We start from the raw sequence: 115,343 nt of genomic DNA, 5'->3' as shown, positions 1-115,343 counted from the left end.
AATAACCAACTTGCCCAAAGATTTTAAATCTATATGGTGGTGGGTAAAAGCGATTACTTTAAGATATTCCAAGTGCTCTAATAATTAATTATAACGGAGTACAAATGTAGTAACGCTTGTTGCCGCATCTGTCATTAAGCTGTAATTTACGCCTATTTAGAACGTTTTTAAATAAAACACCTAAAGGTCTTTTAATGTGTCCTAAAGAAAAACAAAACAATTATGCGCTTCGAAAGGTAATGATTAAACATTAAACGATGGCAAAAAAACATAGCATTACTTACCTTTTTTTTCTCTTACTCTACGCGATAATTTATGTGGCTGCAGGCGCGAATCATTTTTTGGCCACTACAGCCTACGCTTCCATAATGCCTCCTTGGATTCCTGCGCATATTTTTCTGATTTATTTATCAGGTGTTGTAGAAATTATTCTTGGAATTTTATTGGCTTTTAAACGCACAAGAAAATTTGCTGGAATTTTAATTGTATTGATGCTTATTGCCTATTTACCTTTACACATTTACATGTTACAGATCGCCCCATTTATGTTGGGCACGATAATGGTCACCAAATTAATTGCGTGGATTAGGTTGCCCATCCAGGCGGTGCTAATTATATGGGCCGTTGTGTACATTAAAAATCCTTGAAATTATGATTACAAACACCAATTTTACGCTTAAAGGTGCAGACGATAAATTGATATTAGGCGATATAACCTTCGATGACGATTTAAAAAATACACCCGTTATTTTATTTGCACATGGTTTTAAGGGTTATAAAGATTGGGGCGCGCATCATTTAGTAGCAAATTATTTTGCAAAGAATGGGTATAGGTATTTGAAATTTAATTTTTCGCACAGCGGAGTGCCAGTGGACGATCCTAAAGAGGTAACAGATTTGACCGCGTTTGGGGAAAATACTTTTTCTAAGGAGCTTTTTGACCTTAAAAAGGTTGTCGATTTTATCACTCAAACCTGCGGGACCGAAGCAGAAATAAACTTGATTGGACATAGTCGGGGAGGTGGTCTATCTATAATAGCTGCAGCGAGCGACGATCGGATAAGTAAACTAATTACGTGGAGCGCCATCTCAGATTTTAAAAATCTTTGGAAAGCAGCGCAAGAAGTTCAGTGGGAGAAAGATGGTGTGATGTACATTACGAACTCCAGAACAAAGGTGCAAATGCCTTTAAACATTACTTTCTTGAGGGATTATCAAGAAAATAGCGATCGCTTAAATATTATCGAGGCAGCAAAGCGCATCAATGTTCCTTGGTTAATTGTTAACGGCAGTAACGACCAAATCGTAACCGTAGAAAGTGCTGAGAAATTACACCTCGCAAATCCAAAAAGCCATTTAGAAATTGTGCATGATGCAGATCATGTGTACGGTGCATCGCAACCTTACCTCAAAGAAAATTTGCCAAAAGATTTACTCCAAGTATGTGAAAAATGCCTAATATTTTTGAGGGAAATAGACCGCTTGGCTTAACAATTCTTTGTAAATTAAAAACGTAAACACTATGCTTTGTCGATCCAGTTGCCATCTTCTCTAATAATTTCGATCAACTCATCTAGTGCGAAAGCAGTTTTTACGTTTTTTTTCACCACTTCTTTCCCTCTATATAGCGTAATCTTATCAGGACCAGTGCCAACATAACCGTAGTCGGCGTCAGCCATTTCGCCTGGTCCGTTTACAATACAGCCCATAATTCCGATTTTTATACCTTTTAAATGATCTGTACGCGAACGGATGGACTGTGTGGTTTCTTGTAAATCGAAAAGTGTTCTGCCACAACTTGGACAAGAAATATATTCTGTTTTACTTATTCGTGTTCGGGTTGCTTGTAAAATACCGAAGCTAGTGGAGTTAAGCAAAGGCAAACTTGCATCAGGCGCATCAATCCAAATACCGTCACCAAACCCATCGGTAAACAGCGCGCCGCAGTCTGTGGCTGCATACAACATCAAATGATCGGCATCTAAATTTCGATAACTTCCCTTGATAATTACAGGTGATTTTAAACCATTTTCTTGTAAAGTAATGAAAAATGCCCGTTGATCGGCCATGCCGTGCAATACAGAGGTTCTAAGAACAAAAACAAGGTTTGAAGACTTTTCAGTCAATTCTTCTAGCAAATTGGGAGATAAGTTGTTAAAATTTTCGAAACTGATTTCTACCAAATTGATTGCTTCATCTTTAACATCAGCACGCTCAAACTCTTCTATAGAAAACAATGGATGACAATTTCGTTTGTCATTTAAACCAAGCCAGGTGCTATAATTATAGATCTGTTTTAAATTTCCTGGAAATGAAAACGACGGTAAGTTGTCGCCCAAATAGACCAAATCGCAGGCTTGATCTGCCAAATTATATTTGTCTAAACCTGCACTATAGCGATATCCGACAGCACTTAAGAAAAATGGATCTTTTAAGTTCTCTTTGGAAACATCAATCATTACTACAGGATGGTCGTGGCCACCAATGTGGTGAACAGGTGCTGTAATTCGGCGCGAATAAGAGTACGGAGAATAACCCTCAAATCCACTGGTGGATAAGTTGGTAGGAATGACCGACTTCCGACTTCCGATGGCAGACTTTCTTTCCAAGTACCTATCAACCAAAGCTTTTGCTACAGGCGCCTCAAATTCAGGATCTTCTGTTAAAGAAACACGCACCGTATCACCTAAACCATCTTCTAACAATGTACCAATGCCCACAGCAGATTTAATCCGGCCATCTTCACCGTCACCAGCTTCGGTAACACCGAGGTGGAGCGGATAATTCATCCCTTCTTTAACCATCGTTTCTACCAGCAGTCTATACGCTTGTACCATCACCTGAGTATTGCTCGCTTTCATAGAGATAACCAAATTGTAATAATTTTGGTCTTCGCACATGCGGATAAATTCCATGGCAGATTCAACCATCCCGCGAGGCGTGTCTCCATAATGGCTCATAATTCTGTCGGAAAGTGAACCATGATTGGTGCCAATACGCATGGCTGTTCCGTACTCTTTACAAATTTTAACTAGCGGGATAAATTTTTTGTAAATCCGGCTAAGTTCTGCGTCGTAAGACTGTTGTGTATATTCTAGATTTTCAAATTTCTTTTTGTCGGCATAATTGCCGGGGTTTACCCGCACTTTCTCTACTATACGCGCAGCCATCTCTGCAGCATTCGGAGTAAAATGAATATCCGCAATCAGTGGCACCTTGCACCCGCGAAGTTTAAGTTCCTTCTTAATGTTAGCAAGATTTTCCGCCTCCTTTACGCTTGGCGCAGTGATTCGCACATATTCGCTGCCACTCTCTACCATGCGCAGCGTTTGAGCAACCGTTGCCATTGTGTCCATGGTGTTCGTCGTAGTCATGGATTGTATCCGAATGGGATTGTCTCCTCCCATAGCAATGTCTCCAATAGTTACTTCCCTGGTTACGAACCTCGAATAATCCGTCAAACTATTACAATAACCACCTTTTAATAGTAGAGGTGCCGATAAATTTTCCATGCGTTGCAAAGATACTGATTAGCTCGGAATTGTTAAAAGGATGATTTGTTGACTGTCAGTAATAATGCAAAGCGAGCAAGGGAGCGCAAAAAAATCATTTATAGCGGCAAAAATTCTTCTATCTCTCAAATTTTTCTAACCGCAGAAATACCTCTTTGTCAACTAAACCAATATTTTATGATCGTTTAAATTTATATTTAATTTTTGTATAGGCTGATGCAACCATTATTTCAAATCTATCATCTTGTATATATAACCACAAAATGAAATTGGCTCAAACCTATACTACAGATGATTTACTGCAAGGATGTAAGAACGGCGAGAGGAAGACGCAGGAATTGCTGTATAAGCAAACTTCGGGCAAGATGATGGCGATTTGTATGAGATACGCTAAAAACAGGTCGGAGGCAGAAGATGTGTTACAGTTGGGATACATTAAGGTGTTTACAAAAATAAACCATTTTAAAGGAGATGGCTCTTTTGAGGGATGGATGCGGAGGATTATGGTAAATACCTCAATAGAAATTTTTCGTAAAAACCAGCGTAGCTTAAAAGTGGTAGAATTAGAGGAGGCTTTTGACCAGCCGTCGGTAGGATTTGATTTTGGTAGTTTGGGAATGGAAGATTTGTTGAGGGTGATAAGCAAATTGGCAGATGGCTATCGAATGGTTTTTAACATGTATGCGATTGAAGGTTATTCGCACAGAGAAATTTCCGAAAAATTGGGAATTAGTGAGGGAGCAAGCAAATCGCAATTGAGTAGGGCGAGGGCAATTTTGAAACAAGAAATTACTAAAATGGAGGGACAGGGTTATGCAAACCATGCAGGATAAAGATTTTGATAAAGTATTTAAAGATAGGCTACAGCATGCGGAAGTTGAGCCGTCAGTAGGTTTATGGAGCGCTATAGAGACCAAAATTACTCCAAAAAAAAGAGTGCTGAATTTGAGAAATTGGTTGATTGCAGCTTCGATGGTGTTGATGGCAGCAGTTACTTTGGTTATTTACCAACAACAACAAATTTTACCGAGCCCTACTTTTACAACTGTGACGCGAACTGTAGAAAAAGGGAAGGTAGAAAAGCAAACATCACCGATAGAAACGGAGAAAAATGGGAATTTAGAAAATACAATCACCCTAGTAGAACGTACTTCGAAACCAACCAAACTAGCATCGAAAAGTGAGCATCGAAAATTGGTGGCCCAGGCAGAAACAGATCCTCCATTAGACAAAGTAGGCCACGACGATCTGGTAGCAAAAAACAATAATTTGCCGCAATCGCTAAATCCTCAGACAAAAGAAGTTTCCATTGCCCCCGATGTTAAGCCTTTGCATGAAAATATGGTATTGGCTGCCGTGGAACAGTCGCCACAAGAAACACCAATTGCAGAAGAACACATTTCAACTTCTAGAGGAATAAAAAGTGCTGGCGATTTGATCAACTTGGTTGTTGGTGCAGTGGATAAAGGAAAAAACAAATTCATCATGTTTAATACCAACGATGAGGGCTCTACGCTCGCAGCCGTAAATATTGGGCCATTTAGATTTGGCAAGCGAAATGATTGATCTTAAACAGAACTGAATAAACTAAGTAGACACACATAAACTAAACACATAAATGAAACATTTAATTTTTAAAACTCTTTTGGCAAGTGGACTTGTCATGGGTATGGGACAAATTGCAAAGGCGCAAACAGACACAGTTAAAACGGATTCGGTTAAACGAAAAAACACGATGCAACACAAAAATGTAAACGTAAGCTTAAGCTTCGGCGACGATAAAGAAGACAATTCGGCTACCGACTACAAACCACATTTTTTAGGTGGTTTAACATTCAACCGAATAGATTTGGGCTTTTCCAGACTCGTTGATAATGGCAGCTCAAATCTTTCTCCTGCGAACGATTTTCTTGCCTATCGAGGCGGAAAAACCAGTACGTTCTCTTTCGATATTGCACAGTTTGGTTACCGTTTTACACCAGGTTTTAAGATCTATGTGGCAGGAGGTTTTGATTGGACACTTATCCGTTTGCGTAAAAACATTACCATCGAAAAGGCAATGCCTACACTTACCTACGAAGATCAGCCTGTAGAATTTTCTAAAAATCGTTTTTCTAGCAGCTACGTGCACATCCCATTAAACTTTGAGTTTAGAACAAAGGAAAATGACAATGGCAATCGCTTCTTCATTGTAGTTGGGCCAGAAATTGGGTTTTTGTTAAATGGCAAAGTAAAGCAGATTAGCAGCGAACGGGGCAAAGAAAAATCGTATGATGACTATCATTTTCAAGGCCTTAGATATGGTGGCTCACTAAGACTTGGCTACGCCGGTATAGGCGTTTTTACCAAATATTACTTTAGCGATATGTTCAACACACCCGCACAGGCAGGATTAAAAAATTTCAGCTTTGGCGTAACGCTAGGCATAAATTAAGAGAAACACCACACACAATTGAAAGATCCTGTCTAGGTTAAAACCGGGCAGGATTTCTTTTTTTAGGCAATTCGTTTTCCTACCTTTACCTTTGTGAGCGATACAATCATTACAGTTAAAAATTTAACTAAGCAATATCAGTCGGATTTGGCTGGGGGCGTTAAAGGCATAAATTTTGAATTAAAAGGAGGCGACGTTGTAGCCATTATTGGCGAGAGCGGCAGCGGAAAATCTACCCTGTTAAAATGCCTTTATGGATTGCTAACGCCTGATAGCGGCGCAGTTTACTTCAATGGCGAAAGCGTTAAAGGACCAGATGAACAGCTGATTCCCGGACACAAGCAGATGAAAATGGTTACGCAAGATTTTTCTTTAAATATTTATGCAAAAGCCTATGACAATATTGCTTCTCAACTGCCCAATACGGATTTAAAGGCAAAGTCTGAAAAAACTTTGCGAATTATGGAACATCTAAAAATTCTGCCTCTTAGAAATAAAAAAATCGTAGAACTTAGCGGTGGCGAACAACAACGTGTAGCGATTGCAAAGGCAATGGTTGCAGATACGCAACTGCTGCTGCTTGACGAACCTTTTAGTCAGGTAGATGCATTGTTAAAAAATCAGTTGCGTGCCGACATTAAAGAGATTGCTGCAGAAACTGGCGTTACGGTCATTTTAGTATCGCACGATCCTGCAGATGGCCTATTCTTGGCGGATGAACTTTTAATGCTCAAAGATGGCGAGTTGCTACAAACCGGCAAACCATCCGATATATACCAACATCCTAAGCATATTTATACAGCAAGTATTCTAGGCAATGCGATTGTTTTATCGCGCGGAGACGCAGAAAAAATAGGCCTAAAAACTTTTAAAGAATCTGTAGTTTTTTATCCAGAATGGGCAGAAATTACCAGCAATTGGAACAGTAGAAGATTTGAGGTAAAAGACGTGTATTATAAGGGTTTTTATGATGAATTATTGTTGGAAAGAAACGGCGTTCGTATCCGTGCGCTACAGCTAAACAGGGGCCTACATAAAAAAAACGACCACGTTCAGGTGAACATTGGTCGCTTCTTAGAATTTTAATTCCTTTTATATCTGGGAAGTTACGAATACGATCTTAACCCTGGTTTTTGTAGTCCGTGCGGTAGGATAGGTTGCAGAATCTGATCTCTGTAAGTCGATTTCTAAAGTTCGCTTTGTTTTGTCAACTAAATAACTGTACGATTCTAAGCCATACACATTAGGTATTTGTTCGTAAGTATTATCATCTGCACGAGAGATGTACACTAAAATCCCATCATTTTCGAACGTGGCAGCATCGAGCACGTCAGAAAGGTTTAAAATTGAATATAAAGTTCGGCCATCTGTATCTTGTACCCAATCTGCCGGATTAATATACGTAATAATCGTTTTGTTTGGCAAAACAGGATCTGGCGCATATACTTCCTGTTTCTTGCAAGATGCCAGGCTCAGCGTGGCAACGCAGAAAAATAAAATGGTTAACTTTTTCATAACATCTGGTTTTATTTGTGTGTGTAAAAAATGTATTGCAAAACCACTGCCAAAAAAGGCTAAAATTAAAAGATGGATTAAAAATTGTTAAATCGTTTTCAAATAACTGAAAAATCAGTTAAAATTTAACATATGAAGATTTTTTTTCGCATCCTTCCATGGGTGATTCTTTTAGCTGCCGGCTACTTTTTTATTTCTAAAAAGTTTACCATCAATACTTCTGTAGAAAGCAAGCACCAGCTTTTGGTAGACCGAATTGAAGCTATTGGTAAACTAGAATTGATAAGGTATCAAATTAGTGACGTCTTGGAGCACAAGCATAAAACAGATTTTTTACCCGAAGCAAGTGTACTTTTAATTATTAAGGCAGAAGCCGTCGGCTGCATCGATTTAACAAAAATTACGAAAGACGATATTGAAATTGACGCCGATACGGCTGTAGTAAATTTGCCACAACCAGAAATTTGTTATGTAAAAATAGATCATAAAAACTCTCGCGTGTATGACACGAAAATGGCGTTTTTTAGGGAGGCAGACTTGGTGGATGATGCTTATAAGGAAGCGGAGACAAAGATTACCAGAGAAGTAAAGAAATCTGATATTCTGACACAGACCAAAACAAATTCGGTAAACGTATTAAAACCAATTATAGAAGGTTTGGGCTTTAAAAACGTTAGGTTTACATTCAATTAGCATAATTTTTCTGAGTTGTAAAACTTTGAGACATTTGCGTTCTCTAAAAAACCTAGCCAAATGAGCAAAGTACTTATTATTTATACCGGCGGTACCATTGGTATGGTAAATGGCATCGACGGCGTACTAATTCCATTTAATTTTGAGCAGATTAAAGAAAACGTTCCTGAACTAGCAAGGCTAAATTATCAATTCGATGTACACTCTTTTCATCCCGTAATTGATTCCTCCAACATGGATCCAGAAATCTGGAAAACACTTGCGGAACTCATTTATAAAAATTACGATTTATACGATGGGTTTGTTGTTTTGCACGGAAGCGATACCATGGCTTTTACCTCGTCGGCCTTAAGTTTTATGTTAGAAAATTTGTCTAAGCCTGTTGTTTTAACCGGTTCGCAGTTGCCAATTGGCGAGATACGTACAGATGCAAAGGAAAACTTACTAACTGCTTTAGAAATTGCGGCAAAGCAAGAAAACGATGTGGCTATTGTACCAGAGGTGTGCATTTATTTCGATGCACAACTTTTTAGGGGCAATAGAGCAATTAAATACAACAGCGAAAAATTCGAAGCTTTTCGCTCGCCCAATTATCCAACCTTGGCAGAAGCGGGTGTTCATTTGCAATTTAACAGCAATTACATTTTAAAACACCATAGTAAAGATTTAAAACTTCACACTAATTTCAATGCAAACATCGGGGTTTTGAAGCTCTATCCCGGCATAACAGAGGCCGCCGTTCATGCCATTACAGAATCAAAAGTAGACGCAATTATTTTAGAAACCTTCGGCTCGGGTAATGCAAGTACAGCTGCATGGTTTTTAGAAAGTCTGCGCGATGCAATCTACGCAGGTAAATTAATAATAGATATCTCTCAATGTAAAAAAGGTTCTGTGCAATTAGGTCGTTATGAAACGAGTCGAAATTTACAGGACATTGGGGTATTGAGTGGTTTCGATTTAACTTTTGAAGCTACGGTAACTAAGTTAATGTTTGTTTTGGGATTAGGTGTTTCTCTGAAAGAAATGCGACATTTGATGGAAACCTCGTTGCGTGGCGAGCTGACGGAAGGATAAAATGCACAGTTATGAAATGAAGACTGAATATATCTCTTCTTTAGCAATCTTGAATTAAAAAAGCTAAAATAGTTTCTATTAGTCCCCTTTAGGATAGCATGATTTACAAGCAATCGCCAACAAAAATAGCCGAATGAGGGGTGCGCTAGCGATGGGAATGGCATCCTTTAATTGGCCTTAAAGCCAATTAAAGATACAACGGACAGCGTGTAAAAGCGCCCAAATAAATATCAACGTCACTAGCTTTAAAAAATTTAATGAGTTTCTAAATAATCTCGGCGTTTCCCTGAAGAGGGTCGCGCTTTACGTTCCAATCTTTTTGTTCGTTCCTCACAAAAAGGATTTCCACTCCAATCGCTAACCGCAAAATCTGCTATGCTCCCAAGCGCTAACGATGGGAATGACATCCTTTAATCGGCCCCTTAAAGCCAATTAAAGATACAATGGACAGCGTGTAAAAGCGCCCTAATAATCATCAATAGAATAAGTCGAGCTAGGTTATAAATCCTATTTTTATAATTTAGGCGTTCCCCTGAAGAGGGTCGCGCTTTACGTTCCAATCTTTTTGGGAGGAACGAGCAAAAAGTATTTCCAAGCAATACAAACATGCTAGGTCTTGCGCTAACGATGGGAATGACATCTTTAATCGGCCTTTAGGAGCCAATTAAACATACAATGGACAGCGTGTGAAAGCGCCCAAATAATCAATATTCTCGATCTTAAATAAAATGAATTTACTTAAAAATGATACCAGCGTTCCCCTGAAGGAATCAATGTCTGTTTAGATCAACCTGTCTTTTATCACCAAGGTATCCGCAATAAGATCATGAAAGCACTGATTTTTTTTATTTAAAAAGCTATAAAAATACCCAAAAAACAGCGGTAAAACAGACACGATTTTGCATGCATTACGTCCTACTGAATTTGCAAGAGAAAGTTTTGTGCCCGCCAGATCGGTCACTTTTATGCCAACCAATCTTTTACCGATGGTAGCTTGAGTTTTACCAGATTCCACAAAACCACCATAAATTAATTTGACGATAAAAATTAGCCCAAGCGGAGCCGCAAAAACCATCATCCGCTGGTCTTTTTCGACTATAAAAATAAAGCTGATTAAAATTAATACTGTGTAGACCACAAAAATGATGAAATGATCTATGGCTGAGGCGAGCAACCTTAAATCGAAACTGGCGTAATACTGCGGTGCAACTTTTTGCTGAACAAAGCCGAAAAGGGCTCTTAGCTCTGGGAAATCATGCGCTTGCTTAAAATCATCCATGCCCGGTTTCCGGACAAAAGTTTCTGGAGTAATGGCTAAATTTTTCAGCTCAGAAAACAAAAATGTCTGTGGCTTTCCTTTAACAACAATAAGATATCTTACTTCTTCACCAGTCATTCCTAAAAATCCATTTTGCCGAAGCGGTAAAGATACTGAAACGATCGTCTAAAATTATGAAACTTGTTTTAATTGATTTTAGTACCGATCTACCTCGAAACTGCTTAGACCTCCATCTAATTTGATAAATATTTTTTTGGTTGAAGAGTTGTAATTGGAGGTCTGGTAAATCCCGTCGCCAATGTTGTCAAAACCATCAAAGTCTTTAGAAGATAAACCTGTCTTTGCTGTAATTCTGCAACCAACTGTTTGTGGAATTTCTATTTTAATATCTGCTACGCCCGATTTTACGACAACATCTGCAATGGGTAACAGTGCGCCAAATTTTAGTTTTAATGCAGATGCCCCACCATTAAAAGTAAAGGTCCTAACTTTAAAATTTTCAAAGTCCAAATCAGATTCGCCCGCGCCTAGTTTCATGTCAATAGTCCAAATTGGCGCTTTATTAAGCTTAAAATCTACATTATTGCCACCCTCGCCAAAGTTAAATTTGTTGTTCTTATCCAACATTTTAAAATTTAACTCCGTAATAGAATCCGTAATCATCTTATTGAGCGAAAAATTATTCCTTTTATTTTTAACTTTTGCATCGAATAGTGCCTCTGTATTCCCATCTAGGTTAAAGGAAATTCCTCCTCCAGAAATATTTAAAATCGTTTCCTTTGTGGAATCTGTCGGAACCATTGGTTCTGAAAAGCTCAATTGATTGACGGCATTTGAAGTATCATCGGCATTGTCGTCTTCGTCAAAATTGAAATTATTCCCGTCGCTGTTAAAATTTAAATGCTTTGTAAACTCATCGCCGGAATTTTTTGGTTGTTGCCCTCTAAAAAACAGAAAACTTAAGGTGCCAAGTAGCAAAACTATTGAAATAATTTGCCCTGTATTGGAGTTGCTCTTATTGAAAAGGATATTTACACCAAATATAATAAGCAGCATGGGCCAAAATCGCCAAATATTTCCCCAGTAAAAATGAATTACATTGAAGTTTTGAAGCAATAAAATAGCCCCAATAAATAGGAGTAAAATACCCCAAATTAATCTGTTTAGTTTCATGGCGTTTATTTTAAGGGGTTTTCAATGTCTGTAGCAGTTGGGATGGAATCGTTATTCGGATTAGCGATTGTTGGATCATCGGTCGGCTCGGTTTGATGCTCTGCTTGTGGCGTTTTTGGCATTTCTTGTGTAGAAAAGGACGAAGCTTGTTGATTCTGCCATGTTGCCCAATCGTTTTTTCTACGCGATTTGGCGATAACACTTACTCCAACCGCTATAAGAACGACCGGCACTAAGTTTCTCACTCGAAAAAAATCAGGAATTAGATCAAATTCTCTCATCATAAAAAAACATCCTAAAACAACTAAAACTAATCCTACCACAGTGCGCGCGCTATTATTAGGTTTTGAAAAGTTTGTAAAATCTGGCTGCGTTTCAAAAGGTTTTTTCTCTTGCGTATCGGTTATTGGTTGCGACCAATTTGGCGCGGAATTCCCTTGAGCCTCGAAAGCATTTGGATTTCCAAAACCCGCACTGGGGTTGTTTTTAAAGTAATCGTTAAATTTAGAAAATTTTGCCGCCGGATCATTATTGACAGGCACTATAACCCACATCACCACATAGGCTACAAGCCCTAACCCAGCCATAAAAATGGCAGAAAGTACAAATAATAAGCGCACGATGGTTATCTCTACCTGCATATAATCTGCTAGTCCTGAAGCAACCCCTGCAATCATTTTGTCGTGTTCGTTTCTAAAAAGCCTCTTCTCAACCATGTCTTTGTACAATTAAGTAAAATTTTGCGGCGTTATAATCACCTCGTCTACATTTGCCCCAGCGCTTAAGTTTAAAATCACATAAACTAAATCGGCGATATCTTCTGGCAACACAAATTTATCTTTCGGCAATTGGTTGTCTTTCCAAGAAGGGGTTAACGTAGCGCCGGGCAAAAAAGCTGTTACCTTAACTTGGCTTGGTGCTAATTCCGATCGCAATACATTGTTAAGACTTAACATAGCTGCTTTTGTTACACTATAGCTTCCAGCATTTACCGCGGCGCTTTTGCTAGCTACAGAGCAGATATTAAAGATGTGACCATGCTGTACTTTTGCCATTTCTTTTCCAAAAAACCTGGAGAAATAATAAGCTGCATTTACATTAACCTCTTGCTGGTGCAGAAAATTCTCCTCATCTTCTTCTAATATACTACCCGGTAAAAATACGCCTAAGTTGTTGACAAGCACATCAATTTTTGGAAATTGCAGGCTGGCGGATGCAAAAAAACCTTTAATTTCGTCTGAGTTAGAGCCATCAACCTGAAAATACCATATTTTAGTTGCATAGGCCCTTAACTCTTTTGCTGTCGTTTCTAAATCGCCCATGTTTCGAGCGATAAGTACTAGATCGTAATTGTGTTGCGCTAATTTTTGGGCGATTGCCCTTCCTATACCCTTAGTTGAACCCGTTATTAAAGCAATCATTTTTTATGGTTTAATATTTGTTAACAAAAAACAATATTTAATTCTGAAACCCCAATTATTTTGCCAAAACCTAAGGCACTAATTTTATTTGTTGTTTCTTTGTACTAGCGATAGAAGATATAAATTAAACCCATATATATACGAAATGAATTTTACAAATTTCGGCAAGTACTTACTACTTCTAAAATCAGTATTTAGAAAGCCAGAAAAATTAAAGATATATCTTAAAGAAATAGCGAAGCAAATGGATTATGTTGGCGTTGGGTCCTTAGGTCTTATTGCCATCATCTCTACTTTTATTGGCGCGGTAATGACTTTGCAGATCGCTTTTCAACTTGTGAGCGATTTTATTCCAAGAACTATTATCGGCTCGGTAAATAGAGATTCTAGTATTTTAGAACTTAGTCCGACGATTAGCGCCATTGTACTAGCGGGTAAGATTGGTTCTGCCATTTCTTCCGAAATTGGTTCTATGCGGGTTACCGAACAGATTGATGCTTTAGAAATTATGGGTATAAATGCACCCGGATATCTTATTCTGCCAAAGATCATCTCGGGAATCACTATGGTGCCTTTATTGGTTATCATGTCTATGTTTCTTAGCATTTTGGGTGGTTATTTTGGCGGCACACTTTCAGGAGCAATCACCCCTTCTGATTACATTCTTGGAATTACCACAGATTTTAATCCCTACACTATTGTTGTTGCTTTAACAAAAGCATTTGTTTTTGGCTTTATCATCACATCAGTACCAGCATATGAGGGATTTTATGTTAAGGGAGGAGCCTTAGAAGTTTCGCAAGCAAGCACAAGGGCAGTTGTAATAAGCTGTATCTCTATTCTAGTATGTGATTATCTGGTTACACAACTTTTACTATAATGATCGAAGTAAAAAATATTGATAAATCTTTTGGTGACAATGATGTACTGAAAGATATTTCTAGCAAATTTGAAGCAGGTGTAACAAATCTTATCATTGGAGCTTCTGGCTCCGGAAAAACTACACTTTTAAAGTGCATGGTTGGACTACAACAGCCAGACAGTGGCTCAGTAGGTTATGATGGTCGCGAGTTTACCACCATGGATTATGGCCAAAGAATAGAAATAAGAAAAGAGATAGGCATGCTGTTTCAAGGCTCTGCACTATTTGATAGCATGACAGTGGAGGAAAACATTATGTTTCCACTAAATATGTTTACCGAACAATCCCGACAGGAAAAGCTAGAACGTGTAAATTTTTGCTTAAAACGGGTGAACTTAGCAGATACCAATAAACTTTTCCCAGCAGAACTTTCTGGTGGAATGATGAAAAGGGTCGGTATAGCTAGGGCAATTGCTATGAATCCAAAATACTTGTTCTGCGATGAGCCGAATTCCGGCCTAGATCCAAAAACTTCGATTGTAATTGATGAGTTGATTAAAGAGATTACAGAAGAATATAATACCACCACTATTGTAGTTACCCATGATATGAATTCTGTGATGGGTATTGGAGACTATATTTTGTTTTTACACAACGGGGTAAAATTTTGGGAAGGAAGTAATAAAGAGATTGCGAATACAGACATTAAAGAACTGAACGATTTTGTCTTTGCAAGTCGATTTATGAAAGCTGCAAAAGGAAAACTTTAAGTAATAAATTTCGGCCATTCTGGCTGCGAGAATATATTTTTTGATCAGAATTTTTCTCGGTTAAATTAACTAAGCACATGATAGAACTAATTGCGCCAAGCCATTGGAAAGATTATGAATTGATAGATTGTGGCGATTTCGAAAAGCTAGAACGCTTTGGCAATCACATACTTATTAGGCCAGAACCACAAGCGGTATGGAAAAAAGTGCTTTCAGATCAAGAATGGAAAAGAAAAGCAACGGTAATTTTCAAAGGTCGATCTGCAACTTCTGGCGAGTGGTTGAAACAAAATGATGCGATAGCGGATAGATGGCATGTGACCTATAATAATCCAGAAGTTTCGATAAAATTCAGGCTTGGACTAACCGCATTTAAACACGTGGGCATTTTTCCAGAGCAGGCGGTAAATTGGGATTTTATTTCCTCGTCTCTCAAAAAATTCAAAAATCCAAATCCTAAGGTTTTAAATTTATTTGCCTATACGGGCGGTGCTTCCTTAATTGCAAGAGCGGCAGGAGCAGAAACAACGCACGTAGATTCGATTAAACAAGTGATTACCTGGGCAAACGAGAATCAGGAATTGTCTGGATTAAAAGACATCCGATGGATGCTAGAAGACGCCTTAAAGTTTGTAAAAAAAGAAGTGAAGCGCGGCAAAAAATACAACGGCATTATTTTAGATCCGCCTGCTTATGGACATGGTCCGAATGGCGAAAAATGGAAATTAGAAAATCATATCCAAGAAATGATGAAAGAAGTAGTGCAGTTGCTAGATGAACAAGAACACTTTCTAATTTTAAATACTTATTCGCTAGGTTTCTCTTCCGTGATTGTAGAAAATCTTATAAAAACCTCCTATCCCGAAGTGAAAAACCTTTCTACAGGAGAACTTTATTTGCAAGCGACTTCTGGTATAAAACTGCCCCTTGGCGTTTTTGGAAAGTTTTGCAATGTTTAAATGTTAGTTACTTAATTTCCTGCCTTCGACAAACTCCTGTATCTTTCCACAAAATCAGATTCGGAAAAACTACTTAATCATCAATTCTACTTACTATGAAAATTCCTAAATTAACAGGAGTAGCCCTGTTAACTTTTATTATTGCTACCCTTTTTGCAAGCTGCAGCTCTGATGGGCAGGGCAAAACAGGCGGTAAAACGATAAATGATTCTACTAAGAAAGATTCAGTCGCATCTGTCAATACCATGAATCCTGTTGACCATAAACTTTACGACTCATTAATGTTGAAATTAGCAAATGGCGATACAACTGGCAAATGGCCGGTAAAAAATCAACCTTATCCATTAGCTGGTGCCGTACTGCCATTTAAACGCGTTATAGCGTATTATGGAAACTTACACTCAAAAAAAATGGGTGCATTGGGCGAATACGCCCCAAAAGAAATGTGGCGCCGTTTACATGTGGAAACCAAACATTGGGAGAAAGCAGATCCCTCTACACCTGTGCAACCGGCTTTGCACTACATTGCAGCGGTTGCGAGTGGAACGCCCGGTAGAGATGGGAAATATATAAATAGGATGGCAAATAATCAAATAGATTCTGTGATTACCATTTCTAAAATGTATCCTGGAACCATTGTCTTTCTCGATTTACAGGTGTCGTTAAGTACCTTGAAGAATGAACTTCCGCACATCGAGAAATATTTAGAAATGCCATTTGTGCATCTTGGGATAGACCCAGAGTTTTCTATGAAAGACGGAAGTTTACCTGGAAAAAGGATTGGAACTTACGATGCTGCAGACATTAATTATGTAACGCAATACTTGGCAGATATCGTAAAAAAATACAATTTGCCTCCAAAAATTCTTACTGTACATAGGTTTACAAAAAAGATGGTAACCAACTCTAAAAATATAAAGCTGCGCCCAGAAGTACAAGTGGTTATGCATATGGATGGATGGGGAGAGCCTGATCTAAAATTTGGAACTTACCGGTATTTCATTCAAAATGAGCCTGTTGAGTTTACGGGATTTAAGCTTTTTTACAAGAACGACATTAAAAAAGCTCCACACCGAATGCTTACGCCAGAGGAGTTGTTAAAGCTTACTCCAAAGCCAATTTACATTCAATATCAATAAAAAGAAAACCGATTTGAGAAATAAACTGCCTCCAAAATTAATTATTTTTGGAGGCTTTTTTACAAACCTTTATTCCGCTAAAGCCTCAATTTTTTTTAAAAAAAAGGAAACCCAACCGCAACCAGTCTCGGTTTATTAATTTTTTTGAGATAAACAAAATTAAATTTAAATGGACTAAAATGTGCGCCCTGCTACAGACAGATCCGCATAGTTTTTTTCAGCCCACCAACTTAATGAATCGGCTACAGAAATTGTTAGGACAAAAAGCAGAAGTAAGCTCCTTTAGAGCAAGATTATTGCATTAACTTCCCTTTTTTTTAACGTGTTTATTATTAAAAACAAGCGCTATGTTTCGCCTAAAACAAATTGTTCGAATTTTGAAATCGGCTCTGCTATTTCTTTCTATTCCTTACATTTCTGTAGCACAAGATTACCAAAGGATTTTAAATTATAAGATAGATTATTCAATCTTGTCAGGAAAACAAGGAGCTTTTGTTGGACTTAGGAGTTTTGAAAATGATCGGCATGAACAACTTTTGCTTTTGGTTAATCCGCAAACGCTTAAAACAAATGTAGATTTTGCATCTAATTACAAGATTTCCAATTTTTCATTTAAAAGGATTCTAAAAAAACTCCAAAGTAGCACATATGTTAAAGACCTTTCAAAAGCATCTTTCAATGAAACGCAATTGCAAGATGCAGGTATAGACGTTACAAAAACCTTTAAAAACGGCATAAACCTCACCATAGACCTTTGTCCTTCGCGAAAACCATTAGATAGAGATCTCTTTGAAGCGATCTTTACAGAATTTAAAAGAGTAGAGTTACCCGCACCCATTGCCATTTCAGTTTCGGGCAAGTGGATGCTCAAACATCAGGATGATCTAGAGTGGCTAAAAGGCTTGGTTAGCAAAAAAGAGTTGGACATTACCTGGATTAATCATTCTTACAATCACGAAGTAAACCACCTCCCATTGAAACAAAACTTCCTATTGTCTGCTGGTACGGATTTAAATATTGAAGTTTTAGAAAACGAAAAATTGATGTTAAAAAATGGAATTATCCCGTCTGTATTTTTTAGATTCCCAGGATTAATCTCCGATGCTTCGTTGGTGGAGAAAATTGAGGGATATGGCTTAATTCCCATTGGCAGCGATGCCTGGCTGGCAAAAGGAGCGCTTGCAAAAGCCGGAAGCATCGTACTTATACATGGAAATGGAAACGAAGAAATTGGTGTCAAGGATTTTATCGAACTTTTAAAGAGAAACGAGCTTAAAGTAGAAAATCATTCTTGGCTTTTACTAGATTTAAGCAATAGCTTGGAATCGCAATAAAGGCCAGTCCTTTCTAAAGTTTTGCAAAAAGAGATGCTATAAATACTTCCAAGAATCACTACGCCTCTTTAAATATTGGCAAAGCAAATGCAAAAGTACTTCCTTCTCCAATGGCGCTATCTACCCAAATTCTTCCATTTTCTGCTTCTATAAAATCTTTTGAGATGGCCAAACCTAAACCCGAACCAGATTTGTTACTACCATCTGTTGGCACCTGAAAATATCTGTCGAATAACCTTTTTTGATATTGTTCCTCAATCCCCTTTCCAAAATCTGTGACAGAAAATTCTATCATCTCTTGTTTTTTAGTTACTTGGATAACAATCTTAGACTTTTGTGCACTATATCTTAACGCATTCGACATAAAATTAATTAATACCCAAGCCGTTTTCTCCACATCCACGTTAACCTTTGGCAAATTGTTGGCACTCATAAATTCCAATGTAATTAACTTCTGTTCTGCTTGAAATCTTACCGAATCCATCGCGTAAACCGCAATCTGTTTCGGGTCGGTCTTCGCGTAATTTAGCTGCAGATTACCGGTCTCTACTTGAGCTAGGTCGAGCAGTTCACTCGTAATTTTCAGCAAGCGTTCACAATCTTCCTTCACGTTATTTACCAAATCCTGTTGCTCAGGATTCATAGTACCAACTCGCTCATCATTTATTAGCTTTAAGCTCATTTTTATTGATGCAATCGGAGTTTTCAATTCATGTGAAACTGTAGCGATAAAATTGGTTTTTGCTTCATCTAATTCTTTATATTGGGTAATATTTTTCAAGATATAAACTTCTCCAGCAGCTTTTCCGGCCGTGGTAATTGCCATTTCGCTGGACTCCTCATAGGTGGGAACAATTATTTCCCTACGTTCCAATTGAAAATATGATTCTTTATTATCTGCATAAATCTTCATTGGTTTATCATGACCACCAGTTTTTAAAATCGTATTCAAAAGATCATTTTTCTTTATGAGTTCTAATGCGCTTACTCCTATCACTTCTTTTGCAGTTAAGCCCAACAACTGAACAGCAACGTGATTTAAAAACAACACCTCCTTCTGCTCATTAAGCCCAATAATGGCATCTTGCATTTGCTCTATGATGGCTTCTATCCTCAGTTTTTCTGACTGCAGTTTCGCCAGATTCGTGTTTTCCCATTTGTTGAGCTGAGAAGCCATCACGTTAAATGCGCCGGCAAGCTCAACAAATTCCTCATTGCCGTTAAAGGTTAAATGTTGTTTGTAGTTTTTTCTACTAATCTCATTTATAGCACCCGAAAGTTCTTTTAAAGGATTGGCTACGAAACTTGGAAAGTTAATAACAAAAGAAAAAAGGATTAATGCACAGATACTAGCAGCAAATATTAAATACGTTGCAGATTTTTCTATCCCTCTCTGCGCTGTGTCATTCTTTCTCACAATCGCATCCATATTTAGTTTATCAATAATTCTTATCTGCAGTCTCGCAGCACTTTGTGCCTTTTGAATACCCGAAGCGTTTAACGATGGATTTGTCATTGAAACAAAAGCTTTTTTTAGCCTTTTTACGGCTTCGCCCTCCCCCTTTTCCGTCACATTCTTTTCCTCTTGGGCTAACTGCGCACTAAATTTAGAGGCAACATTGGCTGCTAATGGTAGTTGCTCGTCATCTAAAATGGCGCGCATTTGCCTATTGTATTTCAAACTCTCATAATTGTCTTTCAAAATCACTTTCGAACTTGCAGAGATCTTGTTCATATAGTAGAGTGAAAGTGCGCCAAAAGAAAGTACCACTACAAATAGAAATCCGAATCCAAGGCGAAGTTTTGTTTTAATCTTCATAATGTTGATGTTTTGATAGGCTATGACAATATGACGAGATCTGTTTGCGTGGCAGAAATATCTTTTAGCAACTCATTAAAAATTGCCGTTCGCATAATAATCTGAAAGAGTTTAATATGAGGTTTGCCAATGCAAATTGTAGTAATTTCTTTTTCTTCGGCAACCTTGGCAATGGTTTTGGTTACTTCCTCACTTTTAATTTTTATCACTTCTGCGCCAAGTTCTGTAGCTAGTTTAAAGTTATTGATGAGATAACGCTGTGCATCTAGCTTAATTCGATCTCCCCCTTCATGGCTGCGTTGCACATAAAGCACAATCCATGGCGACCGATAATAAGAAGCCAACCTAGCTGTCTTTCTAATAATGATTTTCGCCGTTTCGTTATTGGTAGAAATGCAGGCCATAAAACGCTCTGGCCGCAACTTAACCTCCTTCGGGATTTCTATGTCGATTTTCCGTTCTAGATGATGCGCAACTTCCTTTAATGCCAATTCCCTTAATTGAAGGATTCTTTCAGGCTGAAAAAAATTGTTCAACGCCACTTGGATCTTGCTTTTATCGTAAATCTTCCCTGCTTTCAGCCGATCGATGAGCTCATCCGCAGTAAGGTCTATGTTTACAATCTCATCGGCCGTTTCTAAAATTTTGTCCGGTATTCGTTCAGTGATGGGAATGGCGGTAATGATTTCCACCTCTTGGTTCATACTTTCCAAGTGCTGAATGTTAACCGCAGAAATTACACTAACACCGGCATCCAGAATGTCGATTACATCTTGCCAACGCTTGTTATTTTTGCTTCCTTCTACATTGCTATGCGCAAGCTCATCAACAATAACCACTTCTGGATGGATGTTAATAATGCCTTGAACATCCATTTCTTCTAGCTCTTTCCCTTTGTAAAAGATTTTTCTTCGTGGGATAAAAGGAATTCCGGCCAAAAGCGCATGCGTTTCTTCGCGCATGTGGGTTTCTATATAGCCAATCTGTATGTCTATTCCGTTTTTCAATAAGGCATGCGCTTCTTGCAGCATTCTATAAGTTTTGCCAACTCCAGCGCTCATGCCAATGTAAACCTTGAATTTTCCTCTTCGAGATTTTTTTACAAGATCTAGGAATTTCTTCACAGAGTCGGATTTATTTGATTCTTCCATGATCTATTAATTTTCCTAACGAGCATAACACATTTTTCATCAATTGGACGCAAAATAACTTTAAAATTAATCCAGACAACAGCTCCGGATTAATTTTGAAAAGTATTGTAATCTATGTGCTTGCCAAAAGCAGCGTTTAAAATGACACAGCGATAATGGTAGTAATAGTGGCATTATTATTTACTGCATCTAATCCTCGCATAAATATTTTGTCCTTACTGTCATATACTTTACCCTCTACCCTGATTACCGCATTGCTTATTGGAGCATAATCTAAATTTAAAGAATAACCAGTAGTTTTAAAACCGTTTGTGGTTTCTGTGGGGATAAACAATCCATCTCTGTCCTTGTAATACTCTATTCTACCCGCAACAGCAAATTTATCCGCAAATTTATACTGAATTATAGCTACCGGAGACAACACCTCGTTCTTTGCACTGTTTCCTCGTATTTTCTGTTGTGTTCAATAATCAAAACCGAGCGTTACCCCAAGTTTATCTGTGACTTGGAATATACCATAAATATCATGATAAAATCTCGTCACACGCACAGAATCTGCCCCTTCAGTACCTAAATAATTACTGTAATTCACCGTAATTTTATCTGTTGGCTTCCAACTTAATTGCAACCCGCCGGCAGGTTTATTATTTCCTAGTTGGCGCGTAATTCGTTGCCATCCATTTAGGTATAAAACGCTTGCCGAAAACTTATTGTCATCTGTACTATAACTAAGTTTAGCGCCAGATTCGTAAAATGGCGTATTTTCAGAAGAAATATTTCTCGTCAATACCCAACAATCTTTAGATACTGCACTTTCAAAGCCAATGTGAGAAGAGAAAATACCTGCATCCACCCATAGCTTGGCAGTTTTAGATAATTTCACACCGGCGTTTGCCTCGTAAATATTTTTCAAGACACCAGGCTCTGCTGCAAGATTTGCATTGGCATAAGTTCCGACCATTAATGCCAAATTCGCACGGATTGCTCCATCATCATAAGCACCTTTTATAAATCCCAAGTTTAGATTTACTTCATTTGTTCTGTTGTGAGAATATACAAATGAGGGCCTATTGTGATCTGCAGGCTTGTTAAAATCGTATCCGTAATAGGTTTCTAAATATCCTGATAAATTTATTTTCGGCTTGTCTTGACTATATGCCAATGTTCCTACAGCCGATACAGCGGTTATTAGTAAAAGCTTTTTCATTTCATTTGAATTCTTTTTAATGATTTGTTATTGGCAACATCGGTCCAATTATAAGAAATTGATGTAAGCAACGCAATCAATCACGGCAATCATCCCTTTTTAAAAATCTTAGTATAAAAGTGAAGAACCACCCTGGCAACAGTTCAAAAGGTTGGCAAACACAATTGAATAATGAACGCCTGGGTGATGACTTTTTTTTATTTTCCTAGCTCATCTAATGCTAGATTTAGCTTTAACACATTTACAGAAGAAGGACCGAATATGCCCAAAAGTGGGCCTGCTGTATTCTTTAATACCAACTCCGAAACGATTTTTTCATCTAGCTTGCGGTATCTAGCAACTCGCTTAATCTGGATATCTGCGCCTTGTACAGAGATATTAGGGTCAAGGCCGCTTCCAGAAGCTGTAACCATATCCGCAGGAATGTCTGCTTTCTTTATCGTTGGATTGTATTTTAACAAAGTGTCAATCCTATCAGACACCTGCCTTAAGTATTCGGCGTTTGATGGTCCTTTATTCGAACCTCCAGAACCAGCAGCATTATATCCTGCCGCAGATGGTCTTCCCCAAAAATATTGTGGCTTGGTGAAAGCTTGTCCTTCAAGAACATAACCGACTACCTTGCCGTTTCTACTTATTGTTTCCCCACCGCCATGGCCTTTTGAAAAACCGCCGACAAAAGCTACGATAAGTGGATAGATTACGCAAAGCAATACTAATAATACTGCGGTAAGACGTAAAGATTGTATGATGTATTTTTTCATGATGTTATTTTTTTGAGCCTAAACGAATAGGCCAACTAGCAAATCAATTAATTTAATGCCTATAAAGGGAGCAATTACGCCGCCCAAACCGTAGATCAGTAAATTTCTTCGTAATAATGCGCTCGCGCCGATTGGTTTATATTCCACGCCTTTTAGTGCAAGAGGTATAAGTATTGGGATAATGATTGCATTGAAAATTACCGCAGAAAGAATTGCACTTTCTGGACTATGCAAACCCATCACATTTAAACGTTGCAAAGCAGGAATAGATGCGATAAAAAGCGCAGGAACAATGGCAAAATATTTAGCAACATCGTTTGCAATCGAAAAGGTAGTAAGCGTTCCGCGAGTAATCAGTAACTGCTTTCCGATCTCCACAATCTCAATTAATTTTGTAGGATCATTGTCTAAATCTACCATATTACCAGCTTCCTTAGCTGCCTGTGTACCACTATTCATTGCCACGCCAACATCTGCCTGCGCCAATGCCGGTGCGTCATTTGTTCCATCGCCCATCATCGCAACCAACTTACCTAAAGCTTGTTCATCTTTAATGTAGTTCATTTTATCCTCTGGCTTTGCTTCCGCGATGAAATCGTCTACACCAGCTTTTTCTGCGATAAATTTTGCAGTTAGCGGATTGTCTCCAGTAACCATTACTGTCTTTACACCCATTTTTCTTAAACGTTCAAAACGTTCGCTAATGCCTGGTTTAATGATGTCTTGAAGTTCTACTACGCCAAGTGCCTTTTCATTTTCCGAAACTACTAATGGCGTGCCTCCGTTTCCGGCAATAGATTTTACCCATTCTTCAATGTCTTCTGGAAAAGGATTTCCGGCTTTCAAAACGATGTTACGAATAGAATCAAAAGCGCCTTTACGGATTCTCTTTCCGTCCATCGTGTCTAAACCGCTAGATCTAGTTTCGGCTGTAAATTTTATAAACGTCCCACCCAAACCCTCCCCAGATGGGAGGGCTTTATATTTGGCGATCAATTCTTCTGCTTGCGCTTTGCCGCCCTCTCCTCCGGAGAGGGTTTGGGAGAGGACCAATTCTACTATGGACTTACCTTCTGGAGTTTCATCAGCAAGAGAACTTAATACGCAAGCATCTGTAAATCTTTTATTATCTATACCTGCAGTTGGGTAAAATTTTGTCGCCTTTCTATTTCCAATGGTGATGGTTCCTGTCTTATCTAAAAGCAAAACATCAATATCTCCTGCTGTTTCTACCGCTTTACCAGATTTGGTAATTACGTTCGCTCTTAAAGCTCTGTCCATTCCGGCAATACCAATGGCAGAAAGTAAGCCTCCAATAGTGGTGGGGATTAAACAGACAAAAAGAGAAATTAATGCTGCAATGGTAATGGGCGTATTTGCATAATCTGCAAATGGTTTTAATGTGATACATACAATAATAAACACCAGTGTAAAACTTGCCAATAAAATCGTTAACGCAATTTCATTGGGAGTTTTCTGGCGAGATGCGCCTTCTACCAGTGCAATCATCTTGTCTAAAAAGCTTTCTCCAGGTTGGGTATTTACCATTACTTTAATTTGGTCTGACAATACTTTAGTACCGCCCGTTACCGAAGATTTGTCACCGCCAGACTCCCGGATAACCGGAGCAGACTCTCCTGTAATCGCCGACTCGTCGATCGTTGCAATTCCTTCGATTATTTCCCCATCCGTTGGAATGGTATCTCCCGTCTCGCAAACAAACACATCGCCTTTTTTCAGCAAAGCTGAAGATCTAGTTTCTATAGCCCCATCAGCTAAAAGCACTTTTGCAGGAGTTTCCTCACGTGTTTTTCTTAAAGAATCTGCTTGTGCTTTACCTCTAGCTTCGGCAATTGCTTCTGCAAAATTGGCAAACAAAACCGTGAGCAGCAATACAAAGAAGATGCAAAAGTTATAGATTGCCGATCCCTGACCTTCGTGGCTTATAGAATAAACCGTGACATAACCCATCACCAATGTGCCGACTTCCACGGTAAACATTACAGGGTTTTTGATCATAACCCTAGGATCTAACTTGATGAATGACTGTTTTAGGGCAGTTTGCACTAGCGCAGGTTCAAATAATTTATTTTGAGATTTCATGATTTTAATATCTATTTAAGTAGCGTAAAATATTCTGCTATTGGGCCTAATGTTAATGCAGGAAAGTAAGACAATGCGTTAAGAACAAAAATTACTGCGAAAGTCATAAGGCTAAAAGTCAACGTATCTATTTTAAGTGTTCCAACAGATTCTGGCACATATTTTTTAGCGCCAAGTAAACCTGCTATTGCAATCGGACCTATAATTGGGAGAAAGCGCCCGAGGAACATGACGAATCCTGTAGTCACATTCCAGAAAACATTATTATCTCCAAGTCCTTCAAACCCCGAACCATTGTTGGCGTTAGAGGAGGTCATCTCATACAACATCTCAGAAAAACCATGAAATCCGGGATTATTCAACCAGGTTTTTGGTTGCACCGCCCATGCTGCGTCGGGATAATTGGTAAAAACGTAACTAGCCAAAGCAGTTCCAGATAGAATTAAGAATGGACTTAATAATGTAATTATGGCAGCAATCTTAACTTCTCTTGCCTCCACTTTATGCCCCAAGAATTCTGGAGTTCTACCAACCATTAATCCTGAAATAAATACGGCAATAATTAGGTAGATAAAATAGTTTAGCAATCCAACTCCACATCCTCCGTAAAATGAATTAATCATCATACCCAACAATTGCCAAGTTCCACTCATCGGCATGGTACTGTCGTGCATATTATTTACGGAGCCTGTAGAAATTATCGTCGTTACCGTACTCCAATACGCTGATATTGCCGGTCCAAATCGGACCTCCTTCCCTTCCATTGCTCCCGTGAGTTGCGAAATACCCATTCGAGCAATTGCAGGGTTTCCGCCAAGCTCTGATTTAACCATTGGAATTAATAGTAGAAGCATACCGATGGTCATCACCCCGAAGATCATCCAGCCCAAACGTCTTTTCCTAATGAAAATGCCCAATGCAATGACCAACGCGATGGGAATAATTACCTGTGCAATTAATTCTATCATATTGGTTAAGTAGCTCGGGTTTTCTAACGGATGCGCAGAGTTTACCCCAAAATAACCGCCACCGTTAGTCCCTAAATGTTTAATTGCAATCATCGCAGCTGCCGGACCTCTAGATACATTCACCGTATCACCTTGCATGGAGATGAATTGGTCTTTCCCTTGGTAACTTGTTGGCGTTCCGTTAAATGCTAAGATGATGGCGATGACAAATGATATTGGCAGCAGTAAACGCGTGATCGATTTTACAAAAAACTCCCAAAAGTTACCGAGCTTTTCCGTTGTTTTATCGCGGAATGCTTTAAACAATATAACAGCAGCTGCAATACCGGTTGCAGCACTTGTAAATTGCAAAAACATAATTACAAAGTGTTGGGTTAGATAGGTTAACCCAGTCTCTCCAGAGTAATGTTGCAAATTACAGTTCACCACAAAACTAATGATCGTATTAAACGAAAGATCAGGACTCATACCCGGATTGCCATCTGGATTTAATGGCAACTTGTCTTGGAACATCAGGACAAAAAAGCCGTATATCAGCCAGACCAGATTAATGGTCATCAGCGCCTTTAAATGCTGTTTCCAACTCATCTCCTCTTTAACATTTATTCCAGACAGCTTATAGATACCACGTTCTACGGGCTTTAAAAAGTCTGTCCAGACTTTCTCTCCAGCAAATACCTTTGCCAGATATATTCCTAAAGGAATTGCTATCACCAGGGTGAGCAGGTAGGTAACAATTATTCCAAGTAATTCTGCGTTCATGTTTTTTCTTTTTTTAGGGAATGGAGAAATTGGGAATAGGGAATTAACAAAATGTCTGTCAACTTTCTTCCTTATAAACTCCTCCGCTTTTAGTTAAAATTTTTCGGGTTTAATCAGCACGTAAATCATATAGACAAATACGGCCACTGCGATAATGAATAATGCGATCATAATTTTAGATTTTTTCGAACCAGTCGATTGATTTGTAAGCCACCCAACAGAGTATCAGTAGGGCAAGAAGTAGGAGAATTGTTAACATCATTGTTTATATTTTGATACGGGCATTCCAACTTACATACCAAAATCAAAAAAATAGCTATAACTAATTGACAATCAATAACTAGCAAAAAAAAACGCTAATTTAATTAACTATAAACCCTTCCATTATGGAAGGGTCTTTACCATTTTGGAAGGATAATGTTCGATTATGAAACTCATAAATATCTCTAAATGGTTGTTGTGTGGTTTCTTTATTCAGAGGATAAGACTTACATTTGCAACATAGCTTTGCTTTAATTTTCCTCGTGGCAAAGAAGCATCGAGATCTTCACGTTGCAGTCTAAATCAGTCCTAACGTGATGGCTTCGTTAGTAGAAAAGAAAAAATTAATTTAAGACGATTGTCTTAGTGCCGAAAACAGGCTTTGCCAAGAAACTAATGAATGGTATTTTTAACAGTGAGGCCAAGTAGACCGAGTGTTAAACACTAAATTTGATGCGATCTGCAAGTTAAAGCCCCTAACCATATCAAATCTTTAGCGCATATTATGAAATCTGATACTCCTCAATTTTCCGATAAAGGGTAGTAAGCCCGATGCCCAATAAGCGCGCAGATTCAGTTTTGTTTCCTCTTGTGTAATGGAGCACTTTAGTGATGTGTTGCTTTTCCATTGTCTGCATGTTCATGGGATCATCGATAATTTCCTGATGATGAAATTCATTTGGCAGCAAACTTGGAGTAATCTTGTCGTCATCTGCCAGAATAACCACCCTTTCCATTACATTTTTAAGTTCTCTGATGTTTCCCTTCCAGCTGTGTGTAGTCAATAACCTAGCAAATTCTTCCTCAACGGTAAAGGTAGATTTATTTATTTTGGCCGTAAATTCAGTCAAATAGTGCATGGCGATTGGAAGAATATCGCTGCGCCTTTGAGTAAGCGGAGGAAGTTCTATAGAAAAGACTGAAAGTCGATAAAAAAGATCCGATCTAAATCTTCCTTCTTCCACTTCCCTTTTAAGATCTCGGTTGGTGGCTGCTATCATTCTAACATTAACTTTTTTGGTTTGTGTATCACCCACTTTAATAAACGTCTGATTCTCTAACACCCGAAGCATCTTAGCTTGAAGGTCCATATTCATCTCGCCAATTTCATCTAAGAACAATGTTCCACCATCTGCCTCTTCTAAAAGACCACGCTTGTCTTTATCTGCACCGGTAAAAGCGCCTGCCTTATAGCCAAACAGCTCGCTTTCTAGCAACTCCGGATTAAAGCCGCTACAGTTGAGCGCCACAAAAGGGTTAAGTTTCCGCTGGCCTTCGTAGTGAATTGCCTGAGCAAAAATTTCCTTTCCTGTTCCTGTCTCCCCAAGTAAAAGTACGGTAGTATTTGTAGATGCAACTTTACGAGCCAAAGTTATTGCCTCTTTAATGGCAACTGATGCACCAATAATGGATTCAAAATTATACTCCTTTATGGATTTATTCCCAAAATTGGATAATATATCGTTTGTTTTGGCCTTTTCCATCGCCTTAAAAACTAAGGGAATTATCTTATCATTGTCGTCACCTTTAACGATATAGTCGAATGCACCATTGCGCATAGACATCACGCCATCTTGGATGGTACCAAATGCAGTTAAGTTGATGACTTCTACATTCGGCGCAATCTTTCTAATTTCCTTTACTAATTCCACGCCGTTGAAGTCTGGTAATTTTACATCACTGATAACAACATCAATTTCCTGAATCTTTAATATTTTGAGGCCTGATTTTCCATTAATCGCCTGGAAAACCTCATAACCCTCTAAACTTAAAATTCGTGCCAATAGCTGACTTAGTTTTTCCTCGTCGTCTATGATTAAAATTCTGCCAGCGTACTGATTTCCCATGATTTTTCAAAGTTATAGATTTTGCACAAGTTAAGCGCACTGATTTTCTATCGCAGTAGGAATGTTCTTATTCTGGACGCTAACATTGCGCTTACCACATCAAAATTTAATCTAGAAAATAGAAATTTATAAATATTACAACTCTTCCACAAAATGCTATAACAAATTGTTCAATATTCGGTTTATCTTTGGGCAGATTGTAATCGTGGCCGGTTATACAGTCACTGTGTTAAGATCATTATCTAAAACGGTTATTGCAATTCCATTAGCCAAATTTATCGTACTTGGGGTATAAAATCCGAGCTCAAAAAAACTTTTTAAAAAATTTGAAACCGCTTAAAAACATATTTGTTTTACTTCTAGTACTGCTAATTTGCTTCAATTCTTCTGCTGCAACGTTATCGGTACATTTTTGTGGAGGTAATTTAGATAGTATCTCTTTTTCAGAAAAAGCAGATTGCGGTATGGAAATGCAGTCTTGTAAATCACCTGACAAACACCTTAAAAAATTCGTTGGGGAGAATAACTCATGCTGCCAAGATATTTTAATAAAAAACAAAACGAAGGTTCAAAATTTAGAAAAAACTGAAAAGACGAGTCTTTCGTCGAGTTTAATCAAGGCAACCTTTCCTTTATACAATCAATCTCTTGCCTCACTTCCGTTTCATTTAAGGGTTGTCAATCCCATTGAGCCTTATCGACAGCGAGACTTGTTGTCGCCAAAGAACAGCATTTATTTAGTTGTTCAAAACTTCCGTAATTAGGATTTCTCGTTTCTCGAGCTAATAATTCTTCGGTCATAAGCCGATAATAATCCTATTTAAACTTTTTTTCATGATAGAGAAACTCATTGCGGTTTCGCTCCGCAATAGATTCATTGTATTGCTTTTGGCAGCCATAGTTTTTGGCTTTGGCTTATTTGCCATCAAAAACAACAAGATTGATGCTATCCCTGATTTATCAGAGAACCAAGTCATCGTGTTTACCGAGTGGCAAGGGCGGAGTCCGCAAATAATCGAAGATCAGATCACTTATCCATTGGTTACTGGTCTGCAGGGCATCCCCAATGTGAAATACGTGCGTGCAAATTCTATGTTTGGGATGAGCTTTATTTACGTTATTTTTAAAGATGGCGTAGATAACTATTGGGCGAGATCCAGAGTTCTAGAAAAACTCAGCACGATTAATAGTACGCTTCCAAAAGACATCACGCCTACATTGGGGCCAGACGGAACAGGCGTTGGCCACGTACTTTGGTATACGCTAAAAACCGATGGAATGGATTTGGGAGAGCAGCGGGCAACCCAAGATTGGTACATAAAATTTGCGCTTCAAAACGTTGATGGCGTAAGTGAAATAGCATCTTTCGGGGGTTTCCAAAAGCAATATCAAATAACCATCGACCCGAATAAAATGGCCTACTTTAACGTGGGTATTAAAGAGGTTATGGATGCGGTAAACGCCAACAACAACGAAGCCGGCGGGAGAAAATTTGAGCTCGGCAGCACTGGGTACATCATCAAAACTTCGGGCTACATAAAATCGATAGAAGAGATAGAAAACATTGCCATCAAAACCAACAACTCCATCCCGGTACGGATAAAAGACATTTCTAATGTACAGATGGCGGGCGAAGGTAGACTGGGTATTTTTGATCTTAACGGAAACGGAGAGGCAGTTGGTGGCATTGTGGTAATGAGGAGTGGCGAAAATGCTGATGAAGTTATCAATAGGGTAAAACTTAAAATGGACGAAGTGGCAAAAGGATTACCAAAGGGGATGTCTTTCAACATCGTTTACGATAGAGGGAAATTAATCGAGGAATCTATAAATAGCATCACCCACACTTTAATAGAAGAAATGATTGTGGTTTCACTTATCGTAATCATCTTCTTGATGCATTGGCGAAGTGCCATCAGCATCATCATCCAGATTCCAATAACAATAGCTGCTAGCTTTATTCTTTTGAACGCATTTGGAATCAGTTCTAACATTATGTCTTTAACGGGTATTGCGTTGGCCATTGGGGTGATCGTAGATAATGGGATCATTATGAGCGAGAACGCATACAAGCAATTGTCTATTAGGCAAGAAGAACTTAATAAAACAATCAAATCGGAATAATATGAAAAATATTTTCAAAAAAAGTTCCGAAAAGGACTACGTAACATTAGATAATGAGGAAAGATTAAATATCATAGAAAGGGCTTGTAAGCAAGTTTCTAGAGGGGTTTTTTATTCTACCGTAATTATTATCACTTCATTTCTACCCGTTTTTTTATTGACGGGACAAGAGGGTAAGCTCTTCCATCCATTGGCCTATACCAAATCATTTATTTTATTTGTTGATGCTATTTTGGTGGTAACCTTGGCACCCGTTCTAATTTCCTTTTTTATGAAAGGAAGATTTAGACCCGATAACCACAATCCGATCAACAGGTTTTTAGAGAGGGTTTATGAACCAACGATTAAAGCTTGTTTAAAATATCGCAAGACTACATTAGGTATAAATATTTTGGCCTTGTTGGTGAGTATACCCATGTTGATGAGTTTGGGAAGGGAATTTATGCCTCCTCTGGATGAGCAATCGATTTTATTTATGCCGGTAACTCTACCAGACATTTCGAATTCTGAAATAAAGAGGATTTTACAAGTGCAGGATAAAATCATAAAATCCACGCCAGAGGTAGAGCAGGTTTTAGGAAAAGCGGGCCGGGCAAACACTGCAACGGACAATTCACCCATCAGTATGATAGAGACAATTATCCAACTTAAACCCAAAAGCGAGTGGCGCGAGGGAATGACGAAAAAGAAGATTGTTGCCGAACTAGATAAGAAGCTACAGATACCTGGTGTGGTAAACGGCTGGACGCAGCCCATCATCAACCGTATAAACATGCTTTCTACAGGAATAAGAACAGATGTAGGGGTAAAAGTTTACGGACAGAATTTAAAAAGCATCTATCAAGTTGAAGAGCAGATTAAAGCCAAACTGGAAGGGATTAATGGTGTAAAGGACTTATATGTAGAGCCTGTTACGGGCGGTAAGTATCTGGATATGAATATTAAAAAAGACCAGATTTCTAGATATGGACTCAGCATAGATGATGTAAACGCAACTGTAGAGGCAGCAATTGGCGGTGTTCCCTTTGCAAGCACCATTGAGGGAAGGGAGCGTTTTGGGATCTCGATCCGCTTGGGGCAAGATTACAGAAATAGCATCGAAAAGCTGAAACGGATACCTCTAAAATCTATGGATGCGGGCGTAATTCCGTTATCGTCTGTAGTTGATTTTAAATTAACTGACGGGCCACCAATGATTACCTCAGAAAACGCGCTGTTGCGCGGTGCTGTAATGTTCAACGTAAGAGATAGAGATTTAGGGACAACGGTAAAAGAAGCAATTGATAAAATAAATGCTGAACTGAATCTCCCAAAAGGATATTTTGTAGAATGGAGCGGACAATATGAAAACTTAATCCGTGGACAAAAAACCTTGTTGTTGATTTTGCCCATCGTGCTCATCATTATATTTCTCTGTCTTTACCTCGCTTTCAAATCGGTGCGAGAAGCACTTCTAAGCTTGGTAACCATTCCTTTTGCGTTGATTGGAGGCGCATACATGGTGTATTTTTATGGCGTTAACCTATCTATAGCTGTGGCTGTTGGGTTTATTGCCCTGTTTGGAATAGCTGTAGAAACCGGTGTAGTGATGGTTATTTACCTAAACGATGCCATGCAACAATTGGTAAAAGAAAAAGGGAATTCTAGCGAGACCATAACAAAAGAAGACTTAAGACAATACGTAATCATGGGCGCTGCAAAAAGGTTGCGACCAAAGATAATGACAGTTTGCGTGGCATTGTTTGGATTGGTACCCGTTTTATGGAGCACAGGCGTTGGCAGCGATGTAATGTTACCTATCGTATTGCCGATGATTGGTGGTGTGCTCACCTCATCTACACACATCTTATTGGTAACGCCATTGATATTTTTAATGACAAAAGAATATGAACTTAAAAAATTCGGAAAATTGGAGGTTTTAGATGTTACACACTAAAAAAATAATCTTTTTACTGAGCTTAATATTTACGGCCAGCAGCTTGATGGCTCAAGAGACCTTGACTTTAGATTCTGTTATAAGCAGGATAAAATCTAACAATGCCGGGCTAAAAATGTATCAGGAAACCATAAAAAGTAAAGATGCATTGGTGGATGGAGCTTCTGCATGGATGGCGCCTATGGTTGGAGTGGGTACTTTTATGACACCCTATAACAATTTTTCCAGACCTGGCACTCAGCAAGACGGATCTATAATGTTGGTGGCCGAACAAAAAATACCGAATCCAGCAAAAATTAAAGCTAACAAAGCATTCTTGAAGCAACAATCGGCAGTTACGAAGCAGGCCTATGCCGATAATTTTAATGAATTGCGGGCGCTGGCACGGTCGACGTATTTTGAGATTTCTACCGAGGAGCGTGGACTAAATTTTTTGAGTAAAAACTTAACCACGCTTCAAAACTTGAAAAAACTCGCTGAGATAAGGTATACGTACAACCAAGCCGGTTTATCTCAAATTTATAGCATGGAGGCCAAAATCTTCGAAACTAAAAATAAGATTACCGCCACAGATGCCAAGATAGCTATTGGGAAGATTAAGCTCAATGCGTTGATGAACAAACCTAAAGACACCGATTTTCTAATAGATACTGTTCAATATAATTTCTCAAAAAATAGGATTGATAACGTGCTTAAACTTGCAGAAAACAGGAGTAGTGTTAGGATGATTGATGCGCAGACAAAAAGTTTGGGATTGGAAAATCTTTTGATAGCATATGAGGGGAAGCCTGAGTTTAGCATCCAATTTAACCACATGCAAACCTACAATAGCAATATGACAAATCAGTTTTCGCTGATGGCTGGCATCACCATCCCCATCGCTCCATGGGCTGCAAAATCTTACAAAGCAAAGCTACGAGCAAATGAATTTGATGTCTCGGCAATGGCTTATCAAAAGGAAAACATGATAAGTACCTTGATAGGCATGATAAAAAGCCAAGAAACACAGTTAACACAAACTCAGCAAGAACTGAAGGTTTACGACGATAAAATCTTGCCGGCTATGACGAAGAGTTACGAAACCTTACTGCTCAGTTACCAAGAGAACAAAGCCACCATATTAGATGTGCTTAACTCGTGGAAAGAACTAAACGATACCCAGTTAGGATATATCGCTTTGCTAAATCAATATTATCAAAACTTCGCAGAATATGAAAAAAATGTGGAACAATAGATTAGAGATGCAAGGATCAAAATACAAGAAACAGGATTTGCATACCATATTCAAGACGATAGCACTGGTGCTATTTTCAGTGATTATGATTACAAGTTGCCAAGACAAAAGTAGTTCTACCGGTAGTGTGAAAGCAGAGGTAAAATACACCTGCCCAATGCACCCACAAATAGTAGAAAGTACTTTTGGCTCTTGCCCTATTTGCGGTATGGATTTAGTAGAAAGGCATCAGCAACCGTTAAAAATGGAAGTCGATTCCTCTCTCACTACGGTGATTCAAGCGACAAATGCATCGGTGTTGAGCGATATCAATACGATTAGGGTTGGCGAAAAAACGGTTAGCGACACTTTAATACTAAATGGCATGGTGACTTACGATTCCAATAACCTTAAAACCATTTCCGCCCGCATAGGCGGTAGGATCGAAAAGCTTTTTGTTAAATACAATTTCCAAAAAATTGCCAAAGGACAAAAAATCATGGAAATCTATAGTCCAGAATTGGCCGCTGCCCAACAAGATCTCTTGTATGTAAAAGCCAAAGGGGATGTTAATTTATTGCAGCAGACAAAAACCAAACTCAGGTTGTTGGGGGTGTCAGCAAGTCAGATAGAACAAATTCTAAAAACCCAAAAAGTAAATTACCGCATACCAATTTACAGTACGGCATCTGGATATTTAATAGATGGCAATACTGCCAAAATGAACAGTGAGGCAGATCCGTCAAAGCCTGCGATTTTAAACACAGAAAACTCTAGCATTTCAATAGTAGAAGGCCAATATGTAAAAACCGGAGATGCTTTGTTCAAGGTCTTTAACAGCAACAACGTTTGGGCAGATTTTTACGCAAATGCAAGTGAATCGTCTGCGCTAAAGAAAAACCAAGCCATAAAGATTAATGGAAACTCTGGCAACATCAGTGCAAAAGTTGGTCTGGTTCAGCCTTATTTTTATGGTGGTCAATCCTACAGTGTTATCAGAGTTTATCTTGATAATGGAAAGAAAAATTTTAAGATTGGCGAATTGCTACAGGGAAAAATAATCATTACACCACAAACCGGTCTTTGGGTATCTGCCGATGCAGTTTATCAATTAGGAAATAAAAACATTGTCTTCATAAAGAAAAACAATGTTTTAAAAGCCAGGGCAGTAACCGTCTCGACAATTACCAATGCAAGGGCGCTAATCGTGGACGGACTATCCGAAGGCGACCAAATCGCCTCGAATGCAAGTTATTTAATAGACACAGAGAGTTTCATCAAAACCGAGAATTAAAATGAGAAAATCAAATTATAGCTATTTTTTGATGGTTGCAGGATTCTTTTTTCTGCTGCTCAGTGCTTGTTCGCGGGAAGAGAAAACAGCCAAACATGAAGAAACGCACATAAAGTACACTTGTCCTATGCATCCTCAAATAGTGGATGAAAAGCCCGGCGACTGCCCAATTTGCGGGATGGAACTCGTGAAAGTGAGTCAACAATCAAGCTTATCTGGTTTAACTCTTAGTGAAAATCAAATCCAGCTAGCCAATGTTAAAACGATAAGGGTTGGCACCGGGGATTTTTCAAATAGTAAATTATTGAACGGCAGTTTGGTAAGCAATCCTGAAAATAATGCGGTGGTAGCCAGTAAGTTTGCCGGCAGGGTAGACAAGCTGTATTTTAAAGAACCTGGCCAACAAATAAACGCCGGGCAAGCTTTATATCAGGTTTACAGTGAGGACCTATTGGCTCTACAAAAGGATTACCTCCTAAACCAAAAACAGCAAAATGCTTTTCCAAACGAAACCATTTATAAGCGTTTAACGGACGCGGCAAAGAATAAATTGATACTTTACGGATTGTCTAAAAATCAAATTGCACAGTTAAACAGTAAAAATACGACCAACCCTTATATAACGGTCTATTCTCCAAATGGTGGACTCATTACGGAGATCAACGTTGAAGAAGGCCAATATGTAACCGAAGGAATGCCTGTTTTAAAGATAGAGAATCTAGACAGACTTTGGGTCGAGGCAGATGCCTATCCGTCAGAAATTAGCGGTATTAAAGTTGGCCAAGTATTGGTGGTTACCATTGCTGGATACGAAAATGAACCGATTGAGGGGAAAATAGAATTCATTAGCCCACAATTTGCTGGTGGCACACAGGTTTTGTCCATCAGAGCCAGTATTCCAAACCGCCAAAAAAAGTACCAGCCAGGTATGCAAGCAAATATCAGTTTGCCTTTCGGCGATAAAAAAGATGTTATAAGCATACCAAGTGATGCACTGACCAGAACTGCAAATGAAGATTATGTTTGGATTAAAACCAGTAAAGACCATTTCGATAGGAGAAAGGTAGAGATTGGCCAAGAGAGTGACGAAAGCATTATCATTAAAAGTGGTATTAAGAACGGAGAGCAGGTGGTAATAAGTGGTGCTTATCTGCTTACCAGCGAAATTATTTTAAAGAACGGCAACAATGGCATGGGCAAGATGGAGATGTAAGTGATTAAATAAATAAAACAGTAATTAAATAAAAATTAAAATTATGAAAAGAGCAATTTTAACCTTGAGTTTGGCAGCAGTTATTTTAGCTGCATGCAACAACACAAAAACAACCGACGGAAATATAAAGTCGGCAACTGAAACCATGAGCGCCTCGACTCCAGAGCCAAACCAAAATCCAATTATTGCAGATTATCTTTCAGTAAAAGATGCTTTGGCCAACGACGACGGCACAACCGCTGCAGAGGCAAGTAAGACATTAGCCGCAACATTAAATTCCTACGATGTTACCAATTTAACCGAAGCGCAGAAAAAAACGTTTGATGGTATAAAACCTGATGCGCTCGAGCACGCGGAACACATCAGTCAAAACGGCGATAAAATCGTACATCAAAGGGAACATTTTATAATGCTGAGCACAGACATGTACGATCTCGTAAAATCTTTAGGTACAAAACAAACGCTGTATAAAGATTTTTGTCCGATGGCAGATGATAATAAAGGAGCTTTTTGGTTGAGTGCCAATAAAGAAATCAATAATCCCTACATGGGTTCAAAGATGCAGACCTGTGGTTCTGTGAAAGAGACTATAAGTCAGTAATTCTACATGAAATATTTTAAAATCATCGCGGTGCTTGTTGTTTTCTGCTTAATTGCAATTCAGTTTTTTCGACCTGAGCGGAATAACATTCACAACCCATCTGCTGTAGCCATTACAAAAATGGTAATTATACCTGCAGATGTGGCGATGATTTTAAAAACCGCTTGCTATGATTGCCATAGTGATTATACAAAATATCCGTGGTACGCCAACATCCAACCGGTAGCATGGGTGTTGGCCAGTCACGTGGAAGAAGGAAAGAGCAATTTAAATTTTAGCGATTTTGGAGGTTACTCCGCAAGGAGGCAAAAGAGCAAGTTATCTGCAATAGAGGATGCGATAAAAGATGGAACAATGCCACTATCCTCCTACACCCTTATCCACACGGAGGCTAGACTGAGCGCAAAGCAGAAAGAGCTAGTAATTAGCTGGGTAGATAAAACTTTGGCAGGCTACTGAGAGTTATAATAAAGAGAAAATGAAAAGAATTAAATTACTAATCTTGATGATGTTGGGTTCTTATGGCGCAATGTCTCAACAGATTAATAGCATGTCGGCCACACCGAACGACCACTTAATTAAAGCTGGCAAGCGTGTAGTGTACGATTTATACATTACCGATACCCTCGTAAATTTTACGGGGAAAACGGTAAAAGCTCAAGCCATCAATGGACAAATTCCTGGTCCGACTTTAAGATTTATCGAAGGCGATACGGCAGTTATCCATGTGCATAACAAAATGAAAGATGAGACTTCTATGCATTGGCATGGCTTATTACTGCCCAACAAATACGATGGAGTTCCGTACTTGGAGACCGCACCTATTATGCCCGGTCAAACGCACGACTTTATATTTCCATTAAGACAGACCGGTACTTATTGGTATCATTCTCATACAAAACTTCAAGAGCAATCTGGGTTGTTCGGTTCAATTGTTATCGAAGCGCAAGATAAATCGGCTAAAATAGATCAGTACGCCGATCAGGTTTTGGTACTATCAGATTGGACAAATCAAAACCCAAAGAACGTACTTCGATTGATGAAACGCGGAAGTGATTATTTCGGGATTAAAAAAGGTACTGTACAAAGTTATGGCGAAGCGATTTTAAAAGGTTATGGAAGCGATAAATTGAAGATGGAGTGGATGCGGATGCCTGCTATGGACATCAGCGACGTTAAATATGACAAGTTTTTTATCAACGGAAAAGAAAATGTAGTACAAAATTTTAAACCCGGCGAAACGGTTAGACTTCGTTTGATAGATGGGTCTGCTTCTACCTATTTCTGGACGCAGTTTGCGGGCGGGCAGATGACTGTTATTGCAGCAGATGGCCTTAACATTCAACCAATCAAGGTAGATAAGTTGTTGATGGGTGTTGCAGAAACCTACGATGTGCTTATTACCATTCCCAAAGATGGCAAGTACGAATTTAGAGCAACGCCACATGATGTATCTGGCCAAGTGTCGACCTATTTTGGCGAGGGAGAAATCCACAAAGCACCAGACATCCCGAAATTGGAGTATTTTAGAATTATGCATAGCATGACCCAGATGATGTCGGGCATGAAGGGAATGCAGATGAGCGCTGTGAAGAATGAAAAGCTCAAGAAAGTAGATATGCTCTATGAAACGCCAAAAGGTATGGAAGGTAAAATGGGAAAACCCGACATGGATGAAATGGATATGGGTGGCATGAAGGGCATGGACATGAAAACCGATTCCTTCAAAACAAAGATGGGCAACATGGACCACAGCGGCATGAAGATGGACGGCATGAAGGGCATGGACATGAAAACCGATTCCTCTAAAATGAAGATGGGCAACATGAACCACAGCGGCATGAAGATGGACGGCATGAAGGGCATGGACATGAAAACCGACTCAAAAAACGGACAAAGTATGGATATGAGTGGTGGGATGGATATGATGATGGGCCTGAAAGACGACGGCAGAGGTGTAAAAATGACGGTTCCCGGTTCGATGATGTACAGTTTAGGGGGCGAAGGAAAAATACTGACCTATGATATGCTGAAAGCCAAATCCTCGACTGAGATTGATTCCGACCAACCAATAAGAACTTTTCAACTATACCTTACAGGGTCTATGCTGAGGTATGTGTGGAGCATTAACAACAAAACGCTCTCAGAACAAGACATATTATCGATAAAAAAAGGAGAAAAAGTAAGGTTTGTAATGCATAACACAACCATGATGGAACACCCAATGCATCTTCATGGCCATTTCTTTAGAGTGATTAACGGGCAGGGAGCGCTTTCTCCGCTAAAACACACCGTGAGTGTAGAGCCTATGAAAACGGTTACCATAGAATTTGATGCAAATGAGGAGAAAGACTGGTTCTTCCATTGCCATGTCCTTTACCACATGAATACAGGAATGGCAAGAATCGTACGTTACCAAGACTCACCTATAACGCCTGAAATTGCAAAATATCGAGGTAACAATCCTGTGCTAAGAGAATCAAATCATCCATTTTTTTGGGCGAATACGATGATACTTTCGCAGGCTAATTATGGTATGTTCAATGCGTCTAATGTGCGGTACAGCTTAAATTCCGACTGGCGTGTTAGCTATGACGGGCGTTATGAAGTAACACCAAGACTAGAACGCTATCTGGACAACCGATTTTTTCTATCTGCCTATTTGGGCGGAGAGTTTAAGAATGACAATAAAGGCGGAGCATTTGTTAAAGGAGACGAACAAAATGCATTTTTAGGACTTCGCTATCTATTGCCATTGTTTATCCAAACAGATGTTAGAGTAAGTCAACGTGGAAAGGTTCGTCTTGAAGTTGGACGAAACGATATCCCAATTACTACCCGTTTGCGATTTGGCGGCACTTGGAATACTGATAATGAATATAGGCTGAACACCACATACATTATCGGTAAGAATTTAGGTATATCTGGCAACTACGATAGCGATTACGGTTGGGGCGCTGGTTTAAGAGTGATGTATTAAAAGTTAGAGAAATCAGTTTGAGTTCGATAGTAAAACATGCAAAAAAGGTGTTATAGATAAGATTGCTTCGTTCCTCGCAAAGACGATATCCCGCAGCGTCATTGCGAGGAACGAAGCAATCTCAAACGCTTAATATAGGTTAAAAATCTACTAAAATCCGTCGAAATAAGGTTATCAATCAAACTCAGAATATCAGTAAAAAAGCACTACTTTATGCAAAGTATTTTACAATGGGCATCCAGAACCTCATAGACCAAAAACGCATGATAACTCAACAACAACTATGAAACTACACATAAAACACATGGTCTGCAATAGGTGCATAATGGCTGTAAAAACCATTTTGGATGAACATCACCTTAAACCAAAAACGCTAGAATTAGGTGAAGTTGAGATTGAAGAAAATTTAGAGGAACAACAATTGTTATCTCTAGATGATTCATTAAAGAAAATTGGTTTCGAATTGATAGATGATCGGAAAAGCAGAACCATTGAAAAAATTAAAACCATTATTATAAATCAAATCCATCACTCAGATACACATGCCTCCACAACACTTTCAAAGCTTATTTCAGATCATCTAAATACCGATTACAATCACTTGAGCAATATTTTTTCGGAGGCTGAAGGCATTACGATAGAAAAGTATTTCATTAATCAACGTGTAGAAAAGGCGAAAGAATTGATTGTGTATGACGAACTTTCCCTTTCTCAAATTGCAGATAAACTGGGATATAGTAACGTTGCCCATCTTTCAAACCAATTTAAAAAGATCACAGGTCTTACGCCATCTTTTTACAAATCATTAAAAAAGAGAAAAAGAACAAATATAGACGATTTGTAAATCTTGTAAATCATACACAAAATTGCATAACACTTTCAGTTAAAGGATGGGTAAATTTGTATCGAACGATATGGAACATACCTACAAAATTAACGGAATGAGCTGCAATGGTTGTCGCACCACGGTAGAAAAAGCATTAAACGACATTGATGGCGTTTCTGCAAATGTTACACTAAATCCGCCGCAGGCTTTGGTGAAAATGAACGACCATGTACCCTTAGAAAAACTGCAAGAAGCTTTGAAGGCTACGCATTACACCATCGCTCCGCTTGATGCAGAAGGCCCAAAGTCTTGTTGTTCAACTCATCCAACAGATAAAAAAACACAATCAGAAAAATCAAAAAGTCATCTTACGGAAAAGAATGGGTCGGGCGTGTTTTATTGCCCCATGCATTGCGAAGGTGAAAAAACGTACGATAAAGCTGGCGACTGCCCAGTGTGCGGAATGGATTTGGTGCAGGCGCCAAAGGCAAAACAAGATTTAAAATACACCTGCCCAATGCATCCAGAGATTGTAGAAAATAAGCCAGGAGCTTGCCCAATTTGTGGGATGGATCTCGTGCCAATGGAACCCGATTTGGAGGAAGAAGACAAAACTTACACCAATTTATTACGTAAGTTAAAAATTGCAGTCGTCTTTACGTTGCCCATCTTTTTAATTGCGATGTCCGACATGATTCCAAACAATCCGATCTATAACTTGATGGATTTAAAATATTGGGATTGGGTTCAATTTGCCTTATCCATTCCAGTGGTTTTTTATGCGGCATGGATGTTTTTTGAGCGTGCATGGAGGTCGATTCTCACATGGAATTTAAACATGTTTACTCTTATTGGGATAGGATCGGGCGTCGCCTGGCTATTCAGCATTGTTGCCTTATTATTCCCTGGCATTTTTCCCGATCAGTTTAAAACCCACTCTGGCACGGTTTATATTTATTTTGAAGCAGCCACTGTAATTCTGACATTGGTCTTACTAGGCCAAGTAATGGAAGCGAGAGCACATGGAAAAACAAATAGCGCCATTAAAGAACTATTAAAACTCGCGCCAAACAAGGCAATTAAGATAGTGGATGGAGAAGAGAAAGAAGTTTCTATAGACGACATACACGAAGGAGATTTGCTGCGCGTAAAACCAGGAGATAAAATTCCAGTTGATGGTAGTATCCACGAGGGGCAAGCAGTGATAGATGAATCTATGATTTCTGGCGAACCTATTCCGGTAGAAAAAATAAAGGGAGATGCTGTAAAATCTGGAACCATAAACGGCAACAAATCTTTTGTAATGATTACAGAGAAGGTGGGTTCAGAGACTTTGCTTTCGCAGATTATTGAGATGGTAAATTCTGCAAGTCGTTCAAAAGCGCCCATCCAAAAAATTGCAGATAGAATTTCAGGCTATTTCGTACCGATAGTTGTCGGTATTTCCATTTTAACTTTCATCGTTTGGGCAATTTACGGCCCAGATCCATCTTATGTTTACGCCCTCGTTAACGCTATTGCAGTATTAATTATTGCTTGTCCTTGCGCACTAGGACTTGCTACACCCATGTCGGTTATGGTTGGCGTGGGCAAAGGGGCACAAAATGGCATTCTTATAAAAAATGCAGAGTCGTTAGAGCGTATGGATAAAATGGATGTGGTGGTTATAGATAAAACCGGAACGGTTACCGAAGGAAAACCATCTGTAGAAAAAATTATTTCTGTCGATGAAAAATATTCAGAGGAAGATATTTTAGAAAAAATCATCGCACTAAATAAAAATAGCGAGCACCCTTTGGCGCAGGCAACCTTGCGGTATGGCGAGGAAAAAAACATCAAAGTTAACGCTGTAGAAGATTTTGAAGCCGTTACCGGAAAAGGCGTAATTGGTAAGTTAACCGGTGAAGATCTGGCGCTTGGAAACACCAAGTTAATGGAGCAAGTACACGCCCAAATTGACGAAGATTTAAACAAAAAAGTGACGGCTGAGCAAAAGCAAGGCAAAACAGTTTCTTACCTATCTATAGGCTGTAAAGCAGTTGGTTTCGTGGTTATTTCAGATAAAATCAAGGCGTCTAGTAAAGAAGCAATTCAAAGGCTACAACAAGAAGGTTTAGAAGTTATCATGTTTACCGGCGATAATGAGGATACCGCAAAATCTGTGAGTGCAACTTTGGGTTTAAATGGCTACAAAGCTCAAATGCTGCCCGAAGATAAGTTAGAAGAAATTAAGAAGTTGCAAGCTCAAGGCAAAAAAGTTGCTATGGCGGGCGATGGAATTAATGATGCCCCTGCCCTCTCTCAAGCAGATATTGGCATCGCGATGGGTACAGGAACAGATGTAGCCATAGAAAGTGCCGCCATTACGTTGGTTCAAGGCGACTTAAACGGCATTGCGAAAGCGAAAATGTTAAGCCATAAAGTAATGCGAAATATTAAAGAAAATTTGCTTTTTGCGCTTGGCTATAATGTTATCGGCATTCCGATTGCAGCAGGCGTACTTTATCCAATATTTGGTTTGTTGCTCTCGCCAATGATCGCCGCTCTGGCCATGAGTTTTAGCTCAGTTTCGGTAATTCTAAATTCGTTGAGGTTGAGGAACGCGAACATAGATTAGAGGCCTTAAGGTGGTAAACGAAAAGGATGCTCCAAATTATCTGGGCGCTTTAACACGCCATCCGCTGTATTTTTTGGGTAGAAAAAACCCAAAAAGATGCCGCTCCTGTCGTTAGCGCTCCCTCAAAGCTCGAAAAAAAGAAAAAATTTAACTCCTTAAAATTTAGTTGTCAAAACACCAATGGTTACATTTTGATTCATCAACGATCTATTGCGTAGATGGCGGTGGCGTTTTTGTGCCCCAATTTGTGTTCGGCTTATCGCCCATTGTAAATACTAACCTGCCACCTTTCATCAATTCATCTTGGTAAAGCCAACAGTTATCTAAAGGCTTTCCGTTAAACGATGCAGATTGCACATACATATTCTCTTTCGAATTATTTTTGGTTTCGATGATGAGCGTTTTCTTATTGCCTAATGTAATTGTGGCTTCATCAAACAATGGGCTTCCCAACTCAATAATCGGGCGCAAATCTGTTAGTCCTTTTACATCAAACAAGCCCAATGCATTCATCACATACCAAGAACCTAACTGCCCTTGGTCTTCATCTTGACCATAACCGTAACCATGTATGGGTTCAGTTCCATAAAATTCTTCGCCAATACGCCTTGTCCATTTCTGGGTTAGCCAAGGTTTACGCGAGAAATTAAATAACCAACTGATGTGTAAATTGGGTTGATTACCGTGATTATAAATGGAATTGATACCTGCAAATGCATCAATGGTTTTACCGCCACCGAAAGCTAGTTTTTCTGAAACGGTGAAGATACTGTCGAGTCTTTTGTTAAAGTTGTCCTTGCCAATTGCGTCAATTAAACCCGCAGGATTTTGAGGAACATAAAAAGTATATTGCACGGCATTTCCTTCTTGAAATCCCCGCCATGGCTGATATGGATCAAATTTTTCGATAAAAGTGCCATTAGCTCTTTTTGGCTGCATCAACTTATTTTCCGGATTGAAAATATATTTCCAACCGTTCGAATATTTTATAAGCTTATCATAATCGGCTGTTTTGCCCATTGCTCTGGCCATTTGCGCTGCAGCAAATGCGCTATAGCTATATTCTAGGGTATGGGAACCAGAAAAATTAGAACCTGTAGAATCGGTAATAAAGTCGCGCCCAGTTTGATCTAAAAACGGAACATAACCATAATCTAAAAACGCTTTAGTATCTAACTTTCCAGAGCCAACCGGACGGTTTTGATAACCCAACTCGTTTTTCTTTACGGCTTCGTAAGCCAAATTTACATCGTAATTTCGAATGCCAGAATTGTAAGCACCTACTATTGCGAGCCCAACAAAATTTGTCCCCACGCCAGATACGAATTCGCTATTCGCCACGCCATCGCTAAACCAGCCTTTGTCTTTGTACAATTGCAATTGTGTATTTACAAAACTGCCATACCACTCTGGGTAAGATAATGACCAGAGCTGAGTAATGTTCCAAAATCCACCCCAAATGGCATCGGTATTTATAAATTCTGCTTTTAGTTGTTTCTCTTTTTGCTTCGGTAATTGTCCGACTAAACCACCGTGTTTTGGATAGGCACCGTTCACATCGCTGGCGATCCCCCTACCAAGCAAGGCGTGGAAAAGACCTGTATAAAACTTGGTTTTACTCTCTTGATCGGCGCCTTTTACTGCGATTTTTCCAAGCTGTTCCTCCCAAGTTTGTTGCGCATTATTTTTCGCCTGCTCAAAGGTTAAATTGGCAGCTTCGGTATTTAGGTTTAGTTTAGCATTTGCAATAGATGTATAGGAAAGGCCTGTTTTAACTTCAATGGTTTCGTTCTCCTCTGTTTGATAATTTAACACCAGCCCAGCTCCCTTGCCGTTTGCTGAATGTGTGTTTTGCTGAATTTTCTCGCCAATGAAGGCGGTAATAGTTTTTGGCTTTTTACTAAGTTCGCCATAGATGTACATATTTACCTTTCCTGTGGAATCGTAAATTTTAACATACTTTGGATAGGTATTTACAAAACCCTCAAAGTGGGTGTCGTCAATCATTTTTATGGAGGCATTGGTAACATTTCCACTCTCGCCCTGTGTGTTACCAACATCTAATATAATATGAGATTGATCATTTTTGGGAAAAGTGTAGCGTTGAAAGCCAACTCTTTTAGTTGCTGTAAGTTCTGCGGTGATGTTGTAATCGTCTAACAAAACTTTGTAGTAACCAGGTTCTGCAACCTGATTCTTCCTGTCGAATTTAGAGCGATAACCACTTGCCGTGTTTTCGAGTTCGCCGGGATTAACTTTGAGCACGCCTGTAGTTGGCATGTAACTTACCCCGCCCACTTGCCATTCGTGGAAATGCACGAATCCTTCTATCGAGTTTTGGCGTGTATCGTATCCCACAGCTTCCCACCCAGAGGCATTCCCATAATGTCCGTTGGTAGAAGGCGCAAGTTTCGCCATTCCATAGGGTACCGCAGCCGGCGTATAAAAAAACCATCTGCTATGAGCCGTTCCAATATTTGGATCAACGTATTTTGAGAAGTTTTCTTTTTTTACACTGCAACTCGCAAACATAAAGGCAATTAAAGCGGCAATCGTACCAAACTTAAATCTCATAATATATAACTTACAATTAATGCGAACGGCGCTTTTCATATTTTCTGTCTTTAAAAATTCTAACTACTTGTTCTGTCGAGGTGGTTAATGCAAGGGCATATTTTCATTAACTGCTTCTTTATCATTTGCTTCAAATCCTTTCTCCTTCCAATATTTTTCGATGTGCTCTAAAGACTGCCCTTTGGTTTCGGGTAGTAATTTGTAGACCACAATAAAAGCGACGATGCAGAAGAAAGAGAATACCCAAAATGTTCCAGCACTACCGAAACCTTTAAGCATAACGGGTGTAAGTTGACCAACAATAGTATCGGCAACCCACATCGTCATAATACTAATGGCGAGCGCTCTTCCTCTAATTGCGCTAGGGAATATTTCTGAGGCAACCACAAATTTTAATGGGCCTATTGAAAATGCAAAACACGCTAAAAATCCCAGAACACAAATTAACAGCCAAATGCTCGTAGTTGCACCGGTAAAAAAACAAACTCCGGTAAGAAATAAGGTGATTGCCGCACCTGCGGTTCCCCACAAATAGAGTGGTCTACGTCCCCAACTGTCTACTTTCCAAATGGCAATTAGAGTGAAAAGCATATTTGCAAATCCAAAAATAATCTGGCTTATTAAAGAATTACTGAGCGAAATCCCTGCATTGCTCAAAATTGTTGGTCCATAATAAATGATGGCGTTAATACCGCTGAATTGCGAAAATAGCGGGAGCAATATCCCAATCAGTAATGCTTTACGCATTCCGGGCGCGAACAGCTCTTTATATGAGCCTTCTTTTTGAGGTTCTAGATCGACAGCCAATACATCAGCGTCGGCGCCCGAAATTCTTCCCATAATATCTCGCCCCTCATCCACGCGTCCTTTTTGAATAAGCCACCGCGGACTTTCTGGCACCACAAACAAACCGATCAGAAAAAATAATGCAGGAATCGCTCCCACCCCAAACATCACCCTCCATATTTCATGTTGAAATAAATTACCACTCGTAAAATTAGTTGCGTAATGTACCAAGCCAGCATTGCTTAAATAAGCCACCAATATCCCAAAGGTTAAAGCAAATTGATAAAAGGTTACGAGGCGCCCCCTAATTTTCGCAGGAGCTATTTCTGAGATATAAAGCGGAACTACATTTGATGCAATACCAATTCCGATGCCGCCTAAAAGCCTCGCAAACATCACCGAAGATAAGCTTGGCAAAAACGCACAACCAAGTGCGGAAATAAAAAATAAGCTTCCAGAAAGCAGTAATGGTTTCTTCCGGCCAAACCTATCGCTCAGTTCGCCCGAAAGTGCTACACCAATAATACAACCTATCAAAGCAACTGAAACAAACCAACCTTCTTGTGCAGGTGACAAGGCAAACTGCTTTTCTACAAAAGGCAGAACGCCCGAAATTACCGCCATGTCGAACCCAAATAGAAAGCCGCCCAGCGAAGCAACAAAGGTTACGAGTCCCAGACTGATTTTTTTATCTTTCATTATAGTTGGTTTTTGGTTGGTTGTGAAGCGAAGAAATAAATATACTCGTTTGCTTGATTTTGTTGGCTTATGCCGATAAAGTTATGGTTTGAGGAATGCCTTGATCACTTTAGCATTTGATTTGCCTTTATTTTTCAAAGTATAAGAAATGGCATCTGCAGGAATAACAAATGTTTCAAGATAATGATAGATTGCCAGCTCTTTATTCGCAGTGTTTACCGATATAGATTCGCCTTCAACCAACATCAATACGTGACAACAATCTTCTGTATTAGCGGTTATTTCGGAGGCAAATTCAAACCTTTCAACATCATAAAAATGATCTTTGTGCGTAGGAAGGTGAACAATTTTCCAATCCGAACCAGTTGTGATAACGCTGGACTTCGAAACCAATTCCTCTTGTACTTTATCGCCCTTAAATTCAAACCTTAAGTTTTCAAACGCATGCTCAATGTTAATTGGTCTAGGCTTTCCATCAAGACCGAGACGCAACCAATCGTACATTTTAAAAGTAAAAATATAAGGCGTAGCACTAATTTCCAACACCATGTTTCCTGCTCCAGCGCTGTGCACCGTACCATTTGGAATTAAAAATAAATCGTGCTTTTTTGCCGGAATTGATTGTACATAGTCGGTAATTTCTATCTCCTGCCCATTGTCTCTGCTTTCCTCCAAAGCCAAACGAAATTCTTTTGGATCGATGTTTTCCTGAAAACCGAGATAAACATTGGCATTTTCGTCGGCATCTAAAATATAGTAGGTTTCATCTTGCGTAATATTTTCGCCAAAGTGTTTTCGAATATATGGTTTAGAAGGATGACACTGAACGGAAAGCGAACCACCTTGCCAAGTATCCAAAAAATCGAACCTAATCGGAAATTCATCTCCGAATTGTGCCGAGTGTTTTCCTAGAATTGCTTGGCCCTGAGTAAACATCAATAGATCGAAAGAGACCTCCAAAAGATTACCGCCGCTCTCGAATACCAAACCGTTTTCTGGTACAATCAGTTCAAAAGACCATGCATAATTTACAACGTCTTTGCTCAATCCTTTAATTCTCTCTTTCATCCATTGCCCGCCCCATGCGCCAGGCTCAAACCAAGGTTTCACCCTAAAAGAGGTTTTGCTTAATTGCTTCAAACCATCCATCAGCTCTACACCTTCTATCCAATTTGTATCATTATCCCACTGAGCATCGGCGAAAACCTCAATTTTATTAACTAGCGTTTTTTTATAAGCGTTTAGCACCACCCAATCCACAAAGTAAAAGCGCTTGTACATTTCCTTTGGATCTTCAGCTTGCTCTGCACCCAGATTGGCAATCGATCCGGCACGCATTCTAAGTTGCAGTTCGTATTTTGGCAAATCAAAGTACACTAATGTTGCGTTTGGAGCAAGCAGATAGGCTCCAACGCCATAAAAAATGATTAGATCATCATTAGACTTTATTTCACGGTCTAATTTAAAAAAATCGGCTAAAGAAAGAGTTGTTTTTGTTCCCCAAACCTCATCTAATTCACCAAGAAATGGAGCGACCAACTCTTCAATTTCCTCTGTTTTTTTTAGATAATCTGCCGCATTTACCCAAATCGCTGTTAAGCCAAGACTAGAAAGTTCTGACTCTAGGCCACCTTTTACATCTTCCCAAAAAACGCCTATATATCCATCTATCGCTATGGATTTTTTAGCAGCTAGCCGAGCAGCCAATGTTTTATAACCCCTAAATATCTTTCCGTTTCCTAAACTGTAGCTAGGATAAATATTGTAGTCTTCAGTAACGGTATTTTTAGCCGTTTTTGGTAAAGGCGGCTGATCACTCTTGCGTCTCACTTGATTCTTTTTTATTGAAGGAATTGGTAAACTGGTATCCATTTTCTTAAATTTATTTCCAAAAAATTAGCACTCTATCTATTGCTTTAAACTTTTTTTTCAGACTTCGATAGTCAAATGTAATTGATATGTACGAACATACCAATATTTTGATTCGAAAAAATATTTATATGTTTGTTATTGGAGATTTGGACCATTATTCGTCTGTAAAATTTAACGCATTCAGAAAAACACTAAAAAATAGAACCGAAAATGAAATTTTCAATCGACCATAAAAGTCCCATCCCACTTCACGCTCAGGCGGAAGAACTTTTGAGAAAAATTATTAAGAAGCCAGATTATGCAAACGGGAAACTTTTACCAAACGAAGTTGATCTAGCAAAACAGCTTTCCATTTCTAGAACTACCCTCAGACAAGCATTAAATAAATTGGTTTATGAAGGTTTATTGACTAGAAAAAAGGGAGTGGGCACCAAAGTGGCGGGGAAACTAGTAAGCTCGAAATCAAATAATTGGCTAAGTTTCTCGCAAGAGATGCAAGCTAGAGGAATTCCGATTAGAAATTTCGAACTTCACTTAACATGGAGTTATCCAGACGAGCAAATTGCTAATTTTTTCGAAATATCAACAGATAAAAAGATTCTAAAATTAGAACGCTTACGCGGATCTGAAGATGGACCTTTCGTATATTTTATTTCTTACTTCCATCCCAGGATTGGTCTTACAGGAGATGAAGACTTTAAACGCCCGCTTTACGAAATCTTAGAGAGCGATTATGCTACCATTGCAAACCTTTCAAAAGAAGAAATTAGCGCAAAAGTAGCCGACAAAATTCTTGCTGCTAAATTAGAAGTTGATTTAGGCAGTCCAATTTTGTTTAGAAAAAGATTTGTTTACGATCAAGAAGAAAAGCCAATAGAATTCAACATCGGTTATTATCTAGCCGATGGTTTTACTTATACCGTAGAAAGCCGGCGAGTCTAACATAAAATTTATCAACGAATTTAAAATAATACCGTAATCTAATTTTAGCTTTAGATTGTATCAACATTCGTACATAGTATTTTTTTTAATTATGTTTGTTTATCGATAAGATATATTTCCAATAAGAATCTTATCGATATTTTAGCCCTATCCAATTATTATGAAAAAGATTATCCTGCTTACTAACTTAGTTATTGTAACTCTAGGCGCTGCATTTGCGCAAACAAAGCAACAAGCAATTTGGAGTATAGGAAAAGCAGACCGAGCTGCAACAGAATTTGCACTTGCTCCAAATGGTTTTAAGAATTTTGTTGCGAAAGATTTTGGATATGAAGACAAATACTTTTTGCTTGGTTATTCAAAAGACCAGAAAGACTTTCCATACGTTCTTCCAGGCCCGGTAGATACTTGGGGCGGCACATGGTCCACAGCAGGCTGGCGCACAAATCAAGTAAACATCTTATTTGGCGTGAAAGATTTACCTAGTAAAGACGGCTATAAATTGGTTATCAAATTAACGGACTACGCTAAAAAATTTCTACCGCTTTTAAAAATTACGATCAACAATCAAGAGGAAAAAATACAGCTAACGGCAAAAGGATACGATTTAAAAAAACAAGCGTTTCCTACAGAAACTGAGCCATACGTAGATTCAGTCGCACTTAAAGGTAATCTATCGGCCGCAACCCCAAAAACGATAGAGATAATTTTAGGAAAAGATGTGATCAAACAAGGTGGCAATAAGATAACGATTACCACCATACAGGGATCTTGGATTATGTTTGATCAAGTTCAGCTACTAGGCTCGAAAGCACTTAAACTCGAAATTCCTTCGCAACTATTTGTTAAAAATGTTGCTGCCGGAAATTACGAATTGACCAAAAATAATCAAAGAGCGCAGCCTTTGCTCATTACCGCTCAACATTTAGCTGGTTCACCAAAGCTCACCGTTCTGTTGGATGAAAAGCAAATTTTTAATGAAACCGTTGAGCAAGGAAGTTACGAGTTCGAAGCATTGATGCCAGCGGTATCAGTCCAAAAACTAAGCATCTACAAAATACTTGAAAACGGTAAGTTAATTAGGCAAGGAATCGTAAATCGCAGTCCACAAAAATTACAAACCTTGGCAGATTATGTAGATACTCGAATGGGAACGGCACATTCTAGGTGGATGATTGCACCAGGTCCGTGGATGCCTTTTAGTATGGTAAAAATGAGTCCCGACAATCAGCGCGCAGGATGGCAGGCAGGATACGATCCAAGTTTTGAAAGTGTAGGGACTTTTAGCCACATCCACGAATGGACTTTAGGCGGACTAGGTATTTTCGCCACCAACGGCAAACTCAAAACCAATATTGGAAGTGAGTTTGTTCCCGGTTCAGGATATCGCTCTCAAATAGATAAAGAGACAGAAAAAGCACCTATTGGTTCTTACGAAGTTCAGCTTAAAGATTACAACATAAAAGCAGAGGTGACGGCCACAACCCGTTGTGGTTTTGAACGTTTTACTTTCCCAAAAGACCGCGACAGCGCAAGAGTGCTCATTGATTTGCATATTCCTGCAGAATACGGTTACCAGCTTAAAAACATTGAGGTTAAAAAAGTTAGCGATTATAGAATTGAAGGTTTTTCTCATCAATTTTCTCCCGGCGTTTGGAGTCAAGATGCATCACAAGATTATACGATTTATTTTGTGATAGAATTTGATCAGCCCATACAAAGTGTTGGAAATTGGATAAATGAAAAACGTACCGACAGTGATGGACTGAGCGCTTCTGAGGCTAAAGAAGCCGGATTAAACGTTCAGTTCGACGCTAAAAAACATCCAGTAGTGCAAGTTCGATCTGGAATTTCGTTAGTGAGTTTAGAAAACGCCAGTAAAAATCTAAAAACTGAGGTTACTGAACCGTTCGGTTGGGATTTTGATGCGGTGCGCCAGAATCAAATAAACACCTGGAATGATATCTTCGACAGAGTAAAAATTACAAGCACAAACAGACTAGAGAAAGTCCGCTTCTATAATGCACTTTATCGTTCGCTTTGCAGCCGCAATACTTGGAGCGATACGAATGGCCAATGGCGAGGAACTGATGGAAAAGTACAGCAGCTAAAAAACAAAGATGATGTGGCTTTGGGTTGCGATGCTTTTTGGAATACCTTCTGGAATTTAAACCAAGTTTGGAATTTAGTTACGCCCGAATGGAGCAATAGATGGGTGAACTCTCAATTAGCAATGTACGATGCTTATGGATGGCTATCAAAAGGACCGGCCGGTATGAATTATGTGCCTGTGATGGTAGGTGAGCATGAAATCCCGCAAATGGTTTCTACTTATCAAATGGGAATTAGAGGTTTCGATGTTGAAAAAGTACTCCAAGCGGCAATTAAAATGCAAACAACACCTGCCCAGAAAGTTTTTACTGGTTTTGCCGGCAATAGAGATTTGGTAGCTTATGAAAAGTATCACTACGTGCCGTCTGATAGTGGAAGATTTTCTAATACTATGGAATATTCTTTCGATGATTGGAACGTTGGGCAATTGGCTAAAGCGCTTGGAAAACCAGACGTTTACAAGAAATTTAATGACAGAGGTTATTGGTGGAAAAATACGATTGATACGGCCGGTTACAGTCACATGAAATTAAGTAATGGAGAATTTACAAAGAATTTCGATCCCTTCCGCAGCGGCGCAAACGAACATTATGTAGAAGGAAATGCTTGGCAACTTACCTTCTTTGTTCCGCAAGACGTGCCTGCTTTAGTTGACATGATTGGAAAGAAAAAGTTTACCGATCGATTAGAGTGGGGCTTTCAACAGAGCGCACCATGGCGTTACAACGGCATAAACGATCAATATTGGGACTATCCTGTGGTGCAAGGAAATGAACAATCTATGCATTTTGCCTATCTTTTTAATTGGGCTGGCAAGCCGTGGTCTACACAAAAATGGACACGTTCTGTATTAGATCGTTATTATGGTTATAGCACCGCTGATGCGTATTTGGGTGATGAAGATCAAGGACAAATGAGCGCTTGGATGGTGATGACGGCCATCGGATTGTTCCAAACAGATGGTGGGGGAAGGATGAATCCAGTTTACGAAATTGGCAGTCCGCTTTATCCAAAAATTGAGATTGATTTAGGCGAACAATTTGGAAGAGGCAAAAAATTTACCATCGAAGCCAAAGGATCATCCCGCAACAATATGTATGTGCAAAGCGCAATGCTAAACGGAAAGATATTGAATTCGTTTAATTTTCCTGCTTCAGAATTGTTAAAAGGAGGATCTTTAATTTTAGAAATGGGTGCAGAACCAAATAAAAACTGGGGAATTTCTGAATATAAGGTGGAGAAATAGCTTTCTCTGCAATTTTCATCCTGGACTTGTCGAAGGACTTTTGTACGATTAGTCGGGCTCAACTTTATAAATGATATTTCGGTCATGCCGAACTCGTTTCGGTATATGCCATTTTAAAACTTGGAACAAAGGAAAGATCCTGAAACAAGTTCAGAACGACTGCGCTGGTTTTCAATCTGGCAGAACGCGCGGACTAACCCAGCCAATTTTTCACATTATTTCTGCGCCAGTCTGCGGGATGGTTTTTTAATTATTTTACTGAGGAATTCACACCTTCAACCTCCCAACCATCTACCTTCGCTCCCTCTTCCTACTCTGCTATCTTTCCCCTTACTACTACTTCTTCAACAAAGCCTTCATTATCCCAAGAAAGCGCATTAGCCTTATAGAGTTTTAACACAGGTAAGCCTTCAACTTTAAGTGCTTTCATTAAATCTTTATTCGCATCGGCATCAATTCTCACGAGCGTAAGTTCGCCTTTCATCTCGCCTGAAATCTTGTCTAAATAAGGCTTCATTTTCTTACAAGGAGCACACCAATCTGCATAAAAATCTACCAAAACCATTTTATCACTTTTCACTAAAGCTTGGTATTGTGCCAAAGACATGCCTTTTGCAGCTACTTGATCAGCAACCTCGGGTAAGTTTGCTGCACGCCATTGCATCATTCCCCCTTGCATTTCTCTCACATCTTTAAATCCTCTTTTCACCATCTGTTCTGCAGCAACGCTACTTCTTCCGCCGCTAAGGCAATACACAAACACAGGCTTATTTTTATCTAAAGAATCTATTCTCTTTGCAAAATCTGCATCTCGTAAATTGATGTTCATTGCATTTTTAACATGTCCCTTCTCAAATTCGCCTGGCGTTCTAACATCTACCACCTGTATATTTTTTGTTGAGATGATTTCCTTAGAAAATTCAGCCGCACTTAAATCTACCTTGGTGGGAGTTTGCGCATTGCTACAACGTACAAATAAGAGTGTAGCGAATAAAATAAATATAGACTGACGCATAATGGTTGAAATTTTGGTTGTGTCAAAAGTACCAATTTTAGCACTGTTCGAGATAACATACTGGTCATTTTTAAAGATTGAGTACGAAAAAGTTAGCATCCCAAGAATAAAACAGACCGCTACTTTTTTGAAACTGCGCGGTGGCTGCCTAAAGCAATTCCAATCAAAAAATAACTTCTTTATGAATAAAATATACATTGTTACAATTGTGAATTATTCGGTAAGGTTGAGCAATATCGACTATACACGTATGTTTGGAACCTTTTACAAAATGAGAAAAAAAGCCAATCTCCAAGTAAAGTGCCACCACCCCCTCCGCCAGCTGTAACACCAAACAGATTTGGTCTGGGCGCAAACGCAATTAGAAATGGAAGAATATGAAGCAATAATTAAAAAAGGAAAAAGGGTGCTGTCCAATACTCATGGGGGTTTGACGAGCCCATCAAAGTTTTTAGAGGCTGTTTAAATTCTGTTCAATAATCATTCTACAGCTGCGATTTGTACCATGGTTCGAAAGATTCGAGCAGCAGTTCTAAGTTTCTGCACAGCATTCTATCGTTATCAAACCACTACAAAGTCCGTTCGATAATTCATCTTTTATGTACCGGCCTAAATCCCAATTTCTTATCGTTCGAGCGCATGACTCGCTTTGCGATCGTTGAAATTTTCCACCGCAACAGTAAGGGCTTAAATACATAATGACTAAATATATTCTATCACGACTACTTTTCGTTGTTTTCAACTTCCCTTCAAGCCAGCCGCTATTTTACAGGCAAGCCTCACAGCATAGTACAGGTTGCGGGTTATAAATACAATTAATAGATTTGATACAACCAATAGTTTTAATAGAATATTTTAAAACTAACCAAACATAATCTTATGAGCGTCTTAAACCTAACGTGGCACTATGCCCGGACAAAGAGCAAGCCTTATAACAACATTTTTTTTTAGTTGAATATACTGATGCACGTTATGAGTTAAATATCCTGCATAGCCGAAAATATCGTGAACTTTTGAAGTGAACCACTCTTTTGGTATGGACAAATGCTACACAGCCAACCACAAAGCATTGCGCAAACTCTTTAACTAATTAACCTAAAATATCAAAATGCCTATTATGAGGAAAATAAGATTACTCTCAAAGCTTCATTGGCCATCAATATTACTGCTGGCAGTTTGTTGTTCGTTTAGTGCTTTCTCTCAGGAACAGATTGGGGTGTCTGGCAAAGTATTGGATTCACTTGATCTTGGGCCATTGCCTGGTGTAACTGTAATGATCCAGGGCACAAAAGTGGGAACGCAGACTAACAAAAATGGAGAATACTCAATTCAAGCTCCTTCTAACTCTATATTGGTTTTTGCATATGTTGGATATCTTCAGAAGAAAATAGCCGTAAATGGAAAGTCAGAAATTCAGGTTTACCTTAATTCTTCTGATCAAAAATTGAACGAAGTGGTAGTGGTGGGCTATGGCCAGCAAAAGAAAATCTCCGTTACAGGAGCTGTGGCCTCCATCTCGGGAGCACAATTAAAGAAAAGTTCGGCAGCAAGTTTAGCAAATGCACTGGCAGGCCGGTTACCTGGATTAACTTCTATTCAGTCTGGTGGAGGTCAGCCCGGTCGCGATGATGCAACCCTGTATCTGCGCGGTGCAGCCACCACAAATGGACAGAGTCCACTGATCCTTATTGACGGTGTTCCCCGCGATAATATCCGGACAATTGATGTAAATGAAGTAGAATCTGTTTCAATTTTGAAGGATGCTTCTGCTACAGCCGTATTTGGCGTCCGTGGTGCCAACGGTGTTATCCTGATCACCACCAAACGTGGTGTTGCAGGGAAACAGGAGCTGTCTATAAATTCGACACAAGGTTATACCTCGTTTACGCGTGAACCCGAGCGTCTTCATTCTTCGGAGTACATGAAATTGCGGAACGAAGCTTCTGCGAATGATAATATTTCCCAGCTTCCATTTAGCCAGGCGGTTATGGATAAGTTTGCCAATCCTCTTGCAGGGCTTGATCCTGCAGATCCCAACTATGATGCAAAAGCAAAAGTCTTAAATTATATATATCCTGACCATGATTACTACCGGGAATTGATTTCCCGTTATTCCCCATCGACCCGTATTAACGCCAATGCAAGTGGCGGTACAGAGAAAGTAAGCTATTTTGTCAATTCATCTTATCTTCACCAGGGTGGTAACTTAAAAACCGAACCTAAATCCGTTTTGGGTTATGATCCTTCATCATTTTTAGATCGTTACAGCTTCAGGGCAAACTTGGACTATAAAATTTCCAAGACTGTAAAAACATTTTTGAATATAGGAAGCTATATTGAAAAAGTGAACATGCCATCAGCAGCGGCGTTTCCTAATTCTGATCCCAATTGGATGATGCGGGATTTGCTTTATCAGGCGCAAACTATTCTTCCCATTACTCCAGGCCCTACTACATTACCTGGGTTTGGGGTAGCTCCAGGTCAGGTTGTTTACCCAGATTATTTGGATCGTACCGCTTTTGAAACCATGAACAGGCAAGGTTACCGCAGTGAGGTTAGGTCTAATCTTAATTCCTCTCTGGGTTTGAACTGGGATTTGGGAACTTTTGTAACGAAGGGGCTCAGTATGAAGGGTATGGTCTCTTATGATTCAAAATCAACAACAGCAGAGCAAGGCTCTAAACTTGAACGTTTGTATTCTGCCAATGTGAATCCCACAACTGATCAGCTGACCTACGCTGTTAGCCGTGCTAACGAAAACCTGCTTTCAATTAGTAGGGGTGCAGACTCTCGATATAATATCAATTTACAGGGATCTTTAAATTACAACCGCATATTTGGAGAGAAACACGACGTTGGCGCCCTGATTTTAGGCCAGCGCGACTATTGGGAAACAGCAGCCGGTGAGATTCCATTTAATGTGATTGGTTTATCCGGCCGCGTGACTTATGGTTATGACAACCGTTACCTCGCTGAAGTAAACATGGGATACAATGGTTCTGAGCAGTTTGCGCCAGGTAAGCGTTACGGTTTCTTTCCTGCAGTATCTGCGGGATGGGTTGCAAGCAATGAAAAATTTCTGAAGGGCAATAGTATAGTTACCAAACTTAAATTAAGGGCCTCTTATGGCAAGGTAGGCAATGATCAGATGGGTGGCTCACGTTTTCTTTATCAAAGTAACATTTCCTTGGGAGGTGGTCCGCTTGGAAGTTTAGGATTAGGTCGTGGTATAAATCAGGGACTTATCGGCAATCCAAACATTTCATGGGAAGTTGCCAAAAAGCAGAATTACGGTATTGATCTGCAATTGTTGAGAGATTTCAATGTCACTTTCGACTATTTTATTGAAAACAGAAGCAATATACTCATCTCACGCGGAACCGTACCAATATTTCAGGGTGTTCCACTCGGCAATCTGCCAAGGGTAAACATGGGATTGGTCGACAATGGAGGTTTTGAATTTGAAATCACCTATAACAAAACTTTGGCAAAAGATTTTACGCTGATGGTTTTGGCGAACTATGGATTTAACCGAAACAACCAGAAGTTTTTGGATCAACAAATCCGGGATTCAACTTATATGATGAGGTATCCATCGCAAGGTTCCGCAATCGGTCAATCTACCGGTTATGCGATCGATTACAGCAATGGGAACGGCTATTTTAATTCACAGGAAGAGTTAGATCTATACTTGTCTAAAATAAAATATGGTTCCGGATCGCCCCGGCCTGGCGATTTTAAATACATCGATCAGAATGGCGATGGCGTAGTTGACAGCAAAGATATTGTCCCGATCGGTTACACCAGTATTCCAGAAATCGCCTACGGACTTACTATTAATCTACAATACAAGGCATTTTCCCTGACGACATTTTTCCAGGGCGTAGCCAACTACTCGAGCAATTATGCAGACCAAGGAGTTTATGAAAGCATTAAATTAGGCACTTACTTTGGCTACACAAGAACGGCGTGGACACCCGAACGTTATGCTGCCAATCAAAAGATTACTTACCCAGCTTTAAGTACATTAAGTAATTCCAACCATAGAGCCAACAGTTTCTTTATTATGGATCGCTCATTTGTGCGATTAAAGAATCTTGAATTGGCTTATACACTTCCAATCCAAGCCCTTAAGACGGTGGGAATACAAAATTTAAGGGTTTTCGTCAGTGGCGACAACCTAATAACATGGGACAAGTTAAAAATGGATCATCAGGATCCTGAGAAAAACGATCCAATTGGATATCCGGTAACCAAAATGGCAAATTTTGGCCTAAACATCACTTTCTAATCTCAAAAATTGAAGAAATTATGAAAATTAAAAATATAGTTTTACCATTAGTGTTATCAATACTATCCCTTAGTTCTTGCAAGAAGGCGTTGGATATGGCGCCCGACGGTAAATTGACCATGGAGGAAGTTTTTACAGATGACGATAAAGTTAGTGCATTTCTAAATAGCTGTTATTCAAACATGTCTGCAAAAGGAAACAGGTATTTCTTTTGGAGCAGAGGGCCGGTTGTGTGGAGTGACGATGCCTGGGATACTGATGCTGAGGCAGAACCATGGATTATGGCAGGGCGTATGTATAACGGTGATGCTTCTGCAAGCAACCATCCCGCTATTAATATTAGTACCGAGGGAGGAAATGGCAATTATTGGGCAAGCTATTGGAATGCTATTCGTAATTGTACCCTTTTCATTAGTCGTATTGACAAAGCAACGGTTAAAAGTGAAGCTGACAGGAAACGCTGGAAAGCGGAAGCGCATTTGCTGCGGGCATATTATTATTCTGAGTTACTGAAGTGGTTCGGGGCTTCTCTGCCCATTGAACGGGAAACTTACAATTTTTCTGATGATTTTTCCAATGTAAAAAAAGCAAGTTATTATGAAGTAGTAAAATTTATTATGGAGGATTGTGATGTAGCGCTGGCTACTGCAGAATTACCATGGAGAATAACTACTGGCGGGGAAGCCGGACGTGTTCAAAAAGCAATGGCGGAAGCAATCAAGTCTAAAATGATCCTTTTTGCCGCCAGTCCGCTAAATAACGGTGGTAAAGATTACTGGCAAGAGGCTTATCAGATCAACAAAGCGTCGTTGGCAAACCTAAGAGCAAACGGTTATGAACTTTATAATAAAGTAAATTTTCCGCAAACTTATCTTTCAGATGTTGCTTTTCTTGGGCCAAATAAGAACGTGCAAACAGCGCTTTATAACGAGTATTTTTGCACCAACATGGATTATTCATCTAGTCCAGTGGATAAAGAAACCATCTTTCAGAGCCGTGACGGTCAGGGTAATATTTGGAATATTGATGGCATTGGCGCGCAGGATGGTTACAAATCGGGTACCTGTCCTTCACAGGAGTTGGTGGATGCTTATGAAACAAGTGACGGAAAGCCTATTCTCAACCTTGCAAATCCATACCGAGATGAACAACATTTACAACCCAATTACAATACATCAAATACATTGTATAATGCTAACAATCCTTATGCTAATAGGGATCCCCGATTCTACGCGTCAATTTATTATAATGGTTCAAAAAGGAAGTGTCTTTGGAATTTTCCCGAAGTCCCACAGTCCTTTGAGAACTATCCGGCAGCAACAGGCAACCGTACTAGGATTATCGCAACTTATGTAGATGAGCCGCAGACAGGCATCCATGCGACCACGAGAAAGGCAACACGTACGGGCTATTTTGAAAGGAAGTTCCTGCACCCAACAGCCGGTGGAGACAATCCTGTTGGGGGTGCCAACACAAAACTTTTTCGCCTGGGCGAGGTGATACTCAACTTCGCAGAAGCCGCTGCGCAGGCAAGACAGTTGGCAGAAGCTACTGCTGCTGTTAACGAGATAAGAACCAGAGCTGGTATGCCAAACTTAACCGGGGCCTTATCAAAAGATGAGCTAATACTCCGTGTGAAAAGTGAACGAAGGGTAGAGCTGGCAATGGAAGAAAATCGTTATTTCGATGTGCGCCGATGGGCAACACCTACAAGCGACCTTTCAAAAACCGACAAGTGGATTACCGCTATGGCCATAACAAGGCAAGCTGACGGCACTTTTACTTATGCACGCCGTACCGTCCGTGCGAATGAGCGTAAATGTTATACCAATAAATTTCTCTGGTTACCCATTCCGCTGAACGAAGCTAATGCCCTACTTTCAAGTACCGGGTTAAACTGGCAAAACCCCGGATGGTAGCACCAACAGCAATTTAATGGCCTTAAAATAATAAAATATATGACACATAAATTAACGATAAAAAGAACATTGCTCCTTGCCTTTATGCTCATGTTTTCTTTTGGGGCAGCAGTTATCGCACAGGAACGTTCAGTGTCCACAAGGGGGATGGTTACGGATGAGTTCGGAAAACCAATGGCTGGTGTATCAGTTAATGATGAACGTGGAAAAATCGGAACTACTACCAATATAAAAGGTGAATACTCGATTATAAAGACTGAAAACAACCTGCTTATTTTCTCTTACAATGGTTATACCACCCAAAAAGTGACCACGGGGGAAAAGGGGCAGGTTGATGTTCAGCTTAAATTCGATGCACATAAAAAAGACGAAGTTGTCCAACTGGGTTACACCTCCCAACTGCGTGGTGAAATATCTGGATCTGTAGCTACGGTTAGTGGAACAGAGCTCGAGAAGTCGCCAGTTGCCAATCTTCCCATGGCTTTTGCCGGTCGCTTTGCTGGTTTAACCACAATGGAAAACAATTCGGAATTGTCTAGATCGGGGACCTCTTTATACATACGTGGTCTTAATGCAGCAAGGGGAAATAATCCACTTGTTGTGATTGATGGTATTGTTGTTTCTTACAACAGTGCTCAGACACTCGACTATATCAGCGCAAACGAGATTGAATCTGTGACTGTTCTTAAGGATGCGTCAACGCAGGCGCTTTATGGTATTCAGGGAGCAAACGGATTGATGGTCATTACGACCAAACGTGGAGTAAAAGGCGAAGTGAAAGTAAAAGCCAGTGTTGATCAATCTTTTCAGCAGGTAACTAACCAGCCAACTATTTACAATTCTGCGGACTATGCTGAGATGAGAAATCAGGCGGCCTTCAACGACGGGCGTGGCCCAAATTACCTGTTCAGTGACGCGCAAATTGCAAAATACCGCGACGGTGATGATCCGCTATATCCAAATAATAACTGGTATAAAAGGTATATGAAAGATTTTGCCTCCATGCAGCGCATTGGTGTTAATGTAACAGGGGGAAATGATAAAGTAAGGTATTATTCCAATCTCAATTTTATGCACCAGGGTGGTCAGTTTAATACAGAACAATCGAAATATGAACCAGGGTCAAACAACATCTGGTTAAACTATCGTTCGAATGTCGATATGAACCTAAACAAATACCTCAAGGCCTTTATTCGATTATCAGGAAATATTAAAAGGGAACGGACAGCCGGCGAAAGTAATGCTTCAATTTACGGCAGCTTTCTGCAGATTCCACCTACAACATACGGACCTTTAACACCAGATGATATTGACCCGACGACCGGTGCAGTAATTACTCCCGGCAAGGTGATCACAACTGAACGTGTGGGCTCGCCAACTTTTGGCATGCTAAACCGTACAGGTTATAGGCGTGCGACGGTAACTAATATTACCTCTCAGTTTGGTCTCGACCTTGACATGAGCTTTCTCACTAAGGGATTAAACCTGACAGGTATCTTAGCCTATCAGACCAACGCCGTGGGTGTTTTATCTACAACACAAAATTTTGAGCGCTGGGTGAGAACAAATAACCTGGATGTTTTGGAATTTACGAAGAAGGGTTCAGAAACAAATACACCTTTATCTTATGGTAAAAGTCATTCTTTCTATTACCACCTTACATACAATGCTGCGCTAAACTACAAACGCGATTTTGGCAAACATAGGATTGGCGGTATGGCTTACATGTTTTATCAGAATCTTACCAAAGCGGATAATTCATCTCCATGGTTGCTTCCGTACAACCGTGTAAGCTCTGGTGCAGAGGCTACTTATGGCTACGATAACAGATATCTTGTCAAGCTTGATGTTGGTTACTCAGGCTCAGAACAATATGCACGTGGCAGTAGGTTTATAGCAACTCCTGCCGTTTCAGCGGCTTGGTTAGCATCTAACGAGGCATTTTTTACAGATATGAAATGGCTGAGTAACCTGAAGATCAGAGGATCGTACGGCCAAACTGCAAATGACCAGAGTGGACTTGGCCGTTTTGCATATCTCGATAACATAACGGCAAACGGCGGTGGTTATCTTGGCTATCTTCAGTATAATATCAACGAAATCCAGACTGGTAACCCCTACATTCAGGCTGAAGTATCGACCAAGCAAAACTTAGGAATCGACCTTGGATTTTTCAACGCACTATCCATCTCGATAGATGTTTTTAAGGAGCGTATGAATAACATGGTGGTTAGTGCCATCTCTACCATACCACTTTACCAGGGCGTTCCCTTAGGTAACTATCCGCAGAGTAACCTGGGCACTTTTGAAAACAAAGGCTACGAATTTACAGTCAATTACGACAAGCATATCAATCGCGATCTGACGGTATCTGTTGGAGGCATGGTAAGCTATGCTAAAAACAATGTGATTAATGTAAATGAGGCAACCAAAACGGTGGATTATGCCTACCGCAAAGTTCAGGAAGGCTACTCTGTTGGACAGGAATTTGGATATTTGGTTGATTACAGCAATGGGAACGGTTTTTTTAATACCCAGGCCGAGCTCACTTCCAACCAATTGGTTTATGGTTTCGGAACGCCGCGCTTGGGGGACCTTAAATACCGGGATTTGAACAATGACCAAAAGATAGACGATCGTGATAAGGCTCCAATTGGAATTGGCGCTCTGCCGCGAATGAATTATGCATTTAGAGGTACCGTTAATTATAAACAATTCGATTTCAGCTTTCTATTTCAGGGTATCGGCGAATATTCAACGATAACTGGTGGAGAGGGCGTTTGGGAAATTTATAACGATGGTAGCTTTGGAGACCTACACAAGAATGCGTGGACACAGGCGCGGTATGATGCTAAAGAAAAGATTACTTATCCTGCACTCTCTTTGGCCCAATCAGTCAATCATCAGGCGAGTGATTTTATCAGCTTTAACCGATCTTATCTACGTCTTAAAAATATTGAATTGGCTTATACCCTTCCTGCTTCTTTTTCCCAGGCCATTAATTTCGAGAAAGTGAGGTTTTTACTCAGCGGTCAAAACCTGATTACCTGGGATAAGATGAAGACTGAAGATTTTGGACCGGAAGGCAACTATACTGCATTCCCTGTGTATAGGGTTTTTAATGTAGGCGTAAATGTTGTATTCTAATTTGTCTGTTAATCTATTATCTAAAAAATTATTTATTATGAAAAAAATTATAATTATTTTCTTAGTCATAGCCACATCAGGCCTCCTTCCCTCATGTCAAAAGCAGTTGGATTTGCCAAGTGATGGTCGCATAACTTTAGATCAGGTATTTAGCGATTATAACAGGACCCGGGGTTATCTCAACTCCTGCTACGGTTTTTGCCCTGCACCTTATATGGATCGGGCTTCCTTTACAGATGAGGCACAGGATGCGGATGATGTCACGCCTGCATCTAGGTACATTAACTGGTATGGTGGAAGCGTTACCTCCATCACTTACCCGTCCTATTCATCTGACGGGAGCCCATGGGGAAGTCTCTATACCGGTATTCGTAAATGTAATGTGTTCCTTGAAAGTATCAAAACAGCTACAGTCTATGCCTCAGATACAGAGAAAGGAACATGGATTGCACAGGCTTACACTTTACGTGCGCTCTACTATTTACAATTAATCAAACGTTACGGAGGGGTACCTATCATTGACAAACCTTTGGAAATAAATCACGATTTTAGCAAGGATGTGAGGGCTAAATTTTCCGACGTAGTGAAATTTATCCTCGACGATTGCGATAAGGCATTGGCTATATCCGACGGTTTGCTGTGGACGGTTTCTGACAATCAATTCCAAATGATGACTCGGGCAGTCCCTTACGCAATTAAATCGCAGGCGGTAACTTATGCAGCAAGTGCGCTTTGGGCCGATGGTAACTATACCTGGGCGATGGCTACTGACATCAATGCGGAAGCTTTGTCGCAATGCCTGGCCAATGGGGGATACAAGCTCTTTAACGTTGCGCCTACAGCTTCTACTGCACAGAATGCGTATGCACTATACTTTATTACGAACTCCAACGATCAGCGATCTATTGACAAGGAAACTATTTTGCAAATTGGTGGACAAATGGCAATATGGCAATGGGCAGGAATGCCGACTAATCCAAGTATGAACAGAACAGGCCCATGCCCTACCCAAGACCTTATCGATAGTTACGAGATGGCCAATGGTGAAACTCCTATAACCTCCTATTCCGATGGTTCCAGGCTGGTTCCGGTTGTAAACGCTAGTTCGGGTTACGATCCGACAAATCCGTACGTTGGTCGTGATCCTCGGTTTTACGCTTCTATTTATTATAATGGTGCGTTAAGGTTTTTAGATCAGCCTAATGGCAAAAAAGTAGAAACTTTTGTTGGAGGGGCTGAAGAAATATCTGACGTCAGTCGTAGGAATACGAGGACAGGATACTACCAGCGTAAATTTAATAATTACAAATCTGGGCTAAGTAATAACGCTGATGGCGCTATCAGGTTGTTCCGTTTGGCTGAACTTTATTTGAATTTTGCTGAATCCGCCTACCAATCTGCTGGTGTGGATGTGGTTGTTGCCAGCGTTTCAATGAGTGCCCGTGATGCCGTTAACGCAGTTCGTGCAAGAGCCGGTATGCCTGTTTTTCCTGCAGGCATGGCAAAAGATGCGTTTGAGAAGAAGTACCGTAATGAACGCCGTATTGAACTGGCATTCGAAGAGCATCGTTTCTTTGATGTGAGACGTTGGAAAATCTTAGATAAGACAGATAATTTTGTTACAGGTATGCGGATTACCAAATCTGGTTCAACCCTCACTTACAACCGCTTCAAGTTCGCCGATAGAAACTGCTCATCAACCAAATGGCTGATGTATCCCATTGATCAAGGCGAAGTTGATAAGGTGATCGGATTCAGCGGAACCAACTGGCAAAATCCTGGATGGCTGAATTAATTCAAAAGATAATATTAATTAACTTTCTAAAACTCTTAGTACATGAAAAAAAGAAATCTACTCCTTTTCATACTCTTAATTGCGGTTGCAGGCCTAGTTAGCAACTGTAAAAAAGACACCGTTACTGTGACAATTAGTTTAACCACAAAACCGGCATCAGCGAGTGTTTATGCAGGAGATCCTGTCACTATTGCAGGGACAGCCTCCACAACAGGCAAATTCAGGCTCATCCAGATGATTAGCAATCCGCTTGACGGATCGGCTCCTGTATTGCTGACCGAAGGGTCTGTAACTAGTCCCGCTAATACAACAGGTTCAATTAATTTCTCTCGCATCATCACGAAATTAACAAAATCAACCATCATTAAAGTAGCAGTGGTAGATATGAACGGGCAGACGAAAAGCGTTGATTTTGCAGTAACAATTCTGGAAAACAATACAACTGCCGCAGTAACTGAAGTTGGTTTTTATACGGCTACAACTGGTGGCAATATTGCCGATATCGGTGAAACGGTTACTGCCCGTGGAGTAGTTTGGGGTACATCGGCAACTCCTACCGTTGATCTTCCTACAAAAACAGCCGATGGTGAAGGTGTGGGTCCATTTATAAGTTCATTGAATAACTTGCTATTCGGACAAGACTATTTTGTCAGGTCCTATAGTATTACAAGCAAGGGAGTGCTATATGGAAATGAGTTTACATTTACTACACTAACACCGAATACACCTACTCCAGTTGTTCCCAATGGCACATTTGAATTGCCTGTAATCACAGGTTTTGTGATGAATCCGCAGCCCAATGTTTGGTCATTTGCTGGTGGTGGCGGTCAGCAAAAAAACGGAAGTGCATTTGGTGCTAAAACCGCTCCAGAAGGTGTTCAAACTGGATTATTGCAAGGAGATTCGCAGATGTCTCAAACATTTGCGTTCACAACCCAACATTTAGGGATAAGTTTAATGGCTGCTCAGCGCGGCGGTCAAAAACAAACAATTGACATTCTTATCGATTATGTAGTCGTTGGCTCAATTCAACCCACGTCCGATGAATGGGCAAAATATACTACCCCCACTTTCGCTGTAACAGCAGGTGATCACATATTAACGATCAAAGGAACTAATAGTTTTGGCGGTGACAACTCCGCATTTGTAGATGATATAAAAACGATACTTAGGAATTAAAGAAAAAACGAATTGCATTTAGGTCTTGGCTTAAAAAACTGCCTCAAAACTATGAAAATGAGACACCAAAAGCCGAGAAAGGTAAAAACGTTAGGCAAAAATTTACGCTGACAACTATCAAAATTAATTACTGTCAGTACATGTATTGAATAGTAGGAAGTCAGCAATCGGGAACCTGGTACATGAAACTGACTGAAATATCAACAAGCGATAAAAAAAAACTAAAAAGACAGAGCATTTGGTTTGGTAGCACGGCGCTTTTAAACTAGCAAAATGCTTAACAGTAAGCGTAAAGCAAATCCGAATCATTTTTAATGATCATAAACGTACCTATTTCAAAATTTCGTTTTGCGACTTAGTTCTTCAGTAAATAAAAAGTAGATGATAGAAATAAAATTGATCAGCGTTGGAATACTTTGTTGCCTCCTAGTATTGTTTGGAGCTTGTAAAAAAACTTCATCTTCGCAGAATAGATCTGCTAAACCGGTTGATCCCACCCATGCCGACGTTCCCGGTATTAAAACCGGATGGGATATTTATGCAGGAGAAGGATATCGCTATGGCCCGTCAATTATTATTAATGCAGATGGTTCAATTGATTCATGGTCTGCTGCTCCTGGCGATATATTCGGGGTACGGGTAAATAACTTTAACAATCAAGATGAACAAACCGCAATCAGGTTGGCAACAAATCTAAACGCTGCTCAGAAATTCACAGCTGCCAATTCATTTTATGCCATTCAAGTGAGCTGCCCTAATTGGGCTTCAACCAATAGTAGTTTAACATTGAGTTTATTTCATTGGAATACCGATTACAATATAACCATTGCCGGAACAGCCATAGCAACAGTACCCTATCCCAATTATGACGATAATCAAAATTTGGAAATAATTAATGAAAGTAAATTTCCCCCCGGCGATTATTTATGGGTATTGAGTAATCCTTCGGGATCGGCAGGAGTTTGGAAAAAAACCCGTAACCAAAATGGGATAACCAATTACATAAATGGACAGATTGTAGCTGGATGTTACACTGCCTGGATGCTACTCGATAAATCATCAGGGGCAGCGTATTGGGACCAGGTAGCTTACCGGCATTCTACTAATGGGGGAAACACCTGGTCTGCTGACCAAATGGTATTAAAACCTACAGAATTCACCAGAGATCAATTTTCTGTTTGTGACCCCGGTGTGGCTAAATGGGGAGGGTATTATTATATTGGATATACTTCTACTGAAGACAGTCGGGGTACAGATAATCACGCATATGTTTGTCGGTCAGAGTCACCTATCGGGCCTTGGGAAAAATGGAATGGAAGTGGATGGGGAGGCGCTCCCCATCCTATTATCACCTATACTGGGAGTAAGGATTTTTTTGGAGCAGGAGAGCCGTGTATGGTTGTAAAAAATGATACCATTTTCTTTTATTATTCATGGAATGCTGGCGGGAATGAAGCTGTTACCACCCGTTTGTCAACTGCTTCTGCAACGGATCCAAACTGGCCTGCAAATCTGACATACCATGGAACTGTCATCAATAAATCTAGTATTGCCGGAGCAGATCATTGTGATATAAAATACAGAAATGACATTAAAAAGTTTCAGGCTATTCATACAGCTTCCAGGCTGACTGCTCAAAGCTATATCGTTTTATGGGAGTCTACTGATGGGATCGTTTTCAATAAAGTATCAGAATTACGGAATAATCTGAACCCGTTTCTTCACAATTGTGGCTGGAGCGGTGACGAAAAAGGACACATCGATCCGGCAAAACAACAATATATCGCTTATGCTTACGGTCCAACATGGGCAAACTGGAAAACAGCTTGGCATCCGCTAATTTTCACACCATAATGTATACAAACTAAGAATGCCTGTTAAAAAAAGAAAAGAATTATTAAATTAAAGTTGTGTGTTATGAAAAAAATAGTTGTTTTATTCTTCATGTTTCTTTGCTTGCAAACAATGGCGCAATCGCCAGGTAATAATGTGCCCGCTACCGATGCGCTAGGCAGAAAGTTACCCACGCATCAGGAAGTAGGCGATCCTAAAAAAGATAAATTCGTAGGGTTGTTTTATTGGACCTGGCATACGCAGCAAAGCAAAAATCACCCACCATATAATGTAACAGAATACCTCTCCCGGAACCCGAAAGCTAAAGAAGATTTTAAGAATCCCATCTGGCCCAAAGGTAACAGTCCCTGGTTTTGGGCAGAACCTTTATTTGGTTATTATTTAGATACGGATGAATGGGTATTACGCAAACACGCAGAGATGCTGGCAGATGCCGGTGTTGATGTGATCATTTTCGATTGTACAAATGGCAACCTGACCTGGAAAGGATCTTATATGAAGCTCTGTAAAGTTTTTACAGAGGCCAGAAAAGATGGGGTTAAAACACCGCAAATCGCCTTCATGCTGCCGTTCTGGCTCACACCTGGCGGTAAAGAAATTATACAGGAAATATACACAGACTTATACAAGCCAAGATTGTATAAAGACCTTTGGTTTAACTGGAAAGGCAAACCTCTTATTATGGCCATGCCAGAATTGGTTGCTGATGTAATAGGAAATCCAGATAGCACTAAAATAAATCGGGAGATGCGTAATTTTTTCACTTTCCGTGCCGGTCAGCCAGTGTATAATAAAGGCCCTGAAAAGCCTGATCAATGGGGATGGCTGGAAATTTACCCACAACACGGCTTTTCGAAAAATGCTGAGGGCGGTTTTGAACAGGCAACCGTAGGAGTAGCACAAAATTGGTCAAAAGAAAGAGGTTTGACAGCGATGAATGCCCCGGGCGCTTTTGGCAGAAGCTATACCGCTAAGCACGGGCAGATTACCGAGCCTGGTGCCGTAAATATGGGTTATAACTTTCAGGAACAGTGGGATAGGGCTTTGGAGATAAATCCTGAATTCATCTTCATAACTGGCTGGAACGAATGGATTGCAGGTAGGACTAGTTTATGGCAGCAGCAAACCAATGCGTTTCCCGATGAGTTTAACCAAGAGGGTAGCCGAGATATTGAGCCTATGAAAAACGGGCATGGCGACAATTATTATTACCAGATGGTAAGTAATATACGTCGTTTCAAAGGAATGGCTGCTCCAGATGCGATATCTGCTCCTGTTTCCATTGCAATAGATGGGAATTTTAAAGCTTGGGAAAAAGTGATGCCCAACTATAATTCATATAAAGGAAATGCACTGCATCGCAATAGTGCAGGTTGGGGTAGTCTGCATTATACAAATAATACCGGCCGCAATGATATTGTGTTAGCAAAAGTAGCAAGAGATGACCAGTTCGTTTATTTTTATGTAGAAACCGCCGCAGCCTTAACACCAAAAACAGATGCTGGCTGGATGCGCCTTTTTATAGATATTGACGGAAACAAAAATACAGGGTGGGAGGGATATGATTTTGTAATCAATCGCATTAACCCGGATAAAAAAGCCATCGTGGAAAAAACCGATGCCGCATGGAATTGGGAAAAAGTGGGAGAAGTGGATTATGCCGTAAATGGTAATAAGCTAGAGATTAAAATTCCCAGAGCTATGCTCGGCGTAAAAGACGATCTTGATTTTGGTTTTAAATGGTCAGACAATATGCAGCACGAAAATGATGTAATGGATTTTTGGGTGAACGGGGATGTTGCTCCGGCTGGCAGGTCTAATTATCATTACACAACAATCAAATAGTTTTCGGTAAAGAATTTGACTTTTACCCATCAATCAACTTGGCGGTATTAACCGTACGGTTTTTTTATTTTAACTAAAGAAATATGAAAATATACATGAATAATGATCAACAAAAATTATTTTCATTGATTTTCTTACTGGTAATAGGTTCTTTTCTACCTAGGTGTACTAAAGAATCAACTAAAAAAGTTATAGATAAACCATCTACAGATTCTACCCAACTTAAATGGAAAGGTGATAATACGACTGATTTTAAAGCTGAGGGTCTTTCCGTAAATAGCATAGGATCAGGCAGATTGCCGCGTGTACCCTATGAAGAAAGAAAAGTAGGGATAGCTTACACTACATGGCTTCGAAGTGAAGTTTGGAATGGTAACGTGTGGACATTCCCGACATTAGGTAAATATCGTTCAGATGACCGTACCATTATCAGAAAACACGCCGAATGGCTTGCTCATGCTGGTGTAGACTTTATATGGATAGATTGGTCTAATGACCTGGGTAATAATGTTTCAATTGATCAGGTACTTACCGATATGGTTCGCCCTGATTTTGCAATGATTGAACGTTCCACCCTTTTTATCTTTGAAGAGTTTAGCAAAATGAGAGCCGAGGGTAAGAAGACACCAAATATTTCCATTTTTATTGGTAACCCTGCACCTGGACAGGCTTCTGCTGTTTCAGACGGCCTCCTTACAAGAAAGGCGGATCAGGTAAATCAGTGGTTGTTGAATAATAAAGCGCATCCGGAGTTTAAAACACTTATGCAGGAATACAACGGAAAGCCTTTAATGGTTTGTTATGTGGGTACACCTACTGCATGGCCAAACGAAACACCACCTTGGAGCGACAATCGTTTTTCTGTCAGGTTTATGACCGGTTTTGTAACCAATCAACATAGTCTTTTTGACCCCAATACAAACGAAAGTAAATACAAGTATTGGAGTTGGGAGGAGCGTGGAGCACAGACATATACGGTAGATAAAGGATTTCCCGAAGCAATGTCGGTGGTTCCAAGTTGGAGACCACAAGGTAAACAAGGGGAGAGTGGTTACATAGCTGCAGGTCTACGTAATGATGGTAAAACTTTTAAGGAGCAATGGGCAAGAGCTAGGCTGCTAGGAGTTCGTTTTGCTATGGTCGGTACGTGGAATGAGTATATAACAGGCGAGCAGCATAGCGCCGAAGTAAGTAAAGATATTGAACCTAATGAAACATGGGGAGATAAATATCTTGTATTATTAAAAGATGAAATTAAAAAGTTTAAAGGAATTAAATGATGAATTATTTAGGATGAAAACCGTTTTATTACTACGCTGTTTTTTTGTTTAAATGCTTGCAAAAAAATGTGATTCAAAATCTAATAACTTATCAGTAGAAATAGACGCCAGTTTGGTTATTTACGCAAGTACAGATGTTGATGTAACGAATGTAGAAGTCTCATCTGGAACAAATTCCGAAAACTGTAACCTATTTGTGTTTTCTACGGTACCCATTAAACAATTAACCCAAGTAAAATGGAACTGTAACATGCAGGAACATGGACTATATGTCAATGACGACACAGCGCTTTACAACTAAATAAAGAAAAAATTAAATATTTAATGTTATGCGAAATAAAATAATCGTACGAAATATTCTTCTTACTTCTTTTTTACTCACTGGATTTGGTTTTTCAGTGGTGAAAATGGGCGATACCGTAAAGGAACGAGCCAGCTTTCAAAATTCTAACATGGAAACCGGTCTGGTACATAGCGCGCTACCAGTCAAACAACGATCAGATTCAACGGACGAAAACTACTATCGGGATATTTATTCTGACACCTGGGTGGCTTCCGATGCACTTGGGCGGAAAATGCCAACTTTTACCGAGGTTGGCCCGGTAAAAAAAGATCAAAGACGCATAGTAAGTATTTTTTATATTACCTGGCATACGGAGGAGCATTATAAAAATTTAAAAATTCCATATTCTGCTGATGTAACAAAAATTTTAAAGCGTGACCCAACTGCCAGGTTGGACGCCAAACATCCGCTCTGGACTGAAGGCTCCTACCACTGGGGCGAGCCGGAAATGGGTTATTTTCTCAGCCAGGATGAATATGTTATCCGGAAAGATATGTCGATGCTAGCCGATGCCGGCGTAGATGTATTGGTGATGGATGTTACAAATGCGGTCAGGTACTGGGATGAATGGGAGGTTCTTTTTAGTATAATGCAGAAAATGAAGGCAGAGGGCAACAAAGTTCCAAAATTCTGTTTCTGGGCATTTAACGGTCCGGTGATTACTGTCGTACAGGATCTCTACGATAAAATTTATAAAACTAACCGCTTCAAGGACCTTTGGTTTTACTGGAATGGTAAGCCACTGCTATTATACAATGGCACACCAAAATTCGATGCCAATGGCCAGGACGTAAAGCAACCTAACCCGCACTTTGATGCCGCCGCAAAAACTGATGTTAATCATCCGCATTACGGCGATCAGGATTATACGGAAGAATTTTATAAGGATTATACCAAAGAGGTAAAAAACTTTTTTACAAAGCGGACAATGTGGTGGGGTTACAATAAGTGGGCTGGCAATCGTTTCGTCGGAACGGAAGATAACTGGAGTTTCGGTTACAACCTGGCAGATCCGAAGGTAAAGGCAATGAAACCTGGTGAGTTGCTCTCAACCCACAATGGGAAACGTGAAGAGGCTGCAGTTACACCGGCACAGCACCCGGTAACGATGACCAGTGAAAATATGGGCGTTGGGAAATCATGGTCACGCAAAAATGGCGAGCCCAAACTGAATGAATATGACCTTCCAGAACCTACTTTCGTTCCATGGTTAGGAAAAACAGTTAAAAACCCTGAAGGATACGGAATTTATTTTCAGGAACGTTGGGACGAGGCTCTCAAATCCAATCCCGAGTTCCTCTACCTCAACGACTGGAACGAGTGGACTGCAGGTAAATATCAACCTGCAGGAGGCGGAAATTCGCCATGGCTTGGACGCAATAGCCCTTTCTTCTTTGTTGACCAGTACAACTCTGAATTTAACCGTGGGATTCATCCTATGAAAGACGGTTACACGGATAATTATTATATGCAGATGGCTCAGAATATCCGTAAGTATAAAGGGATTAGGCCAATACCTAAGCAGAAAGGACTTCATTCAGTGAAAATTAACGGAGATTTTTTAGATTGGAAAGAGTTGAAAAATGAATACCGCGATACCAAAGGGGACATCTTCCACCGCGATCATAACGGATATGGAGGATTGCACTACACCAATAAATCGGGCAGAAACGACATCGTTACCAGTAAGATAGCTGTCGACAAGCAGAACCTAAGTTTCTACGTCGCAACTGGAGAAAAACTCACTTCCGCTATGGATAACAATTGGATGCTACTGTTAATAGATGCAGATAATAATTCTGAAACAGGCTGGTACGGCTATGATTTTATCGTCAACAAACGAGTAAAGAATGAAAACACAACCACACTGATGAGGTTTGATGGAACAAACACTGCTAATCCATGGATAGAAGTTGCAGATTTGGAATTTAGTTCTGTGGGAAATGAACTAGAGTTTGCTGTTCCGCGAAAATTACTTGGACTGGTTGGAAATAAATTTACATTTGACTTTAAATGGAGCGATAACGCTGAATCACTGAACGATCCGATCTCGTTCTGCATCAATGGAGATACCGCTCCTAACAGAAGATTCAATTACCGTTGTATATGGGAAAAATAAATTAAAGTCCCCATGCGCAGTGGCTATTGTACTTAATTCTACTTGCTAAAGATTTTATTAAATGCAAATGCTACTGAAAATAACGGAAAATTGGAAATTGTTTACCGGTTCTCTGCACTGATCAGCCATGTAATGATATGATCTATGAAAAATTATATAGGATTATTTATTTGTGTGTTTTTTCTCATTAACCGCGTTTCGCATAGGTAAAATAACATTATGCCAACAGAAGTAAGTGTTCAATAAAAGTTTGTCAGGACATTTAGCAATAGTTAAGGCAACAATTTTGGTTAAGGTTCTGTGTGTACGATATCGAATGTTTCCGAATAAGTTCCTCTTACCTAATTTGGGAGTTTGAAGAACTCAACTCGAATACAAGACGGGCATTTGACGGATAGAAGTGACTGATTTCCGACGAATGTCCGTCTAACGTCCGTCCAAGATCCGTTTTACGTCCATTTTATTTATAACCTTGGGAGTAAATTTGTAGGTGGAGTATTGAGAAATTAGCACGCGCCAATTAATCTTTGCACTTCATGCGAAAAAGCTATAATTAAAAAAATGGCGTCAAATTTTCTCCTGGCTTAATAAGCTTACAATGCTACTTTAACAGCTTAACAAATTCCGTCCTTCAGAAAGCTAATCGAGATTAAAATAATCCTATTCCGACAATACACGACTCTTGGCGAATTTATTTTTTGTGATTTTTTATGAGAAATATTTGCAATTTTCATTTTTGTTTCTACATTTGTAGAACATACTCTATACTTGTAGAATGATAAAATTATCAAAGTCTGAAGAACAGTTGATGGAATACGTCTGGCAGAAAGAAAAAGCCTTTATGAAAGACCTGATCGATTGCTTTCCAGAACCCAAACCCGCAGGCACAACAGTAGCGACTTTGCTAAAAAGGATGACAGATAAAGAAGTAATCTCCTTCAACCAATGTGGAAACTCGAGAGAATATTTCCCGCTAATAAAAAAGGTCGACTATTTCTCTAAACATGTAAACAGCATGATCAAAAATTATTTTGATGATTCAGTTATGCAATTTGCATCCTTTTTTACCAAAGAAACAAAGCTAACCAAGGCACAATTAGAAGAACTAAAAATGCTGATTGATTCTGAAATTCAAAAAAAGAAATGACATGATGCTCTATCTATTAAAAATGATTGCCTGCAGCGCCATATTCTATGGACTTTACCACTTCTTTTTAAGCAAAGAAAAAATGTTCGTATTTAACCGCTTTTATTTATTAGGTGGTTTACTGGCCTCGTATTTTATACCGCTTATTACCATTACAACAATTGTAGACGCGCCCAGGCTCAACAGTTATATCGGATACATTCCCGCGGAAACCTTGAGCACCGGAATAACTGAAACCTCTTTTCAAGATTATCTAATCTTAATTGCCTATTGTATTCTCGTAATGATAAGTGCTTTACTACTGGTACGATTTATAACGAATCTTTTTGTTATTAGGCAAAGAATTAAGGAGAGTAGGCAGATTGATTTTAAAGGAACAAAGCTAGCATTATCTAAAAACACTACTGCACCGTATAGTTTCTTAAATACTATTTTTTTATGTGAGGAAGAATACGAAAATGGAAAAATAGAACCAGAAGTGTTAACGCACGAACTGGCGCACGTCGATCAAAAACACAGCCTTGATATTTTAGTAGTTGAGGTGCTACAAATAATAAGTTGGTTTAACCCAATCCTTTACTTGTACAAGAATGCAATAAAAATGAACCACGAGTTGTTGGCCGACGCAGCTGTTTTGGACAAATTTAACGACGTGCGCAATTATCAACATATTCTACTACAACGTGCGACTTCTCAAACCTTCAATTTGGCACTAAGCAGCAGGTTTAATTACTTCACAACTAAAAAACGACTAACTATGTTACGTAAACCATTTAGTAAAAGACGGGTGTTATTGGCATCACTAGCTTTGGTACCAACCCTTGCACTTGCATTATTTGCAGGCTGTAATCAAACTGAAAAACAGAGAGATGCCGATGTTGGGAATGAAAAGAGCAGCTCGGTTTCCATCAATGGAGATTCCATACCGCGTCCTCCTGTACCACAAAACCCGAAAGTTTCACCCATTCCGCCTCCACCGCCTAGAGTGGACGCTGTGAAAATACCGCCACCTCCCCCAATTGAACCAAGGAAAAACTCTAAACAACCAACGGTAGTTGTAGAGAAATTTGGGCCAGGCGCTAGCGACGCAGAATTTAAAGAATACACTGATGAAGTTAAGTCAGGTCAAAAAGTACCGTATCATTCATCAGGTATGAGCGATGATAGACTCGCAAAATTAAATGAGATTTATTTAAAGATGAATCGGAAACAACGCGCCGCAACTTCCCAAATAGTTCTATTGCCACCGCCGCCTCCAAAAGTTACCACAGAAAAATTTGGTCCGGGCGCAACGCAATCGGAAATGAAAGAATATGAAGCAATAATTAAAAAAGGAAAAACAGAGAAAGACGGCGTTACAAGCTATTCTATTGACCTTGATCAGTCTGCGAAGATTTATAAAATATACACAAAAATGAATAAGCAGCAAAAGGCTTCGTCGACCCAATTGCCAGCACCTCCGCCGCCTATGAAAGCAAAAGAATAAAGCCTTAAGATTTTCCGCTAATTAAACCATCACGTTTACAATAGGAAAGACCTCATAAATAGGAAAGTAAATTTTCTAGTTGTGAGGTCGTTGGTGTAGATGAAGAACATGAGGAATAGGATAAGGTATCAGCATTCTAACCGTGTAGTTCTTGCATCAAATTACAACGGGTTAAAACCCGATGTGACTAAATCGGTCGTGCCGATGGCACTAAAAGCTTTAAAAAATTCTTTGCAAACTTGATAAGCCAACGCTTTCCTAAAATTTATTTAGGTTGCAAACGCCCCGCATATCCATCAAGCCGTCATGTTGACGCTAGGAAACATCTCACATCTAGGAGCGTGAATTATTACAAGAAGGCTGATTGTGAGAACTTTCGTTCCCCAGGTTGACGCTCCCGAGGACTAAATTGCGCTGATCTTTTTTGGTCTTTTATTGGAGAAGAATGACCAGTTCCGTCTTTGCTCCTTGCTCTTTATTCCCTTATCATCGCGCTAAAGGCGCAATCCTCAAAACCCATAACTCAATCTAAATCCCTGACTTATTTTTTTATTACCATCATAAGCAAAACCATAACTAGCTCTAAATATAAACCTTTGCAAACCAAAATAAAACTCTTTATAATTTCTTTTTTCTGGTGATGAAAGATAGCCACCACCGACAAATTCTTCCAACTTTAATTTTCTAATCAAAGGAATTTTATTGATAAAAAATCCTGCGAAATTATGTTCTAAGTGCGCTTCAAAATATTGTTCGCTAGTACTAAATTGATAAAAATCTAAATATTGAAATTTTCGTAAATCCGGCGGAAAAATCGTAGAAATGTTTCCTGCAAAATGTTTATAATCTAAATAATATAAACTGCTATTGTTTAAAAACTTTCCGGCTCCTACCAAAAACGAAGTGTATCCCCAGAGCCCAAGACCAATTCTATCTTGCGAAACTTCTGCTTTTACAAAGTCGTAATCCACATCGCTAGACAACACATCTTTAAAGCCTTTCTTATATGTTAACGATATACGTGGATATTTAGATCGCGTGAAAAATTTCCCATCTGGCCGTGTAATGTATTTCTGGCCAATGGTGTAGGTTAAATTTGCCGTTGCACTGAACGATTGATAATGTGGGAATAGTGACGTTTCTTGAGTCGGTGTAAAAGGATTATTTGAAGTAAACATCAAATTTTTTCGGTCTAATATAGTAAAACCGGTATGATTTACCATCGTTTCATTGTTGCTATAATCGACATTTAAATTTCCTTGTAAACCATTCACTAGTGCTCTACTTGTATAAATACTGGCAAATCGTTTATAATAAAACTTTGAATAGTTTTTTTCATAGAATAAAGAATTAATGGAATTACCCAATAAGGTCATCGAGCCCAAATTATTAAGATCGAAGACACCACTTCCAAAAGAACCTCCAACGCTTGCACTTTTTACGGGATCATAAAAATAATTTCCGGTTAAACTTCCTGTAAGTTTTTGATTTGCAAATCCATAACGAAACTCTGGCCTAATGGTATAGTTGACATTGTTCTCGAAACTTTTTCGATAAGTTACGCCATATTTAATGACAAAACCTTCTACGGTATTGTAAAAAACAGCGCGCAACAAAGGATCGAAGCTATAGGATTTTTTTTCAAACCGATTGTTGATTCGGTAGCCATTCCATAATAATTTCCAAACAGAAAATTTGTTATTATCACGCTCTACAGAATCTAAATAAGCTTTTGACTGCTTTAAGATAGAGATGCTGTCTTTCTTAATATAGTCATTTCTTTCATCCATCGTTAATGGAATCGGTCTATTTTCGGACCAATAAGCAGAGTCTTTTTTATTTACAAGTTTAGTAATCTTCAAAATTTCCCCGCTAAAAAAATTCTTAGGAAAATCTGGATTCACGTCGTAATGACTGTAAACACCGACATAATAACCGGCAAACTTAAATCCAAGCACATTTCCATTAAATTGAAAATTTATGGTGGTAGGCATGTAAACGTCTTTCACTTTAGTAAAAGACTGTTTAATATTCAACGTATCAATAAAATTAATCCCCGCGCTCTTGGTTAAAAATAAGTCTGTGTCGTAAATGCGCCAACTATCGTCCATAATATAAATGATCCCGCGAAATACTGGGTCATTTTCTCGTCGGGGGATGACCTGAATTTTATGGATTACTGCGCCACTTTCTGTAGTCTCACCTAAATATTTATAATGATAATAAAACAGCGCATTGTCTGCCAAAGGCGAAATAAATCCCCGAGAACTTAGGGTATTTGCCAATAAATAATTATCATAAAAATTAATAATCAAGTCAGAAGCTTTGTTGAAACTAAAGCCGTTATCTCTGCCGGAGATTCTCGAAGAAATCATTTCCTCGTGAATCTGATCCGGTCTTTTAAAACTGAATTTACTTTCTGATTCTGATAAGTAAATAATTCCTTTTCTGTTACTGTCTAGCGATAGTGTTTTTTTAATGTCTCTACCCATAAACTTTTTTGGCGCGCCAACCAATTTCTGTACCCCTTTAATATATACATTACAGCTGTACGCCTTAACTTCCTCGAGGTGCTCTTTCCGAACCTTAATTGCTTTCCGCATAATGGCATAAGCGGGGTCTTCCGCATTTGCCCTAATTGTAACGTTATCCAAAGTATAACTTTCAGGACTTAGCGCAACATTCAAAGAGACATCGCCTATTACATTTAAAATTTTCTCCTGCGGCTTATATCCTACGGCTTTAAAAACCAACGTAACTGTTGCTTTATTTATCCGAAGTGTATATCTACCGTCTATATTCGCGGAGGTGCCAATGGTAGTATTTTTTAAATAAACAGAAGCAAATGGAACCGTTTCTCCCTGTGTGTCTCTCACCAATCCGTGTACTGTAAAGGTTTGCGCAAAAGCTGCGCATGTGGTAAATGAAAGAATTACCAGCGCGTAAATTTTTATCATAAAAGTTTTCTCGCCTAAAATATCGAAAATAATATACAACAAACGCTTTGACCGATTTAAAGTTTGCCAACAAAAATTAAGTCGTTAAGGCTAAAGTTAAAAATTGAGATCGAAACATGGAGTGTGGAAATCGGAAAAAAGAGCTTTGATATGGCGTTAAAATTCCACATCATTTTTGTAAAGAATGGCAATATGGTTCTATATACCACATTTTGTGTTAGTTTGTTTAGCCCGATCCTTTGGCCTTGGCCTACAATTAAAGTCCTCCTCAAGCTATTTTCTGACAGCATGTCAGCCAATGGCGTTGTTTTTTTTTACATTTTTTCAGTAATTAAGTGCGAAAAACTGCCAAAAATCAATTGGCACATACATTGCTAAAATAGCGATAACGAGTAAAAAATTAAAGAGAAAAAAATAATAAATACAATGGGAAAAATTATTGGAATAGACTTAGGAACAACAAACTCATGTGTTTCGGTGATGGAGGGCAACGAGCCTGTAGTTATCGCGAACAGTGAGGGAAAGCGTACTACACCGTCTATCGTTGCTTTTGCAGAAAACGGTGAACGGAAGGTTGGAGAGCCTGCTAAACGTCAGGCTATTACAAACCCAACAAAAACGATATACTCAATCAAGCGCTTCATGGGCAACAGTTTTGATGAATGTTCAAAAGAAATTGGCCGCGTACCTTATAAAGTAGTAAAGGGCGATAACAATACGCCTAGAGTAGAAATTGGTGATAGAAAATACACTCCGCAGGAAATTTCTGCGATGATTTTGCAGAAAATGAAAAAAACTGCTGAAGATTTTTTAGGAACTGAAGTGACTGAAGCGGTAATTACGGTACCTGCCTATTTTAACGATGCACAACGTCAAGCTACTAAAGAAGCTGGTGAAATTGCAGGTCTTACTGTAAAACGCATTATTAACGAACCTACTGCTGCGGCATTGGCATACGGTTTAGATAAAGCCCACAAGGATATGAAAATCGCAGTTTTTGATTGCGGTGGTGGTACACACGACGTTTCTGTATTAGAACTAGGTGATGGCGTTTTCGAAGTAAAATCTACAGATGGGGATACGCACTTAGGTGGGGATGATTTTGATCACGTAATTATCGATTGGTTGACTGCTGAGTTTAAGGAAGAAAATGGTATGGACCTTGCAAAAGATCCAATGGCATTGCAACGCTTAAAAGAAGCTGCAGAGAAAGCTAAAATCGAATTGTCCAGTACTACAAGTACTGAAGTTAATTTACCATATATTACTGCAGATGCAAGCGGCCCTAAGCACTTAGTACGTACGTTAAGTCGTGCAAAGTTTGAGCAGTTGGCTGATACGCTTATCAAAAAGACGATTGATCCTTGTAGATCAGCGCTAAAAAATGCTGGTTTAACTGCAAGCGATATTGATGAAGTGATTTTAGTGGGTGGATCTACGCGTATTCCTGCAATTCAGGAAGCTGTTAAAGCTTTCTTCGGTAGAGAGCCAAGTAAAGGTGTAAATCCTGACGAAGTTGTTGCTATTGGTGCAGCAATTCAAGGTGGTGTTTTAACTGGCGATGTAAAAGATGTATTGTTGTTAGATGTTACGCCACTTAGCCTAGGTATAGAAACAATGGGCGGTGTAATGACGAAATTGATAGAAAGCAACACGACCATCCCAACAAAAAAATCGGAGACTTTCTCTACTGCTGCCGATAACCAGCCGTCTGTAGAAATTCATATTTTGCAAGGTGAACGCCCGATGGCTAGCCAAAACAGAACAATCGGTCGGTTTATATTAGATGGTATTCCTCCTGCACCACGTGGTGTGCCTCAGGTAGAAGTAGCGTTCGATTTAGATAGCAATGGTATTTTACACGTAAGTGCGAAAGACAAAGCAACTAATAAAGAGCAAAAAATTCGTATCGAAGCTTCTTCTGGATTAACAGAAGCAGAGATTAAGAAAATGAAGGAAGAGGCTGAAGCAAACGCAGAAGCCGATAAAACTTTTAAAGAAGAAGCGGATAAAATTAATTCTGCAGATGCTTTGATCTTTACCACAGAAAAGCAATTAAAAGAGTTTGGTGATAAATTATCAGCCGATAAGAAGGCACCGATTGAATCTGCTTTGAAGAAGTTGAAAGAAGCACATGCCTCGCGCAATTTTGCTGATATTGATGCTGCTCAAGGAGAATTGCAAACGCTTTGGAATACCGCCTCAGAAGAAATGTACAAAAATGCTGATCAGCCACAAGGCGCGCCAGACCAACCGCAAGGTGGTAGCGAACCAGAAGCTGGACCAGATAATGTAACTGATGTAGATTTTGAAGAAGTAAAAGAAGACGACAAAAAGTAGTCGAAAAGTTAGAGATTATTATTAGAGCATTCCGAACCTAATCGGGATGCTTTTTTTTTGTTCAAAAAAGCGCAAAATATGTTGATTTTTATGGGCGCTTTAACACGCCAATCACTGTACTAAGATTATCCGCAAATTGGCGCACAATCCGTGGTGCCGCTTCTGTCGTTAGCGCGCTTTCTAGCTACAAAATAGTTAATGAAGTAACGCACTCTCCCGGGTATAATCAAAAAATAAATAATAGAAAGTTGGTAAATTTATGTGTAGCCAATTGAATGTTTATCCCAATACACCCTAAATAGAATGAATTTTTCTAACAACTTCTAGCAAGGCTTACCGCTTCCTCTTCACAATGGGTTTCTCATGAAACTCTAAATCATCGACTTTACCGAAATGCCTATTTAACAAGACAATTGCCGGCCAAATTAATATCGGCGACCAGCGACTTAAATAATGTATCGACCCAAGTGGTTGCATAATTAAATCCAACATAAAACCGAAAAAGAAAATAACCGGAACAATTAATGTTCTACAACGCGCTAGCCTTCGAGTTTTAATATGGTCTAATCCTTCAGAAATTCTCCCCCTGTTTTTAATGATAAAAGAGAGCATAAAGTAGTTTAATAATCCAATCATCGAAACATTTATGCTGTAAAAATAATATGGCAATTGAAAAGATGCATTCTCGCTGTAATAGGATGAGCTAAATGGCATCAAGACTATAAAAAAGAGAAAGAAAAAGTTTAGCCAAATTATTTTATCGTCGTAACTTTTCAGAAAAGAGAAAAGCCTATGGTGCGAACGCCAATAAATGGCAATGACAAAAAAACTCATGATAAAGCCCATAAACCTCGGCACAAGTTCTAATAATTGTTCGGCTGTTTGACTGAATGAGGAATAAGGCAAAATGATAGGCGCCCTAATTTCTATAACTAATAACGTTATTGCAATGGCAAAAACAGCGTCTGTAAAAAGAACCATCCTTTCTACTTGAAACTCTTTCTTTAAATCTCCATGCTCAGACATATAGGTACTATTAAAAAATTAATATAAATTAAATCAAATTTATTTCCCTAAACAAAGATAGGTTTGGAAAAAAAGACCAAACCTATCTTGAAATACATCATGTTAAAAAATATTCGGAATTTTGCACGAATTTAAGTCCACAGTTTTGTAGGATAAGTGCCATCGTTTACTAAACTAGTGATGCTTTCTTGTACAAAAGGTTTATCTTCTTTATACGTTACGCCAAACCACTGACTACCTGTTGGCACCACTTTAAAAGTTGCTTGATTGTTTTTTACCAAATTTTCGCCAATAAGGGGAATAAAAAATTCTGCCTTTGGCTTGTCTTTGTTTGCCATGGCAAACTCTTTAAACAAGTTTTCGGTGATGCTAAATACGGCTGGTGTAAAGCCCCAGAAATTCATAGAAACAGGCGTTTCAAAGCCTAAAGGATATTCTTTTCCATCTTCTTCATACACAATCGTTCCATCCTTTTTATAAACTTGAGTACGTTCTACAATTTCCTCTAGATTACCTGCATCGTCTACCTTACACACGCCACGAGATACAGAGCCAAAATCAGAAAGGGTTTTTCCAATTTCATATCCAATAATAGAAAAATGGCTATCAGTTGCCTCTTTACTTAAAAAGTGAACCATTTTCTCAAAAGCATCAAATCCATAATAATCATCTGCATTAATTACACAAAATGGCTCTTTTACAACCTTTCTACCCGATAAGATAGCGTGTGCGGTACCCCAAGGTTTTTCTCTATAAATTTCTTCTTCTATTCCAAATTGCTTTAGGTCAAAGTTTTGAAACACATAGTCTGTTTCAATTTTGCCTTTAAGTTTTGGCTCGAAAATACCCTTAAAATTATCTAGAAATTCTTCTTTGATGATGAAAACAACTTTGCCAAAACCAGCTTTTATTGCATCATAAATCGAATAATCGATAATGGTTTCTCCGTTTGGACCAAATCCATCAATTTGTTTCATACTTCCGTAACGGCTTGCCATTCCGGCTGCCAATATTAATAACGTTGGTTTCATAGTCTGCTAAAATAATAATTTTACTTATAACCTGCTGAAATTTTTTGTTTTAAAAACCGAATAGTCCGCCGCCATTAGCCCGCGGCTTTTTACCGGTTAACATTCCAAAAATACCTCGCACAATTTCTTTTCCTATTTGCCTAGTAATGGTAGCTCCCATCACTTCTTCTACTAAGCTTTTTTCGCCAGATTTTGGCTTGCTTGATGTCTGCGCTTCCTTTTGTTCTTGTGCTTCTTGCTGTGCTTTTTCTGCCACCGCAGCTTGCTCATTTACCCGCTTTGTTAGCATTTCGTAGGCACTCTCTGGGTCTATCGCATCTTTATACTTCCCATACATTGCGCTCCCCTCAACTAATTTATCAAAATCAGCAGGCGTTAAAGGTCCCATAATCGACCTTGGCGGCGTAAGCATAGTTGCGGCAACTTGTGTTGGGATGCCTTTTTCATTTAAAACAGTGATAAGTGCTTGTCCGGTTCCAAGACCCGTTAATAGCTCGTCTATTTTATAAAACGACGATTTTGGATAGGTGTTAACTGTTTTTTTCAATGCGTCTACATCATTCGGCGTAAAGGCCCTAAGTGCGTGCTGTACTCTATTACCGAGCTGCGCCAATACACTTTCCGGCACATCTGTCGGAGACTGCGTACAAAAGAAAACGCCGATTCCTTTAGACCTTATCAGCCTTATGATGGTTTCTATCTGCTCTAAAAAAGCTTTCGATGAATTTTTAAACAGAAGATGTGCTTCATCGAAGAAGAAAACCAACTTTGGTTTATCTAGATCTCCCACTTCTGGCTCTCTATTAAATATTTCTGCAAGAAGGCTTAAAAGAAATGTAGAATACAATACGGGTTGATTTTGCACATCTGCGATATTCAGCAAACTGATGGTCCCCTTTCCATCTACCCTTTCAAATAAATCATCAATATCAAAAGATTTTTCGCCAAACATATTTGCCAAACCCTGTTGCTCTATTGCAATTATTTTCCGTAAAATAGTACCAGAAGTTGAAGACGAAATAGTGCCGTAATTGCTTTTAATTTCTGCTGCACCGGTTCCCTCCGATAAATACGAAACAAGCTTTTTCAAATCGTTTAAATCGATAATAGGCATTTTATTATCATCGGCATACTTAAAAATGACTGCCATAACACCCGCTTGTGTGTCGTTTAAGTCTAACACCTTCGAAAGCAAAGTTGGCCCGAATTCCAAGACGGTCGCCCGCATTTGCGCTCCCATTTTTCCAGAAAGGGAATAAATCTCTACAGGAAAACCGGTTGGAACAAATGGTTTATTTAATTCTTTACTCCTTTCCTCTATTTTAGGATTAGAAGGCCCGGGCTCACTCATTCCTGATAAATCGCCTTTAACATCTAACATAAATACAGGTACGCCTGCATCAGAAAGTTGCTCTGCTAAGAGCTGTAAAGTTCTAGTTTTTCCGGTTCCGGTAGCTCCGGCTACCAAACCATGACGATTCATCATTTTTAGAGAGAGGTTTACCTCTGCATCACCATAAACGATGCCATCTAAAATACCGGCGCCTAAGTAAATAGACGATCCCGAAGGGGAATAAGAAGATTTTATCTCTTCTACAAAGCTTGCCGATTTGTCGCTCATTTTTGCTAATTTTCTGCACAATTTAGCAAACTATCCTTAAAACTCGTCTTGTTGGATATTAAATTCTGAAAATTATTCTGATGGACGCTCTAGCTGTTTGTAGTAATTCAGTTCGTTTTCTAAACTAATAACCCTACTCTGCACATCTTCTAATTGATTTAGTAAATGTGCAACGGCATGCAACCCTTCTAAATTGATATCTAAATCTTTATAAAGGTGTTGAAATCGAGTAAGTTTTGGCAATTCGTCAGCATCTAGAAATGCTGTTTTTTTAACCACAATCGTTGTAATCAATCCAAAATCTGCAAGTGCATGGACAAAATTGATTTCTATCTCTTCATACAAACATATGTCTGCTATGGCGATGAGCTTACTTTCCATAATGCTTAAAGTTTAGCTAGTTTTTCAAATAATTCCTTTTGCTCCTCATTGAGCGATGTTGGCAACTGTACATTCCACTTAATGTAAAAGTCGCCAAATTGATCCTCTTTTTTATACACTGGAAATCCTTTGCCTTTAAGTCTTAACGTGCTCTCGGGTTGTGTACCGGGTATAATTTTTAGTTTAACCTTCCCGTTTAAAGTTTCTACAATTTTCTCGCCTCCCAAAACCGCAGTGTATACATCTATTTGTTCTTCTACATAGATATCATTGCCCTTACGCTTATACTTTGGATCATTTGCAAGCACAAAAGTGATATATAAATCTCCTGCAGGACCATTATTTGTTCCTGGCGCTCCATAACCCGACAATTTAATTTTTTGTCCGTTCTCTACTCCGGCGGGGATGGAGATCCGTACCTGCTTTCCATTAACCGTAAGGGTTTGTTTGTGCGTTTTATAGGCATCTAACAAGTTTAGATTGAGCTGCGCAGAGTAATCTTGCCCTTTGAATGCGGTTTGTCTTCCCCCACCCTGCTGTCCACCAAACATAGAAGAGAAAAAATCTGAAAAATCCTCTCCACCGCCAAATCCTCCACCTTCATTTGCATAACCTCGTTGGCTGCGGGATTGTTGTCTTTGGCCACTTTGTTTCTGTTGCGCCTCCATTTGATCAGCATGCTGCCAATCCTTTCCATATTTATCGTATTTCTTACGCTTTTCAGGATCACTTAACACCTCATTTGCTTCGTTAATTTCCTTAAATTTCTTCTCGGCCTCAGCATTGTCTGGATTGATATCTGGATGGTGCTTCCGAGCAAGCTTTCTGTAAGCCTTCTTTACATCGGCAGCGGTAGCATCTTTATTTAATCCAAGTAATTTATAATAATCTACGTAGTCCATATTAATAAACAAAAAACATTATTGTGTTCAAATTTATATATTTGGCACCACAAAGAACACGTATCGGGATAAAAAATGACCGACGAATTTTAACTAACCAGTATTCATCCCACAAAAGTGGGATTATCTAGCTCAACTCTTAATCAATCTGTAAAGACAAAATTAGACCTAATATGCTACTAAAAAAATTAACATTACTTATTCTTCTTTCTTGTTTTGCGTTCGGCTTAAAAGCCCAGAAAAAACTTAATGTTGTAGTAGATGGCCTTAGCCATGCGCTAGTCTACGATGTGATTAACGATTACATCAATGGAGATATTAACATTATTGCGATCGTTGAACCAGACCTAAATGTGGTGGCAAAATTTAAAAGGAAGTTAAGCTTCCCACAGAATATATATTACGGAGATTTAGCAGCCGCTTTAAAAGATCACAAACCAGATATAGTGTTGGCCTACAATGCTACCAGCGAGCATATTGATGTAATTGAAACTGCAGCGCCACTGGGAATACCCGTAATGGTAGAAAAACCACTTTGTTTAAACAATAAGGAAGCAGAACGAATCGCTTTTCTATCCAAAAAATATAACGTTAAGGTGTTAACCAATTACGAAATTACCTGGTATCCAAGCAACCAAGAAATATTTAAAAAGGTGAAGGAAGAAAATAAAATTGGAAACATTACCAAAATGATTTCTGCTGATGGCAATAAAGGACCCATGGAAAGTGGCTTAAGTAGAGAGTTTTTAAGTTGGCTAACAGATCCTGCAAAAAATGGAGCAGGTGCGTTGTACGATTTTGGTTGCTACGGAGCCAATTTAATGATGTGTATGATGGATGGTAAAGCACCAATTTCTGTCACCGCGGTATTGAATCATCTAAAACCCAGTGTCTACCCAAATGTAGATGATGATGCATCAATTACCTTAGAATATCCCAAAATAACCGGAGTTATAAGAGCTTCTTGGTGTTTCCCAACGGCAGCTAACGTTTTTGCGGTTGTGGGAGATAAAGGCGAAATTCAAGCAACAGATAGAGCCACGGTAAACATTAAAGAGGAAGGGATTGAGGGCACCAGGATCTACAGTGCAAAACCTTTAGATTCTACCAAATCAAATTACATCAATTATCTCAATGCAGTTTTAAAAGACAATGTGGTGCAAAAAAATGATTTGTCCTCACTTGAGAATAACATGATTGTAATGAAAATCCTGGTGGCTGCAAAAGAATCGGCAAAGACGGGTAACAAGGTTTACCTAAAATAAAGAGCCTTTTTTAGCAGTCGTAAAATAAAAACCTTTTTCTCGTTAGCTCATGAAATCGTAATTTACTGCTATATTTATAATTCTCTCGCGACTAAAAACGAACATTTAACATTTTTACTACCTCATTAACAAAAAACCTATGCTATCAAAAAAGCTTATTTTAACCCTTATATGTGCTATCTCTTTTATCTCTGTATACGGGCAAACCAAACTTAACGTTGTGGTAGCCGGGTTAAACCACGACCATATTTATGGTATAATGAATAGCTATAAAAATGGCGAAATAAACATTCTTAGCATCGCAGAACCTAATGCCGAACTCGTGGCAAAATATAAAAAAATGTACAATATCCCTGCAGATGTATTTTACAACAACTTAACAGATGCGTTGAAAAACAAAAAACCAGATGTAGTTTTGGCTTACAATGCCATAAGCGACCATATCAATGTAGTAGAAATCGCAGCTCCGCTTGGCCTATCTGTTATGGTAGAAAAACCACTGTGTTTAAATAATAAAGAGGCAGAAAGAATTGCTTTTTTGGCGAAGAAATACAATGTTAAGGTTTTGACTAATTATGAAACAACTTGGTACCCAAGCAACCAAGAAGCATACATAGCTATAAAAACAGAAGATAAGATAGGTTCAATTGTGAAAATGATTGCCCATGACGGTCATCAGGGGCCAAAAGAAATTGGTGTGAGTAAAGAGTTTTTAAGTTGGTTAACCGACCCTGCAAAAAATGGAGCAGGTGCCTTGGTTGACTTTGGATGTTATGGAGCCAATTTGATGACTTGGATGATGGATGGTAAAATGCCAATTTCTGTTATGGCGGTTACTCATCAAATTAAACCAGCTGTTTATCCAAAAGTAGATGACGATGCGACCATTTTATTGGAATACCCAAAAGCTACAGGAATTATCGAGGCTTCCTGGAATTGGCCATTTAGCATAAAAGATTTCGAAGTTTTTGGCAAAAGTGGCTATTTACAATCCGTTAACAACAACACAGTGCGTTTTCGCAAAGATGGCATGAATGGTTACGACATTTATAAAGCGAAAGAATTAAGCGCCTCAAAAGCAAACTATCTAGGCTACTTAACGTCGGTTTTAAAAGATAGCAATGAACCTAATAACGATCTTTCCTCTTTGTCAAACAATATTATTGTAGTTAAAATTTTAAGTGCCGCAAAAGAGTCTGCAAAGACCGGCAAGAAGGTTTATTTGAAATAAATCTTAGGCGTTCAACAAATCCTGAATAACCTGAAGTACTATTTTGCAAAAATTAGGCACACCGCAGCGCCAAGATTTATTCTTTTGCCAGAATCTACTAATTTTCCTGTGGTTTTGCTTCGTTTGAAGATGACAATTTCTTTGGTATATTGATGACCAACAAGCAGGTAGTTTCCTGTTGGATCGATTGTAAAGCTTCTGGGACCCTTACCTAGACTGCTAATCGTTTCTATGTGTGTGAGCTTTCCTGTAGGCATGATGGCGAATATGGCTATCGCGTTTACATCTCCACGATTGCTCTCGTAAAGAAACTTGCCGTCATCAGATAGCAGAATCTCTGCACCATCAATAGCGCCTTTAAAGTTTTTAGGAGCGGTTTCGACGTCCTCTACTCTTTTAAATTTGCCATCGGCAAAAGCCAAAACCGAAATTTGCCCTGTAAACTCATTTACCAAATAGGCAAAATTTCCATCTTTTCCAAAAACGATATGTCTTGGTCCAGTTCCTGGCGTAGTCTCATAAACTGCGTGCGGTGTAAGAATGGTAGCCTTTGCTTCTGGGTGATAATTGTAGGTATAAACTTTGTCTTCGCCCAAATCATTTACAATAAAATATTTTCTATCAGGCGAAAAAATTCCCATGTGAACGTGGGCACTTTGTTGTCTTCCTTTGGCGTCTACGCTACTGCCAGTATGCTGAATACGTTGAACCAAATCTGTAAGACTTCCATCCGCCTTTCGATTGAAAACCGTTAGACTTCCGCTAGAATAATTGGCTACAAATACATGTTTTTCGTCAACCGTAAGGTAACATGGATCAGTACCGCCGCTCGCCACTTTATTTATAAAGTGAAGTTTCTGAGTTTTGCTATCGTATTTAAATGCGCTTACAGTGCTCATTTTACTGTCCTCATTTACTGCGTAAACATATTTACCGTCTGGAGCAATTGCTAAAAAACTAGGATTGGCGGCGTCAAGCTCCTGCGTTCGAGTAGCTTTAGCAGTAATAGAATTAAAATCATAACTATAAACTCCTTTCGCCATATCAGAGTTTGTATAGGTACCGATAAGTAGATTATGCTTCATTTTTTGGGCGAGGGACATTTTGGAAATGGCTAATAACGCCAAAACAGATAGAAATAATTTCATTGTTATTTTTTCAACAAAAATGGTTAAAATTTATTAACGCTGCAGAAATTGATTCTCATTTTCCAATATAGTCCAAACAAAAACTTGGCCCACAAAAAAAGCAGCTCTAAAAGCTGCTTCATTTTTTCTTATTTCATCAAATGTTTTATTTGAACGAGTTCATGATCTTCTAAATACCTCCATCTGCCTCTTGGGAGGTCTTTCTTAGTTAGATTTCCGTAAACAACACGGTCTAATTTATCGACGTTGTACCCCAAATGCTCAAAAATTCTACGTACAATCCGATTTTTTCCACTGTGAATTTGTATGCCAACTTCCTTCTTGGTGCCACCGGCAACATAAGAAATGGCATCTGGCTTAATTAACCCATCTTCTAACTCCATTCCAAAAGCAATCTTATTTAAGTCTCCTTGAGACAAAGACCTGTCTAACTCTACATTATACATCTTGCTGATGCCATTTTTAGGGTGCGACAGTTTATCCGCCAAGTCGCCATCATTAGTCATCAAAAGAAGGCCAGTGGTGTTTCTGTCCAATCTGCCGACCGGATAAACGCGCTCATTTGTTGCTTTATCTATCAACTGCATAACCGTTTTTCGCTCCTGGGGATCATCAGTGGTGGTGATGTAATCTTTAGGTTTATTCAATAAGATGTATACTTTTTTCTCTCTTTTTAAAAGCTCGCCATTATACCTTACAGCGTCTTTTGAAGGATCTACTTTATGACCGAGCTCGGTAATTGCCTCACCATTAACACTTACAACGCCCGCTGCAATAAATTCATCGGCTCTACGGCGGGAACAAATTCCGGCGTTTGCAATATATCTGTTCAATCTAATTAACCCCTTATCTGCATTGGTTTTCCTAGCAGGCGCTAGAACGGTGCCAGATGCACGCTTTTTTTCGAATGGTTTATCTTCATCTCGTTTTCTAAACGGACGCGTATCACTTCCGTCTTTACTCCTCGGCGCAACATCTCTAGAACTCCCAGCACTCGGCTTAAAATCGTCCCACTCTTTTTTAGTATACTTAGGCTTGTGTTCTCCCTCGCCACCCTTATCAAATGATTTGGTCCTAAAACTTTGACCCTCTTCTTTCTTAAATCCCTTTCCTCTATCGTCTTTGGAATATGGCTTATCGCCAAAATTCCTATCTCTAGGCTTTTTAGGATCAAATTCTTTTTTGCCAGAAAACTTATTTGAATCTCTAGAATCAAAATCTTTCTTTCCTGAAAACTTTCCCGATTCCCTTGAGTCAAATTCCTTCTTCCCAGAAAATTTTCCTGAATCTCTGGAGTCAAAATCTTTTTTCCCCGTGAACTTTCCCGAATCTCTTGGTTTAAATTCTTTTTTCTGGTAACTATCCCGAGTGTCACTTTCCGATCTCGGGCGAAAGGTCTTTTCGTCTCTATCGCGACCAAACGTTCTTTTTTCATTGCCTTCCGAATTTCGATTCTTGAAATCAGGTCGCTTATCCGAGCTATTTTCTCTATCAGCACTTTTAGTGCTGCGTGCTCTTGGTGCATTTCTATCGCCAGGTTTGCGACCACCAGAGCTGGACTTGTCATCCCGACTGTTCCTATTGTTTTTATTTATCATTACTTTTGTTTATCCGTAAAAATACGGGTCGCAAAATTACGCAAATTTGCCCACTTTAACAACTAACAATAAGCATTTTAACAATCGTAGATGTGAACGTTAAATCGCACTTTTTCATGTCTTTTCAATGAAAAACATACCCTTGCTTTCGTGATTTTTCCTGCCAGCTAAAACTTCCTCCTTCAAAATGCTCAATAAGCCAACGAGAATTTACTAACCTATCTTTCTTTAAATTGTAATTTAACCTTAACGTTTCATAATTTATACTCTCTTAAATTATAAATCGGCAATTCCTTAATAACCGTTCCATTTACGCCAGAATCAAATAAAACAGCCAGATAGTTTTTTCCGTATTACAAACGTCAGTTCCAAAAATGATGTCGACGTCACCCAAACAAAAATTAATGCTGTTGGCTTAAAAAAAAGACAGACTATACCTATAAAAATACCGAGTTAAAAACAAGCAAAATAATGCGTATTCCTAAAAGGCTGACTTTACCTATTTAGGTGGAAGAAGACTGAATACCCCTAAAGATTTCTTATTGAAAAGAGCGTTTGGGTAATGAAGTCAAAATAATGACGCAGCATTTTCTCGCTTTTAGTAAACAGTTCGAGCGCAATTTTATCAATTTCTAACAAATTTATTGTATTTTGTGGGCGCGCACATTTTAACTACCTGCAACAAACATTGGGTTTTTTTAAGCTAAATAAATGAAACAAAAATTACTTCTATTATTTGCCACCGTTTTTTCTTTGCAGGCATACGCCCAAGAACTTCCTACAGAATTGCAAACCCCAGAAATTGTTTCGGTAAATAGAATGCCGATGCGAGCTGATGGATTTGCTTTTGAAACTAGAGCGCTCGCCGAAAAACGAGCGAAGGAAAAATCTACTCACTTTATCTCTCTAAATGGCAGTTGGAAGTTTAACTGGGTGAAAGATCCACGCACTCGCCCAATGGATTTTTATAAAGTTGGGTTTGATGATGCAAAGTGGGATAACTTTAAAGTACCTGCAAATTGGGAAACTAATGGTTATGGTACGCCGATCTATGTAAACCAACCGTATGAATTTGCCGGCAGCAAATTAACTGGCGCTAAAATGAATCCTCCGTTTGATATCCCTGTAGATAACAATCCGGTAGGCTCTTATCGTAAGAAAATAAATATCCCAGAAAATTGGAATGGCCGACAGGTTTTTATACATCTGGGTGCCGTAAAATCAGCTTTCTTTATTTGGGTTAACGGAAAAAAAGTAGGCTACAGCGAAGACAGTAAGCTTGCTGCAGAATTTGATATTACAAAGTACGTTAAGCCAGGAGAAAATTTGGTAGCGCTGCAAGTTTACCGATGGAGTGATGGGAGCTATTTAGAATGCCAAGATATGTGGCGCATTTCGGGAATAGAGCGAGATGTATATATGTACTCAACACCGAAACTTGATGTGCGGGATTTCAAAACGGTTGCGACCTTAGATTCAGACTATAAAAACGGACTTCTAACTGCCAACATTTTTGTAAATAATTATAAGATTGATCGTGGCACACTACATAGCAAGCCAGACAGTTTTTATGTAGCCTTAGATTTGGTAGATGCAAAAGGAACTAGTGTATGGAAAGAGAATTCTAAAATGACGACTGTTTTAGGAAATTATCATCACCAAATGTCTTTTAAAACACAGATAAACGACGTAAATAAATGGTCTGCTGAAACGCCATATCTGTACACGCTTTACATCACCTTGAAAGATAAAAATGAAAAAGTAATAGAAGTTATTCCCCAACGTATTGGCTTCCGTTCGGTAGAAATAAAAGGAAGCGATTTTTTGGTTAACGGAAAACGTGTTTTCTTAAAAGGAGTAAATAGACATGAACATAATGCGAAGGAAGGCCATACGTTAACTCGTGCCGATATGGAAAAAGATATGGAGATGATGAAAAAGCTAAACGTTAATGCGGTTCGTCATTCTCACTATCCGCCAGATCCTTATTGGATGGCCCTTTGCGATGAATATGGTTTATATGTAATTGATGAGGCAAATATAGAAAGTCATGGCCGTTACTACGATTTAGCAACCACTTTTGGAAATGATAAGCAATGGCGAGTGCCACACTTAGAACGGATCAAACGGATGTATGAGCGTGACAAGAATTACGCGGCTATAGTAACTTGGAGTTTAGGTAACGAAGCAGGAAATGGGGTAAACTTTTACGAAGGTTATGATTGGTTAAAGAAAACAGACATTCGTCCGGTGCAATATGAAAGAGCGGAGGAAGATTACAATACGGATATGATTGTTCCTCAATATCCAGATCCAAACTGGTTAACTTATTATTCGAAACAAAATAAAGAAACCAGACCGCTTATTATGAGTGAATATGCGCACATAATGGGTAATAGTTTGGGCAACTTCAAGGAGTATTGGGATGCAATAGAAAATAATCCGAAGCTACAAGGCGGGTTTATTTGGGAGTGGATAGACCAATCTTTAGATACCGTTAAAAACGGAAAAAGGATTATGGCTTATGGTGGAGATTTTCCATTAAGTGGCCCAGTAAATGAGAATTTTAGCGATAACAACTTTTGTGTTAAGGGCGTAGTAACCGCCTACAGAGGTTTAACTCCGATGGCTGTGGAGGTTAAAAAAGTATATGAATACATCAAAACTACTTTTAACGGCGCCAACCAAATTAACGTAAACAATAGTTATTTCTTTAAAAACCTTAATAATATCGAACTCGCCTGGAACTTGCTAGAAGATGGAAAAATTATTCAAAGTGGCATTATTTCTAAAATCGACATCGAGCCACGCCAAACTCAAACCATAACCATACCTTTTAAAACTTCATATAAAGAGGGGAAAGAGTACTTCTTAAACGTTCATTATCGATTAAAAACCGCTGAACCATTTTTAGAAAAGGGTTATGATATCGCTTATGAGCAAATTGCTTTGGCTGGAAAACCGAAAGTAAATACCCCTGAAGATGCAAAATTTAAAGAGAACTTAACTTTGGTAAAAAGCGATGGTAAAGCAGTTTTTTGAAGGAAATAATTTCTCTGTAACCTTCGATACTAAAGTCGGAAAATTAATAAGTTATGTAGTAAAAGGCCAAGAAATGTTGATATCTGGGCCTCAGCCAAGTTTCTACCGCGCACCAACCGATAATGATATTGGTGCCGGTTTAAATAAAAGCTTAAGAATGTGGCGTAATGTTTATGATGAAAATAGCAAAAATATAAGTGTAACTGCATCTAAGGCAACTGGAACGACCTATTTAGGTAGCGTAGAAATAAATTCAACTTTACTAAATGGTGATGCCACTACCAAACAAACCTTCTACATCTATGCTGATGGCAGTATAAAAGTAGAAAATAATTTTAAAGCGGTTAACGGAAACTATAAAACGCTAATGCGCGTTGGAAATGATTTGCAGTTAAATTCTGCATATAGCAATATCCAATGGTATGGTCGCGGACCTGGTGAAAACTATGTGGATCGGAAAACTGCATCGTTAATTGGCACCTATAAATCTACCGTCGATGAGCAGTATTTTAGTTATGCGCGCCCGCAAGAAAGTGGAAATAAAACCGATGTACGTTGGGTAGATTTTACCGATAAGAAAGGTAAGGGTTTACGTTTTGAGTTTGCCGATCATCTGTTAAGCTTCAATGCTTTGCCCTATTCGGTCGAAGATTTAGACCCCAAAGACCACAAAGAGCAGTTTCACAGTGGCGAATTAGTGAAACGCCCGCAAACTTACGTACACATGGATATGCAGCAATTGGGTTTGCAGGGCATAGACAGTTGGGGTTCTATGCCGCTTATTCAATATCAAATTCCGTTTAAAGATTACAGTTATAGCTACTTTATTAAAGCCATTAAATAAAATTTTTCCAATAATTTGAAAACGGAATGCTTCTACACATAACTTGGGCAAGTCTTGTGCAAAAGGCATCCCCTTGGGTAAGGTTATTAAGTTAAATTAAATCACTGTCAGTCTGAGCCTGTCGAAGACCCTTTTAGTCAAAAATCGACGAAATTGCAGTCCTTCGACAAGCTCAGGATGACAACATTTGTTGGGTTTTCCTTAACTTAATGATATTGCTGTATTGGACATCAGGTTTAGATACTAAAAGACAGTAGAAATTTACTCCTGTTGCAAAGCGGCCTTGTTGCATAAAACATCCATTCACATAACAATGTATTCGTCTTAAGCTTGTTCGATTCTTATGGAACGAGTTGAAAGTCTAAAAAGAAGTGGCAAGCCTTAACCAAAGAATGAAAACTATGAAAACATTAAGCTTACTCGCATTCCTTTCGCTCCTCACAGGGCTTACATTTGCTCAAAACAAAAACCCTGCAACTATAGTAGTTACGCCACAAAATCCACTCTATAAAAAGGAAATTGATTTTAGAAAAAAGATCTCAAAATGGAGCGATAGCATTTTAAACAGTACGGATTATAAAAATATCAAAGCACAACCATCTTCGGCTACCTTTCCAGGCGAAGTGAAAAATGGTTATCAGTTTGTAGATAGAACAATCACCATAAATCATAAAAAAATAGTCGACAGCTTATTAAAAGTGGTTTCCACGTTGGGCTATTCCGGTTACAACCACGATACCATGTATAGTACAGGTTTGTACGCAGTTGCCGGCGAATATATAGAGGTAGATGTACCGAAAGATGCAAGCAATGCCAAAGTACAAATAGGTGCTCACACCGATCGATTAAATTATTGGGTCGCGGGAGAAGAAGATTGGAGGCGAATGCCAATCATAACCAAAACTCAAAAACTAAAGCGAGGAAAAAATAGACTAACGTCGCCATTTGGAGGCTTGATTTATATAAATTTTCCTTACAAAGACGCCAGCATCAACGCAGATTTTACCGTAAAACATGCCGTAACGTCGCCATTATTTGTACTTGGAAAAACATCTTTTGCTGATTGGCAAGTACAATTAAAAAACAACAAAGCACCTTGGGGCGAGCTTGCCACAGAAAATATAATCTTAACCTTGCCAGACAGCGTTTTGCAAACCATTAAAAATCCAGATACAGTTATGAGGTTGTGGGATTTAATAATTGAGGGAGAAATGGATTTAGCCCAAATGCCTGTACCTTTTTACCGCGCACAGCGCCTAGTGCCAGATGAACATATTGGCGGCGGATATATGCACAGCGGATATCCCATAATGATTCATCATTCTCCAACAAAACGTCTATTATCAAACGAAATTATGGCAAACCCAGAGCTGTTAATGAAACCAAGCAATGGCGGAGCAAATTGGGGATTCTTTCATGAAATTGGACACAATATGCAAAACCTTAACTGGGTATTTGGCGGTACTACAGAAGTGAGCAATAACTTCTTCTCTTTGTATATGTTTGATAGATTGGTTGGGGGACGAGACGGCGCACACTCAGCAATTTCTAGTGCAAATACCCAAAAACAGATGAAGAAGTACTTTGCAGAAGGAGCAAGTTATGAAAAGTGGAAAAGCGATGCTTTTTTGGGCTTGATTATGTTTAGGCAAATGCAAGAGGGCTTTGGCTGGGAAAGTTTTAAAACTTTTTTTCGAGCATACCAAAAATTAGGACCAACCATGGGCAAGCTAAACGATCAACAAAAAATAGATTTATGGGTGAGCACCTACTCTAACATCGTGAAAAGAAACTTAGCTCCTTTTTGGTTAACATGGGGCATACCAGTAAGTAATGCTGTCCAAAATGACCTGATAAAATATCCTAAATGGACACCTTTTAATTTTCCTCCCAAAAACTAGACTGTCTCGACAGGTGGTTCGTGGTGACACGAACCACGGTATGAAGGCATACCGGAACGTGGTTCTCAACCCTCGGTTCGTGTCCCCACGAACCGAAATAGAAAGCGGAAAGATTTAAAAGGTGAATTTTGAAAGGTGGTTCGTGGTGATACGAACCACGGTAGATTTAAAAGGTGAATTTTGAAAACTCAACCCTCGGTTCGTGTCCCCACGAACCGAAATACAAAGTGCACCAAGTACATTTATAAACTAATGAGTAAATTTAAATTCTCACTAAACTACGAGGTCTCAACCCCAACCCTCTCAACCCTCGGTTCGTGTCCCCACGAACCGAAACAGAAAGGGCACCAAGTAAATTTATATTTCCCGAAAATTTAAAATCTAATGGAACCAAATTTATTTACAGTAAAACGAAAGAGTTACGTTGAGATGGGAGAAGTATATTTTTGGACCGCGACAATAAATAAGTGGCAACATTTAATGCTAGAATCTGATTATAAAAGCGTTATCACAGATTCATTAATCCATCTAACTAATTTAGGAAAAGTGGATGTATTTGCTTTTGTCATTATGCCCAACCACATTCACCTCATATGGAAAATAAATCAGATGAATGGCAAAGAAGCACCTCAAAGCTCTTTTCTAAAATATACTGCTCATACCTTTAAAAAAATGTTGAAAGCAGATGAAAACAAGCGGCTAGATTTTTATAAAGTAGAGGGAGAAAATAAAAGTTATGAATTTTGGAAAAGAGATTCGTTGGCAATTCATCTTTTTAATGAGGAAATCGCCTATCAAAAACTAGACTATCTGCATTATAATCCTTGTACTGCATATTGGCAGTTGGCTAAAAATCCTTCTGATTATTTATTCTCGTCTGCAAAATATTACGAAGAGGGTGTAAAAAACTTTGGCTTTTTAAAGGATTTGAGAGATGAATTTTGAAAGTTGTTTCGTGGTGACACGAACCACGGTATTGGATTGTCTGCAGTTTTTAAAGGATTTGAGAGATGAATTTTGAAAACTGGTTCGTGGTGACACGAACCACGGTATGAAAATAGGCCCTGGCGACAAATATGAATTAAGGCTTATGGCAATAGAAGAATTATTGACAGAGCTAACAAGTCGATCGGTAAGATTGGCGCACAGGAAAACACAGCATTATGTTTAAAAAAATTTTAACAGGAAAAATGAAAAAGACAACCCTCACACTCCTAACCTTTTTAATTCTTTATCAAATTGGCGCCGCGCAAAATTTACCTAAACATAACCTTTCGTTTACGTCGTTAGCCACCAGGTGGGATGAAGCAATGCCACTCGGCAACGGTATGTTGGGTGCATTAATTTGGGGTAAGGAAGATAAACTTCGCATATCGTTAGATAGGGCAGATTTATGGGATGAGCGCTTGCCCGATAGAAATTTGGATGTAAATAATTTTGCCTGGGTACAGCAACAAGTGGAGAAAAAAGAGTACCAAATCGTACAAAAAAAATTAGACGATCCTTATAATTCCTTTCCTTATCCAACAAAATTACCTGCTGCTGCATTAGAATTTAAAAGCGCCAATTTTGGTAAAGTAATATCGAACGTGTTGAATCTAAAAACTGCTTTGAATACCATCACTTTCGAAAATGGAACAGTTTTTAAATGTTTCATCCATGCAACTGAAAACTTGGGCGTTTTTAGTTTTGAAAACTTAAAGGAGTCTTCGGCTTTGCCAGAATTGATTGTACATAACTATAACGGGCAAGAAAAATCTCAAAATGACAATAGCCATAGCGGCGAAGGTTTACAAAAATTAGGATACGAAAATAGTGAGGTGGTGAAAACAGAAAATGAGATAAAATACAAACAGCCTACCTATGACGGGCATTATTATGAGGTTCTTATTAAATGGAAAAGAGAAGGAACCAAATTAATTGGAAGTTGGGAAATCAACAAAGATCAGCCAGACAAGCTAACCGATTTAAGTTTAACCCGTATAAGTAACCTATTAAAAACTCATAAAGTTTGGTGGGCAAATTTTTGGGGTAAATCAGCTATTTCCGTACCCGATACTTTAATACAAAAGCAATACGAACTTGAGCAATACAAATTGGGCTGTGTAGCTAGAAAAGGAGCACCGGCAATTACGCTGCAAGCAGTTTGGACTGCAGACAATGGAAGTCTGCCCCCATGGAAAGGCGATTTTCATAACGATTTAAATACCCAATTAAGCTATTGGCCAACCTACACTTCTAATCATTTGGCAGAAGGCGCAACTTTTACAGACTGGCTCTGGAAAATAAAAGGAGAGAGCGAAAAATATACAAAAGACTATTTTGGCATAGATGGACTTAATGTACCTGGAGTTGCTACTTTAAATGGCTATCCAATGGGCGGCTGGATCCAATATTCTCAGTCGCCAACGGTGGCAGCTTGGTGTGCACAACATTTTTATTGGCAATGGAGATACAGTATGGATAAGCGCTTTTTAGAAGAACGCGCCTATCCTTACATCACCCAATCGGCAAAGTTTTTAGAAAACATTACATTCTTAAAAGATGGTATTCGATATCTTCCATTAAGTTCTAGCCCCGAGTATAACGATAACGACATCTCTGCTTGGTTTAAAACCTGGAGCAATTTCGATTTAGGTCTGGCTAAGTTTCTGTTTAAAGCAGCTGCAGAAGTTTGCCAAGCCACAGGTGATAAAACTGGGCAAACACATTGGTTAAAAATAATGGGTGAACTGCCAGGTTTTGAAGCTAATGAAACAGGTTTTACGGTTGCACCGGGACAAAATTTAACCGAATCTCACCGCCATATGTCGCCTTACATGGCAATATATCCTTTAGCCCTGCTAGATTATAACAAGACAAAAGATAAAATACGCATAGACAATTCATTAAAACAGATAGAATTGAAGGGAACTAGAGCCTGGGTTGGCTACTCTTTTAGTTGGATGGCATCGCTCTATGCTAGAACTTTCCAAGCAGAAAAAGCAGTAAAACAATTACAGATTTTTGCATCAAATTTTTGTTCGAAAAATAGCTTCCATTTAAATGGCGATCAAAAAGGCGGGGAATATTCTGGTTTTACATATCGTCCATTTACGCTAGAAGGAAATTTTGCTTTCGCCCAAGGCGTAAACGAGTTGTTGCTGCAAAGTAGAGACGGATATATCCAAGTATTCCCTGCAGTTCCAAACCAATGGAAAGATGTCTCTTTTAGAGATTTGAGAGCTGAAGGTGCATTTTTAATCAGCGCAAGCAAAACAAACGGTGCACCAGAAAGCGTAAATGTTGTATCCGAGCAAGGCGGATTGCTAAAGATTAAATTGCCTTTTAGAACATTAATTGCTAGAAACCGCAGTGGAAAAGTGGTAACTGCACCCACAATAGATGGCATTACCATTTATAATCTTAAAAAAGGAGAGAAAATTACTTTTGAGAATGGGTATGAGTAAGGTTAAAGCGATGTTTTATTGATAAACAACTTCAGGATCTTCCTCTTGGACAACAAACATCCTATCTTTGATCGGAACAGCCGCAGTATCGAGAAAATAATATATAGTGTCTAACTTTGGTGCTATACTCTGTGCAAAAACGTTAGATACACTAAGCAATATCAGAAAATAAAGTAGAAGAATAGGCAAATTTTTCATTTATAATTCTTAAAACATAAAGTGCGGAATTCAGATTACACCTACGGTAATTAATAAAGCTGCTAAATTGAAACATGTTATTATCAAACTACTTTAATTATAGAATTTCAAGTTAAATATTAACCTCACTAGCCGAAACTATTTACCAAGCAATAGGCTCATACAACTTTGCGATTCCAAATTCATTAGGCCAATCTTTTAACTTGACTTGTCTGGTAACATTACTGATTGAGATTTGTAAATTATTTGTTTCTTCTAAAATAAAGACTTCCTCATCTGGAGTATAAGAACCAAAAGTAATGGCAACATATGATGCTCTACACGAACTTGTTTGAGACCCAACAAAAATTTCAACAGATTTTGTATTAATTATTCTTTCCTCAAGATCTGGCAGTATCCATCGCATCCCTTGAAAATATACTTGAAAAACTGTCGCATTCGGTTTCTGAATCTCAATTAACAAGAATTCTTTAAAAGAACCTTGTCTATTCCATGTCGATGGGAAAAACAAGACATCCTGAGGCACTGCACCAAATTTAGCATCCCAGATAATTATGCCTTCATAACGAGTGAGACTTAAATTGTGTTTTGCCACGTAGTTGTGATAATTTGAGATTCCGATCATATAGAAAATTGTGAAGTTTTTTAGCACGGATTGTATTTTCTTCGACTTTTCTCGCTGCTATTTCTCCTTTAATATAAATATTTACTGCATTTTATGCCTTGGTAGCCTAAATTTTTAAATAGGGGAATGAACGCAGTATTGCAAAATGAAAGTAAAATGAAATTTCCCATGTTTGAAACCCTAGCAATAAATTTAACAAATAATTTTTCTGGAAGTTTAGTAGAACCCTCATTCAGAAATTGCCAACAAAATTCCTTACCAACAATTTTTTGATTTGAAATTTAGTAAACCTTTCTCGGATCATAAGGACTTGCCAATCCCAAATAGGTTAACTTCATATTCGTCCCATCTGGCTCAATAAAAACAAAAACATATTTAGTCCACGCGGGCTGTGGCAAAGAGCTTAGAACAATATTAATTAATTCGGTAATAGAAACTGTCTTAATTTTTTCGAAATTTGCAATGCTTATTTTTTTGATATTTGGATTGTCTGCGTCATAAAAAAAAGGAATATCTTTTCCATATGGATAACATTTGCACTGCAAAAAATATACTTTATAGTGGCTTTCACTCTCGAATTTGAAAAACCTATCTTTCTTAGGAACTGCAGCCGTGTCCAAAAAATAATAGATTGTGTCTAACTTTACAATTTTGCTCTGGCTAAAAGCGCTGAATCCATTGAGCAAAAATAGAAAATAGAGTAGTATTATAATAAGATTTTTCATCTCTTTAATTAAATTGTAACTGACTGAAAATTCGGAGAATATACTTACTTTCTTTGTTTCATTCAGAGTTGAAATACGGCATTGATGACTAGCAAAATGTCTAAAATTTTTACTGTCATTTTAAAACCTACTTCATTGTCGAAGTATTTACGATAATAGGCCTAAAAGTAATTATTTTTTCAAATACCGGTGCCGTAGTAAATGTATCCTTAATCCTGTACATTAAATTTTCATTAGTATCGTTCAAATTACTGTATGCAGTTGTAGAATAGAGTGCATAGGCAGCATTAATAGCGGCCTGCATGTTAATTAATACCATATAATTTTCATCTTTATATCTAATTTTATTTTCCGTTGCGTTATAAATTAGTATTGGAATAAGTAAAGTTGCATGACTATCTGAACCCATTAGGTCTATAAAGTTAATGTCGTATAGCTCTTTGTATCTCGGGTACAATTTATAGCCTAAGCTATCATTTACAACTATTTTTGAAACTGTTGTTTGACTATCGTTTTTCTTCTCTAAAGTAAGTCTAAAATTTATGGCGTATATCGATACACTATCTTTTAAAACTCTACCTGGATTTCCATAAAGAAAAATGCGATAAATTTTTTTTTCGATCACCGAAAATCGTTTCTCGTTATCAGTAGTTTGCGCAAATAAATATGCCGCTTGAAAAATTACCAAGAAAGTTAATAAAAGTGTTTTGGTGAATTTCATAAGATTGAATTTTAAGGACATTTTGTCCCTTGATAGCCCGGATACTGGATCAGTTGTATCACGCTCTTGATCGTTTATAGTTTTTTCACTCAACGATAGCTTGATAATGCCTGCTTTGGCTAACACCCCTGCCCTAATATCGCCAAGGTTAGGATTGAACGCTAAAATAGCTTCTTTAAGTTGATTTATGTACTTAATGTAGCCCATAGGTACATGGTCCTCACCCTGTATTCCTAATAGCCTTCCTCCAAATAATTCTACACCTGTATATTTTTTGGCAAATTCAACAGCTCCTAAACGTTGTTCCTCTTTTGCAAAGAAGGTATGTAATGCTTCATGGTACATAGTTGCCAATATGTATTCCTTTGATGACTTATTAAGTACATCTGGATTTAAACCGATTTGTTGAACGCTGTAATTTCCTCCACCTGAAAAGCTAGCGTGTTTCCCATCAACGGTAGTGCCAGCCAGTTTAGGTTCAACCCCAAATACTATATCTGCTAAGTCACTTTTCTTAAACGTTTCAGAAATCAATGAGGCAATCTCACTTTTCAAATTCGGTAATATTCTTAGAAGTTCTTGAGCACATGGATAACCTTTTAAACTATCTATAATCTCTTTCGGTGCTGGTGAAACTGGCGAGTAGTTTGTCGAATTACCACCTCCACCCCCGCTAATATCTGGATAGCCACCATCACCACCAATACCCCACCCAATTCCAGTACTCTGGCAAGTTTCTACCACAATGGTTAAAATTTCTGTATGGCAATAATTTTCACTCCCCTTCATATACCTAGTAGGTTCGTTTGATAGCTTTTCTTGTTTTGATCGAACAGAAACCGGTTCTACATCAAACTGAAAACACTGTGTTTGATAGACATTTACAAAAGACAACGTGCATTCTTCATCTATATGAGCAAGCATAACCCGCTCGCCTTTTTTCATTCCATTTTTCGAAATTTTTTCTGCCAAACCATCTTTAATTTTTTGTAGATTTTCTGTTTACGCAGTTTTTTTAATAGTACGCGCTATTTTTCCATCGCTTATCACATATCCATTTTCGAAAGTACCATCTATGTTAAAAAAGTTAACCTGCCCGGTAAAACCTTCGTAATTTTTATAGTGTACATTCTGTAAATCTTGAGTTCCATTACCGCTCAAAACCATGTAATCGCCGCCAATGTTTTTTGTGCCTGTGGCATTATAAAGAATAAATTTCGTTAAAGTGTTTGCGATTACCTTATCTATTTTCGCCTGATCTGCAGGCCCGCTAACTAAAGCCAACTGGTTCGAAACTGTCGGATTAAATTCTGTAATTTGATAACCATCTTTAACTGCTGAATATGCAGTTTGAAAATTTGGCTTTAGAGCTGAAAAGAGTATTGTAGTTTTCTTAAGGTTGCCGCTGTTACTTTCGTACCAGGTTTGCAAATCTGCTACGCCAAGTGCAGATGGTTGCAATTGCTGCCCACGGTCTTTCTTACAGGCATAGAATATTATTGCAGTTGAGATTGCAAGAAATGCAACTTTAAAATAGTTTTTTAGAATAGGATTATGTAGAGCGTTTTTCATACTCGGCTATGTATGATTTATGAATTGAAATATTTGGTAGCTAAATATACATCAGTTTTTTGTAAAAATTGAAAGAACTTTTTTAATATTGTTAAATAAAAATATTTTGTTTCTCCATTATAAACCTCAGAGCGCAGATAGCTCCTATTTAAAATCTTATTAACTTGCAGCATATCAACATATTTATAAACTTTTGAAAAATGAAAAAATTTAGTGTTCTAATGGTATTGGTTTTCTTCTGCTTTTCACTCGCAAAAGCTCAACAGAAATACCAATTAATTAAAATATGGCAAACCGATACCGTAGTTGCTGTTCCAGAATCTGTTTTGATAGATTACGATAAAAAACTATTATATGTTTCAGAGATTGGCCTTGGTAATTCTTCTTCGGCCGATGGAAATGGAGAAATAGCCCTATTGGGCTTAGATGGAAAAATTATAGACCTGCATTTTGCAAAAGGGATGGATTCTCCAAAAGGCTTGGGAAAATATGGCAATAATCTGTATGTCGCCGATTTAACCAAGGTATTTGTAATCGACACAAAAACAGGAAGCACTATAAGAACTTTTCCGGTAGAAGGCGCAGGAATGTTAAATGATGTTTCGGTAAATGCCAAAGGAGTAGCCTACATATCAGATTCGAGAACCAAAAAAATCCATAAAATAAAAAATAATCAGCTCACCACGTTTATGGAAGGCATAGATGGTATAAACGGATTGAAAGCAATTGGCACAGATCTTTATGTTTTGGGTGGTAAGCGGTTTTTTAAGGTTGATAAAAATTTACGCAAAACAGAAATTGCAACTTTGCCGCAAGGCGGCGATGGTTTGGAGCCAATAGGAAACGGCGATTTCTTAGTTACAAGTTGGGGAGGGTATATTTTTTACGTTTACAAAAACGGCAACGTTGAAACACTGCTAGACAGTCATAATCCTCGGGTAAATACGGCAGATCTCGATTATGATGCAAAAAAGAAAATATTGTATGTGCCATCTTTCTTTAATAAAACAGTAACAGCTTATCGTCTCGAAGAGGTTAAATAAGAACGAATGGCGGAATAATCGTCGCATATTTTATTGAATGGAATGCTATCGTCAGATAATTATTTGGGCGCTTTAACACGCCATCCACTGTATTTTTTGGGCAAAAAAGTAAAAGCCCAAAAAGATGCCGTTCCTGTCGTTAGCGCAAAACCGCATGATGGATAAAATTACGCTATCACGCTCTGTTTTAGATACATGATCGGAATCATCATCTTGAGCTTGCGCCTATCCCGACTTATTTGGCAACAATCTCACATTTAGGTAATTTCTATCGGTAAAATGCTCTAGCTTGACGTGCCTATATTTATGTAAAGCGCAAAAAATCTAAAAACACACCTCGCACGTTAGGATGTTACGCCTATTAGAACGATTAGCCGCCAACTCGGAAAACCTGGTTGAATGGCAATGTCCCGACTTCTTAAACCCGACTGAAACAACATCCTTTTACTGCGAAGGCAAAAGCCCCTTGGGTTTGGAGAGATGGAGGTAAAAGATAGCGTGGAAGGCGGGGCTGTTTTCTGTTAATTTGCTGAAAGCTTCGTTTTCAAATTATTTTACTAATGCGACAGAAAAGACTTTTAGTATTATTTGAAATCTAGAATTTGAGCGACGCGTCTCTGTTGGATATCAAGTTTGTGCGTACCAATTTTATATAAATCGGGGTTCCAAATTAGAAAATTTCATTAGTTATCTCTTATCGGGATTACAAATCTCGTTTTATATAAAGTGCTACATCGTTTTGGGAAAGACGTGAAACAGCGGGGCTATAATCAAACTAGGTAGATACAAAACCTATCCGCTGTTCAAGAAAATCGTTTATTTAACGTTTCAAGGGTCAAATTAATAGTGATTTTAACTTAAAAAAGAGCCCCTAAATTACTGAAGCCCTTTTTTAAATCATGTTTAGAAAGTGAGGTAATTGAGTGATTTATCTACCAAAATACCACTTTTAAGGCCGAGGTTAAAAGTGAGGTTTTGCTTTACTTTTAACTTAATGATGAACAGATCTTCGTTGCCGTTAATGGTGGTCTTGTTCCCTATATTTACAAAAGTTGGGTATAAATCTTTTGTACCGTCAGAGTGTAACCTGTCGTTACTGAGATTTTCCATTCCCTTAATTTTTAGAATTTCTACACCTTCGTATTCATATTCTTGGGTATTGTAAGGAAGTTCAAAACTGAGGGCGTTCACGTTTTTAAGGTTTATCCCCTTAACCAAGATCTGGGCGATTTCCCCTTTTTTATACTTTTGCTTATCAGTAGTCAACACTATCGAACCAGTAGGCTTACCTGTTTCCTTATCGTCGATTTTGACTCCGCCATCTAATTGGCTGGCAACAATAGAGATGTCATAAGCATCTATTAACCCATTTTGGTTAATATCGCCTTTGCTCACATAACCTTGGAAATCAGCATCTCCTTGTCTCAGGCCAGTATAATTCATGTAAGAAGTAAGGTCATTGTTGTCAACCTTAAAATCGTTGTTAATATCTCCCGGCAACAGAGTAGCGCTACCCGGTATTTTAAACACATATAGTTCTTGGCCTGAACCGAAATTGCCCTTTGCTTCATCAACCGATATTTTGATAAAACGGGCAGATGGATGCGCTGTAAACTCATAAGTTTGTACAGTATTATCTCCTTTCCAACTAAATGACCCCGCTTTTTCCCACTTATTCTTATCGATACTGTAAGTTATATTACCCTTTTTCAACGTACCATTTCCACCGTCAGTCCGTGGGATGTATTGAAACTTATCTAACTGATTGATGCCGTTTAGATCAATTAATATATCAAATGGAATGGCTTTTTTTCCATAAGAAGTGTGCCAAGTATCCTTTTCGTCAAAATCAAAAAGGTTGCTTAATTCATTTCCACCCTGCGCGGTAGACGAAGAGGATGCGATGATGTCATGAATGGCAAATTCTAAAGGATTCACCTTAGTTTTGCCCTCAAAACTGGTCCACTCAGAATGACCATCTTTATTTACAGCCCTTAATTTAAAAGCATACGCTGTTTCCGGTCTTAAATCGTCGAACAAAAACTCTGTACCTTTGATGGTAGAATAATTCACGTTCTCGAACATGATTTCATAGAAATCTGCGTTTGCAACAGGGGCCCATTTAAGTTTTAGAGAATACGCTGCATCACTACTGTCTGGGATTTGCACCATATCTGGCTTTTGCAATGCTCCAGAGTGCACCAACAGCTTGCTTTTTGGATTAAATTCGAATCCATTAATTTGTATTTTAATTTCTTTAGTTGTAATATCTGTTGGCGCTAGCTTTATCCAAATTTGAGGGTTTTTTAACATCTTAACATTGGCGAAGGGGCTTCCGATCGTGGAAAATGCGTTGAGATTTGGCGCAGCATTGTAAAAATAAACATTGCTTTTTTCCCCAAAATCTATTACAGACGCTGCTTCCTTCATCTGTAACTTTTTTCCGCCTACCATTACATTTAAATCTAACGGTTTTTTGGTTACATTAATTTTGAAAATTGTTGCTTTTTGCTTCACTAATCCATCAAAACTACCTTTGCTTGGATGAACTGTAATTGTCGCAATTGTTCCTTTAACAACCGATTCGATATGTGTGGTTGCTCCTTTTCCAAGTTTGTACGCTTCTGTAGCCCCATCGTCATCGTACTGCACAAAGGCCGACTTTCCCGAAGGATAAATTTCATAGCTCCTCGCATTTTTATCGATGCCCGAAACATGGTTGTTTGCATTGTTCATCGGGATAATGGCTCCTTTTTTTACGAACACCGGTAACTTCCAAATTGGTGCGTCATAGCTATTAATGATGCGATCGCCCTTGTATTCCTCCCCCGAAAAATAATCTACCCACGTTCCCTTTGGTAAATAAATATTATTTCTGATGTCATTGCCTTCTTTATCCATCTCTGTGGATTGATAAATTGGTGCGACTAAAAAACTCGGTCCATACATAAACTGATATTGGGTTGCTTTTCCCAAAGTATATGCGTTCGGCTCTTCTAAAAACATGGCGCGTATAAGCGGCAGTCCGTTTACAGCTTCTTTTGCAACACTGTAGGTGTATGGCAGTAATGCCGATTTTAACTTTAAATATGTTCTATTTATAGAAGTAATGGGTTCGCCAAGCGATTGAGGATATTTTGGATTGCTTCCCCAACCATCCATATTTAACTGCATCGGAGTAAATGCTTTCCACTCAAACTCCCGGGCATTTACTATAGGATTTTTACCGCCAAAAATACCATCCATGTCAGAAGTTATGTTAGACATGCCAGATAAACCGGCGCCAATAAACGTCGGGATATGAAAACGGATATATTCCCAGTTTCCACCAGTTTGATCTCCAGACCAAACGGTTGCATAGCGTTGCGTACCTGCCCAACCGTCTAATGAGATAATAAAAGGCCGGTCATTATTGCCGTACTCGGGTACAATATGCGCCACATCTGAAACGCCGTTTAGACCGAACGAATATCCCTCGCCCACCCAAGCTACGTCGGTTTTTAAAACACGTACGCCGGCTTCTTTAACTTCTTTTATGATGTCTCTTTGCAGAAGCGCACTAACGCCTTCTTTCGGATGGAGATCTGACTGTGTCCAAAGGCCAATTTGCACCCCGTTTTTTCTTGCGTAATCTCCAAAAGACTTCAAATTTCTAATGTTGCTATCCAGCGTGCTCGTTTGTCCATAACCAGCTCCATATCCATCGTTTGGCAATATCCAACCAAATGGCATGTCATTCGCCTTATATCTATCGATCACGGCACGTGCCGAAAACTGATAATTCTTCAACTCGCCGTTAAGCGATTCCTTAATGCCACCGTTACTTTTCTGACTTTCTGAATACCGTTTTCCGTCTTCAAACAAAATCCCTTCTTTATCTTCTTTCCAAAAATCTCTATTGTATGCATTTAAATGCCCTTCGTAAAAAGCAAATTTTGGTAAAAGTACAGGGTTGCCTGTAAGTTGATAATAATCGCTCAAAAGACTTGCCGCCCCATGATCTACCATTAAAAATACATCCAGATAATTTGACTCGTGAGAAAGCAGAACTTGTCCGGGTATTTTTTCGCCAAAATCATACTTGCCCTGCTTAAAGGTATGCCACATAAACCCATAACCGTTTGTCGACCAAAAAAATGGAGCGGGCGAAGCCACACCGCCATCTGTCCAACTGTTTTGATTTTCTATCGAAATGGTTTTCCCTTTATGGGAAAATCTTCCGTTCTGCACGCCACCGCCAAAAAAATATTCTTTCGGATGTTCCTTTAAAATCAATGTTGTTTTTTCTCCACTGAAATTAACAGGCTGTAGCATTTCTACAATTACCTTTTTATTTGCGCGCTGAACAACCTTAATTAAGGAAGTTTTCTTATCAATTTCGATTTCGATGTTGACTGAACTTATATTGATGGCTGCATCGTTTTGTGTCAACTGCAGTTTTTCCACTGGCCTGCGGGAATTTTTAACCAATATATCTGCCTGAGGCTTAGATTCCGGAGCGCGCATCTCTCCACCCTTGGGATCTTCGAACATCCTAAAAATGTTTTCCCCATAAAAATCTATCAGCAACTTGCTATTGTCTTCAAATACTAGCTGAAAAGTTGTTTGGTTGATCTGAGATACTTTTACAATCTCCGTAGATATGACATTTGTCTTTTTCGCCAACTGAGCGTAACCTTGCATACATGTTGCACAAGTCATTAAAATCATGAAGCAAAATTTTAAAAAAAACTTATTATTTTCTATTTTGATCGTTACTACCATTATAAGATGTAAAATTTGTAAATAATTTATTTAAATTTTGCTATTGATTTTAATCGTTAGACTGTTTGTATAAAGTTGCTCAGTTAGACATGTTCTATCAACTATTGCAAACAATTTTAGAGATTTAATCTAAACTTCCTCAACAAAAACGACACATTATTTTTTCAGCCCTTAGAGTGACTATTTCTTAGCTCAGAGGCGTAAAAGTGTACCTCAATATTGGCAGTTGTGTTGCTACAAAGCATTCGGAACACCAGTACTACCCATTAAGAGGTTCATGAAACTTTTTTTAAATTCGAGTGGCGATTTATTTTTTATAAACTTAAATTGATGATTAAAATGCGAAATACTATTGTACCCACAGGTATATCCAACCTCAGCAGAATGCATATCATTTTCTATCAAAAGCTTACAGGCTTGTCCGATGCGGACTTCCATTAGAAATTGCATGTAAGTTTTGTTTTTGTTTGACTTAAAAAATCGGCAAAAAGAATGTACACTCATATTTAGTAAAGAGGCTACCTCTTCTATGGTAATTTGCTTTTGATAATTAACATATGTATATTCTATAATTAAATTTAGACGACTACTTCCAATTTGGTCCGTTTGGTACGAATATCCTTCGGTGGCCAACAACTCGTACTCTTTGTGTTCTGTAATAAATTGAAGTATATTGAGCAAGTTGATCAACTTTCTACCCTGTTTGGCGTGAAGAATTTCCTCCATCATTTCGGCTACTTCACCCTTGCTGCACCCTTTTATTTTTATTCCTCTTTTACTTAACTCTAGTAATCTTTTAATTTCTTTAGATTCGGGCAGATTTAAGAAAGAGTCGCCAAATATTTCAGGTGAAAACAAAGCAACAAGCGCTTCTCCATGCGCTGCGCGTTCATTTGCCAGATAATTATGGTCGTATTTAAAAGAATGAGGTATGCCAGCACCTAAAAGTATGACGTCTTCGCTTTCAAAATGCCCTTTGTAATCGCCCACAAGCCACTCCCCTCCACCCTGTTTTATGTATACAAGCTCACACTCTGTATGATAATGCCAACTATTAACCATTTTATGGCCTGGGTACTGTTTAACGATAAATGAACTTTCTACTTCGGGAATGGATTTTCTCAGAATTGGTTTCATTTGGGGATAGGTTTTAGTTAAAAATAGCCTGAATAATGTATTTCTCCAAAGTGTTTACGAACACGTTCTGACGCAAGATAAAATAAATGTATTAAAAAATCGCAATTTAAGCTAGAAAAAATTCGATAGCCGCTTTTTGCAGATTTAACTTAACAATTCTGCGCGCGCCATTCTCAAAAAATACAGGCCAAAAAAGCTTAAAAAAGCCTACTCAAGCATTCGAAAATCAATTTTTATCTGAGAGACGCTCGTTCGGTCATTTATTACATGGCTTTTTTAATCTTTTTGAGGATTGCCGATAGAAACTATATTTATCTTTAGATCTGAGATTCTTAGATCAAGGCCTTAAATGATCCATAGTTTGGTTAAATCATCAATGTCTGTTTGCGGGCACACCGATCTGTTAAGAAAACAGAAAACTCATACGCATCGTTATTTTGCGGTTCCGAAATTCATGCTAAACGACTAATAACTCTGCTAACCAACTCGAAAAAAAGGAAATATATTTTTAAGCGCTTGTTTAGCCACGTTATTTCGGCCGCAAGTATAAGTTGGCAGCCTACAGCTTATTAAAATAAAGTATTTGACACCTAAATTTTATCTTTAACCCAATTGGCAACTTCATCTAAAAGCACTACTGAGACGCTCGCCGGAATTTCGTATTGCGCGGTAGTTCCCTTTTCCGTTTGTTTGCTAAGTAAGTGATTTAGCTCTGGATAGAATTTTAAGGTCACGTTTTTCCGCTTGCCGAGATTTTTTTCCCACAAATCGAAATCAGCTTTACCAACCTGAAAATCATTACCGCCTTGAATGATCAGTATTCGAGTTTTCGACAATTTCTTTGCAACCTCAACTTGATTGTAATTATTCAGGTCGATCCAATAAGAAGCAGGCAGACCAACAAGGATAGAATCTGGTTTAATGTTGCCAAGCTTTGTGATGCTTCCTTTGTTCACTTCATTTAAAATTTCTTCAAACCTAGCTTTCCCAGCGGCTGTAGTATCTTTTGAAAGTGAAAACTGATATTTATTCTGTTCGATTATAAGGTCCGTCAGCTTTCTTGCAGGAGCAGCAGCTAAAATAATACCTCCAAGGTTTGGAGCGAGTGTGGCAATTCTTGGCGCAAGCATGCCACCTAAACTGTGCCCAAAAACAAACACTCCATTCTTTTTAGCTCCAGCCACCTGCGTTGCAACTTCAATTGCTGCGAGCGCATCTTTCGTGGTCTCTTCATTTACGGTAAATGCCCCAACAAATTCATTTGGATAAACCAATGTGCGTTTTACATATCTGAGCGACGCAATGCCTTTACAAGCCAAACCGGCGGCCAAATCTTTAAATGGCTTATTCGGACCAAAGGTTTCGTCCATATCGTTAGGCCCAGATCCGTGCACAAAAACTACAATTGGAAAGTTTTTTATGTTTTTCGGAATGGTTAACATGGCAGCAAGCTGATTTTTACCAGCGCCAATGTATATTTCCTTTTCAACATAAAGCGCAGTATCGGCATAAGTGGGCAATGTGTAGGTCTGTCCAACGCGCTTAGGAGCTATAAAAATACCAACTATTTTTTGGGCACTATTAAAACCGAGCAAAAAATTCTGATCGATAGTTTTGAATTTTCCTTCTACCGTAACTGCATAAAACTGGCCTTGGGCTTTGCTTCCCGTTGCTTCCAAACTTTCTACGGCTCCACATTTTTCAATGATATTGCCCCAAAGTTGTTGAAGATCCTTTTCCGGAAGTTTCGTCTTCAAGGTGTCGTCGAAAAAAGCATAGGCATCATGAAACTTTTCCTCTTGCATGAGTTGAAAAAAATCATTGGCATTTTTAAAAAGGCTTAATACATTCTGAGAAAATGCAGAAGAAGAAAATAACAAGGCAAGTACAAGAAAGTAGGTTCGTTTCATTTTATGCTTTAAGTAAACAGGGGGTAATTTACTTTATAAATTATATTTTAATGCAAAAACATTTTATTTTCTAAACATTAAATCCATGTCGGATTCAAAGAACCGAAAACAAACTGATTTAAATTGCTAAACTCTTTGTTGTGCGTCGCATATTTCGGTTAACGAACTAGTTTGTGACTCTTTTACTGCTAAATCCCCAACGCAACACTAAACCTCTTTAAGTCAAAATTCCATGCCGACTAACAGCTAATTTAAGATCTATAATATTAATGATATTTTGGGCGGTTTAACACGTCTTCTGCTCTATCTATGTTGCGTATTCTATGATAAAAAGCAAATAATTAAGCGGCAAATTTAAAAGTATCTATAAAAGGATTACCTCTGTTGATTACTGCAAATACTCGGCT

The 115,343-nt window shown here is 38.8% G+C and carries 80 protein-coding genes and 1 pseudogene (1 of these 81 running past the window's edge); 47 read left to right on the top strand and 34 right to left on the bottom strand.

The genetic code is table 11. From position 1 onward, the window contains the following. A protein-coding gene (gene hemA / locus ACVWYG_RS14400; RefSeq protein WP_457270935.1) for a glutamyl-tRNA reductase crosses the window boundary here: on the bottom strand, positions 1 to 72 show its 5' portion. Its footprint begins 1,155 nt before the window's first position; the window shows 72 of its 1,227 coding nt (coding positions 1-72); its start codon is at positions 70 to 72; the stop codon falls past the left edge of the window. A gap of 185 nt (positions 73 to 257) precedes the next feature. Between hemA and ACVWYG_RS14395 the strand changes: the two genes are divergently transcribed. Continuing rightward, positions 258 to 647, top strand: a complete 390-nt coding sequence (locus tag ACVWYG_RS14395) for a DoxX family protein (RefSeq protein WP_457270934.1) — start codon at positions 258 to 260, stop codon at positions 645 to 647. 4 nt (positions 648 to 651) lie between these two features. Continuing rightward, the gene (locus ACVWYG_RS14390; RefSeq protein WP_457270933.1) at positions 652 to 1,491 is read left to right on the top strand and encodes an alpha/beta hydrolase family protein; all 840 of its coding nucleotides are present in this window, start codon (positions 652 to 654) and stop codon (positions 1,489 to 1,491) included. Positions 1,492 to 1,520: 29 nt separating this feature from the next. Here ACVWYG_RS14390 and ispG read toward each other — a convergent pair whose 3' ends face one another. Beyond that, a complete protein-coding gene (gene ispG / locus ACVWYG_RS14385) occupies positions 1,521 to 3,512 on the bottom strand; it encodes a (E)-4-hydroxy-3-methylbut-2-enyl-diphosphate synthase (RefSeq protein WP_457270932.1) in 1,992 nt (663 codons plus the stop codon). A 263-nt stretch (positions 3,513 to 3,775) separates the two neighbouring features. Between ispG and ACVWYG_RS14380 the strand changes: the two genes are divergently transcribed. From ACVWYG_RS14380 to ACVWYG_RS14365, 4 genes are all read left to right on the top strand, one after another. Then, complete coding sequence (locus tag ACVWYG_RS14380; RefSeq protein ID WP_457270931.1) at positions 3,776 to 4,345, top strand: RNA polymerase sigma factor; 570 nt, start codon at positions 3,776 to 3,778, stop codon at positions 4,343 to 4,345. Continuing rightward, positions 4,335 to 5,078, top strand: a complete 744-nt coding sequence (locus tag ACVWYG_RS14375) for a hypothetical protein (RefSeq protein ID WP_457270930.1) — start codon at positions 4,335 to 4,337, stop codon at positions 5,076 to 5,078. Before ACVWYG_RS14380 ends, ACVWYG_RS14375 begins: the two co-directional genes overlap by 11 nt. 52 nt (positions 5,079 to 5,130) lie before the next feature. After that, the gene (locus ACVWYG_RS14370) at positions 5,131 to 5,946 is read left to right on the top strand and encodes an outer membrane beta-barrel protein (protein WP_457270929.1); all 816 of its coding nucleotides are present in this window, start codon (positions 5,131 to 5,133) and stop codon (positions 5,944 to 5,946) included. Between the two features lie 93 nt (positions 5,947 to 6,039). After that, positions 6,040 to 7,032, top strand: coding sequence for an ABC transporter ATP-binding protein (locus tag ACVWYG_RS14365; protein WP_457270928.1), 993 nt, complete (start codon positions 6,040 to 6,042; stop codon positions 7,030 to 7,032). A gap of 6 nt (positions 7,033 to 7,038) precedes the next feature. Here ACVWYG_RS14365 and ACVWYG_RS14360 read toward each other — a convergent pair whose 3' ends face one another. Continuing rightward, positions 7,039 to 7,461 carry a hypothetical protein gene (locus tag ACVWYG_RS14360; RefSeq protein ID WP_457270927.1) on the bottom strand — a complete coding sequence of 141 codons (423 nt, stop codon included), beginning with the start codon at positions 7,459 to 7,461 and terminating at the stop codon, positions 7,039 to 7,041. Positions 7,462 to 7,593: 132 nt separating this feature from the next. Between ACVWYG_RS14360 and ACVWYG_RS14355 the strand changes: the two genes are divergently transcribed. Both ACVWYG_RS14355 and ACVWYG_RS14350 read left to right on the top strand, forming a co-directional pair. Then, positions 7,594 to 8,154, top strand: coding sequence for a DUF4230 domain-containing protein (locus ACVWYG_RS14355; protein ID WP_457270926.1), 561 nt, complete (start codon positions 7,594 to 7,596; stop codon positions 8,152 to 8,154). Between the two features lie 60 nt (positions 8,155 to 8,214). Further along, entirely contained in the window at positions 8,215 to 9,231 is a 1,017-nt protein-coding gene (locus ACVWYG_RS14350; protein ID WP_457270925.1) for an asparaginase, read from the top strand. A 781-nt stretch (positions 9,232 to 10,012) separates the two neighbouring features. Here the strand turns inward: ACVWYG_RS14350 and ACVWYG_RS14345 are convergent. The 4 genes from ACVWYG_RS14345 to ACVWYG_RS14330 form a co-directional block, all read right to left on the bottom strand. Further along, positions 10,013 to 10,627: an RDD family protein gene (locus ACVWYG_RS14345; protein ID WP_457270924.1), complete on the bottom strand. Its 615-nt coding sequence runs from the start codon at positions 10,625 to 10,627 to the stop codon at positions 10,013 to 10,015. A gap of 78 nt (positions 10,628 to 10,705) precedes the next feature. Continuing rightward, positions 10,706 to 11,683 carry a LiaF transmembrane domain-containing protein gene (locus ACVWYG_RS14340; protein ID WP_457270923.1) on the bottom strand — a complete coding sequence of 326 codons (978 nt, stop codon included), beginning with the start codon at positions 11,681 to 11,683 and terminating at the stop codon, positions 10,706 to 10,708. A 5-nt stretch (positions 11,684 to 11,688) separates the two neighbouring features. After that, positions 11,689 to 12,399, bottom strand: a complete 711-nt coding sequence (locus tag ACVWYG_RS14335; RefSeq protein WP_457270922.1) for a PspC domain-containing protein — start codon at positions 12,397 to 12,399, stop codon at positions 11,689 to 11,691. 12 nt (positions 12,400 to 12,411) lie between these two features. After that, a complete protein-coding gene (locus tag ACVWYG_RS14330) occupies positions 12,412 to 13,104 on the bottom strand; it encodes an SDR family NAD(P)-dependent oxidoreductase (protein WP_457270921.1) in 693 nt (230 codons plus the stop codon). Between the two features lie 145 nt (positions 13,105 to 13,249). Between ACVWYG_RS14330 and ACVWYG_RS14325 the strand changes: the two genes are divergently transcribed. The 5 genes from ACVWYG_RS14325 (at position 13,250) to ACVWYG_RS14305 (ending at position 18,168) form a co-directional block, all read left to right on the top strand. Then, a complete protein-coding gene (locus ACVWYG_RS14325) occupies positions 13,250 to 13,984 on the top strand; it encodes an MlaE family ABC transporter permease (RefSeq protein ID WP_457270920.1) in 735 nt (244 codons plus the stop codon). Continuing rightward, complete coding sequence (locus ACVWYG_RS14320; protein WP_457270919.1) at positions 13,984 to 14,736, top strand: ABC transporter ATP-binding protein; 753 nt, start codon at positions 13,984 to 13,986, stop codon at positions 14,734 to 14,736. The genes ACVWYG_RS14325 and ACVWYG_RS14320 overlap by 1 nt, the downstream gene beginning before the upstream one ends. A gap of 77 nt (positions 14,737 to 14,813) precedes the next feature. Then, on the top strand, positions 14,814 to 15,695 hold the full coding sequence (locus ACVWYG_RS14315) for a class I SAM-dependent methyltransferase (protein WP_457270918.1): 882 nt from the start codon (positions 14,814 to 14,816) through the stop codon (positions 15,693 to 15,695). A 95-nt stretch (positions 15,696 to 15,790) separates the two neighbouring features. Then, entirely contained in the window at positions 15,791 to 16,834 is a 1,044-nt protein-coding gene (locus ACVWYG_RS14310) for a hypothetical protein (protein ID WP_457270917.1), read from the top strand. A gap of 347 nt (positions 16,835 to 17,181) precedes the next feature. After that, positions 17,182 to 18,168 carry a polysaccharide deacetylase family protein gene (locus tag ACVWYG_RS14305; protein WP_457270916.1) on the top strand — a complete coding sequence of 329 codons (987 nt, stop codon included), beginning with the start codon at positions 17,182 to 17,184 and terminating at the stop codon, positions 18,166 to 18,168. Between the two features lie 58 nt (positions 18,169 to 18,226). Here ACVWYG_RS14305 and ACVWYG_RS14300 read toward each other — a convergent pair whose 3' ends face one another. The 8 genes and pseudogenes from ACVWYG_RS14300 to ACVWYG_RS14265 all read right to left on the bottom strand — a co-directional run bounded on the left by ACVWYG_RS14300 (position 18,227) and on the right by ACVWYG_RS14265 (position 29,050). Beyond that, positions 18,227 to 19,987: an ATP-binding protein gene (locus tag ACVWYG_RS14300; protein WP_457270915.1), complete on the bottom strand. Its 1,761-nt coding sequence runs from the start codon at positions 19,985 to 19,987 to the stop codon at positions 18,227 to 18,229. A 20-nt stretch (positions 19,988 to 20,007) separates the two neighbouring features. Continuing rightward, positions 20,008 to 21,138 (bottom strand): sensor protein KdpD, encoded by a 1,131-nt coding sequence (locus ACVWYG_RS14295; protein WP_457270914.1) that lies wholly within the window; start codon positions 21,136 to 21,138, stop codon positions 20,008 to 20,010. A 136-nt stretch (positions 21,139 to 21,274) separates the two neighbouring features. Beyond that, positions 21,275 to 22,345: pseudogene (locus ACVWYG_RS14290) on the bottom strand (porin). A gap of 197 nt (positions 22,346 to 22,542) precedes the next feature. Beyond that, positions 22,543 to 23,109: a potassium-transporting ATPase subunit KdpC gene (kdpC, locus tag ACVWYG_RS14285; RefSeq protein WP_457270913.1), complete on the bottom strand. Its 567-nt coding sequence runs from the start codon at positions 23,107 to 23,109 to the stop codon at positions 22,543 to 22,545. 18 nt (positions 23,110 to 23,127) lie between these two features. Then, a complete protein-coding gene (kdpB, locus tag ACVWYG_RS14280; RefSeq protein ID WP_457270912.1) occupies positions 23,128 to 25,212 on the bottom strand; it encodes a potassium-transporting ATPase subunit KdpB in 2,085 nt (694 codons plus the stop codon). Between the two features lie 11 nt (positions 25,213 to 25,223). Then, on the bottom strand, positions 25,224 to 26,942 hold the full coding sequence (gene kdpA / locus ACVWYG_RS14275; protein WP_457270911.1) for a potassium-transporting ATPase subunit KdpA: 1,719 nt from the start codon (positions 26,940 to 26,942) through the stop codon (positions 25,224 to 25,226). 93 nt (positions 26,943 to 27,035) lie between these two features. Further along, entirely contained in the window at positions 27,036 to 27,113 is a 78-nt protein-coding gene (gene kdpF / locus ACVWYG_RS14270) for a K(+)-transporting ATPase subunit F (protein ID WP_457270946.1), read from the bottom strand. Between the two features lie 593 nt (positions 27,114 to 27,706). Then, on the bottom strand, positions 27,707 to 29,050 hold the full coding sequence (locus ACVWYG_RS14265; RefSeq protein WP_457270910.1) for a sigma-54-dependent transcriptional regulator: 1,344 nt from the start codon (positions 29,048 to 29,050) through the stop codon (positions 27,707 to 27,709). Between the two features lie 284 nt (positions 29,051 to 29,334). Here ACVWYG_RS14265 and ACVWYG_RS14260 point away from each other — a divergent pair, with 284 nt between their 5' ends. From ACVWYG_RS14260 to ACVWYG_RS14210, 11 genes are all read left to right on the top strand, one after another. Continuing rightward, positions 29,335 to 29,814 (top strand): HYC_CC_PP family protein, encoded by a 480-nt coding sequence (locus ACVWYG_RS14260; RefSeq protein ID WP_457270909.1) that lies wholly within the window; start codon positions 29,335 to 29,337, stop codon positions 29,812 to 29,814. Positions 29,815 to 29,884: 70 nt separating this feature from the next. Further along, complete coding sequence (locus ACVWYG_RS14255; RefSeq protein ID WP_457270908.1) at positions 29,885 to 31,174, top strand: efflux RND transporter permease subunit; 1,290 nt, start codon at positions 29,885 to 29,887, stop codon at positions 31,172 to 31,174. A 1-nt stretch (position 31,175) separates the two neighbouring features. Further along, positions 31,176 to 33,110, top strand: coding sequence for an efflux RND transporter permease subunit (locus tag ACVWYG_RS14250; RefSeq protein ID WP_457270907.1), 1,935 nt, complete (start codon positions 31,176 to 31,178; stop codon positions 33,108 to 33,110). A gap of 46 nt (positions 33,111 to 33,156) precedes the next feature. Next, the gene (locus ACVWYG_RS14245; protein ID WP_457270906.1) at positions 33,157 to 34,344 is read left to right on the top strand and encodes a TolC family protein; all 1,188 of its coding nucleotides are present in this window, start codon (positions 33,157 to 33,159) and stop codon (positions 34,342 to 34,344) included. Beyond that, a complete protein-coding gene (locus ACVWYG_RS14240; protein ID WP_457270905.1) occupies positions 34,322 to 35,617 on the top strand; it encodes an HlyD family efflux transporter periplasmic adaptor subunit in 1,296 nt (431 codons plus the stop codon). Before ACVWYG_RS14245 ends, ACVWYG_RS14240 begins: the two co-directional genes overlap by 23 nt. Position 35,618: 1 nt before the next feature. Next, positions 35,619 to 36,830, top strand: coding sequence for an efflux RND transporter periplasmic adaptor subunit (locus tag ACVWYG_RS14235; RefSeq protein ID WP_457270904.1), 1,212 nt, complete (start codon positions 35,619 to 35,621; stop codon positions 36,828 to 36,830). 43 nt (positions 36,831 to 36,873) lie between these two features. Next, positions 36,874 to 37,431: a DUF3347 domain-containing protein gene (locus ACVWYG_RS14230; RefSeq protein WP_457270903.1), complete on the top strand. Its 558-nt coding sequence runs from the start codon at positions 36,874 to 36,876 to the stop codon at positions 37,429 to 37,431. A gap of 6 nt (positions 37,432 to 37,437) precedes the next feature. Then, positions 37,438 to 37,890 (top strand): heme-binding domain-containing protein, encoded by a 453-nt coding sequence (locus tag ACVWYG_RS14225; RefSeq protein WP_457270902.1) that lies wholly within the window; start codon positions 37,438 to 37,440, stop codon positions 37,888 to 37,890. Positions 37,891 to 37,909: 19 nt separating this feature from the next. Next, positions 37,910 to 40,411: a multicopper oxidase domain-containing protein gene (locus tag ACVWYG_RS14220; protein WP_457270901.1), complete on the top strand. Its 2,502-nt coding sequence runs from the start codon at positions 37,910 to 37,912 to the stop codon at positions 40,409 to 40,411. 283 nt (positions 40,412 to 40,694) lie between these two features. Further along, positions 40,695 to 41,255 carry a helix-turn-helix domain-containing protein gene (locus tag ACVWYG_RS14215; RefSeq protein ID WP_457270900.1) on the top strand — a complete coding sequence of 187 codons (561 nt, stop codon included), beginning with the start codon at positions 40,695 to 40,697 and terminating at the stop codon, positions 41,253 to 41,255. Positions 41,256 to 41,301: 46 nt separating this feature from the next. Continuing rightward, positions 41,302 to 43,854: a heavy metal translocating P-type ATPase gene (locus ACVWYG_RS14210; protein WP_457270899.1), complete on the top strand. Its 2,553-nt coding sequence runs from the start codon at positions 41,302 to 41,304 to the stop codon at positions 43,852 to 43,854. Between the two features lie 207 nt (positions 43,855 to 44,061). Here the strand turns inward: ACVWYG_RS14210 and ACVWYG_RS14205 are convergent, their stop codons facing one another. The 3 genes from ACVWYG_RS14205 to ACVWYG_RS14195 form a co-directional block, all read right to left on the bottom strand. Beyond that, the gene (locus tag ACVWYG_RS14205) at positions 44,062 to 46,428 is read right to left on the bottom strand and encodes a GH92 family glycosyl hydrolase (protein ID WP_457270898.1); all 2,367 of its coding nucleotides are present in this window, start codon (positions 46,426 to 46,428) and stop codon (positions 44,062 to 44,064) included. Between the two features lie 84 nt (positions 46,429 to 46,512). Beyond that, complete coding sequence (locus tag ACVWYG_RS14200) at positions 46,513 to 47,913, bottom strand: sugar porter family MFS transporter (protein WP_457270897.1); 1,401 nt, start codon at positions 47,911 to 47,913, stop codon at positions 46,513 to 46,515. 81 nt (positions 47,914 to 47,994) lie between these two features. After that, positions 47,995 to 49,785, bottom strand: coding sequence for a class I mannose-6-phosphate isomerase (locus tag ACVWYG_RS14195; protein ID WP_457270896.1), 1,791 nt, complete (start codon positions 49,783 to 49,785; stop codon positions 47,995 to 47,997). Between the two features lie 210 nt (positions 49,786 to 49,995). Here ACVWYG_RS14195 and ACVWYG_RS14190 point away from each other — a divergent pair, with 210 nt between their 5' ends. Together ACVWYG_RS14190 and ACVWYG_RS14185 are read left to right on the top strand one after the other, a co-directional pair. After that, positions 49,996 to 50,727, top strand: a complete 732-nt coding sequence (locus ACVWYG_RS14190; protein ID WP_457270895.1) for a GntR family transcriptional regulator — start codon at positions 49,996 to 49,998, stop codon at positions 50,725 to 50,727. A gap of 160 nt (positions 50,728 to 50,887) precedes the next feature. Then, positions 50,888 to 54,085, top strand: coding sequence for a GH92 family glycosyl hydrolase (locus tag ACVWYG_RS14185; RefSeq protein WP_457270894.1), 3,198 nt, complete (start codon positions 50,888 to 50,890; stop codon positions 54,083 to 54,085). 310 nt (positions 54,086 to 54,395) lie between these two features. Here the strand turns inward: ACVWYG_RS14185 and ACVWYG_RS14180 are convergent, their stop codons facing one another. Next, on the bottom strand, positions 54,396 to 55,100 hold the full coding sequence (locus tag ACVWYG_RS14180; protein ID WP_457270893.1) for a thioredoxin domain-containing protein: 705 nt from the start codon (positions 55,098 to 55,100) through the stop codon (positions 54,396 to 54,398). 1,117 nt (positions 55,101 to 56,217) lie between these two features. On the opposite strand from ACVWYG_RS14180, the gene ACVWYG_RS14175 reads away from it, so the two are divergent. The 12 genes from ACVWYG_RS14175 to ACVWYG_RS14120 all read left to right on the top strand — a co-directional run bounded on the left by ACVWYG_RS14175 (position 56,218) and on the right by ACVWYG_RS14120 (position 77,505). Continuing rightward, on the top strand, positions 56,218 to 59,391 hold the full coding sequence (locus ACVWYG_RS14175) for a SusC/RagA family TonB-linked outer membrane protein (protein WP_457270892.1): 3,174 nt from the start codon (positions 56,218 to 56,220) through the stop codon (positions 59,389 to 59,391). A gap of 20 nt (positions 59,392 to 59,411) precedes the next feature. Continuing rightward, positions 59,412 to 61,310, top strand: coding sequence for a RagB/SusD family nutrient uptake outer membrane protein (locus ACVWYG_RS14170; RefSeq protein ID WP_457270891.1), 1,899 nt, complete (start codon positions 59,412 to 59,414; stop codon positions 61,308 to 61,310). A 39-nt stretch (positions 61,311 to 61,349) separates the two neighbouring features. Continuing rightward, entirely contained in the window at positions 61,350 to 64,457 is a 3,108-nt protein-coding gene (locus ACVWYG_RS14165; protein ID WP_457270890.1) for a SusC/RagA family TonB-linked outer membrane protein, read from the top strand. Positions 64,458 to 64,563: 106 nt separating this feature from the next. Next, entirely contained in the window at positions 64,564 to 66,252 is a 1,689-nt protein-coding gene (locus ACVWYG_RS14160; RefSeq protein WP_457270889.1) for a RagB/SusD family nutrient uptake outer membrane protein, read from the top strand. 42 nt (positions 66,253 to 66,294) lie between these two features. Continuing rightward, positions 66,295 to 67,431 (top strand): hypothetical protein, encoded by a 1,137-nt coding sequence (locus ACVWYG_RS14155; RefSeq protein ID WP_457270888.1) that lies wholly within the window; start codon positions 66,295 to 66,297, stop codon positions 67,429 to 67,431. Positions 67,432 to 67,812: 381 nt separating this feature from the next. Beyond that, positions 67,813 to 69,285, top strand: a complete 1,473-nt coding sequence (locus ACVWYG_RS14150) for a hypothetical protein (protein WP_457270887.1) — start codon at positions 67,813 to 67,815, stop codon at positions 69,283 to 69,285. Positions 69,286 to 69,348: 63 nt separating this feature from the next. Continuing rightward, on the top strand, positions 69,349 to 71,130 hold the full coding sequence (locus tag ACVWYG_RS14145; protein WP_457270886.1) for a hypothetical protein: 1,782 nt from the start codon (positions 69,349 to 69,351) through the stop codon (positions 71,128 to 71,130). Positions 71,131 to 71,213: 83 nt separating this feature from the next. Beyond that, on the top strand, positions 71,214 to 72,410 hold the full coding sequence (locus ACVWYG_RS14140) for a hypothetical protein (RefSeq protein WP_457270885.1): 1,197 nt from the start codon (positions 71,214 to 71,216) through the stop codon (positions 72,408 to 72,410). 52 nt (positions 72,411 to 72,462) lie between these two features. Continuing rightward, complete coding sequence (locus ACVWYG_RS14135) at positions 72,463 to 72,711, top strand: hypothetical protein (RefSeq protein ID WP_457270884.1); 249 nt, start codon at positions 72,463 to 72,465, stop codon at positions 72,709 to 72,711. Positions 72,712 to 72,739: 28 nt separating this feature from the next. Then, on the top strand, positions 72,740 to 74,872 hold the full coding sequence (locus ACVWYG_RS14130; RefSeq protein ID WP_457270883.1) for a hypothetical protein: 2,133 nt from the start codon (positions 72,740 to 72,742) through the stop codon (positions 74,870 to 74,872). A 775-nt stretch (positions 74,873 to 75,647) separates the two neighbouring features. Next, positions 75,648 to 76,019 (top strand): BlaI/MecI/CopY family transcriptional regulator, encoded by a 372-nt coding sequence (locus tag ACVWYG_RS14125; protein WP_457270882.1) that lies wholly within the window; start codon positions 75,648 to 75,650, stop codon positions 76,017 to 76,019. A gap of 1 nt (position 76,020) precedes the next feature. Beyond that, positions 76,021 to 77,505, top strand: coding sequence for a M56 family metallopeptidase (locus ACVWYG_RS14120; protein WP_457270881.1), 1,485 nt, complete (start codon positions 76,021 to 76,023; stop codon positions 77,503 to 77,505). A gap of 509 nt (positions 77,506 to 78,014) precedes the next feature. Here ACVWYG_RS14120 and ACVWYG_RS14115 read toward each other — a convergent pair. Then, the gene (locus tag ACVWYG_RS14115) at positions 78,015 to 80,462 is read right to left on the bottom strand and encodes a DUF5686 and carboxypeptidase regulatory-like domain-containing protein (RefSeq protein ID WP_457270880.1); all 2,448 of its coding nucleotides are present in this window, start codon (positions 80,460 to 80,462) and stop codon (positions 78,015 to 78,017) included. Between the two features lie 426 nt (positions 80,463 to 80,888). Between ACVWYG_RS14115 and dnaK the strand changes: the two genes are divergently transcribed. Continuing rightward, positions 80,889 to 82,802 (top strand): molecular chaperone DnaK, encoded by a 1,914-nt coding sequence (gene dnaK / locus ACVWYG_RS14110; protein ID WP_457270879.1) that lies wholly within the window; start codon positions 80,889 to 80,891, stop codon positions 82,800 to 82,802. A 333-nt stretch (positions 82,803 to 83,135) separates the two neighbouring features. Here the strand turns inward: dnaK and ACVWYG_RS14105 are convergent, their stop codons facing one another. From ACVWYG_RS14105 to ACVWYG_RS14085, 5 genes are all read right to left on the bottom strand, one after another. After that, on the bottom strand, positions 83,136 to 83,828 hold the full coding sequence (locus tag ACVWYG_RS14105; RefSeq protein ID WP_457270878.1) for a TMEM175 family protein: 693 nt from the start codon (positions 83,826 to 83,828) through the stop codon (positions 83,136 to 83,138). A 131-nt stretch (positions 83,829 to 83,959) separates the two neighbouring features. Then, the gene (locus ACVWYG_RS14100) at positions 83,960 to 84,859 is read right to left on the bottom strand and encodes a nucleotidyltransferase family protein (protein WP_457270877.1); all 900 of its coding nucleotides are present in this window, start codon (positions 84,857 to 84,859) and stop codon (positions 83,960 to 83,962) included. A 49-nt stretch (positions 84,860 to 84,908) separates the two neighbouring features. Next, on the bottom strand, positions 84,909 to 86,480 hold the full coding sequence (locus tag ACVWYG_RS14095) for a helicase HerA-like domain-containing protein (RefSeq protein WP_457270876.1): 1,572 nt from the start codon (positions 86,478 to 86,480) through the stop codon (positions 84,909 to 84,911). 72 nt (positions 86,481 to 86,552) lie between these two features. Further along, complete coding sequence (locus ACVWYG_RS14090; protein ID WP_457270875.1) at positions 86,553 to 86,861, bottom strand: chaperone modulator CbpM; 309 nt, start codon at positions 86,859 to 86,861, stop codon at positions 86,553 to 86,555. 5 nt (positions 86,862 to 86,866) lie between these two features. After that, positions 86,867 to 87,763, bottom strand: coding sequence for a DnaJ C-terminal domain-containing protein (locus tag ACVWYG_RS14085; RefSeq protein ID WP_457270874.1), 897 nt, complete (start codon positions 87,761 to 87,763; stop codon positions 86,867 to 86,869). A gap of 173 nt (positions 87,764 to 87,936) precedes the next feature. On the opposite strand from ACVWYG_RS14085, the gene ACVWYG_RS14080 reads away from it, so the two are divergent. Beyond that, entirely contained in the window at positions 87,937 to 89,028 is a 1,092-nt protein-coding gene (locus tag ACVWYG_RS14080) for a Gfo/Idh/MocA family protein (RefSeq protein ID WP_457270873.1), read from the top strand. 139 nt (positions 89,029 to 89,167) lie between these two features. Then, positions 89,168 to 90,259, top strand: coding sequence for a Gfo/Idh/MocA family protein (locus tag ACVWYG_RS14075; RefSeq protein WP_457270872.1), 1,092 nt, complete (start codon positions 89,168 to 89,170; stop codon positions 90,257 to 90,259). 38 nt (positions 90,260 to 90,297) lie between these two features. Here the strand turns inward: ACVWYG_RS14075 and ACVWYG_RS14070 are convergent, their stop codons facing one another. Both ACVWYG_RS14070 and ACVWYG_RS14065 read right to left on the bottom strand, forming a co-directional pair. Next, positions 90,298 to 91,407: a lactonase family protein gene (locus ACVWYG_RS14070; protein WP_457270871.1), complete on the bottom strand. Its 1,110-nt coding sequence runs from the start codon at positions 91,405 to 91,407 to the stop codon at positions 90,298 to 90,300. 128 nt (positions 91,408 to 91,535) lie between these two features. Then, a complete protein-coding gene (locus tag ACVWYG_RS14065; protein WP_457270870.1) occupies positions 91,536 to 93,005 on the bottom strand; it encodes a pseudouridine synthase in 1,470 nt (489 codons plus the stop codon). Positions 93,006 to 93,716: 711 nt separating this feature from the next. Between ACVWYG_RS14065 and ACVWYG_RS14060 the strand changes: the two genes are divergently transcribed. The 5 genes from ACVWYG_RS14060 (at position 93,717) to ACVWYG_RS14040 (ending at position 102,241) form a co-directional block, all read left to right on the top strand. Continuing rightward, the gene (locus ACVWYG_RS14060; RefSeq protein ID WP_457270869.1) at positions 93,717 to 96,047 is read left to right on the top strand and encodes a glycoside hydrolase family 2 TIM barrel-domain containing protein; all 2,331 of its coding nucleotides are present in this window, start codon (positions 93,717 to 93,719) and stop codon (positions 96,045 to 96,047) included. Further along, a complete protein-coding gene (locus tag ACVWYG_RS14055; protein WP_457270868.1) occupies positions 96,028 to 96,891 on the top strand; it encodes a beta-galactosidase small subunit in 864 nt (287 codons plus the stop codon). The genes ACVWYG_RS14060 and ACVWYG_RS14055 overlap by 20 nt, the downstream gene beginning before the upstream one ends. A 401-nt stretch (positions 96,892 to 97,292) precedes the next feature. Continuing rightward, entirely contained in the window at positions 97,293 to 98,792 is a 1,500-nt protein-coding gene (locus ACVWYG_RS14050) for a M60 family metallopeptidase (protein WP_457270867.1), read from the top strand. Between the two features lie 384 nt (positions 98,793 to 99,176). Then, a complete protein-coding gene (locus tag ACVWYG_RS14045; RefSeq protein WP_457270866.1) occupies positions 99,177 to 99,737 on the top strand; it encodes a transposase in 561 nt (186 codons plus the stop codon). Positions 99,738 to 99,955: 218 nt separating this feature from the next. After that, positions 99,956 to 102,241 carry a glycosyl hydrolase family 95 catalytic domain-containing protein gene (locus tag ACVWYG_RS14040; RefSeq protein ID WP_457270865.1) on the top strand — a complete coding sequence of 762 codons (2,286 nt, stop codon included), beginning with the start codon at positions 99,956 to 99,958 and terminating at the stop codon, positions 102,239 to 102,241. A gap of 340 nt (positions 102,242 to 102,581) precedes the next feature. Here ACVWYG_RS14040 and ACVWYG_RS14035 read toward each other — a convergent pair whose 3' ends face one another. The 4 genes from ACVWYG_RS14035 to ACVWYG_RS14020 all read right to left on the bottom strand — a co-directional run bounded on the left by ACVWYG_RS14035 (position 102,582) and on the right by ACVWYG_RS14020 (position 106,082). Next, positions 102,582 to 103,064 (bottom strand): hypothetical protein, encoded by a 483-nt coding sequence (locus ACVWYG_RS14035; protein ID WP_457270864.1) that lies wholly within the window; start codon positions 103,062 to 103,064, stop codon positions 102,582 to 102,584. 281 nt (positions 103,065 to 103,345) lie between these two features. Further along, positions 103,346 to 103,789: a hypothetical protein gene (locus ACVWYG_RS14030; RefSeq protein WP_457270863.1), complete on the bottom strand. Its 444-nt coding sequence runs from the start codon at positions 103,787 to 103,789 to the stop codon at positions 103,346 to 103,348. A 127-nt stretch (positions 103,790 to 103,916) separates the two neighbouring features. Next, entirely contained in the window at positions 103,917 to 105,455 is a 1,539-nt protein-coding gene (locus ACVWYG_RS14025; protein ID WP_457270862.1) for a hypothetical protein, read from the bottom strand. A gap of 57 nt (positions 105,456 to 105,512) precedes the next feature. Further along, positions 105,513 to 106,082 (bottom strand): hypothetical protein, encoded by a 570-nt coding sequence (locus ACVWYG_RS14020; RefSeq protein ID WP_457270861.1) that lies wholly within the window; start codon positions 106,080 to 106,082, stop codon positions 105,513 to 105,515. 200 nt (positions 106,083 to 106,282) lie between these two features. Here ACVWYG_RS14020 and ACVWYG_RS14015 point away from each other — a divergent pair, with 200 nt between their 5' ends. Further along, positions 106,283 to 107,125, top strand: coding sequence for an ATP-binding protein (locus tag ACVWYG_RS14015; protein ID WP_457270860.1), 843 nt, complete (start codon positions 106,283 to 106,285; stop codon positions 107,123 to 107,125). A gap of 903 nt (positions 107,126 to 108,028) precedes the next feature. Here ACVWYG_RS14015 and ACVWYG_RS14010 read toward each other — a convergent pair. The 3 genes from ACVWYG_RS14010 to ACVWYG_RS14000 form a co-directional block, all read right to left on the bottom strand. Further along, complete coding sequence (locus ACVWYG_RS14010) at positions 108,029 to 111,835, bottom strand: TIM-barrel domain-containing protein (protein ID WP_457270859.1); 3,807 nt, start codon at positions 111,833 to 111,835, stop codon at positions 108,029 to 108,031. Between the two features lie 288 nt (positions 111,836 to 112,123). After that, positions 112,124 to 113,026, bottom strand: coding sequence for an AraC family transcriptional regulator (locus ACVWYG_RS14005; RefSeq protein WP_457270858.1), 903 nt, complete (start codon positions 113,024 to 113,026; stop codon positions 112,124 to 112,126). Between the two features lie 590 nt (positions 113,027 to 113,616). After that, positions 113,617 to 114,936: a DUF3887 domain-containing protein gene (locus ACVWYG_RS14000; protein ID WP_457270857.1), complete on the bottom strand. Its 1,320-nt coding sequence runs from the start codon at positions 114,934 to 114,936 to the stop codon at positions 113,617 to 113,619. Between the last annotated feature and the right edge of the window lie 407 nt (positions 114,937 to 115,343).

The sequence above is a fragment of the Pedobacter sp. UYEF25 genome (assembly GCF_054061655.1).
This window is presented reverse-complemented; position numbering and strand designations above follow the sequence as displayed.

Excerpts from the sequence above, each read along its gene's own strand:
- ACVWYG_RS14395 (WP_457270934.1), top strand. The coding sequence starts at position 258 with ATGGCAAAAAAACATAGCATTACTTACCTTTTTTTTCTCTTACTCTAC.
- ACVWYG_RS14390 (WP_457270933.1), top strand. The coding sequence starts at position 652 with ATGATTACAAACACCAATTTTACGCTTAAAGGTGCAGACGATAAATTG.
- ispG (WP_457270932.1), bottom strand. The coding sequence starts at position 3,512 with ATGGAAAATTTATCGGCACCTCTACTATTAAAAGGTGGTTATTGTAAT.
- ACVWYG_RS14380 (WP_457270931.1), top strand. The coding sequence starts at position 3,776 with ATGAAATTGGCTCAAACCTATACTACAGATGATTTACTGCAAGGATGT.
- ACVWYG_RS14375 (WP_457270930.1), top strand. The coding sequence starts at position 4,335 with ATGCAGGATAAAGATTTTGATAAAGTATTTAAAGATAGGCTACAGCAT.
- ACVWYG_RS14370 (WP_457270929.1), top strand. The coding sequence starts at position 5,131 with ATGAAACATTTAATTTTTAAAACTCTTTTGGCAAGTGGACTTGTCATG.
- ACVWYG_RS14360 (WP_457270927.1), bottom strand. The coding sequence starts at position 7,461 with ATGAAAAAGTTAACCATTTTATTTTTCTGCGTTGCCACGCTGAGCCTG.
- ACVWYG_RS14355 (WP_457270926.1), top strand. The coding sequence starts at position 7,594 with ATGAAGATTTTTTTTCGCATCCTTCCATGGGTGATTCTTTTAGCTGCC.
- ACVWYG_RS14350 (WP_457270925.1), top strand. The coding sequence starts at position 8,215 with ATGAGCAAAGTACTTATTATTTATACCGGCGGTACCATTGGTATGGTA.
- ACVWYG_RS14345 (WP_457270924.1), bottom strand. The coding sequence starts at position 10,627 with ATGACTGGTGAAGAAGTAAGATATCTTATTGTTGTTAAAGGAAAGCCA.
- ACVWYG_RS14340 (WP_457270923.1), bottom strand. The coding sequence starts at position 11,683 with ATGAAACTAAACAGATTAATTTGGGGTATTTTACTCCTATTTATTGGG.
- ACVWYG_RS14335 (WP_457270922.1), bottom strand. The coding sequence starts at position 12,399 with ATGGTTGAGAAGAGGCTTTTTAGAAACGAACACGACAAAATGATTGCA.
- ACVWYG_RS14330 (WP_457270921.1), bottom strand. The coding sequence starts at position 13,104 with ATGATTGCTTTAATAACGGGTTCAACTAAGGGTATAGGAAGGGCAATC.
- ACVWYG_RS14325 (WP_457270920.1), top strand. The coding sequence starts at position 13,250 with ATGAATTTTACAAATTTCGGCAAGTACTTACTACTTCTAAAATCAGTA.
- ACVWYG_RS14320 (WP_457270919.1), top strand. The coding sequence starts at position 13,984 with ATGATCGAAGTAAAAAATATTGATAAATCTTTTGGTGACAATGATGTA.
- ACVWYG_RS14315 (WP_457270918.1), top strand. The coding sequence starts at position 14,814 with ATGATAGAACTAATTGCGCCAAGCCATTGGAAAGATTATGAATTGATA.
- ACVWYG_RS14310 (WP_457270917.1), top strand. The coding sequence starts at position 15,791 with ATGAAAATTCCTAAATTAACAGGAGTAGCCCTGTTAACTTTTATTATT.
- ACVWYG_RS14305 (WP_457270916.1), top strand. The coding sequence starts at position 17,182 with ATGTTTCGCCTAAAACAAATTGTTCGAATTTTGAAATCGGCTCTGCTA.
- ACVWYG_RS14300 (WP_457270915.1), bottom strand. The coding sequence starts at position 19,987 with ATGAAGATTAAAACAAAACTTCGCCTTGGATTCGGATTTCTATTTGTA.
- ACVWYG_RS14295 (WP_457270914.1), bottom strand. The coding sequence starts at position 21,138 with ATGGAAGAATCAAATAAATCCGACTCTGTGAAGAAATTCCTAGATCTT.
- kdpC (WP_457270913.1), bottom strand. The coding sequence starts at position 23,109 with ATGAAAAAATACATCATACAATCTTTACGTCTTACCGCAGTATTATTA.
- kdpB (WP_457270912.1), bottom strand. The coding sequence starts at position 25,212 with ATGAAATCTCAAAATAAATTATTTGAACCTGCGCTAGTGCAAACTGCC.
- kdpA (WP_457270911.1), bottom strand. The coding sequence starts at position 26,942 with ATGAACGCAGAATTACTTGGAATAATTGTTACCTACCTGCTCACCCTG.
- kdpF (WP_457270946.1), bottom strand. The coding sequence starts at position 27,113 with ATGATCGCATTATTCATTATCGCAGTGGCCGTATTTGTCTATATGATT.
- ACVWYG_RS14265 (WP_457270910.1), bottom strand. The coding sequence starts at position 29,050 with ATGGGAAATCAGTACGCTGGCAGAATTTTAATCATAGACGACGAGGAA.
- ACVWYG_RS14255 (WP_457270908.1), top strand. The coding sequence starts at position 29,885 with ATGATAGAGAAACTCATTGCGGTTTCGCTCCGCAATAGATTCATTGTA.
- ACVWYG_RS14250 (WP_457270907.1), top strand. The coding sequence starts at position 31,176 with ATGAAAAATATTTTCAAAAAAAGTTCCGAAAAGGACTACGTAACATTA.
- ACVWYG_RS14245 (WP_457270906.1), top strand. The coding sequence starts at position 33,157 with ATGGCTCAAGAGACCTTGACTTTAGATTCTGTTATAAGCAGGATAAAA.
- ACVWYG_RS14240 (WP_457270905.1), top strand. The coding sequence starts at position 34,322 with ATGAAAAAAATGTGGAACAATAGATTAGAGATGCAAGGATCAAAATAC.
- ACVWYG_RS14235 (WP_457270904.1), top strand. The coding sequence starts at position 35,619 with ATGAGAAAATCAAATTATAGCTATTTTTTGATGGTTGCAGGATTCTTT.
- ACVWYG_RS14230 (WP_457270903.1), top strand. The coding sequence starts at position 36,874 with ATGAAAAGAGCAATTTTAACCTTGAGTTTGGCAGCAGTTATTTTAGCT.
- ACVWYG_RS14225 (WP_457270902.1), top strand. The coding sequence starts at position 37,438 with ATGAAATATTTTAAAATCATCGCGGTGCTTGTTGTTTTCTGCTTAATT.
- ACVWYG_RS14220 (WP_457270901.1), top strand. The coding sequence starts at position 37,910 with ATGAAAAGAATTAAATTACTAATCTTGATGATGTTGGGTTCTTATGGC.
- ACVWYG_RS14215 (WP_457270900.1), top strand. The coding sequence starts at position 40,695 with ATGAAACTACACATAAAACACATGGTCTGCAATAGGTGCATAATGGCT.
- ACVWYG_RS14210 (WP_457270899.1), top strand. The coding sequence starts at position 41,302 with ATGGGTAAATTTGTATCGAACGATATGGAACATACCTACAAAATTAAC.
- ACVWYG_RS14205 (WP_457270898.1), bottom strand. The coding sequence starts at position 46,428 with ATGAGATTTAAGTTTGGTACGATTGCCGCTTTAATTGCCTTTATGTTT.
- ACVWYG_RS14200 (WP_457270897.1), bottom strand. The coding sequence starts at position 47,913 with ATGAAAGATAAAAAAATCAGTCTGGGACTCGTAACCTTTGTTGCTTCG.
- ACVWYG_RS14195 (WP_457270896.1), bottom strand. The coding sequence starts at position 49,785 with ATGGATACCAGTTTACCAATTCCTTCAATAAAAAAGAATCAAGTGAGA.
- ACVWYG_RS14190 (WP_457270895.1), top strand. The coding sequence starts at position 49,996 with ATGAAATTTTCAATCGACCATAAAAGTCCCATCCCACTTCACGCTCAG.
- ACVWYG_RS14185 (WP_457270894.1), top strand. The coding sequence starts at position 50,888 with ATGAAAAAGATTATCCTGCTTACTAACTTAGTTATTGTAACTCTAGGC.
- ACVWYG_RS14180 (WP_457270893.1), bottom strand. The coding sequence starts at position 55,100 with ATGCGTCAGTCTATATTTATTTTATTCGCTACACTCTTATTTGTACGT.
- ACVWYG_RS14175 (WP_457270892.1), top strand. The coding sequence starts at position 56,218 with ATGAGGAAAATAAGATTACTCTCAAAGCTTCATTGGCCATCAATATTA.
- ACVWYG_RS14170 (WP_457270891.1), top strand. The coding sequence starts at position 59,412 with ATGAAAATTAAAAATATAGTTTTACCATTAGTGTTATCAATACTATCC.
- ACVWYG_RS14165 (WP_457270890.1), top strand. The coding sequence starts at position 61,350 with ATGACACATAAATTAACGATAAAAAGAACATTGCTCCTTGCCTTTATG.
- ACVWYG_RS14155 (WP_457270888.1), top strand. The coding sequence starts at position 66,295 with ATGAAAAAAAGAAATCTACTCCTTTTCATACTCTTAATTGCGGTTGCA.
- ACVWYG_RS14150 (WP_457270887.1), top strand. The coding sequence starts at position 67,813 with ATGATAGAAATAAAATTGATCAGCGTTGGAATACTTTGTTGCCTCCTA.
- ACVWYG_RS14145 (WP_457270886.1), top strand. The coding sequence starts at position 69,349 with ATGAAAAAAATAGTTGTTTTATTCTTCATGTTTCTTTGCTTGCAAACA.
- ACVWYG_RS14140 (WP_457270885.1), top strand. The coding sequence starts at position 71,214 with ATGAAAATATACATGAATAATGATCAACAAAAATTATTTTCATTGATT.
- ACVWYG_RS14135 (WP_457270884.1), top strand. The coding sequence starts at position 72,463 with ATGCTTGCAAAAAAATGTGATTCAAAATCTAATAACTTATCAGTAGAA.
- ACVWYG_RS14130 (WP_457270883.1), top strand. The coding sequence starts at position 72,740 with ATGCGAAATAAAATAATCGTACGAAATATTCTTCTTACTTCTTTTTTA.
- ACVWYG_RS14125 (WP_457270882.1), top strand. The coding sequence starts at position 75,648 with ATGATAAAATTATCAAAGTCTGAAGAACAGTTGATGGAATACGTCTGG.
- ACVWYG_RS14120 (WP_457270881.1), top strand. The coding sequence starts at position 76,021 with ATGATGCTCTATCTATTAAAAATGATTGCCTGCAGCGCCATATTCTAT.
- ACVWYG_RS14115 (WP_457270880.1), bottom strand. The coding sequence starts at position 80,462 with ATGATAAAAATTTACGCGCTGGTAATTCTTTCATTTACCACATGCGCA.
- dnaK (WP_457270879.1), top strand. The coding sequence starts at position 80,889 with ATGGGAAAAATTATTGGAATAGACTTAGGAACAACAAACTCATGTGTT.
- ACVWYG_RS14105 (WP_457270878.1), bottom strand. The coding sequence starts at position 83,828 with ATGTCTGAGCATGGAGATTTAAAGAAAGAGTTTCAAGTAGAAAGGATG.
- ACVWYG_RS14100 (WP_457270877.1), bottom strand. The coding sequence starts at position 84,859 with ATGAAACCAACGTTATTAATATTGGCAGCCGGAATGGCAAGCCGTTAC.
- ACVWYG_RS14095 (WP_457270876.1), bottom strand. The coding sequence starts at position 86,480 with ATGAGCGACAAATCGGCAAGCTTTGTAGAAGAGATAAAATCTTCTTAT.
- ACVWYG_RS14090 (WP_457270875.1), bottom strand. The coding sequence starts at position 86,861 with ATGGAAAGTAAGCTCATCGCCATAGCAGACATATGTTTGTATGAAGAG.
- ACVWYG_RS14085 (WP_457270874.1), bottom strand. The coding sequence starts at position 87,763 with ATGGACTACGTAGATTATTATAAATTACTTGGATTAAATAAAGATGCT.
- ACVWYG_RS14080 (WP_457270873.1), top strand. The coding sequence starts at position 87,937 with ATGCTACTAAAAAAATTAACATTACTTATTCTTCTTTCTTGTTTTGCG.
- ACVWYG_RS14075 (WP_457270872.1), top strand. The coding sequence starts at position 89,168 with ATGCTATCAAAAAAGCTTATTTTAACCCTTATATGTGCTATCTCTTTT.
- ACVWYG_RS14070 (WP_457270871.1), bottom strand. The coding sequence starts at position 91,407 with ATGAAATTATTTCTATCTGTTTTGGCGTTATTAGCCATTTCCAAAATG.
- ACVWYG_RS14065 (WP_457270870.1), bottom strand. The coding sequence starts at position 93,005 with ATGATAAATAAAAACAATAGGAACAGTCGGGATGACAAGTCCAGCTCT.
- ACVWYG_RS14060 (WP_457270869.1), top strand. The coding sequence starts at position 93,717 with ATGAAACAAAAATTACTTCTATTATTTGCCACCGTTTTTTCTTTGCAG.
- ACVWYG_RS14055 (WP_457270868.1), top strand. The coding sequence starts at position 96,028 with ATGGTAAAGCAGTTTTTTGAAGGAAATAATTTCTCTGTAACCTTCGAT.
- ACVWYG_RS14050 (WP_457270867.1), top strand. The coding sequence starts at position 97,293 with ATGAAAACATTAAGCTTACTCGCATTCCTTTCGCTCCTCACAGGGCTT.
- ACVWYG_RS14045 (WP_457270866.1), top strand. The coding sequence starts at position 99,177 with ATGGAACCAAATTTATTTACAGTAAAACGAAAGAGTTACGTTGAGATG.
- ACVWYG_RS14040 (WP_457270865.1), top strand. The coding sequence starts at position 99,956 with ATGTTTAAAAAAATTTTAACAGGAAAAATGAAAAAGACAACCCTCACA.
- ACVWYG_RS14035 (WP_457270864.1), bottom strand. The coding sequence starts at position 103,064 with ATGATCGGAATCTCAAATTATCACAACTACGTGGCAAAACACAATTTA.
- ACVWYG_RS14030 (WP_457270863.1), bottom strand. The coding sequence starts at position 103,789 with ATGAAAAATCTTATTATAATACTACTCTATTTTCTATTTTTGCTCAAT.
- ACVWYG_RS14025 (WP_457270862.1), bottom strand. The coding sequence starts at position 105,455 with ATGAAAAAAGGCGAGCGGGTTATGCTTGCTCATATAGATGAAGAATGC.
- ACVWYG_RS14020 (WP_457270861.1), bottom strand. The coding sequence starts at position 106,082 with ATGAAAAACGCTCTACATAATCCTATTCTAAAAAACTATTTTAAAGTT.
- ACVWYG_RS14015 (WP_457270860.1), top strand. The coding sequence starts at position 106,283 with ATGAAAAAATTTAGTGTTCTAATGGTATTGGTTTTCTTCTGCTTTTCA.
- ACVWYG_RS14010 (WP_457270859.1), bottom strand. The coding sequence starts at position 111,835 with ATGATTTTAATGACTTGTGCAACATGTATGCAAGGTTACGCTCAGTTG.
- ACVWYG_RS14005 (WP_457270858.1), bottom strand. The coding sequence starts at position 113,026 with ATGAAACCAATTCTGAGAAAATCCATTCCCGAAGTAGAAAGTTCATTT.
- ACVWYG_RS14000 (WP_457270857.1), bottom strand. The coding sequence starts at position 114,936 with ATGAAACGAACCTACTTTCTTGTACTTGCCTTGTTATTTTCTTCTTCT.